Annotated in this window: 128 protein-coding genes and 1 other annotated feature (2 of these 129 cut by a window edge); of the genes, 24 read left to right on the top strand and 104 right to left on the bottom strand. The window is 40.1% G+C overall.

Annotation, left to right across the window (positions count from 1 at the left end; genetic code table 11):
• The 35 genes from ileS to V5M37_RS08880 form a co-directional block, all read right to left on the bottom strand.
• Positions 1-50 carry the beginning of an isoleucine--tRNA ligase gene (gene ileS / locus V5M37_RS09050; RefSeq protein ID WP_423801647.1) on the bottom strand. 2722 nt of this gene lie to the left of the window's left edge, so the window shows 50 of its 2772 coding nt (coding positions 1-50); it begins with the start codon at positions 48-50; the stop codon falls past the left edge of the window.
• A gap of 71 nt (positions 51-121) precedes the next feature.
• Positions 122-361: a binding site (T-box leader), on the bottom strand.
• A 48-nt stretch (positions 362-409) separates the two neighbouring features.
• The gene (locus V5M37_RS09045; protein WP_213116399.1) at positions 410-925 is read right to left on the bottom strand and encodes a DivIVA domain-containing protein; all 516 of its coding nucleotides are present in this window, start codon (positions 923-925) and stop codon (positions 410-412) included.
• Between the two features lie 81 nt (positions 926-1006).
• The gene (locus tag V5M37_RS09040) at positions 1007-1780 is read right to left on the bottom strand and encodes an RNA-binding protein (protein ID WP_423801646.1); all 774 of its coding nucleotides are present in this window, start codon (positions 1778-1780) and stop codon (positions 1007-1009) included.
• A gap of 28 nt (positions 1781-1808) precedes the next feature.
• Complete coding sequence (locus V5M37_RS09035; protein WP_213116401.1) at positions 1809-2072, bottom strand: YggT family protein; 264 nt, start codon at positions 2070-2072, stop codon at positions 1809-1811.
• 4 nt (positions 2073-2076) lie between these two features.
• Positions 2077-2529, bottom strand: coding sequence for a cell division protein SepF (locus V5M37_RS09030; protein ID WP_423801645.1), 453 nt, complete (start codon positions 2527-2529; stop codon positions 2077-2079).
• Positions 2530-2539: 10 nt separating this feature from the next.
• Entirely contained in the window at positions 2540-3217 is a 678-nt protein-coding gene (locus tag V5M37_RS09025; protein ID WP_423801644.1) for a YggS family pyridoxal phosphate-dependent enzyme, read from the bottom strand.
• Positions 3218-3225: 8 nt separating this feature from the next.
• Complete coding sequence (gene pgeF, locus V5M37_RS09020) at positions 3226-4044, bottom strand: peptidoglycan editing factor PgeF (protein ID WP_423801643.1); 819 nt, start codon at positions 4042-4044, stop codon at positions 3226-3228.
• Positions 4045-4125: 81 nt separating this feature from the next.
• A complete protein-coding gene (locus V5M37_RS09015) occupies positions 4126-4389 on the bottom strand; it encodes a YlmC/YmxH family sporulation protein (protein WP_213116407.1) in 264 nt (87 codons plus the stop codon).
• Between the two features lie 380 nt (positions 4390-4769).
• Complete coding sequence (gene sigG, locus V5M37_RS09010) at positions 4770-5549, bottom strand: RNA polymerase sporulation sigma factor SigG (protein WP_149869517.1); 780 nt, start codon at positions 5547-5549, stop codon at positions 4770-4772.
• A 169-nt stretch (positions 5550-5718) separates the two neighbouring features.
• On the bottom strand, positions 5719-6438 hold the full coding sequence (gene sigE / locus V5M37_RS09005) for an RNA polymerase sporulation sigma factor SigE (RefSeq protein WP_213116408.1): 720 nt from the start codon (positions 6436-6438) through the stop codon (positions 5719-5721).
• A 45-nt stretch (positions 6439-6483) separates the two neighbouring features.
• Positions 6484-7422: a sigma-E processing peptidase SpoIIGA gene (gene spoIIGA / locus V5M37_RS09000; RefSeq protein ID WP_423801642.1), complete on the bottom strand. Its 939-nt coding sequence runs from the start codon at positions 7420-7422 to the stop codon at positions 6484-6486.
• 369 nt (positions 7423-7791) lie between these two features.
• Positions 7792-8943: a cell division protein FtsZ gene (gene ftsZ / locus V5M37_RS08995; protein ID WP_423801641.1), complete on the bottom strand. Its 1152-nt coding sequence runs from the start codon at positions 8941-8943 to the stop codon at positions 7792-7794.
• 41 nt (positions 8944-8984) lie between these two features.
• Complete coding sequence (gene ftsA / locus V5M37_RS08990) at positions 8985-10280, bottom strand: cell division protein FtsA (RefSeq protein ID WP_213140833.1); 1296 nt, start codon at positions 10278-10280, stop codon at positions 8985-8987.
• Between the two features lie 121 nt (positions 10281-10401).
• The gene (locus tag V5M37_RS08985) at positions 10402-10764 is read right to left on the bottom strand and encodes a small basic family protein (protein WP_213116413.1); all 363 of its coding nucleotides are present in this window, start codon (positions 10762-10764) and stop codon (positions 10402-10404) included.
• The gene (locus V5M37_RS08980; protein ID WP_423801640.1) at positions 10764-11495 is read right to left on the bottom strand and encodes a DUF881 domain-containing protein; all 732 of its coding nucleotides are present in this window, start codon (positions 11493-11495) and stop codon (positions 10764-10766) included. The genes V5M37_RS08985 and V5M37_RS08980 overlap by 1 nt, the downstream gene beginning before the upstream one ends.
• Before the next feature lie 42 nt (positions 11496-11537).
• Complete coding sequence (locus V5M37_RS08975; RefSeq protein WP_213141307.1) at positions 11538-12239, bottom strand: DUF881 domain-containing protein; 702 nt, start codon at positions 12237-12239, stop codon at positions 11538-11540.
• Positions 12223-13014: a cell division protein FtsQ/DivIB gene (locus V5M37_RS08970; protein ID WP_423801639.1), complete on the bottom strand. Its 792-nt coding sequence runs from the start codon at positions 13012-13014 to the stop codon at positions 12223-12225. The genes V5M37_RS08975 and V5M37_RS08970 overlap by 17 nt, the downstream gene beginning before the upstream one ends.
• Before the next feature lie 251 nt (positions 13015-13265).
• Positions 13266-14174: a UDP-N-acetylmuramate dehydrogenase gene (gene murB, locus V5M37_RS08965; protein WP_423801638.1), complete on the bottom strand. Its 909-nt coding sequence runs from the start codon at positions 14172-14174 to the stop codon at positions 13266-13268.
• Between the two features lie 80 nt (positions 14175-14254).
• Positions 14255-15346, bottom strand: coding sequence for an undecaprenyldiphospho-muramoylpentapeptide beta-N-acetylglucosaminyltransferase (murG, locus tag V5M37_RS08960; RefSeq protein WP_423801637.1), 1092 nt, complete (start codon positions 15344-15346; stop codon positions 14255-14257).
• A 147-nt stretch (positions 15347-15493) separates the two neighbouring features.
• Positions 15494-16558, bottom strand: a complete 1065-nt coding sequence (gene spoVE, locus V5M37_RS08955; RefSeq protein WP_378581848.1) for a stage V sporulation protein E — start codon at positions 16556-16558, stop codon at positions 15494-15496.
• A gap of 150 nt (positions 16559-16708) precedes the next feature.
• Positions 16709-18061, bottom strand: a complete 1353-nt coding sequence (murD, locus tag V5M37_RS08950) for a UDP-N-acetylmuramoyl-L-alanine--D-glutamate ligase (RefSeq protein WP_423801636.1) — start codon at positions 18059-18061, stop codon at positions 16709-16711.
• On the bottom strand, positions 18062-19036 hold the full coding sequence (mraY, locus tag V5M37_RS08945) for a phospho-N-acetylmuramoyl-pentapeptide-transferase (RefSeq protein ID WP_213116420.1): 975 nt from the start codon (positions 19034-19036) through the stop codon (positions 18062-18064).
• Between the two features lies 1 nt (position 19037).
• Positions 19038-19487 carry a hypothetical protein gene (locus V5M37_RS08940; protein WP_423801635.1) on the bottom strand — a complete coding sequence of 150 codons (450 nt, stop codon included), beginning with the start codon at positions 19485-19487 and terminating at the stop codon, positions 19038-19040.
• Complete coding sequence (locus V5M37_RS08935; protein WP_423802592.1) at positions 19487-20956, bottom strand: UDP-N-acetylmuramoyl-L-alanyl-D-glutamate--2,6-diaminopimelate ligase; 1470 nt, start codon at positions 20954-20956, stop codon at positions 19487-19489. The genes V5M37_RS08940 and V5M37_RS08935 overlap by 1 nt, the downstream gene beginning before the upstream one ends.
• 168 nt (positions 20957-21124) lie before the next feature.
• On the bottom strand, positions 21125-23044 hold the full coding sequence (locus tag V5M37_RS08930) for a stage V sporulation protein D (protein ID WP_423801634.1): 1920 nt from the start codon (positions 23042-23044) through the stop codon (positions 21125-21127).
• A 128-nt stretch (positions 23045-23172) separates the two neighbouring features.
• Positions 23173-25410 carry a penicillin-binding protein gene (locus V5M37_RS08925; RefSeq protein WP_423801633.1) on the bottom strand — a complete coding sequence of 746 codons (2238 nt, stop codon included), beginning with the start codon at positions 25408-25410 and terminating at the stop codon, positions 23173-23175.
• Positions 25407-25766, bottom strand: a complete 360-nt coding sequence (gene ftsL / locus V5M37_RS08920; RefSeq protein ID WP_213140842.1) for a cell division protein FtsL — start codon at positions 25764-25766, stop codon at positions 25407-25409. Before ftsL ends, V5M37_RS08925 begins: the two co-directional genes overlap by 4 nt.
• A 32-nt stretch (positions 25767-25798) precedes the next feature.
• The gene (gene rsmH / locus V5M37_RS08915; protein ID WP_423801632.1) at positions 25799-26731 is read right to left on the bottom strand and encodes a 16S rRNA (cytosine(1402)-N(4))-methyltransferase RsmH; all 933 of its coding nucleotides are present in this window, start codon (positions 26729-26731) and stop codon (positions 25799-25801) included.
• A 70-nt stretch (positions 26732-26801) separates the two neighbouring features.
• Positions 26802-27233, bottom strand: a complete 432-nt coding sequence (gene mraZ / locus V5M37_RS08910; RefSeq protein ID WP_213140844.1) for a division/cell wall cluster transcriptional repressor MraZ — start codon at positions 27231-27233, stop codon at positions 26802-26804.
• A gap of 148 nt (positions 27234-27381) precedes the next feature.
• A complete protein-coding gene (gene bshC / locus V5M37_RS08905) occupies positions 27382-29016 on the bottom strand; it encodes a bacillithiol biosynthesis cysteine-adding enzyme BshC (RefSeq protein WP_423801631.1) in 1635 nt (544 codons plus the stop codon).
• A 90-nt stretch (positions 29017-29106) separates the two neighbouring features.
• On the bottom strand, positions 29107-29502 hold the full coding sequence (locus V5M37_RS08900) for a DUF3397 domain-containing protein (protein ID WP_213140846.1): 396 nt from the start codon (positions 29500-29502) through the stop codon (positions 29107-29109).
• Entirely contained in the window at positions 29499-30398 is a 900-nt protein-coding gene (locus V5M37_RS08895) for a 2-dehydropantoate 2-reductase (RefSeq protein ID WP_423801630.1), read from the bottom strand. Before V5M37_RS08895 ends, V5M37_RS08900 begins: the two co-directional genes overlap by 4 nt.
• Before the next feature lie 108 nt (positions 30399-30506).
• A complete protein-coding gene (locus V5M37_RS08890) occupies positions 30507-32048 on the bottom strand; it encodes an acyl-CoA carboxylase subunit beta (RefSeq protein ID WP_213140848.1) in 1542 nt (513 codons plus the stop codon).
• Positions 32049-32059: 11 nt separating this feature from the next.
• Positions 32060-32272, bottom strand: coding sequence for a biotin/lipoyl-containing protein (locus tag V5M37_RS08885; protein WP_213116433.1), 213 nt, complete (start codon positions 32270-32272; stop codon positions 32060-32062).
• Positions 32273-32286: 14 nt separating this feature from the next.
• On the bottom strand, positions 32287-33624 hold the full coding sequence (locus V5M37_RS08880; protein WP_378581013.1) for an acetyl-CoA carboxylase biotin carboxylase subunit: 1338 nt from the start codon (positions 33622-33624) through the stop codon (positions 32287-32289).
• A 233-nt stretch (positions 33625-33857) separates the two neighbouring features.
• Between V5M37_RS08880 and V5M37_RS08875 the strand changes: the two genes are divergently transcribed.
• Positions 33858-34325: an N-acetyltransferase gene (locus V5M37_RS08875; protein WP_213140851.1), complete on the top strand. Its 468-nt coding sequence runs from the start codon at positions 33858-33860 to the stop codon at positions 34323-34325.
• Between the two features lie 36 nt (positions 34326-34361).
• On the opposite strand, the gene V5M37_RS08870 is transcribed toward V5M37_RS08875, so the two are convergent.
• The 4 genes from V5M37_RS08870 to V5M37_RS08855 form a co-directional block, all read right to left on the bottom strand.
• Positions 34362-34979 (bottom strand): RsfA family transcriptional regulator, encoded by a 618-nt coding sequence (locus V5M37_RS08870; protein WP_213140852.1) that lies wholly within the window; start codon positions 34977-34979, stop codon positions 34362-34364.
• A gap of 81 nt (positions 34980-35060) precedes the next feature.
• Positions 35061-35822 (bottom strand): enoyl-CoA hydratase/isomerase family protein, encoded by a 762-nt coding sequence (locus V5M37_RS08865; RefSeq protein WP_423801629.1) that lies wholly within the window; start codon positions 35820-35822, stop codon positions 35061-35063.
• 95 nt (positions 35823-35917) lie between these two features.
• Positions 35918-36091 (bottom strand): 50S ribosomal protein L32, encoded by a 174-nt coding sequence (gene rpmF / locus V5M37_RS08860; protein ID WP_213116438.1) that lies wholly within the window; start codon positions 36089-36091, stop codon positions 35918-35920.
• 56 nt (positions 36092-36147) lie between these two features.
• Positions 36148-36678 (bottom strand): YceD family protein, encoded by a 531-nt coding sequence (locus tag V5M37_RS08855; protein WP_423801628.1) that lies wholly within the window; start codon positions 36676-36678, stop codon positions 36148-36150.
• A gap of 225 nt (positions 36679-36903) precedes the next feature.
• On the opposite strand from V5M37_RS08855, the gene V5M37_RS08850 reads away from it, so the two are divergent.
• The gene (locus V5M37_RS08850; RefSeq protein WP_423801627.1) at positions 36904-38118 is read left to right on the top strand and encodes a nucleotidyltransferase; all 1215 of its coding nucleotides are present in this window, start codon (positions 36904-36906) and stop codon (positions 38116-38118) included.
• Positions 38119-38140: 22 nt separating this feature from the next.
• Here V5M37_RS08850 and V5M37_RS08845 read toward each other — a convergent pair whose 3' ends face one another.
• Complete coding sequence (locus V5M37_RS08845; protein ID WP_423801626.1) at positions 38141-39163, bottom strand: SepM family pheromone-processing serine protease; 1023 nt, start codon at positions 39161-39163, stop codon at positions 38141-38143.
• 7 nt (positions 39164-39170) lie between these two features.
• A complete protein-coding gene (locus V5M37_RS08840; protein WP_423801625.1) occupies positions 39171-39950 on the bottom strand; it encodes a patatin-like phospholipase family protein in 780 nt (259 codons plus the stop codon).
• 123 nt (positions 39951-40073) lie between these two features.
• Here V5M37_RS08840 and ylbJ point away from each other — a divergent pair, with 123 nt between their 5' ends.
• Complete coding sequence (ylbJ, locus tag V5M37_RS08835; RefSeq protein WP_423801624.1) at positions 40074-41294, top strand: sporulation integral membrane protein YlbJ; 1221 nt, start codon at positions 40074-40076, stop codon at positions 41292-41294.
• A 17-nt stretch (positions 41295-41311) separates the two neighbouring features.
• Here the strand turns inward: ylbJ and coaD are convergent, their stop codons facing one another.
• The 7 genes from coaD to V5M37_RS08800 form a co-directional block, all read right to left on the bottom strand.
• Positions 41312-41791 carry a pantetheine-phosphate adenylyltransferase gene (gene coaD, locus V5M37_RS08830; RefSeq protein WP_213140857.1) on the bottom strand — a complete coding sequence of 160 codons (480 nt, stop codon included), beginning with the start codon at positions 41789-41791 and terminating at the stop codon, positions 41312-41314.
• Positions 41792-41803: 12 nt separating this feature from the next.
• The gene (gene rsmD / locus V5M37_RS08825) at positions 41804-42364 is read right to left on the bottom strand and encodes a 16S rRNA (guanine(966)-N(2))-methyltransferase RsmD (protein WP_423801623.1); all 561 of its coding nucleotides are present in this window, start codon (positions 42362-42364) and stop codon (positions 41804-41806) included.
• 366 nt (positions 42365-42730) lie between these two features.
• On the bottom strand, positions 42731-43006 hold the full coding sequence (locus tag V5M37_RS08820; protein WP_213116444.1) for a YlbG family protein: 276 nt from the start codon (positions 43004-43006) through the stop codon (positions 42731-42733).
• Positions 43007-43105: 99 nt separating this feature from the next.
• Positions 43106-43543 carry a YlbF family regulator gene (locus V5M37_RS08815; RefSeq protein WP_213140859.1) on the bottom strand — a complete coding sequence of 146 codons (438 nt, stop codon included), beginning with the start codon at positions 43541-43543 and terminating at the stop codon, positions 43106-43108.
• A 63-nt stretch (positions 43544-43606) separates the two neighbouring features.
• Positions 43607-43969: a hypothetical protein gene (locus V5M37_RS08810; RefSeq protein ID WP_213140860.1), complete on the bottom strand. Its 363-nt coding sequence runs from the start codon at positions 43967-43969 to the stop codon at positions 43607-43609.
• A 93-nt stretch (positions 43970-44062) separates the two neighbouring features.
• Positions 44063-44302 carry a YlbE-like family protein gene (locus V5M37_RS08805; protein ID WP_423801622.1) on the bottom strand — a complete coding sequence of 80 codons (240 nt, stop codon included), beginning with the start codon at positions 44300-44302 and terminating at the stop codon, positions 44063-44065.
• Positions 44303-44318: 16 nt separating this feature from the next.
• Positions 44319-44726 (bottom strand): YlbD family protein, encoded by a 408-nt coding sequence (locus V5M37_RS08800; protein WP_423801621.1) that lies wholly within the window; start codon positions 44724-44726, stop codon positions 44319-44321.
• Positions 44727-44875: 149 nt separating this feature from the next.
• Between V5M37_RS08800 and V5M37_RS08795 the strand changes: the two genes are divergently transcribed.
• The gene (locus tag V5M37_RS08795; protein ID WP_423801620.1) at positions 44876-45358 is read left to right on the top strand and encodes a PaaI family thioesterase; all 483 of its coding nucleotides are present in this window, start codon (positions 44876-44878) and stop codon (positions 45356-45358) included.
• A 12-nt stretch (positions 45359-45370) separates the two neighbouring features.
• Entirely contained in the window at positions 45371-45742 is a 372-nt protein-coding gene (locus V5M37_RS08790; protein ID WP_423801619.1) for a hypothetical protein, read from the top strand.
• Positions 45743-45795: 53 nt separating this feature from the next.
• On the opposite strand, the gene V5M37_RS08785 is transcribed toward V5M37_RS08790, so the two are convergent.
• Both V5M37_RS08785 and V5M37_RS08780 read right to left on the bottom strand, forming a co-directional pair.
• On the bottom strand, positions 45796-46839 hold the full coding sequence (locus V5M37_RS08785) for a CAP domain-containing protein (protein WP_423802591.1): 1044 nt from the start codon (positions 46837-46839) through the stop codon (positions 45796-45798).
• Positions 46840-47042: 203 nt separating this feature from the next.
• The gene (locus tag V5M37_RS08780; RefSeq protein WP_423801618.1) at positions 47043-47477 is read right to left on the bottom strand and encodes a CBS domain-containing protein; all 435 of its coding nucleotides are present in this window, start codon (positions 47475-47477) and stop codon (positions 47043-47045) included.
• 179 nt (positions 47478-47656) lie between these two features.
• On the opposite strand from V5M37_RS08780, the gene V5M37_RS08775 reads away from it, so the two are divergent.
• Positions 47657-48016: a YugN family protein gene (locus tag V5M37_RS08775; RefSeq protein WP_423801617.1), complete on the top strand. Its 360-nt coding sequence runs from the start codon at positions 47657-47659 to the stop codon at positions 48014-48016.
• Positions 48017-48061: 45 nt separating this feature from the next.
• On the opposite strand, the gene V5M37_RS08770 is transcribed toward V5M37_RS08775, so the two are convergent.
• The 7 genes from V5M37_RS08770 to cyoE form a co-directional block, all read right to left on the bottom strand.
• A complete protein-coding gene (locus tag V5M37_RS08770) occupies positions 48062-48526 on the bottom strand; it encodes a DUF420 domain-containing protein (RefSeq protein ID WP_423801616.1) in 465 nt (154 codons plus the stop codon).
• 97 nt (positions 48527-48623) lie between these two features.
• On the bottom strand, positions 48624-49529 hold the full coding sequence (gene ctaG / locus V5M37_RS08765) for a cytochrome c oxidase assembly factor CtaG (RefSeq protein ID WP_423801615.1): 906 nt from the start codon (positions 49527-49529) through the stop codon (positions 48624-48626).
• A gap of 143 nt (positions 49530-49672) precedes the next feature.
• The gene (ctaF, locus tag V5M37_RS08760) at positions 49673-50008 is read right to left on the bottom strand and encodes a cytochrome c oxidase subunit IVB (RefSeq protein ID WP_423801614.1); all 336 of its coding nucleotides are present in this window, start codon (positions 50006-50008) and stop codon (positions 49673-49675) included.
• Positions 50009-50012: 4 nt separating this feature from the next.
• A complete protein-coding gene (locus V5M37_RS08755) occupies positions 50013-50639 on the bottom strand; it encodes a cytochrome c oxidase subunit 3 (RefSeq protein WP_423801613.1) in 627 nt (208 codons plus the stop codon).
• Entirely contained in the window at positions 50639-52513 is a 1875-nt protein-coding gene (gene ctaD / locus V5M37_RS08750; protein WP_423801612.1) for a cytochrome c oxidase subunit I, read from the bottom strand. Before ctaD ends, V5M37_RS08755 begins: the two co-directional genes overlap by 1 nt.
• A 31-nt stretch (positions 52514-52544) precedes the next feature.
• Positions 52545-53603: a cytochrome c oxidase subunit II gene (gene coxB / locus V5M37_RS08745; protein WP_423801611.1), complete on the bottom strand. Its 1059-nt coding sequence runs from the start codon at positions 53601-53603 to the stop codon at positions 52545-52547.
• A gap of 114 nt (positions 53604-53717) precedes the next feature.
• The gene (gene cyoE, locus V5M37_RS08740; RefSeq protein ID WP_423801610.1) at positions 53718-54644 is read right to left on the bottom strand and encodes a heme o synthase; all 927 of its coding nucleotides are present in this window, start codon (positions 54642-54644) and stop codon (positions 53718-53720) included.
• A 564-nt stretch (positions 54645-55208) separates the two neighbouring features.
• Between cyoE and V5M37_RS08735 the strand changes: the two genes are divergently transcribed.
• Complete coding sequence (locus V5M37_RS08735; RefSeq protein WP_423801609.1) at positions 55209-56117, top strand: COX15/CtaA family protein; 909 nt, start codon at positions 55209-55211, stop codon at positions 56115-56117.
• 36 nt (positions 56118-56153) lie between these two features.
• Here the strand turns inward: V5M37_RS08735 and pyc are convergent, their stop codons facing one another.
• The 3 genes from pyc to V5M37_RS08720 all read right to left on the bottom strand — a co-directional run bounded on the left by pyc (position 56154) and on the right by V5M37_RS08720 (position 61337).
• The gene (pyc, locus tag V5M37_RS08730) at positions 56154-59597 is read right to left on the bottom strand and encodes a pyruvate carboxylase (RefSeq protein WP_423801608.1); all 3444 of its coding nucleotides are present in this window, start codon (positions 59595-59597) and stop codon (positions 56154-56156) included.
• A gap of 63 nt (positions 59598-59660) precedes the next feature.
• Complete coding sequence (ftsW, locus tag V5M37_RS08725) at positions 59661-60863, bottom strand: putative lipid II flippase FtsW (RefSeq protein WP_423801607.1); 1203 nt, start codon at positions 60861-60863, stop codon at positions 59661-59663.
• Between the two features lie 192 nt (positions 60864-61055).
• The gene (locus tag V5M37_RS08720) at positions 61056-61337 is read right to left on the bottom strand and encodes a YlaN family protein (protein WP_213141311.1); all 282 of its coding nucleotides are present in this window, start codon (positions 61335-61337) and stop codon (positions 61056-61058) included.
• Positions 61338-61503: 166 nt separating this feature from the next.
• Here V5M37_RS08720 and V5M37_RS08715 point away from each other — a divergent pair, with 166 nt between their 5' ends.
• The gene (locus V5M37_RS08715) at positions 61504-62001 is read left to right on the top strand and encodes a peptidyl-prolyl cis-trans isomerase (protein ID WP_423801606.1); all 498 of its coding nucleotides are present in this window, start codon (positions 61504-61506) and stop codon (positions 61999-62001) included.
• A gap of 25 nt (positions 62002-62026) precedes the next feature.
• Here V5M37_RS08715 and V5M37_RS08710 read toward each other — a convergent pair whose 3' ends face one another.
• The gene (locus V5M37_RS08710; protein WP_213140877.1) at positions 62027-63355 is read right to left on the bottom strand and encodes a PhoH family protein; all 1329 of its coding nucleotides are present in this window, start codon (positions 63353-63355) and stop codon (positions 62027-62029) included.
• Between the two features lie 208 nt (positions 63356-63563).
• Here V5M37_RS08710 and V5M37_RS08705 point away from each other — a divergent pair, with 208 nt between their 5' ends.
• A complete protein-coding gene (locus V5M37_RS08705) occupies positions 63564-64154 on the top strand; it encodes a YhcN/YlaJ family sporulation lipoprotein (protein WP_423801605.1) in 591 nt (196 codons plus the stop codon).
• Positions 64155-64174: 20 nt separating this feature from the next.
• Here V5M37_RS08705 and V5M37_RS08700 read toward each other — a convergent pair whose 3' ends face one another.
• Positions 64175-64630 carry a pyridoxamine 5'-phosphate oxidase family protein gene (locus V5M37_RS08700; RefSeq protein ID WP_213116466.1) on the bottom strand — a complete coding sequence of 152 codons (456 nt, stop codon included), beginning with the start codon at positions 64628-64630 and terminating at the stop codon, positions 64175-64177.
• Positions 64631-64788: 158 nt separating this feature from the next.
• On the opposite strand from V5M37_RS08700, the gene V5M37_RS08695 reads away from it, so the two are divergent.
• Positions 64789-64989 carry a YlaI family protein gene (locus tag V5M37_RS08695; RefSeq protein ID WP_213116467.1) on the top strand — a complete coding sequence of 67 codons (201 nt, stop codon included), beginning with the start codon at positions 64789-64791 and terminating at the stop codon, positions 64987-64989.
• A gap of 31 nt (positions 64990-65020) precedes the next feature.
• On the opposite strand, the gene V5M37_RS08690 is transcribed toward V5M37_RS08695, so the two are convergent.
• From V5M37_RS08690 to typA, 3 genes are read right to left on the bottom strand one after another with little or no spacing between them, the layout of a single operon-like run.
• Positions 65021-65314, bottom strand: a complete 294-nt coding sequence (locus V5M37_RS08690) for a hypothetical protein (RefSeq protein ID WP_423801604.1) — start codon at positions 65312-65314, stop codon at positions 65021-65023.
• Between the two features lie 12 nt (positions 65315-65326).
• A complete protein-coding gene (locus tag V5M37_RS08685; protein ID WP_213116469.1) occupies positions 65327-65632 on the bottom strand; it encodes a YlaH-like family protein in 306 nt (101 codons plus the stop codon).
• A gap of 19 nt (positions 65633-65651) precedes the next feature.
• Positions 65652-67490 carry a translational GTPase TypA gene (typA, locus tag V5M37_RS08680; protein ID WP_423801603.1) on the bottom strand — a complete coding sequence of 613 codons (1839 nt, stop codon included), beginning with the start codon at positions 67488-67490 and terminating at the stop codon, positions 65652-65654.
• A 145-nt stretch (positions 67491-67635) separates the two neighbouring features.
• Between typA and V5M37_RS08675 the strand changes: the two genes are divergently transcribed.
• Entirely contained in the window at positions 67636-67821 is a 186-nt protein-coding gene (locus V5M37_RS08675; RefSeq protein ID WP_423801602.1) for a YlaF family protein, read from the top strand.
• Between the two features lie 109 nt (positions 67822-67930).
• On the opposite strand, the gene V5M37_RS08670 is transcribed toward V5M37_RS08675, so the two are convergent.
• Together V5M37_RS08670 and V5M37_RS08665 are read right to left on the bottom strand one after the other, a co-directional pair.
• Positions 67931-68728 (bottom strand): inositol monophosphatase family protein, encoded by a 798-nt coding sequence (locus tag V5M37_RS08670; RefSeq protein WP_423801601.1) that lies wholly within the window; start codon positions 68726-68728, stop codon positions 67931-67933.
• A 276-nt stretch (positions 68729-69004) separates the two neighbouring features.
• Positions 69005-69199 carry a hypothetical protein gene (locus tag V5M37_RS08665; protein ID WP_213140884.1) on the bottom strand — a complete coding sequence of 65 codons (195 nt, stop codon included), beginning with the start codon at positions 69197-69199 and terminating at the stop codon, positions 69005-69007.
• 167 nt (positions 69200-69366) lie between these two features.
• Here V5M37_RS08665 and V5M37_RS08660 point away from each other — a divergent pair, with 167 nt between their 5' ends.
• On the top strand, positions 69367-69999 hold the full coding sequence (locus V5M37_RS08660; RefSeq protein ID WP_423801600.1) for a YktB family protein: 633 nt from the start codon (positions 69367-69369) through the stop codon (positions 69997-69999).
• A 29-nt stretch (positions 70000-70028) separates the two neighbouring features.
• Here the strand turns inward: V5M37_RS08660 and V5M37_RS08655 are convergent, their stop codons facing one another.
• Positions 70029-70301 (bottom strand): UPF0223 family protein, encoded by a 273-nt coding sequence (locus tag V5M37_RS08655; RefSeq protein WP_423801599.1) that lies wholly within the window; start codon positions 70299-70301, stop codon positions 70029-70031.
• A gap of 34 nt (positions 70302-70335) precedes the next feature.
• The gene (locus V5M37_RS08650; RefSeq protein ID WP_423801598.1) at positions 70336-71295 is read right to left on the bottom strand and encodes an NAD(P)H-dependent flavin oxidoreductase; all 960 of its coding nucleotides are present in this window, start codon (positions 71293-71295) and stop codon (positions 70336-70338) included.
• A 206-nt stretch (positions 71296-71501) separates the two neighbouring features.
• Between V5M37_RS08650 and V5M37_RS08645 the strand changes: the two genes are divergently transcribed.
• Positions 71502-72974 carry an aminotransferase class I/II-fold pyridoxal phosphate-dependent enzyme gene (locus V5M37_RS08645; RefSeq protein ID WP_213140888.1) on the top strand — a complete coding sequence of 491 codons (1473 nt, stop codon included), beginning with the start codon at positions 71502-71504 and terminating at the stop codon, positions 72972-72974.
• 57 nt (positions 72975-73031) lie between these two features.
• Here the strand turns inward: V5M37_RS08645 and V5M37_RS08640 are convergent, their stop codons facing one another.
• Positions 73032-73157 (bottom strand): GapA-binding peptide SR1P, encoded by a 126-nt coding sequence (locus tag V5M37_RS08640; protein ID WP_213116478.1) that lies wholly within the window; start codon positions 73155-73157, stop codon positions 73032-73034.
• A 285-nt stretch (positions 73158-73442) separates the two neighbouring features.
• On the opposite strand from V5M37_RS08640, the gene V5M37_RS08635 reads away from it, so the two are divergent.
• Positions 73443-73877, top strand: coding sequence for a DUF1885 family protein (locus V5M37_RS08635; RefSeq protein ID WP_213141312.1), 435 nt, complete (start codon positions 73443-73445; stop codon positions 73875-73877).
• Positions 73878-73959: 82 nt separating this feature from the next.
• Here the strand turns inward: V5M37_RS08635 and V5M37_RS08630 are convergent, their stop codons facing one another.
• The 6 genes from V5M37_RS08630 to V5M37_RS08605 all read right to left on the bottom strand — a co-directional run bounded on the left by V5M37_RS08630 (position 73960) and on the right by V5M37_RS08605 (position 80348).
• The gene (locus V5M37_RS08630; RefSeq protein WP_213116480.1) at positions 73960-74202 is read right to left on the bottom strand and encodes a hypothetical protein; all 243 of its coding nucleotides are present in this window, start codon (positions 74200-74202) and stop codon (positions 73960-73962) included.
• A gap of 147 nt (positions 74203-74349) precedes the next feature.
• Entirely contained in the window at positions 74350-75765 is a 1416-nt protein-coding gene (lpdA, locus tag V5M37_RS08625) for a dihydrolipoyl dehydrogenase (RefSeq protein ID WP_213140889.1), read from the bottom strand.
• 5 nt (positions 75766-75770) lie between these two features.
• Positions 75771-77117: a dihydrolipoamide acetyltransferase family protein gene (locus tag V5M37_RS08620; protein WP_423801597.1), complete on the bottom strand. Its 1347-nt coding sequence runs from the start codon at positions 77115-77117 to the stop codon at positions 75771-75773.
• Between the two features lie 85 nt (positions 77118-77202).
• Positions 77203-78180 carry an alpha-ketoacid dehydrogenase subunit beta gene (locus tag V5M37_RS08615; protein WP_423801596.1) on the bottom strand — a complete coding sequence of 326 codons (978 nt, stop codon included), beginning with the start codon at positions 78178-78180 and terminating at the stop codon, positions 77203-77205.
• Positions 78181-78183: 3 nt separating this feature from the next.
• Positions 78184-79299: a pyruvate dehydrogenase (acetyl-transferring) E1 component subunit alpha gene (pdhA, locus tag V5M37_RS08610; protein WP_423801595.1), complete on the bottom strand. Its 1116-nt coding sequence runs from the start codon at positions 79297-79299 to the stop codon at positions 78184-78186.
• A gap of 392 nt (positions 79300-79691) precedes the next feature.
• Positions 79692-80348 (bottom strand): YkyA family protein, encoded by a 657-nt coding sequence (locus V5M37_RS08605; RefSeq protein WP_423801594.1) that lies wholly within the window; start codon positions 80346-80348, stop codon positions 79692-79694.
• A gap of 171 nt (positions 80349-80519) precedes the next feature.
• Between V5M37_RS08605 and def the strand changes: the two genes are divergently transcribed.
• From def to rnjA, 3 genes are all read left to right on the top strand, one after another.
• Entirely contained in the window at positions 80520-81074 is a 555-nt protein-coding gene (gene def, locus V5M37_RS08600) for a peptide deformylase (RefSeq protein WP_423801593.1), read from the top strand.
• A gap of 439 nt (positions 81075-81513) precedes the next feature.
• The gene (locus tag V5M37_RS08595) at positions 81514-81723 is read left to right on the top strand and encodes a DNA-dependent RNA polymerase subunit epsilon (protein ID WP_213140896.1); all 210 of its coding nucleotides are present in this window, start codon (positions 81514-81516) and stop codon (positions 81721-81723) included.
• Between the two features lie 6 nt (positions 81724-81729).
• A complete protein-coding gene (gene rnjA, locus V5M37_RS08590; RefSeq protein ID WP_213140897.1) occupies positions 81730-83397 on the top strand; it encodes a ribonuclease J1 in 1668 nt (555 codons plus the stop codon).
• Positions 83398-83426: 29 nt separating this feature from the next.
• Here rnjA and V5M37_RS08585 read toward each other — a convergent pair whose 3' ends face one another.
• The 10 genes from V5M37_RS08585 to V5M37_RS08540 form a co-directional block, all read right to left on the bottom strand.
• A complete protein-coding gene (locus V5M37_RS08585; protein ID WP_213140898.1) occupies positions 83427-84086 on the bottom strand; it encodes a potassium channel family protein in 660 nt (219 codons plus the stop codon).
• 87 nt (positions 84087-84173) lie between these two features.
• Complete coding sequence (locus V5M37_RS08580; protein ID WP_423801592.1) at positions 84174-85091, bottom strand: DUF4349 domain-containing protein; 918 nt, start codon at positions 85089-85091, stop codon at positions 84174-84176.
• A gap of 130 nt (positions 85092-85221) precedes the next feature.
• Positions 85222-85677 carry a TlpA family protein disulfide reductase gene (locus tag V5M37_RS08575; protein WP_423801591.1) on the bottom strand — a complete coding sequence of 152 codons (456 nt, stop codon included), beginning with the start codon at positions 85675-85677 and terminating at the stop codon, positions 85222-85224.
• Positions 85678-85735: 58 nt separating this feature from the next.
• Positions 85736-86860, bottom strand: coding sequence for an N-acetyldiaminopimelate deacetylase (locus V5M37_RS08570; protein WP_423801590.1), 1125 nt, complete (start codon positions 86858-86860; stop codon positions 85736-85738).
• A 58-nt stretch (positions 86861-86918) separates the two neighbouring features.
• Complete coding sequence (gene dapD / locus V5M37_RS08565; RefSeq protein ID WP_423801589.1) at positions 86919-87629, bottom strand: 2,3,4,5-tetrahydropyridine-2,6-dicarboxylate N-acetyltransferase; 711 nt, start codon at positions 87627-87629, stop codon at positions 86919-86921.
• 80 nt (positions 87630-87709) lie between these two features.
• Positions 87710-88588, bottom strand: coding sequence for a LysR family transcriptional regulator (locus V5M37_RS08560; RefSeq protein WP_423801588.1), 879 nt, complete (start codon positions 88586-88588; stop codon positions 87710-87712).
• 67 nt (positions 88589-88655) lie between these two features.
• Complete coding sequence (gene cbpB / locus V5M37_RS08555) at positions 88656-89099, bottom strand: cyclic-di-AMP-binding protein CbpB (protein WP_423801587.1); 444 nt, start codon at positions 89097-89099, stop codon at positions 88656-88658.
• Positions 89100-89208: 109 nt separating this feature from the next.
• Positions 89209-89445, bottom strand: coding sequence for a YkuJ family protein (locus V5M37_RS08550; RefSeq protein ID WP_213116496.1), 237 nt, complete (start codon positions 89443-89445; stop codon positions 89209-89211).
• Positions 89446-89670: 225 nt separating this feature from the next.
• Entirely contained in the window at positions 89671-89907 is a 237-nt protein-coding gene (locus V5M37_RS08545; RefSeq protein ID WP_213116497.1) for a type II secretion system protein, read from the bottom strand.
• A 64-nt stretch (positions 89908-89971) separates the two neighbouring features.
• Positions 89972-91183: an EAL-associated domain-containing protein gene (locus V5M37_RS08540; protein WP_423801586.1), complete on the bottom strand. Its 1212-nt coding sequence runs from the start codon at positions 91181-91183 to the stop codon at positions 89972-89974.
• Positions 91184-91326: 143 nt separating this feature from the next.
• On the opposite strand from V5M37_RS08540, the gene V5M37_RS08535 reads away from it, so the two are divergent.
• Positions 91327-92169 carry a C39 family peptidase gene (locus V5M37_RS08535; RefSeq protein WP_423801585.1) on the top strand — a complete coding sequence of 281 codons (843 nt, stop codon included), beginning with the start codon at positions 91327-91329 and terminating at the stop codon, positions 92167-92169.
• Between the two features lie 57 nt (positions 92170-92226).
• On the opposite strand, the gene V5M37_RS08530 is transcribed toward V5M37_RS08535, so the two are convergent.
• A complete protein-coding gene (locus tag V5M37_RS08530) occupies positions 92227-92532 on the bottom strand; it encodes a hypothetical protein (RefSeq protein WP_423801584.1) in 306 nt (101 codons plus the stop codon).
• Positions 92533-93005: 473 nt separating this feature from the next.
• Between V5M37_RS08530 and V5M37_RS08525 the strand changes: the two genes are divergently transcribed.
• Positions 93006-93872: a metallophosphoesterase gene (locus V5M37_RS08525; protein ID WP_423801583.1), complete on the top strand. Its 867-nt coding sequence runs from the start codon at positions 93006-93008 to the stop codon at positions 93870-93872.
• Here the strand turns inward: V5M37_RS08525 and V5M37_RS08520 are convergent.
• Positions 93861-95963 carry a sensor domain-containing protein gene (locus tag V5M37_RS08520; protein WP_423801582.1) on the bottom strand — a complete coding sequence of 701 codons (2103 nt, stop codon included), beginning with the start codon at positions 95961-95963 and terminating at the stop codon, positions 93861-93863. The two genes, V5M37_RS08525 and V5M37_RS08520, sit on opposite strands and share 12 nt — an antisense overlap.
• Before the next feature lie 203 nt (positions 95964-96166).
• Here V5M37_RS08520 and V5M37_RS08515 point away from each other — a divergent pair, with 203 nt between their 5' ends.
• Entirely contained in the window at positions 96167-96646 is a 480-nt protein-coding gene (locus V5M37_RS08515; protein ID WP_423801581.1) for a YkyB family protein, read from the top strand.
• 115 nt (positions 96647-96761) lie between these two features.
• A complete protein-coding gene (locus tag V5M37_RS08510; RefSeq protein WP_423801580.1) occupies positions 96762-97910 on the top strand; it encodes an aminotransferase A in 1149 nt (382 codons plus the stop codon).
• A gap of 36 nt (positions 97911-97946) precedes the next feature.
• On the opposite strand, the gene V5M37_RS08505 is transcribed toward V5M37_RS08510, so the two are convergent.
• From V5M37_RS08505 to V5M37_RS08440, 14 genes are all read right to left on the bottom strand, one after another.
• Positions 97947-98123, bottom strand: coding sequence for a hypothetical protein (locus tag V5M37_RS08505; protein ID WP_213116503.1), 177 nt, complete (start codon positions 98121-98123; stop codon positions 97947-97949).
• Between the two features lie 81 nt (positions 98124-98204).
• On the bottom strand, positions 98205-99083 hold the full coding sequence (locus tag V5M37_RS08500; protein ID WP_423801579.1) for an NAD(P)-dependent oxidoreductase: 879 nt from the start codon (positions 99081-99083) through the stop codon (positions 98205-98207).
• Positions 99084-99174: 91 nt separating this feature from the next.
• Positions 99175-99645, bottom strand: a complete 471-nt coding sequence (locus V5M37_RS08495; protein WP_423801578.1) for a hypothetical protein — start codon at positions 99643-99645, stop codon at positions 99175-99177.
• Between the two features lie 108 nt (positions 99646-99753).
• On the bottom strand, positions 99754-100389 hold the full coding sequence (locus V5M37_RS08490) for an FMN-dependent NADH-azoreductase (protein WP_423801577.1): 636 nt from the start codon (positions 100387-100389) through the stop codon (positions 99754-99756).
• 190 nt (positions 100390-100579) lie between these two features.
• Positions 100580-100726 (bottom strand): hypothetical protein, encoded by a 147-nt coding sequence (locus V5M37_RS08485; RefSeq protein ID WP_423801576.1) that lies wholly within the window; start codon positions 100724-100726, stop codon positions 100580-100582.
• 227 nt (positions 100727-100953) lie between these two features.
• Positions 100954-102666 carry a phosphoenolpyruvate--protein phosphotransferase gene (gene ptsP / locus V5M37_RS08480; protein WP_423801575.1) on the bottom strand — a complete coding sequence of 571 codons (1713 nt, stop codon included), beginning with the start codon at positions 102664-102666 and terminating at the stop codon, positions 100954-100956.
• Positions 102666-102932, bottom strand: a complete 267-nt coding sequence (locus V5M37_RS08475) for a phosphocarrier protein HPr (protein ID WP_213116509.1) — start codon at positions 102930-102932, stop codon at positions 102666-102668. The genes ptsP and V5M37_RS08475 overlap by 1 nt, the downstream gene beginning before the upstream one ends.
• Positions 102933-103246: 314 nt before the next feature.
• A complete protein-coding gene (locus tag V5M37_RS08470) occupies positions 103247-104938 on the bottom strand; it encodes a glycerol-3-phosphate dehydrogenase/oxidase (protein WP_423801574.1) in 1692 nt (563 codons plus the stop codon).
• Between the two features lie 181 nt (positions 104939-105119).
• A complete protein-coding gene (gene glpK, locus V5M37_RS08465; RefSeq protein WP_423801573.1) occupies positions 105120-106610 on the bottom strand; it encodes a glycerol kinase GlpK in 1491 nt (496 codons plus the stop codon).
• A gap of 129 nt (positions 106611-106739) precedes the next feature.
• Positions 106740-107294: a glycerol-3-phosphate responsive antiterminator gene (locus tag V5M37_RS08460; RefSeq protein ID WP_423801572.1), complete on the bottom strand. Its 555-nt coding sequence runs from the start codon at positions 107292-107294 to the stop codon at positions 106740-106742.
• Positions 107295-107305: 11 nt separating this feature from the next.
• Complete coding sequence (locus V5M37_RS08455) at positions 107306-108529, bottom strand: hypothetical protein (RefSeq protein ID WP_423801571.1); 1224 nt, start codon at positions 108527-108529, stop codon at positions 107306-107308.
• Positions 108526-109722, bottom strand: a complete 1197-nt coding sequence (locus V5M37_RS08450; RefSeq protein WP_423801570.1) for a DUF58 domain-containing protein — start codon at positions 109720-109722, stop codon at positions 108526-108528. The genes V5M37_RS08455 and V5M37_RS08450 overlap by 4 nt, the downstream gene beginning before the upstream one ends.
• On the bottom strand, positions 109719-110669 hold the full coding sequence (locus V5M37_RS08445; RefSeq protein ID WP_423801569.1) for an AAA family ATPase: 951 nt from the start codon (positions 110667-110669) through the stop codon (positions 109719-109721). The genes V5M37_RS08450 and V5M37_RS08445 overlap by 4 nt, the downstream gene beginning before the upstream one ends.
• Positions 110670-110786: 117 nt before the next feature.
• Positions 110787-110981: a hypothetical protein gene (locus tag V5M37_RS08440; RefSeq protein ID WP_213140920.1), complete on the bottom strand. Its 195-nt coding sequence runs from the start codon at positions 110979-110981 to the stop codon at positions 110787-110789.
• Positions 110982-111215: 234 nt separating this feature from the next.
• Here V5M37_RS08440 and V5M37_RS08435 point away from each other — a divergent pair, with 234 nt between their 5' ends.
• Complete coding sequence (locus V5M37_RS08435) at positions 111216-111404, top strand: YkvS family protein (protein WP_423801568.1); 189 nt, start codon at positions 111216-111218, stop codon at positions 111402-111404.
• A 58-nt stretch (positions 111405-111462) separates the two neighbouring features.
• Here the strand turns inward: V5M37_RS08435 and V5M37_RS08430 are convergent, their stop codons facing one another.
• Complete coding sequence (locus V5M37_RS08430; protein WP_241113792.1) at positions 111463-111582, bottom strand: DUF6254 family protein; 120 nt, start codon at positions 111580-111582, stop codon at positions 111463-111465.
• Positions 111583-111708: 126 nt separating this feature from the next.
• Between V5M37_RS08430 and V5M37_RS08425 the strand changes: the two genes are divergently transcribed.
• Positions 111709-112323 carry a lysostaphin resistance A-like protein gene (locus V5M37_RS08425; protein WP_423801567.1) on the top strand — a complete coding sequence of 205 codons (615 nt, stop codon included), beginning with the start codon at positions 111709-111711 and terminating at the stop codon, positions 112321-112323.
• 26 nt (positions 112324-112349) lie between these two features.
• Here the strand turns inward: V5M37_RS08425 and V5M37_RS08420 are convergent, their stop codons facing one another.
• Positions 112350-113399: a GerAB/ArcD/ProY family transporter gene (locus tag V5M37_RS08420; RefSeq protein WP_423801566.1), complete on the bottom strand. Its 1050-nt coding sequence runs from the start codon at positions 113397-113399 to the stop codon at positions 112350-112352.
• Positions 113400-113602: 203 nt separating this feature from the next.
• On the opposite strand from V5M37_RS08420, the gene V5M37_RS08415 reads away from it, so the two are divergent.
• Positions 113603-115343: the 5' portion of an ATP-dependent Clp protease ATP-binding subunit gene (locus tag V5M37_RS08415; protein WP_423801565.1), read on the top strand. 413 nt of this gene lie beyond the right edge of the window; only the first 1741 of its 2154 coding nucleotides appear in the window; it begins with the start codon at positions 113603-113605; the stop codon falls past the right edge of the window.

The raw sequence follows: 115343 nt of genomic DNA, 5'->3' as shown, positions 1-115343 counted from the left end.
CGCATTGGGAAATCCGTTTGCGGCATTAATAACGTGTCTTTGTATTCCATTTTATTTCCTCCAATACCTTTCTATTGAACAGAATTGACATTCTTGCAAATAAAAAACCCTCTCATCCCAAAAAAGGGACGAGAAGGTTTTTTTCCCGCGGTACCACCCTGATTGATAGAACTGTCTTATTCTATCCTCTTGCGAATTCGTAACGTGAATACACGCCTTAGTCTACTGTTCTAAATTTAGAGGTTCGACCTCGGAACTCGAGGGTGATTTTCCAATCTTTCGGCTTTATCGGGCTTCCACCATCCCCGACTCGCTAATAAGCTTTTTTGAAAAATTGTACTGTCCCTGTCTTCGTCATTTTCATTCAATTAATCTGTTAAGAAATTATATGCTACTAAATAGCTGTTCGTCAAGCTAATGAATCCTCTTCTTCGTGGATTTTCAGCTCGGTGGCATCAAGTTCGTACTCTAAAAGGTGATCCCAATCGTCAGTATTCAGCATATCGAGCTGTGCCTCAATCAGCATTTTGAAACGGGTGCGGAAAATTTTCGACTGCTTCTTTAAATCTTCTATCTCCAGAGCAATCTTTCTCGCTTTAGATAGGGATTCGTTAACGATACGGTCCGCATTCTTTTCCGCTTCCTTGACGATTAGCTTCGCTTCCTTTTGCGCATTGCGTTTTACTTCTTCCCCTGCCTCCTGGGCAATCACAATCGATTTATTAAGTGTTTCTTCTATACTTGTAAAATGCCCTAAACGTTCCTGCAGGTCAGTTAAGCGCTCTTCCAATTCTTTTTTCTCTCTAAGGACAAGTTCGTAATCCTTGATTACCTGGTCAAGAAATTCGTTTACTTCATCCTCGTCATACCCTCTAAATCCTTTATTAAATTCCTTATTATGAATATCTAACGGCGTTAACGGCATGATGCCACCTCCAACAATCTGTGCAATATATGTAAATGTGAATATTCGACAAGTTTTTCGAATATCCTGCAAGAAAATAAATTATTTTTGTCTTCCGACAGAAATTCGCCATTTTTCTTTCTTTGTTTTTCCGTCAATACTGGACAATCTTACCCTTCCATGGCCCCGGACCGACAGCATATCGCCAATTTCACAAACAAAGGCCGGGCTTTCAATCTGAGTCCAATTGACCTTAACTAGGCCTGCGGCAATATAGTTTTGCGATTTTTGCCGGGAAAGATTATAAACACCAGAAATAACAGTATCCAGCCTTAATGAAGATACTGTTAATTCATGTTCCTCCCATAATTCTTTAGGAGAAATTATGTTTTCGGGCGGCTTCTCGATTATTTGAACCGTTGCTTTACCGATTGATTCAAGATTACTGCTGATATAGCCGCCTATTTCCTTGGCTGCCAAGAACTGGATTTGCCCGTCATCGACAAGAATATCGCCAAATTTCCCACGTTTTAGCCCCAACGACATCAATGTGCCTAAGACGTTGGGATGTTCAATTTTGACAAACTTCTTTGGATAGTCAATTTCAAACAAGCTGATTTGAAAATCCTCTTGAGCTGGGACTAGATATTCCGGGAAAAGAAGAGCCCTTTTTCGTTCTGCCCCTGGCCATCCTCCAAAGAGTTGATATTTTACATCACCATTTTCACCGATGATCGTTTTTAAGATATGCTGTTCTCTTGGGTCAAGAAAGTCCGTTAATTTCGGGGCATACTGAAGTTCAACAGTGTTTTTCCACTGCATGACCTGGTCAATATAATCCCGTTCTTCTGGACGAAAATGCTGATATATATTCATGCTCTAAAAACCAACCTATTTTTAAGTATTATGAGAGCCAGACAGCTACATAGCTTAAGCCCCGTGTTGCAAAGTTGAGAACAAGAAATGCGACAATCGGAGAAATGTCAATCATGCCGATTGCGGGAATAATCCTTCTGAATGGTTCCAAATATGGCTCACAAATTCTTGCTAAGAATTGACCGATCGCGGATTCTTTAGCACCCGGAAACCAGGACATCAATATGTAAATAATTAATGCCCACGAATAAGCCCAAATGAGTTTTTGTATTAAACCGATAACAAAAAACATCTCTTTACCACCTCGTATTCATATTTTCGTGGTCAGGGAGCAGTTCCGAAATATTCCCCGATACTTCCATATTATCCGGGGTGCACAAGAATATATTGGCGCCAATTTTCTGGATTTCCCCACCGAGAGCATATACTACTCCTCCTAAGAAATGAACGATCTGCCGGCCTTCCTCTTGATCAATCCGCTGCAAATTCACCACCACCGGACGGCGGTTTTTTAGATGGTCGGCAATCTCGGTTGCCTCAGATTCGGAATGCGGTTCTGCCAAAATAAGCTTTGAGGGCTTTACTTGGACAGGGGGCTTTTGCACACTTTGCAGGCTGACTACATTATGACTTTTTAACGGCTGTTTTTTCTGCTTTATTGGTTCCTTCGGCTCACTATAATCTTCATTTTGCTCATCGTTCTCGTCGTCTAAAAAGAAAAATGTTTTTAGTTTAGATTTAATTGTCATATCAACTCTCCTAACCAGCTTCACCAACAAGCGCTGTACCTATTCTTACCATCGTAGCCCCTTCTTCGATGGCGATGGCAAAATCATTAGACATCCCCATCGACAACTCTGAACAAGGAGCATAGTCTAAGTGACAGGATTGAACTTGAGTACGAAGTTCTCTAAGTTTTTGAAAACAATCACGCAAGACTTCTTCATCGTCCGTGAGTGGGGCCATTGTCATTAAACCAGCAACAATAATATTTTCTAGGGAGCCAAGTGATTTAATAAAGTCGATCACTTCTTCAACCGCTAAACCGTGCTTTGAGTCCTCTTCTGCTACATTAACCTGTACCAAACACTTTACTTTTGAATTGGCACGTTTATTTATTTCTTGGGCCAAAGAAAGACGGTCAAGGGAATGAATGTACTCCACTTTATCGATAATATTCTTTACCTTTCGTGTCTGCAGGGTTCCAATAAAATGCCAAATTGGCTTGTCCTTAAGAACTTCCCATTTTTCAAGCATTCCTTCGTCCCGGTTTTCGCCAAGATGCTGAATGCCTGCATCAAGCGCTTCCTGCGCTCTTTGGGTACTGACGTATTTTGTAACGGCAATTATAGTTACCTCATCTGGTTTCCTGCCTGTCTTTTCGCACGCTTCATTTATTTGCTGTCTAATAAGTTCATACTTTGCTGCTACTCTCATAAGCGGTTCTAATTCTCCTTCCAGCCAATAAAGCTTAACATTCTGCCGGCTTTGCCATGGCTCTTCCGGTGGGAAAAAAACAAATGGTTGTTACAGCTTGAGCAATAATCCGTGACGATTATATTTTCCTTTGGTACTCCTGCCTTAACGAGAATCTGCTTGTTCAATTCCCTTAGGTTTAATGAGTATTGACCTTCACTAATTAAATTATAGGGTTTTCTATCGACATCTTCTAGTATATTTTCAACCAAGTTAACGACACGTTCATCCACAATATAACATTTTTCGCAGATTGATGGACCGATTGCGACAAAAACCTTCTCAGCCTTGATGCCTTCCTCTTCCCATTTTTTTATCATCTCACGGGCAATTTGTCCTACCGTCCCCTTCCATCCAGCATGTGCCGCCCCAATCATCCGATATTCGGGAGCAATAAAAAAAAGAGGGACACAATCGGCAAAACAAAGCGTTAACAATATTCCCTCTTCACTTGTATAGAAGCCGTCCGTGCTCTTAAAAGACTGTTCGTAGGAAATAGACCCTCGCCCGCGATCTGCTTTTGTTATTTTTTGCAGGAAAATATCATGTGTTTGCTCAGCGCTAACCCATGAATCTAATGGAAAATCAAGCAGTTCGGAAACTTTCATTCTATTTGTGCAAACATCATTTAAAATATCACCAACATGAAAGCCGAGATTTAGGGCTTCAAAGCTGCCTTTACTTTGTCCCCCCAGCTTGGTTGTTATTCCGGCAACAAGGCCGGGAGTGCTATTCATCCAACCGTCGATGGTTAATAAAGATTCATTCTTTATAATAAATGGTTCCATTCCATTACCTCTGAACTTTTTTCTATAGTTTACCATGAAACAGGGCATTGGTCACCGAAGCAGTTTTATTTCATGCAAAGACTACTCTTCTTCCGTTATTTTTTCATCGCTGATTTTATAGCGGACCAAGATGACATCCTGACCAATTTTGATAATGTTTTTCCACGGGATCACTATATCTTCGTCCTTCCCAAAAAAGCCAAGCACGCGCCCGTTTCCGGAAATGACAACCGCTTCTATTTTTCCCGTCGTTAAATTAATTTCTATATCTCCAACATTCCCTAGTCTTTTGCCATCTGAAACATTCACAACATCTTTTATCTGAAAGTCGGAAATTTTAACCATTAAACAACCACTCCCAATCTTACGATACTATAAAAAATATATGCCTGTATTTGGGAAAATAGAAAGAAAAAGATGAGCTAGTCTTTTATTTCACTCATTTAACTCACCACGAGTTTTCCTATTTTTAAAAATTTAAAGCTTTCAATGGGTCTGTTGATTGGAGCGGAGGGCACTCGACTCCTGCGGGATATTGAGGTCACTGGAGACCCCACAGGCGCTTTCAGCGCCGAGGAGGCTCTAGGACCTCCCCGCGGAAAGCGAGTGCCCGGAGCGGAAATCAACAGGCCCCGTTAGCATAGCCCAATCCATTAATTTAAACAAAAAATTGCCGAGAAAATACTCTTTCCCGGAAATATAATAAGCTGCCCTTAAAAGGCAGCTTAGCTTTGGATATTCTTATTCATTTGTCTGATTGCTGCTTTTTCTAAGCGGGATACTTGCGCTTGGGAGATGCCAATTTCGTCCGCAACTTCCATTTGTGTTTTCCCCTGAAAGAAACGCTTTCTCAAAATCAATTTTTCTCGTTCATTTAATCTTCTCATTCCCTCTTTAAGGGCGATTTCTTCAATCCAATGGATATCTTTATTTTTCTCATCGCTTAGCTGGTCCATTACATAAATTGGATCCCCGCCATCATTATAAATCGGTTCAAAAAGTGATACCGGGTCTTGTATTGCATCTAGCGCAAAGACAATTTCCTCATGGGGTACTTCCAGGACCTTCGCGATTTCTTCAGCAGTCGGTTCCCGAGAGGTTTCACTCATCAGCCTCTCCCTTACCTGGAGGGCTTTGTAAGCAATATCCCTAAGAGAGCGAGATACTCGGATCGGATTATTGTCACGCAAATAGCGCCGGATTTCGCCAATAATCATCGGCACGGCATAGGTGGAAAACTTCACGTTTTGACCTAAATCAAAATTATCGATAGACTTCATCAGTCCAATACAGCCAACCTGAAACAGGTCATCAACAAACTCGCCCCGGTTATTAAACCGTTGGATAACACTTAATACGAGGCGTAAATTGCCGTTTACTAGCTTTTCTCTGGCGGTTATATCGCCCTCTTGCATTTGCTTGAAGAGTATTCTCATTTCTTCGTTTTTCAGTACAGGAAGTTTTGATGTATCTACACCGCAAATTTCTACTTTATTTCGAGTCAATTCTTTTCCCTCCTCGAGAGAGCTGCTGTACAAAAAACAGTATCTCCTTGAGGAGGAAAAATATGCACTTGATGAATGGAAGGAAAAGTAAGCTATTGTCGAAAAATGCATTAGAGGCAATATTTTTCAAAGCTTTTTTATGGAAAAAAATTTTTCTATTCTCTGTCTTTTAGACCATTTTATTAAATTCCTTGCGAAGCCTTTTAATAATTCTTTTTTCAAGTCTAGATATATAGGATTGGGAGATGCCAAGCATATCAGCAACATCCTTCTGTGTTTTTTCTTCCCCATTTGTCAGGCCGAACCTTAACTCCATGATTTGCTTTTCCCGGTCGCTAAGCTGATGCAATGCTTTGGTTAACAGTTTTCGGTCCACATTTGCTTCAAGATCCTTTGTAATGATGTCGTCATCCGTTCCCAAAACATCTGACAAAAGCAGCTCATTGCCGTCCCAATCAATATTAAGCGGCTCATCGAAGGAAACCTCTGACCTGATTTTATTATTGCGTCTAAGGTACATGAGAATTTCATTTTCGATACATCTTGAAGCGTATGTAGCCAGTTTAATTTTCTTTTCCGGGTTAAATGTATTAACGGCCTTAATTAAGCCAATTGTCCCAATGCTTATTAAGTCTTCAATGTTGATGCCGGTATTTTCAAACTTCCTGGCGATATAAACTACGAGTCTGAGATTTCGCTCGATTAATATCGATCTTGCCGCCTTATCGCCGCCAGGCAGTTTCTTTAATAACATTTCTTCTTCGTCTTTTGTTAAAGGAGGCGGCAGGGCTTCGCTTCCGCCAATATAATATATTTCATCTGTTTTTAGACCTAATTTCATTAATAGTTTATACCAATAATAGGATAAGCGAAGTCTCCATTTTTTCATGTGTATTCCTCCTTCTAAAATTTTGTTTTTCTGAGTATAGTAATATTAACTTACCTTCACTGTTTCCCCATTCTGCCTTGGCCCGGTGAGCATTTTTGGATGAACAATACACTGAAATACATCATCAGATGAAAGCTGCTGAAGTGTAAATGTTACCAGCCCCTTATCACACAAGTATTCGAAACCATTATGTTCAATCAATATTCTATCGGGTTTAACCGCAATAATGAGCTGAGAGGTTTGGCCTACTACCTGGTAAGGGATAATTCTCATTCTGCTCTGCCACTCTTCGGGGAACTCAGAATTGCCTAATACAAGTGCTTCAGGGTCCGCCGCCATTTTCTTAATTAGGTCCGACATGTTATCAAATTGATTCTTAATAGAAACAAACATGACAGGCAGCTTTGACAGAGGGTCATATAGCTGATTGCCGCTATCGACTAAGCCCTTCAAATATAAAGTTTGTTCCTCAATCACTACGGTTACAGTTACAATTTGATCGTATTGAATTTTTGTCATTTCCATGCTTTCAATATTTTTTCTTGAAAAGTGCCACGCAACAGGAAACCCGATAAGGACAAACAGCCAGCTAATCGGATCGCCAAATCCCAACACACTCGACTTTAGAACACCGACGGTAAGTTTTGGGTCATATTGGATAAAAAAATGAACACCCATTAATGCGCCGCCAATTAAAAAAGTTGACACATATAACGTCATCAATGCCTTTATAAAAAAGGACAAACGCTTATACCCAAAGGCTATTAAGACCATCACAATCGAAAATAACAGTTTGGAAAGCGGGTGGCCGGAGATGGCATTTACTGGCGTAAAAGATAATAGAATGATCAGTGAACCAATGAATCCCCCGGCAAAGATTCTCCACAGCCGAATCCTTCTTTTGAGAATAATAGCTGTTAAAAAAAGGAGAAGACTATCAAATAGCAGGTTTAGAGCCCAAATCACATCCAAATAGACAATCAAAAAACGCTTCCTCCTTCTACAAGGCCCTTTCTATTATTCTGATTATGGAAAAGTATACCTTAGATGTATGTCTGAAGTGTGTCACTTTCTGTAATCAAAAAAACAGAAATTTTCCCTATTCTATTCGGATTTTGTCACATTGAAAATAGAATAATTACTCTCTTTTACTTGTTGGTTGATTGCTGCTCCACAAGGAAGGCTTCGGCAGCATAGGCATAGGCATCGCACGACTGAAAGCATTAGCTTTTAGGAGGAAGCACTTCGCTTTCCGCAGCAATCAACCAAATGTTTTATAATAGTTGAAAATAAAAAAAGGTACAGCCTTTTTATATCAGGCCATACCTTTTTCATTTATTTAATATAAAATTTTTATCGTCTTCTGTTGCGGTTGCGCAGGAAGGTTGGGATGTCGAGTGTGTCTTCCTGGTAATTGTTATTATTGCGAACTGGCTCTTGTTGTGGAGCCTGCTGTTGTGGTGCTTCTTCGCGTTTTGGCTCTCTCTTGACGCCGCCGACTGGAGGTTTAACTTGTCCAAAAGTTGGACGTGTTACCTTTGGCTGGATGACCTCTTCCTTAAAGCCTGTAGCAATTACTGTTACGATGATCTCATCTTTAAGGTTCTCGTTGATGACAGAACCGAAGATCATATTAACTTCTTGGTCGGAAGCAGAAGCAACAATATCTGCAGCTTCTTGAACCTCATAAAGGCTTAAGTTCGTTCCGCCGGTAATGTTCATTAGGACACCTTGAGCACCGTCAATGGAAGTTTCCAATAAAGGAGAACTGATGGCTTTCTTCGCCGCCTCTGCAGCACGGTTTTCACCTGCAGATACACCGATACCCATTAAAGCAGAACCTTTATTCGACATAATCGTTTTAACATCGGCAAAGTCCAGGTTAATAAGACCAGGCACGGCAATCAAATCGGAAATACCTTGAACACCTTGGCGAAGAACATTATCCGCTTCACGGAATGCTTCAAGCATTGGAGTGCTCTTGTCCACAATTTCAAGCAGGCGGTCATTTGGAATCACAATCAGTGTATCCACTGCCTCTTTCATTGAGCCGATTCCGCCGGAGGCTTGTGTAGCCCGCTTTTTGCCTTCAAACGTAAACGGACGGGTAACTACTCCTACTGTCAAAGCTCCTAAATCACGGGCAATTTGAGCAATTACAGGTGCAGCACCAGTTCCAGTACCGCCGCCCATACCGGCTGTAACGAACACCATATCCGCACCGCGCAATGCTTCCTCAAGTTGCTCTTTGCTTTCTTCAGCGGCCTTTTTGCCCACGTCAGGGTTTGCCCCTGCCCCAAGACCACGGGTTAGCTTAGCGCCGATCTGCATTCTTACTTCTGCTTTTGAAAGATTTAACGCTTGTGCGTCTGTATTCACTGCAATAAATTCCACACCTTGCACACCATGCTCAATCATTCGGTTTACTGCATTATTACCGCCGCCGCCAACCCCGATTACCTTTATTGTGGCAAGAGAATCTAAATTTGTATCAAACTCTAACATGAAAAATCCTCCTAATTCTTCGATATCCTTTTCAATTTAGCTTATTCGAAAAAGTATCCAAGGAATTTTTTTACTCTTGAAGTCATTTTTTCTTCCGGATGCTTTTCTACTTTTGTTTTTGGCTGTTGCTGCTTCGGGGCCCTCTTTTCGACTGGCTCTGAAACTGCGGATTGCGGGCTCGCCACGCTCCCTGGTAATCTAGCATTCTTGTAAGCATACTTTATCAAGCCAACCGCTGTTGTATATTGAGGCTCTCTTACACCTATATAATCGGGACGGGCAATGCGGACGGGATTTTTAAACATATCCTGAGCAAGTTCCAGTAACCCCTGCATATTGGCTGTTCCGCCCGTTAACACGAAACCGCCTGGCAGGTCGGACACGCCCATGCGTTTTAATTCCTTTGCTATAAGCTCAAAAATCTCTTCCATTCTGGCTTCAATAATCTCTGATACATAAAGCTGATTAAATTGTTGATGCTGGTCGCTTCCGATAATCGGTACACTGAAAAATTCATCTTCAGATGCATGATCATAGAATGCATGTCCATATTTTAATTTTATATTTTCTGCATCCTCCGTGGATGTGTGCAACACTTTAGATAGATCATTCGTGAGCAAATCCCCACCTACAGGAATGACACTTGTAGCTTTTAAATAGCCTTCCTCATAAACCGCAATTGTAGTCGAGCCGCCGCCCATATCAATCATGGCGACGCCAAGATTTTTTTCATCCTTTGATAAAGCGTAATCTCCCGCTGCCAAAGGCTGAAGAATAATATCTGAAAATTGAAGTCCGGCGCGCTCAACGCAGCGAATGATATTTGCCAGAACTGAATTTGATCCGGTCACAAGTGTTCCATCCATCTCAAGGCGGACACCTATCATCCCGCGAGGGTCATTGATTTCATCTTTTCCATCCAAAATAAATTGCCTTTGGATAACCCCCATATTCACTCTCTCAGGTGGTATAGAACCAGCATAGGACGCTTCAATAACACGTGCAACGTCATCGTTCGTAATTTCCCGGTTTTGACCAGAGACTGCTACAATTCCGTGGCAGGGCTGCATCATGATATTGTGTCCCGGTATACCGACAACAACCTCATGAATTTCCATTCCAATCATTCTTTCCGCTTGTTCAATCGCCCTTTTAATAGAATGAACGGTGTCGTCCATGTCGACGATTGAGCCTTTGCGCAAGCCTTCAGAATTTACGTTGCCAACTCCAATTATATTTAACGAGCCTTTTCCTGAGTCATTGACCATTTCACCAATGATTACTTTTACACTGGATGTACCGATGTCAAGACTTACGTATATTTCATTGCTGTTCATTCTCTGGCACCTCCTTTAATTTCCCTTTTATTGAACAACAATTTATTTGTCCAAATGAATTATTCATAGTCATATCTTATAAAAATATTCGTCAAAACTAAATGATTCCCTTTAAAAATTTTCAACTTTTTTCTAATTTTTCTTTCTTTGTTGACCATTTCGTTAACAAAATTCGACGAATTACAGCAATATTTTGAAAAAGCCTTACGCCAAACGCAAAAACAGCTGCTAAATACAAGTCTACACCAAGATGAACACCGAGAAAAGCTAAACTTGCAGCAAGTATTATATTAAAAAAGAATCCAGAAACAAAGACCTTTTCATCATAAATATTTTGCAAATAGGCACGGATTCCTCCGAATAATGTGTCGAGTGCCGCTAAGACAGCAATCGACAAATAATTGGAATATTCTTCAGGAATCCGAATTTCTGTCAGCAAGCCTAGAATAATGCCAATTATTAATCCCATGACCGGAAGCCACATTAGGAACCGCTCCCCTCTTTAACCGGCTCCATATACCGGATGCGAATTGGATTCTGATAAGCTGGGACTGTTATTTCCGGATTTGGTGCATTCACATCGAGCCTTAAGTTCTCCGTAAAAAATTCGTCTCTCGCTTTGGAAACTTTCATTCGGTTATATAATTTTTCAGCCGTACTATGATCATTGACGACTACTTTTACCTCGATTGGCAGTTCCTTTATGGTATGGCCATCAATTTTGGTTTCGGTATTGATATCCCGGATAACAGTCGTATTAATAACCCTTTGGCCATCAATCGAAACAAATTTGGCTTCATACATGTTTAACTCATTTAACAGTCTTTTCAAGAGTTCCGGTGAAACAACATTCTTTGTCGTTTCCCCAAGTTGAATATTTTCCATAACAGGTTCAATCATTAAAGTAATTCCCGGGCCAGTTACTTCAGTTAAGCCCGCGTCTGTCTTTAATTCATTTAGGGTGTCACGCAGAGCCTTTTCTTTGCTTTGCTCTCTTTTAGATTTATAGGCTGATAGTTTTTCCTCATTTGATCGAATTTCATTCAATAAATTAGATTGCAGCTCCTTTTCCTTTAACAAGGCTTCTCTAAGCTGCCAAATATCCCTTGTATCCCTGTCCTCAGGCTTTTTTACCGTTTGAAATTGGACTGCAATCATAAAACCAATTATCGCAGCAATCAGCGTAAAGTTTATTTTCATTTTCCGTTTGTCCACTTTTTCCACCCAGCCTTCTTATATATACTCGTGGACACATTATTAACCGCCAAGAATAGGGTTTAAAGCAATTTCACTTTCTTTTTCTAATGTGAAAATAATATTATCGTTAACCAGCTGATCCTTTACCCCGCCGACTAAGTTAATAGATGAAGCAAGGACCTCAGGGTCTCCGATAGCTGTGATGACAAAAGGGGCTGGATGCTGCACTCCATCAACCGTTATGACAGGGCCCTCACAGTTAATATAAGAATGGCTCGTTAACCTTTGGCCATTTATCGCAACCGCAGCCGCTCCCGATATGTAAAGCTCATTGATCACCTTGAAAACATGATGTTCATGAACCAAATAACTGTTTATATTCTGTTCTTTCGGATTGTAAGCCCCATCAGTCAGAGTAATTTTTACTCCCTTTCCCGTAACCTTTACCTTACCTAAGAACATCCTGTATTTTTCTGCATCCTCGGCAAGGTTGGTAAACACCTGTGCTTCCTTTGCTAGGTTTTTTTCATTTTCTGTCACACTGGCCTGTTTTTGTCGCAGTTCCTTTTGCAGTTTTCGATTCTCCTCTTCCTGCGAAATTAACTGGTTTCGTAAGGCTAAGGTTGTTTTATATTGGTTATCAGAAAGGCTTGTCCTTTCCGATTCATGTTCCAATTGGGTTAAATGATAGGAGAATGCCATGATGAACCCCAAAACTAAACAGACAAGGGATAAGACGAGATGATTACCCTTCACCTTCATGATTTTCAACTTTATTTTCCTCCACTTCCGTATCAAAAGCCTTAAAATATGAACCTACCTCTAAATCAATAATGCCCTTTTTATTTGGGTCTAACTGGCTGATTATGGAAGGGTAGTGGACCATCTTTTCAGCAAAGCTTCTAAGTGTGGCACTTACCTCAAAACCATCATTCATAAAAAGAGTAATATGATATTTGTCGGTTTTTTTCGGAGTGTAATGAATTTCAGAAATGGAGTTCACAATTCCAACCGGAAGATTTTTTAACCCTTCAACCATTTCATCGAGGACTGGTCCTTCTTTGAATTTAACTAGAATCGGAGAATTGCTGGGAATTATATCAGTTTTTTTATTGGTTAGGATTTTTCCGTTCTCCATCACCGGAAGGTAGGCATTGTCTTGGTATAGGTAAGCCATCCTTTTATGTTCTTTTACTTGGATCATAATTGAATTCGGCCATACAACCTTAACTTCTGCACTATTAATCTCAGATAGCCGTTTCAGGTTGGCGGCTACTGTATCCTTTCTGACTTCCCAAATGTTCGTGCTGTTCGTTAGGCCGCTTGTTTTGATGATTTCAGCTTGGGAATATACCTCATTTCCTTTTATGGTAATCTTTTTTATATGGGCTAACGGTGATTGTGTATAAGCAACAGCTGCTATCATCGTAAAAAACAAAAACAATAAAAGCACAAGCCTTTTGTTTGCTTTTTTCCGCCTTTGTTCTTTTAATTTAGGAATTCGATCCTCTAGAGCAACTATTTTTCCATTTTCCATTTATAATTCCTCCACCATAAAAAGTGGTTTCCCTTTATTATTGTCCTGCTTGTCCAAAACATTGGAAGACGCTTCAAAGAAAGAGAAACAACGGCACGAAAAGTCATGCCGTCATTCATTTTCTACCGCATTTTCCCTATAATATTACCAGTAATTATATCACAATATTTGTCATTCGTAAGACATTTCTTGCTCAAAATAAGGGTAAAATTTTGGAACTAATGTAAGGAAAATACCACAGGCGGCATTGCTTATTTTCTCCCGATGATTTCAACTTCTGTTTCCATTTTTATTTGATATAAATGGTAAATCGTATCTTTAACATGCTGAATTAAGGCAAGCACATCCCCTGCCGTGGCATTGCCCGCATTGACAATAAAATTCCCATGCATTTCGGAAATCTTTGCACCGCCAATACTAAAGCCCTTAAGGCCTGCTACTTCAATTAATTTTCCGGCGTAATTAGGCAGCGGGTTCCGAAAAATACTGCCTGCACACGGAAAATTCCAAGGCTGAGTTTCCTTTCTGTAATCTTTGTTTTTTTGCATCTGGGCTACTATCGAGTTCTTTTCTCCTGCCTCGAGTTGAAATACAGCTTCGACGACGATACCCGGACGTTTATTCTGCAGAATGGAGGTCCGATAAGAAAACTCTAGCTCCTCATTAGAAAGCCACTCCATTGAACCATCCAAAAATAGGATATGGGCTTTTGTAAGAACCTTGCTGATGTCAGACCCGTGTGCTCCAGCGTTCATGTACACGGCCCCGCCTACAGAACCGGGAATTCCGCTAGCAAATTCCAGACCGGATAGACCTTTTTTGCTAATTAAGGTAGATAGACTAACAAGCGAATGTCCACCGCCAACAGTTATTTCAGTTCCATTAATCTCAAGCGAATCGATGCCATTGCCCAGTTTAAGGACAACTCCCTCAATTCCTTTATCTGACACTAAAAGGTTGGAGCCTCTGCCAATAGCCCGCCAATTTAAGTGATGGTTTCTAATAACTTCCATTACCTTTTGCAAATTTTCAACAGAAGAAGGTTCAATAAATATATCAGCGGGACCGCCGATTTTAATTGTGGTGTGATGGGCAAGAGGTTCTTTTATCTTCACTTTTCCGATATTTAATTCTTGCAATTCTTTTACAGCTTCAACCAATTTATACCACCTAACTTTCCTAACTTACATATCGTTTTAGTTTATGCCAAAAAAATAATTTGGGCTACTAATGATTACCATTATTTCATCAGATTCCTCATCACTTTGTAAAGTCTAACAGCTGAATCCGGAACACCCATTTCCCTGGATTTTTGTTTCATTTCCTTCAGGATATCTTTATTTAGCAAAATCCGATCTATTTCCTTAACAAGGACCACACTGGTTAAATCCTTTTCCAGTAATACTTGTGCAGCTCCATGACTGCTAAGTGACCTGGCATTTTTTTCTTGATGATTATTCGTTACGTACGGACTTGGGATTAAAATACTAGGTATTCCAAGCGAAGTGAGCTCTGCCAATGTGGTAGCCCCTGCTCTCGCTACCACTAAATCAGTCCCTGCCAAAACTTCGGGCATATTATGAATAAAAGGTTTGATGACGACATTTTTGGGGTTTCCAATCAATTCAGCTTCTTTTTTAACATCTTCATAATGCACTTCACCGGTTACATAAAGCACCTGATATGGTTTACCTGCAAACTCAGGGATCGCCTTAATAACCGCCTCGTTTATAGGCCTCGCCCCTCTCGACCCGCCAACTATTAGGACACAAGGCTCAGTTGTGCTCAAACCCGCAGAAAGCCGCCCCTTAATGCCATCCGTACCAATAACCTCAGATGCGCGGGGATTACCCGTAAAGACTACTTTGTCTTTAGGGAAGAACTCCTTCGCTTCATCAAAACAAATGGCAATTTTGCTGACGTAACGGCTTAAGAACTTGTTTGTTAAGCCTGGAACACTATTTTGCTCATGGATAATCGTAGGGATATGCAGTTTGGCAGCAGCATAGACAACCGGTCCGCAAACATATCCGCCTGTCCCAATCACTATGTCCGGTTTAAATTCTTTTAATATTTTTTTACTGTCTCTTACTCCTTTAAGAAACCGCCAAATCGTTTTCACATTTTCAAAGGATAGCTTTCTCTTAAAGCCTGTAATGTGGATAGACTTAAAAGAGATATTTTCCCTGGGAACAAGTTTACTCTCCAAACCATTATTTGTACCTATGTATAGAAATTCGGCTTGATCATTTTCCTTTTGGATTTCTCGAATAAGTGCAAGTGCAGGGTATATATGACCTCCTGTACCGCCGCCGCTTACCGCTATTTTCAAATTTCTCACCTCGTAAAAGTCAGCTAAACACATTCTACTATAAAAATTATATGAAAAAAGCTATCGAAAAAAGAATGTTATCTATTTGTAATGAAAAAAGAAAATTAGAAACAAACAAAAAGACCCTGTCAACCAACAGGGTACTCTTTAATATCTTGAATAGCGGCTTATATTCAGGAGCACACCGATTGCCATTAGCATAAGTGTCAAGGAAGATCCTCCATAGCTTAGGAATGGCAGGGTAATCCCCGTAACCGGCATTAGTCCTGTAACAACACCTATATTAATCATAACCTGAATCGCAACCATTGCGATTATTCCGACGGCTAGAAAACTTCCATATAAGTCAGGTGCTCCTAAGGCAATACGGATCCCGCGCCATAATAAAAGCGCAAATAAAAGAATAACGAATGATCCGCCAATAAAGCCCAGTTCCTCCGAGAGAATCGCGAAAATAAAATCGGTTTGCGGTTCTGGCAGGTAGAAAAACTTTTGCCGGCTTTCACCAAGACCAAGTCCGAACAAACCGCCAGGGCCTATGGCATAAAGAGATTGAATAATTTGAAATCCGCTTCCCAAGGGGTCTGACCACGGATCTAGAAACGACGTGATCCTTTTAATCCGATAGGGAGCAGAGGCAATTAAGCCGACAAATCCGGCTACTCCCATGAGTCCCAGAAAGGCAAAATGGCTGATGCGAGCCCCCGCGATAAAGATCATCACCACACACGTGCCCATCATGACGGTACCAGTCCCTAAATCAGGCTGAAGCATAATCATTGCAAACGCAACGAAAGCGAGGCCCAATGAAGGTACAAGTCCTTTTTTAAAGGAAGTAATCAATTTTTGCCGTTCCGAGAGATACTTTGCCAAAAAGGCAATCATCGCAAGCTTCATAAATTCTGACGGTTGAATCGAGAACGCCCCTACGCCAATCCAGCTTCGTGACCCGTTCCGAACATTTCCGATACCTGGGATTAGGACGAGAATTAATAAAACAAAGCAAACAATTAAAATAGTTTTAGACCACGTCCGCCATGTCCAGTAGTTAATATTCATAATAAAAAACATGGCCAGTATGCCTACACCCGCGAATAAGGTTTGCCGTTTTGCAAAGAAAAAGGAATCTTCGAATTTATATTCAGCCCAGATTGCACTCGCGCTGTACACCATAATCAACCCTACGGCAAGCAAGGTAAAGGTAACGATCATTAAAATAAAATCGGGAGTTGTTCTCTTTGTCGGCACCACAAACACCTCAACTACAAGTTTTAGGGCACAAAGGAAAGCTTCTTAGGACAATCGCAGAACCAAGCTGTGCTTGGTCCGAAGGCGCTTGAAGCTTTTCTTTGGACAAGTCCCCTACTTAAGTCTATGCACCGCTTCGATAAAAATGTCTCCCCTGATTTCAAAACTTTTATATTGATCCCAGCTGGCGCAGGCAGGAGATAACAAAATAACGTCACCCGGTTCCGAAAATCCGAATGCAGCAGGTACAGCCATGTCAACATTATCGACACGCTTTATGCATTTTATTCCCGCAACTTGCCCAACGCGTTCAAGCTTTGGCGCTGTCTGGCCGAATGTAACCATTGCTTTTACATTTTTAAAGTAAGGAATTAACTCATCAAACTCATTACCCCGATCCAGACCGCCTGCAAGCAGGACAATCGGACCGTCAAATGCCGAAAGTGCTTTGATTGTTGCTAACATATTCGTTGCCTTTGAATCATTATAGAATTTTCTCCCATTCACTTCAGCAACGTATTGCAATCGATGTCTGACTCCCGTAAATGTAAGAAGAACCTGTTGAATCGCATGATTTTCAACACCTGAAAGCTTGGCTGCAGCCATGGCCGATAAGATGTTTTCTAAATTATGGCGGCCCGGTAGAACAATTTTCTCAATTTCCATGACTTTTTCTTGATTAAAACAAATCCAGCCGTCCTTGATGCAGGCCCCTTCCATCAGCACTTTTTTAGTAGAGAAAGGAATGATTTTTGCTTTCGAATGGCGGGCCATTTCGAAAGTTTCTTCCTGGTCGGCATTTACAATCAAATAATCTTCTTCTGTTTGGTTTTTCGTAATGTTTGCTTTTGCCCTTTTATATTCCTCTCTAGTCCCATGATAATCCAGATGGGCATCATAGATGTTTGTAATAATAGCAATTTTTGGTTTAAAAGTATCAATCCCCATTAACTGGAAGGATGATAATTCAATAACAATGGTATTGTCTTTCCCCGCTATCTCAGCAACACCAGAAGCAACTGTCCCGATATTCCCTGCAATTAACGGCTGCTTTGCACCCTCATTCAGCATTTCATAAACGAGGGTTGTCGTAGTGGTTTTCCCATTCGTTCCGGTAATTCCGATAAGTGGGGCTTCGGAGATTTCATAGGCAAGCTCCACTTCAGTTATGACAGGAATACCTTTTTCAAGTGCGCCTTCAATCATTGGATTGGTATATGGAATTCCGGGATTTTTGACAATCAACTCAAATCCCTCATCCAGCAGTTCAACCGGATGCTCCCCGCAAATTACTTTAATCCCTTGTTCTAACAGCCCTTGAGCCTCAGGGTTTTCCGACAGTGGTTTTTTGTCATTAACTGTTACAAAGGCTCCAAGTTTATGTAAAAGAGCGGCGGCCGTTACTCCGCTTTTGGCTAACCCTAAGACAAGAATTTTTTTATGGCGATAAGATTCAATCTGCTTCAATTACAACCACACCTCGATATAGATTCCAAGAATCGCAAAAATTAGGCCGACACTCCAAAAAGTAACAACTACTCTCCATTCAGACCAGCCGACAAGCTCATAATGATGATGCAGGGGACTCATTCGGAAGATGCGCTTTCCAGTTGTTTTAAAGGAAGCAACCTGAAGAATGACTGATAATGTTTCAATCACAAATATCCCGCCAATGATCAAGAGCAATACTTCTAGCTTCGTTAGGATCGAAATGGCGGCAATGGCCCCTCCCAGCGCAAGCGAGCCTGTATCGCCCATGAAAACCTTGGCCGGATGGGCATTAAACACCAAAAAGCCAAGGACAGCTCCGACAATGGCAACAGAAAAAATCGCAACTTCCATTTGCGACTGATTCCAGGCAAGGACGGCGAACGCGCCGAACGCAATAGCGGCAGTACCGGACACCAAACCATCTAATCCGTCCGTTAAATTGACCGCATTGGAAAATCCAACTAGCCAAAAAACTATAAAAATGACAAAAAACCATCCCAAATCAAGCGACTTGTCGGTAAATGGAAGGATGATTTCGGTTGAAAACCCGTTTTGTTTGTACACCAAATAAAATATAACAGAAATAATGATTTGTCCTAAAAACTTTTGCTTGGAGGTTAATCCCAGATTTCTCTTCAGGACTACTTTTATAAAATCATCTAAAAATCCCAATAAACCAAACCCAAGCGTGACCAAAAGCAGCAAATACGTTTTAACTGTCGGTTCGGAAAATTTGCCCGTCATCACCAGTGTTGTTATGACAATTGCAAATAAAATCATGATGCCGCCCATCGTCGGTGTTCCTGATTTTTTCTGGTGTGATTTAGGTCCTTCCTCCCGGATGCTTTGTCCAAATTTCAACCTTCTTAAGAAGGGAATAAAAACTGGTGAAAGCAGCACCGATATTAGAAACGCCATGATGATTGTGAAAAATATAACTTGCTCCAGCATATTATCCCCTCCCCTCGTGTATCTTTTCTTGTTTTTCGATTATTTTTTTTAGCATTACAGCAATATCATATGACTCGTTATTTTTATTAAGAAGTTTTTTATTTGAAAATTTAAAGTTAGTTGTCTCCATTTTTGCAGTTGCTTCTCCATCCAATTTTTCAATATATCGTGTTAAAATCTGTACAATTGCATCCCCTGAATCATCTGTAAAAAAGACCGGAAAATGATTTGGAGTGTAATTTGGCAGTTTATTTCGTTTGTCCCAAAGAACCGCAATAGCACCTTGAGCAATAGCTTCAGATAGACTGCCGCTATTTTCGCTTATAGGGATAAACAGTCCCTTTGGCTGTATATCCCCCGCCATGTCAGTTACCGTATAAAAAGCAAAATCGCCTTGGACTCCTTGTTTTTCCGAAAAAACTTCAGCCAAGTCCTGATAGGTCAAAACCATTATTTTCTCTCCTCAATTGCTTCCCTAGCGACAAGCCGGTCATCAAAATCATAAACTTCACTGCCGATAATTTGATAGGTTTCGTGTCCCTTGCCGGCAATCAAAATGACATCACCTGCTGTTGCCTGTTTTACCGCTTCGCCAATGGCTTCTTTACGGTCAGGAATCACTCGATAAATATAGTTCCTGCCTTGAACCCCAGATTCCATTTCCTTTAAAATTTCAAGCGGATTCTCACTGCGTGGATTATCCGAGGTGAAAATCGGATCAGTTGCATATTGACAGGCAATTTGCGCCATCAACGGACGTTTCGTCCTGTCCCTGTCACCGCCGCATCCAACTACAACAAAGATTTTTTTCTGGGCAAAATGCTGGATTGTTTTCAAAACATTTTCCAAGCTGTCCGGTGTATGGGCATAATCGACAATCACGGTAAAATCTTGGCCTGCTTGCACAAGCTCAAACCTTCCTGCCACTCCCTTAATACTTTCAAGAGAGTGAATAATCGTCTCTATTGGAAGCTCCGATACCAGTGCGGCCGAGATACTGGCCAAAACATTATAAACGCTGAATTTGCCGATAAACTGAATGTTTACGGGATATCTACGATTGCCAAACACGACCTCAAATTCGGTGCCTGATGCGCTCATCTGGATATTTTCGGCTTGAATATCCGCTTTTGAATCGATCCCATAGGTCACAACATGGGCAGCCGTCGAACGTTTAAACATGCTTGACGCAGGGTCATCCGCATTTAACACCGCAAATTTAGCCTTTTGCTGGTTAAAGGTGTTGCCAAGCTGGGCAAATAATAGACTCTTTGCCCGTTGGTATTCATCCATTGTCTTATGATAATCGAGATGGTCTTGAGTAAGGTTGGTAAATACGGCCACGTCAAAGTCGCAGCCATGGACCCTTCCTAAATCCAAAGCATGTGAAGAGACCTCCATGACCGCTGTTTCCACCCCAGCATCCACCATTTGTTTAAAGTTTTTTTGCAGCGTTAAGCTTTCAGGTGTGGTATTTTTAGTTTCAATTAGCTTATCAGCTATTTTTGTATACATCGTGCCAATTAATCCGGTAATCCGCCCATAATCAGCAAAAATCTTTTCAATCATGTGGCTGGTTGTTGTTTTTCCGTTTGTACCTGTAATTCCAATCAAATGCAGTTTCTTTGAAGGCTGTTCGAAAAAGGTATCAGCCAGAACTGCCATCGCTCTTGTTGTATCATTCACAACGATAACAGGAACATCAAGCTTAAGCGGACGTTCCGCGAGAATAGCAGCAGCACCGCTCGCTGCGGCCGATTCAGCAAAATCGTGACCGTCCACGGTATAGCCTTTAATACAAATAAATAAGCTCCCGTTTTGCACCTTGCGGTTGTCATTTTCTATTGAAGTGATTTCCCTGTCTTCTCCTTCATAGGGAATTATCAGATGCAAACTCTCAAGCAGCTTTTTCAGCTTCATGGTCATCTCAAATCCTCTCATTACCTTACCTCTGCTTTTGCCAATGCCCCTTTAGAAGAGACTAGTGGGCGAAAGTTTCACTTTATTTTACATGAAAATAAATTTTTTTGCCATTTTGTTCTTTGCATCGGCAAAAACTAGAGGTGAGAAATGCTTTAAGATTTTTAATTAATCACCACTGCCGAAGTATAGTCTAATTTTTGACCCTTCCTTTACTTTCGTTCCTGGTGCAGGAGATTGTCTCACAACAACATCACCTTCGCCGCTTGCATCAACTCGAAGGTTCAAGATTTGTTCCATAAGCTCAATTTTTGACATGCCGACAAAATCAGGCAGTTCGATTGGTGCAGTATCAGGCCATTTAATTTCTTTTTCAATTTGATCCTTTCTTGGTTCTACCCCCATCGCACTCAAGCTATCCTTCATTATATTCCCTACAATCGGAGCACTTACGGTACCGCCAAATGCGGTTACGCCTTTCGGGTTATCAACCGCCACATAAACGACAATTTGCGGGTCATCCGCGGGAGCAAAGCCAATAAACGAGACGATAAAGTTATTTTCTAAGTATCGGCCGCCCTGGGCTTTTTGGGCTGTCCCAGTTTTGCCGCCAATCCGATATGAATCAACAAATGCTTTACCTCCAGTACCTTGGGCAACAACACTTTCAAGAGCATGGCGAATTTCCTTGGATGTGTCCTCAGAAATAACCCTGCGCTTTTCAACTGGAGTATTTCTCATTACGATTTCTTTAGTTACAGGATCGATTAATTCCTTTGCAATAAAAGGTTTATATAAGATCCCGCCGTTTACGGCAGCAGACACTGCAGTAACCTGCTGGATTGGCGTAACAGATACCCCTTGTCCGAAAGCAGTTGTTGCCAATTCAACCGGGCCGACGCGGTTCATATTAAATAGAATCCCGGTTCCTTCCCCCTGTAAATCAATCCCTGTCTTTTGGCCAAAGCCAAAATCCTTTACATATTGGAAAAGCTTTTCCTTTCCCAGCCTTTGACCAAGCTCCACGAATCCGGGGTTGCAGGAATTCTGCACCACTTCTAAGAAGGTTTGATCTCCATGTCCGCCTCGTTTCCAGCATTTCAACCTGGCACCGGCTACCTGAACTGAGCCGGAATCATGGAAATGTTCTTTCTCTAAGTCTACCTTTCCCTCATTCAATGCCGCTGCCAGCGTAATAATTTTAAAAGTCGACCCCGGCTCATACGTCATCCAGACAGGTAAATTCCGGTTGTAAACCTCCTGCGGAACGTTGCGAAAATTTGCCGGGTCAAAGGATGGCCTGCTTGACATCGCTAAAATCTCACCGCTGTTCGGGTTCATCGCAATGGCAATAAGTCCATCAGGGTTGTACTTAGCTTCAGCAATATCCAGCTCTCTTTCGACAATCGTCTGAACCTTTGTGTCAATCGTTAATTTTAGGTCAAGACCATTTACGGGCTTCTCATAATCATCCGCCATATCATTCATTCGTTCGCCTTTGGCATTTGCATAAAATTTAACAGAGCCTCTTTCCCCGCTCAGCTCTTTATCATAATATTTTTCAAGACCCATCAATCCCTGGTTGTCCACTCCTGCAAAGCCTAGAACATGGGCTAAATAGCTGCCATAAGGATAATGTCGTTTAGAATCTTCTCCAATGTAGACACCTTCAAGACCTAAAGCCCGGATCTCCTTTGCTTTTTCATGGGAGATCTTTCGCCCTTCCTTTATCCGAACAATTCTCTCTTTTTGTGTTATCTCGCGATAGGCTGTTTCTTTAGGCATATTTAAGACTGAGGCCAGTTTTTCAGCTGTTGCCGCCGGGTCTTTAACCTGTCTTGGGACAACCCAGACAGTTGGGGCACTCATATTAGTCGCTAACGGAACACCATTGCGGTCAACAATTTCGCCTCGCTGGGGCTCAAATGGAATATTCCGGCTCCAAGAATCCTTTGCACGTCCAGTCAACATGTCTCCTAGATAAAATTGTACATAACCTAGCCTGACATCAATAATCAAAAAGATCAGAATTCCGATGATTAGTGCAAGTAATAACCGTTTACGGACCGTTACATTTGAAACGCGCATATTTGAACAATGCCTCCTACTCCTTTACGTTATCGTTCATTTATATGCTTGTACTTCCTTGATTAGAACGGGTCCAAACGGTTCAAACCGCGGAAAAGAGGCTGTCCGAGCACAGCCTCTTCCCTTAGTTAATCCTGCACTTTCTCTTCCTGATTGTCCTCTTGCTTTGTTCCCTCTTGCTGCTGCCCATTTATTTCCTCTGTCCATTGTTCTTCGGGTGTTTTAAGTTCGACAATCAAGAAATCATCCTTACGCAATAACGCTTGTGGTTGAATATTTTGACTAACAACATATCCTTTGCCTTTTGGATTCAAATTTAATCCAGCCAAATTGGCAACCTTCATGACATCCCTTAGTGACCAGCCTGTTAGATCTGGAGCAGTCAATTCACCATTTGTTCGAATAACCACCTTTTCACCCTCGAGAATCTCCGTTCCGGCTTTAGGCAGCTGCTTGTCCACCTCGGTTCCGGTTCCGAGAACCACCGCCTCAATTCCCTTGTCCTTTAGACTTTTTACCGCCTCATTCACGTCCATTCCCTGTAAATCAGGCAATTCGCTGACATTCGTTTTTTCCGTAGTGGAAGGCTGAATATTTAAGTAATGCAAGCTATTCTGCATGACAGGGTTAAAAATGGCCGACACAGGAATGGCGCCTTGGCCTGCATCAAGTCCTTTCAGATCCGGCTGCTGTACGGCAACATAAACAATCAGTTTCGGGTCCTCCTTTGGAGCTATCCCTAAAAAGGAGAACATATAGTTGTTAACCCCGCTTAGGTATTTTCCATCCGGACCGGGGATATTAGCTGTTCCTGTTTTCCCTGCCACACTGTAGCCGTCAATTTTATAACGCCCGCCGGTGCCTTTTGGAGAGGTGACCACCGTTTCTAGGTAATCGAGAACCTTGCTGGCTGTTTCGGCAGAAATCGGGCTAGAAACAACCTCGGCAGTTTCTTCTTTTATTGTTTCGCCAGTATCATGATTGATTATTTTCTTGACCACATGCGGCTTTACCATTTTCCCGCCATTGGCAACGGCCGTAGCCGCCTGGATTTGCTGCATTGGTGTGATCGCTGTTCCTTGACCATATGCGGTGGTAATCTTTTCAATTGGATAAGTGTATTGAATTTTCCCAGATGTTTCATTTGGCAGTTCGATGCCTGTCGGCTTATCAAAACCAAACTTCGTTAAATATTCTCTGAATCTTTCAAAGCCCAATTTTTCCTTAGCAATTTTCGCAAACGCCACATTCGAGGAGCGCTGTACACCTTCAAGATACGTAATGCTGCCCCAGCCGGAACCGTTGTGGTCATGGATGGCTTTATCCTTATCCGTCACCCGGTAAGACCCGGACTGATACAGTTCATTTGGATCAAACACATTTTCTTGAACGGCTGCAGCAAGTGTAAAGATTTTCATCGTCGAACCAGGCTCAAACGAAGTTTCAATCGCTTCGTTATGCCAGCTTTTATCAATCCCGTCTTTTGTCTTTGGATCAAAGGACGGCCGCTGGCCCATCGCTAATATCTCTCCTGTTTTCGGGTCGGCCACAATCGCAATAATTTTCTTCGGCTTGTAATCCTTAACCACTTTGTCCATGGCATCCTCTAAAAATGTCTGGATTTTCTTATCAATCGTTAAATAGACATCATTTCCATCTTTTGCGGGGGTGACTTTTTCCTTTCCAGTAGGAAGAATATATCCCCATTTATCACTTTCATATTGTATTTTTCCATCTTTGCCAGTTAAGGCATCGTTATACGATTTTTCAACCCCCATTATCCCTTCATATTTGAAGGTATTATCCTTTTGTTTAACGCTGTCTGTATACCCTATTAAATGCGAGGCAAATGTACCATTTGGATAAAACCTTTTCGAATCACGGATAAATGTAATTCCTGGCAGTTTCAGTGCCTCTATCTTTGTTTTGGTGTCATGGGTAATATCTTTTCCTGCCTTTCCAAACTCCACCTGAAACCGGCCTTTTATCGATAGTCTGCGATAAATCTCTGATTCATCCATTTTAATATATTTGGCCAGCTCTTTTGCCGTTTTCTCCGGGTCCTTTACATGCATCGGTTTCTTCGGGTCAGTCGTCATTTTCTTGTCAAGAATTGCTACTAAGGTATAAGATGCAGTATCCTCCGCAACCACCTCACCATTCCGATCGTAAATAACTCCCCGTACTGCAGGGATGGTTCCATTTCGGTTATATTTTTCCTGAGCAAGTGCTGATAACTTCTGGCCTGCTGCTTCACCAGTAACTTGAATGAAAAGAAATCTGCACAATAAGACAAAAAAGAGCAGGCTGAATATTATAAACAATATCGCTGCTCCGGAATTTATATATGGCTGTTTCTTAATCATTTCTGCTGCACAACCTTGACGTTATTTTCGTTTAATATTAATCCCATTTGTTTGGCTTTTTCATAAATCCGTTCGTACGTACTTAATTCACTAACTTGTACCTGCAGGTCACTATTAACTTTCTGCTGTTCCTTCACCTTGGCATCAACCGTTTGGATTTCTTTATTCACGTCATAGATTTTTGCCTGATTGTTTAGGAGATGGGCCGCCCCAAAGCAAACGACACCCGCAAAAACAACTCCGATTATTTTTTCCCCTGGAGTAAGCCAGGATTTTTTTATTTTTACCTGTCTTTCGTCGCGTACTGTTTGTTCTGTTCGCTGCTGCTCTTGAACTTTCCTGGCAAGATTACTCAATCTTTTTCCCCTCCGGTTTGATTATTTATATTCTATATTTTTTCGGCAATACGTAGCTTTGCCGACCGCGCGCGATTGTTGTGTTCCACCTCTTCTTCAGATGGAAGAATCGGTTTCCTTGTGATTAATTTTAAAATAGGCTTGTACTCGTCCGGAATGACCGGCAAACCTGGCGGCAGCGGTGGTGTTTCACTTGCCTTTTTAAATGTTGCTTTACAAATTCTGTCTTCAAGCGAATGGAACGTGATGCAACTGATTCGTCCGCCTTTATTCAGCAACGAAATCGCCTGGTTTAAAGACTTCTCAAACACGCCCAGTTCATCGTTCACTGCAATTCTGACCGCTTGAAAAATTCGTTTGGCAGGGTGTCCGCCTTTTCTCCTTGCAGGAGCCGGAATCGCTTCCTTGATCAAGTCAACCAATTCAAATGTCGTTTCAATTGGTTTGACCGCTCTCGCCGCTTCAATCTTACGGGTGATTTGTTTCGAGAATTTTTCCTCACCATAATGAAAAAAGATTCGGACTAATTCCTCATAAGACCAATGGTTAATGACATCATAGGCAGAGATTGGTGCACCCGTATCCATCCTCATATCAAGAGGGGCATCATGATGATAACTAAAGCCTCTCTCAGGAGTATCAAGCTGCGGGGAGGACACACCCAAGTCATACAGAACTCCATCAACTTTTTCAATTCCTTGATTTTCAAGCTCTTCTTTTAAGTGTAAAAAATTGCTTTTAATAATGGTTAAACGGTCGCCATATTCGGCTAATTTCTGCTCTGCATTTCTGATGGCTGTATCATCCTGGTCAAATGCAAACAATTTGCCTTCTGTCCCGAGTTTCGAGAGGATTAAAGAGCTATGCCCGGCACCACCCAATGTACAATCCACATAAATACCATCTGGCTTAATATTCAAGCCTTCTACCGCTTCATCCAATAACACAGTTGTATGTTTAAACATTTAAGTACCACCTTTTCCAATCTATCGCAAAACAATTGTATGCAGAAAATATATTAAGATAACTTATCCATTATATATCAAAGCCAATCATATTTTCTGCAATTTCCGCAAAAGATTCTTCAGACTGTGAAAAATAGTCTTCCCAAATCTGCTTGCTCCAAATTTCGATTCGATTGGAAACACCCAAAATCACACATTCTTTATCTAATTTTGCATACTGCAATAATGGTGCGGGGATGTTAATTCTTCCTTGTTTATCCAGTTCACTCTCTGTTGCACCGGAAAAGAAGAATCGTGTAAAGGCACGGGCGTCTTTTTTTGTCAGCGGCAAGCCTTTTAATTTTTCTTCAATCAGCTTCCATTCTGATAATGGGTAACCAAACAAACATTGATCCAAACCCCTAGTGATGATGAACATCTCGCCGAGTTCATCGCGGAATTTGGAGGGCACAATCATTCGGCCTTTGTTATCAATGCTATGATGGTATTCACCCATGAACATACCCACTACCCCCACTTTCTATTAAAAATGTACCACATTCCCCCACTTTCCACCACCTATTTTTTAACTATTCTTCTTTTAATCCAAAAATCCTTTCCAAATTAGTTTTTTTTACAAAAAAAAGAAAACCCCACGTAAGTGAGATTTTCTAGATTTTGATAACCTTATGCAGACCGTCAAATTCAAATGGTAATATCATAAGGTCTTTGATAAAGGTTAATCCATATTGATTTAGGTAATAGAAAATATTCCAGACCCTTTCCTGCGGGGATCCGTCTGGTCTTAAGGCGAGATTGATCCGGCTGAATTTTTTTAATTGGATATCGTGTCTCTGCTTTACCGCATCTTCAAGCTTTGTTTCCATGAACCCTATCTCCTTAAGAAGATAGCTCTCATTTTTCTTGAGCAGCGGCAGGAGGCCCCGGTCGATCACCGCTGTTTTTGCTTCAATAAACTGATATTGTTTAAGCAGTTCTTCCTTAACAGAAGAAAATAACATTTCAACTTCCTTATCCTTCACTGTTTCAAGAAATTGCTCTTTTTCTTGATTCGTTCCCCTTTGTAAAACTTCCTCTAGCTTTAAATTTAATTGTGTCACTTCCGCTTCCACTGAGCGGTCCAAAAACGTAATATTTAAACGAGGAACAATCGGTGGCATTTTCATGTTAAATTGTTCAAAGACAAGCTTTAGTTCCGCCCAATACGATATCTCGCCTGGACCTGCAATAAAGGCAAGGGTAGGAAAGATCCATTCCTGCATGAGCGGCCTGGTCACCACATTATTGCTAAATTTTTCAGGATATTGTGCTGCCATCTCCACTAATTCCTCTTGGGTGAAGGTAACTCTTCCACTTTTCCCAACAAAGCAATTGGCGGCCCGGTCATATTCCAGCAAAATGCGTTCTTTTAATTTTTGATCATAATAAAATAAATTAGCAGCATGTTCCCCCGCTTCGATGGTAATTGGGAATCCTTTATCTCCTATCTGCTTTTGCTGTTCCAATAGTGAAAAGGTGATTGCCTCGTGATTGACGATTTGCTCCGTTAGAAAATCCCTTTGAAGCTGCCGGAAGCTTTTGTCGCCGGAGTCAACAAGTAATAAACCATAATCCTTAAACAGTTCCATAATTATATAAGCGAAAAAGTCAACAAAGGTGGCTGATTTCTCAATCTGCCTTTCAGCAAACTCTAATAGCCGCTTCGTATGCTCCGATTCACCGAAATTCTCTATAATATTACGAACCCATTCGCGGCAGATTTCCTGGTCCAATGGAATATCAGTAACCATTGGCTTGCTATGAATCTTTTTCGGATAGGTCCATTTATCAAGCTTTTCTTCCATCGGAACATAGACATGATTCACTTCTTGATAATCATGGTCTTCACCCGCAATCCAAAACACTGGGACAACCGGAATCCCAAGAAGCTTCTCTTTTTGTTCTGCCAATTTAATGATTGAAATAACCTTATGTATCGAGTAAAGCGGACCTGTGAGGATTCCTGCCTGCTGTCCCCCAATTACGACTGCACTGTCCTCACGCTTTAACTTCTCAATGGAGTTTTCCACCGCTTCCGAGGTGCCAAATCGCGCCATAAAGCTTTCAATATGGGTGGCTGTCTCAATGCGCGGAAAGCTTCTCTCCTTTAATTCAGCCGTCCTCTTTAAATCTTCGTTTAAATCATTGAAGTGATAATGAAAAAAAGGCATAACATCCTTTGATTGCGCCAAGTAATTTGAAGCGAACCGGTTGGCCGCTGGTAAAGAGAGATTTAAAATCTCCATTCATGAACTCCCTTTCTGTAAACCCAAATTATTCTTTTAAGAGTATACCACTCCCCGGCCTATATAAAAAAAACATATGCCTCAATTTTTTTAAGATGCTAACGAAAAGATAATGGCCCGATGAATGACACCAAATAATGTCAGGGATATATAAGCAAGAAAAAATAGAAGAAAATTAAACCGCCAAAAACCTTTCATCACCTTTTTTAAAATGATCTCATCTTTCACTTTCCAATGGACAACAACAAAAATGATCGCGATGAAAATCATTACTAGTAGTATTATCCAAAAAAATGAATTCCCCCAAATTGTTTTTACTAAAAAATGAACAGAAATAATAAATAAAATGGTTGAATAATCTAGGGCATGATGCACTGATTTCCGAGTGTCATTCGTGATGAGTTTAAAGACAAGAAAAACGAGTAAAAAGCCAAGGAACGGCATAATGAACAACAGCGTTAACAAAGTCGATAGGACGGCGCTCAAAATTTCTCACTCCTTCCTTCTTGTTCTTTTCCCTTAATTAGGGAATATAACCCCTGTATTTGCGCGGCCTGTTTATGCAGCTTCTCAGCCTCATCCAAGAGAAACCCTAAAATGGCGTCCACCTCGGTCATTCTGCCCGCTTCCAAATCCTTCAGCATGGACGAACGATTTTCGGCTGTTGATTGACAGACATAATGAATATGCTGCAAATAGGCTTCCTTATCACCTAAACACAGTACGTCCGAAATTTCCTCGAATAAGTTGTTCAGCGCCTGCAGGTAATATGGATTTTCGATTAAGTCACCGTTTTTGACGCGAAGAAGAGCCGTTAGAGGATTAATTGCTGCATTGACAATCAATTTCTTTAGCAGCATATCAAAATAATTTTCTCTTATCACAATCGGAAAATCATTCGGTACTTTAGCAGCAAGAAAATGCAGCCAATCGGCCGTTCCTTTATAACTGGCAGCATTCGTGATTCCTTCCCCATTATGATAAACCGTGTAGGCATTTTCTCTTAAGGCACCGTGTTCCACAGTGCCCACCGCAATATTTTTTTCCTTAATCGCTTCGAGCAGCTTTAAATGCCCCATACCATTTTGGATAAATAGTAAGTTAGGTGCCGCCGAGCTGTTCACATTTTCAATAATCGTTTGCAGATGATATTGTTTTACAGCAACAACCGTAACAGTTTCTGTTCCTTTCCAATCGCTGATAGGCAAGGCTTGTACATTGGTGCTCGTCACAGTATCTCCTTTTTTAAGCACGATTCCATTTTGATTAATTTGCTCTGCTTGTGCGGGGGTTCTTGTGTATATAATAGTTTCAAAAGCCCTGCTCAAATAGGCAGCAAATAATAAACCTAATGAACCCGCTCCAATAATTCCAACCTTCATCGCTATCCCTTCTTTAAATCGTCTTACCCGTATTTTACCAAAATCAATTAATTGTTTGTAAAAAAAATAAACCCTCTTCGACAGAAAGTTCGAAAAGGGATATTTTTTTTAGACTGGGTAGACAGGATGTTTCCTGACACCGAAGTTCAATTCTTTTGTTTCATAGTAATCAAAGCGCTGAATGAGTACGCTTCTTAATTCGGATGGGGCAACAATTTCATCAACAATAAGCTCAGATGCCAGCTTATAAATGTCAATAGCTTCTTTATATTCCTTTTGCTTCGCCTGAACATAAGCGATTCTTTCCTTTGGATCGTTAATTTCATTTATTTTATTGGAGTAGACAGCATTTACCGCAGCTTCAGGACCCATTACAGCGATTTGCGCGGTAGGCAGAGCGATACAGCAATCCGGTTCAAAGGCGGGGCCTGCCATCGCATAAAGCCCAGCACCGTAAGCCTTGCGAACAATGACCGAGATTTTTGGCACTGTGGCTGAACTCATAGCAGCAATTAATTTAGCCCCATGACGGATGATGCCCGCACGCTCGACCTTTGTTCCAATCATAAAGCCCGGAACATCCGCCAAGAACAATAACGGAATATGAAAGGCATCACAAAGCTGAATGAATTTTGCGGCTTTATCCGCGGAATCGACAAATAGGACGCCGCCCTTTACCTTCGGCTGATTGGCAATGATGCCAACCGCTCTTCCATCTATTCTAGCAAGTCCAGTTATTAACTCAGGTGCAAATAATTTTTTAATTTCATAGAAGCTGCCGGCATCAACCAGTCGGTCAATACACTCATACATATCAAACGGTGCATTTTGGTTTTCCGGAATAATCGCCTCTAATTCCCTTCCTTCCTTAGCCGCCGCACCAGCAATCTTTTTTGTCTTCTCTTTAAAATTGGCTGGAAAAAAGCTGATATATCTTTTGGCAGACTCAATTGCCTCCTCCTCGCTGAAAGCCAGAACATCACCACAGCCCGAAATTGTACAATGCATTCGAGCCCCGCCCATTTCCTCCAGCGTCACCTTTTCGCCGATGACCTTTTCCGCCATTCGCGGCGACCCTAAGTACATGGAGGCATTTTGGTCGACCATGATGACAATATCGCAAAAAGCTGGGATATAGGCCCCGCCTGCTGCGGATGGCCCAAAAAGGATACATATCTGCGGAATCATGCCGGACAGCTTTACCTGATTATAAAAAATTCTTCCGGCCCCGCGGCGGTTTGGAAACATCTCTAATTGGTCGGTTATTCTCGCACCTGCCGAATCCACCAAATACAATAAAGGCACCTGCAATTTCTCAGCAGTTTCTTGAATACGGATAATTTTTTCAACGGTCCGTGCTCCCCAGGAGCCCGCCTTTATGGTGGAGTCATTTGCCATAACACATACAGTCTGGCCATTTATTTTGCCAATTGCTGTTACCACGCCATCAGCAGGCAAATCACCTGCCGTAAAGTTGGCAAATTTGCCGTCTTCTTCATATTTCCCATCATCAAACAATAATCTTAAGCGGTCACGGACGAACAGCTTATTCTGCTCTTTGGCCTTTTCATGATATTTTGGATGCCCGCCCGCTTCGATTTGTTTCCGGTATTCGTTTAATTGGTCATTTAATGTATTCGTCTGTGCCATAATGCCCCCTCCTAAACTAGAACAATCAGCACATCGCCTTCATTTACGAAGTCTCCGATGTTAACCTTTACTTCCTTAACCACACCTTCGATACTGCTTTCAATCGGAATTTCCATTTTCATGGATTCAAGCATTAATACTTCTTGACCCATGTTGATTGATTCGCCTGCTGCTGTGAAAATATTAAGTACGGTTCCTGCCATTGATGCTGTAATTTCTTTCATCTTTAAAACACTCCTTAGTTCACTAATGTTTTTGTTAAAAAGCTTGTGGTATAATTTCCATTTTGAAAATCTCTATTTGCAAGAATATTTAAGAATAACGGGGCATTCGTTTTAATCCCCTCAATTTTAATTTCCTGGAAGAAAGTCTCAGCCATTTCCAATGCTTTTTGCCGGTCTGCACCATAAAAAATGCATTTAGCTATCATTGGATCATAAAATGGGGTGACCGTTCCACCTTCTTCATAACCCGAATCGATCCGTACACCTTCTTTTTCTTCCCACCTCAAGGTGGTGATTTTGCCAGGAGAAGGCAAAAACCGTACAGGGTCTTCCGCATAAAGACGAAATTCCACAGCATGGCCGGAAGAATGGACTTCTGATTGCAACAGCGGCAGCCTTTCTCCCCGCGCAACGAGAATCTGCCATTTTACTAAATCAAGACCTGTAATAGATTCAGTTACTGGATGTTCAACTTGAAGTCTCGTATTCATTTCAAGAAAATAAAAATTCTCGTTTTCATCAACAATAAATTCAATTGTTCCCGCATTTGTATAATTGACAGCACGAGCCGCTTTAACGGCTGTTTCATACATTTGCTGCCGGACTGAATCGGAAAGAAACGGCGATGGCGATTCTTCGATAACCTTCTGGTGCCTTCTTTGGACGGAACAATCCCTTTCAAATAAGTGTATGAGATTGCCAAATTCATCACCGAAAACTTGAACCTCAATATGCCTGGCATCCGCGATATATTTTTCGATAAATACCTCATCCGACCCAAAATAGGCAAGCGCCCTTGCCTTGGTGGATGCGTATGACTTAGCGAGCGCTTGCTCATTTTCACATAACACCATGCCGATTCCGCCTCCGCCGCCGCTCGCCTTCAGCATAATCGGATAGCCTATATTTTCTGCTAAGGCAAGGGCCGCTTCAACCGTTTTTAAACCGGTGCCGCTGCCTGGGACAACCGGAACTCCCGCTTTTTCCATTGTTTGCCGGGAAACAATTTTATCTCCCATTAAATCAATTGTTTCAGGCTTCGGTCCGATAAAGATAATGCCTTCGTTTCTGGCTTTCTGTGCAAAAGCTGCATTTTCCGATAAAAAGCCATAGCCTGGATGGATGGCATCCACTTTTTCTGCTTTTGCTACCTCTAAAATTTTCTCTGCCTGTAAATAAGACTTGTTAACTTGAGCTTCCCCAATACACACCGCCCTCGTCGCAGCCTTTACAAAAGGCATCTCCCTATCTGCTTCGGAATAAACAGCAATTGTCTCAATTCCCATCGCTTGGCACGTTCTAATAATACGAAGGGCAATTTCTCCCCGATTGGCAATTAAAATTTTTTGCACATTTCTTCCCCTTTCCTGACCCAATGTCACTTTCACTATTAAGTTTCTACATCATTCTTCGAATTTCCTGCCATTTTTGAAACCGCTTTCGATTATTCAATGAGGAAATTTTAGTTTTTTTGTATTATAATGATAGTAATTCATTTGAATAATGAAAAAATTATTCATATCATGTTATTCAGTAAAAAAAAATATATACAAGGTTACAGAATATAATTTCTAGGAGGAAGAACATGGGGACTAAAGTGGAAAAATTAAAAGTTAATTTCAAAACTCTAGAAGAATTTAAAAAGTTTAAAGAATATGGTCTTCAAGAGCTTTCAATGTTTGAAGATCTTGAAGCCAATATGATAGACAATGATATCAATTCACCGTTTTACGGTATTTACTATGGAGATAAGCTTGTTGCCCGGATGAGCTTATACCAAATTGAAGCTAAATTCGATCGATATTTTTATCCGCCCCAAAGTTATTTGGAATTATGGAAACTGGAAGTATTACAAGACTATCAGGGAAAAGACTTTGGTAGACAACTTGTAGATTTCGCCAAAAGCTTTGGACTTCCAATTAAGACAAATGCAAGAATGCAATCTCGCGGCTTCTGGGAAAAGATGGGCTTTTCAAGTGTTGATTACGATATGGAACGAGACCGCGGTGAAAATCCGCTTGTCTGGTATCCAGAAGGTGTGGAAGCACAATAAATAAATGCGAAAAAGCGGACCGGATGTCCGCTTTTTCTATTTCTCTACTCTTTCCAGGTTGCCGTTTTTATCCATCTGGAATCTAACCTTGGATTGACGGTCTTCATCCTGAAGAACAACCATTTTGCGAGCTCTTTCCATAATTTCCAGTAATGAGCGGTAGTCCTCTTCGATGGCCTTTAGGTTCTCCGTAAGTCTTTCATTCTCTGCTGCTAAATAATAAGTTTGCTTTTCTAATTCTTTTATTTTTTCGGAAGACTTCCTGCTTCCCTCTTCAAGCTCAGCAAAATTCTCTACTTGTTTAAAAACGCCCTCTAAAAACTGAATGACAGCCGGAAATGTCAAAGTACCCCCTGGCTCGGTCGAGACAGCTTCCTTTTTAATTATTTCAGGGGCTGGATCAGCTTCAACAGGAGCAATATGTTTTTTCAATTCTTTACGCTGCTTCTTGGCAAGCTCAATTCCAGACTTGTATTGCTTTCTTACATATGAGTTCCAGCGGAATCCACAGGCCGCAGGTGTCCGCGATAGCTGTTTCCCCACCTCCTCAAACGCTTGAAGCTGTGTCCCGCCTTCTCGAATATGCCTTAATACTACTTCAGCAAGCAGTAAATCCTCATCTTGGCTCCAAGCATCTTGTCGAGTTGGTGACATCAAATCCCCTCCTAGTAGTGTTTTTATAAACATATGCATCTACTAGAAAAGATAGACTTAATCTGGAGCCGTGAATTCATCTTATCTGGTGTTTTTCTTAATAAAATTTTTTACATATTGATGATGGGCATCACTTTCCCAAAGGATGGCACAGTTTTTAACCTCTTCCTCTATTCTTTCACGAAGGCCTGCTTGCTTCCACTTATTAATCCATATTCTTTTATAGGATTTGAGAACCTCTAAATCATTGGACAGCATTTTCTTAAGGAAATCTTCACATTGTTGAAGGGAGTCTCCGTCGAATAGGTGATTAATAAAACCGGTTTCGGTTAAATATTCTGCGGTTTCGAGGTCTGCTTCCATCAAAAGCTTCATGGCAAATGCGGATGGGAACTTTTCGACAAGAATAGAGCCTCCACCCCAACCGGTCGTAATGGCTTGTTTTCCTTGAACAAACCCTGCTTTAACGCCTTTTCTGGCGAGCCGGAAATCACAGGAAACAGCAAGCTCACAGCCGCCGCCAACCGCTGGACCGTTCATTAGTGCAATGGTGGGAATGGGCAAGGTTAATAAGGAATACAGAATATTGGACATTTTGGAAAGCATTGGATACGCATCCTCTTTGGTGTGCAGGAGATGAAAAACGGATAAGTCTCCGCCGGAGCAAAACGCACTCTCACCGCTCCCCGTAATGACAAGAGCTTTTATTTCAGGTTCACTAGCTTTTTCTAACGCTTCCAATAGCCCTTCCATAACATCGTAGTTTATGGCGTTTCGCTTCTCGCTTCTTTCGATGGTAAATAATAAATATCCCAGGTCCCGCCTTTCAATCGAAAAAGCCATTTTTTGCTCACCCTCTCAATTAAAAAAGTATGTATTTGTTTTGAAATGACAAAAGCACAAGGGCGTTTGCTCCTTGTGCTTTATCTAAGTAGAAATTAGTCGTTTACTACTTCTTTTCCTTTGTATGTTCCGCAAGATTTGCAAACGCGGTGAGCAAGTTTCATTTCACCACAGTTTGGGCATGCTACCATACCAGGAACGTTTAATTTAAAATGAGTACGACGCTTTCTCTTCGCAGTTTTAGAAGTCCTTCTAAAAGGTACAGCCATTCTTCCCACCTCCTTATAAGAAATGCGCAGGAGCGCTTGAAGTCAGATCATTTCGATTAGCTTTCCGATGAATTGTTTTTGTCAAAAAACTTTGCTAGCCCTGCAAGACGTGGATCAATCTTGTTAGATTGTTCCTCCTCCTGAATAACCTCCCAATCCTTACCGGATTGCGGCGCTGCATCTTCAGATTGGACATCGTCATCGTCACAGAATACTTGCATTGGAACCTCAAGTAACAGAATTTCTCTTATGATTGGTTTTAAATCAATCATATCTCCTTTTACCTGATGGACCTCCTCTTCAGTTTGGTAAACTGAATTTTGCAGGAGGAAGGTTTCCGTAGTTTCGACATTAATTGGAAATTTGACATCCACTAAGGTTCGCGAACATGGAAGAATCAGATACCCCTCAATTTTTAAATGAAAGGTAACTTTTGAAGAATCAATATCCCCACGTCCGGTAATTTGCATTGGAGACACTTCACGAATAGTTGGGTCATCCAGTTTAAGCTCGTCAACCCGAATGGTATCGTCAATCGAAAATTCCTTATCTCGATATTTTTGCAGCTGATTTAATGTCCATTTCAATTGAATCACCCCAAGGCAACAAAGGTAATTATAGCTTTCGATAAAATTTTTGTCAATATTTTTTCTTTACACTTCACCTTGTGTTGCATAAATAAAAAAATTTTTTCCATTATAGTGTATCCATAAATACCTTTTGCAAACATATGTATCATCATATCATATTATTCGATTGAAAAACGGAATAAATTGCTATAATGATAGTAATTAAATTTCAAGGAGAGAGTTATGAGAGCAGTTGGTGTTATTGTTGAATACAACCCATTTCATAATGGACATGCCTTTCATTTGCAGGCATCACGCGAGGCAGCCCAAGCGGATGTGGTTATTGCGGTAATGAGCGGAAACTTTCTGCAAAGGGGGGAGCCTGCACTTGTTTCGAAATGGCAGAGAACGAAAATGGCCTTATTAAATGGCGTGGACATCGTTTTTGAACTTCCCTACCGCTTTGCCACACAAAATGCCGAAACCTTTGCAAATGGGGCAGTGTCCATCCTTGCTGCTGCAGGCTGTCAGTATCTTTGTTTTGGCAGTGAAAGCGGGGAGATTGAAGATTTTCAACAAACGATTCATTTTTTGGAAAGTCAGCAGGATTCCCATAAAAAAAATATAAAGCATTTTATGGGGTCAGGTGTCAGCTATCCGAAGGCTTTAGCATTATCATACAAACAGCTGTCAAATTCGGATAATTATTTAGATTTGTCCAGGCCAAACAACATACTAGGCTTTCACTACATAAAAGCGATCCATGAGCAAAGAAGTCAGATTACTCCATTAACTGTGGCACGTAAAAGCGCCGACTATCATGATGAACATTTTGCCTCCGAAACTATTGCCAGTGCAACCAGCATCAGGAAAGCACTATTCGCAGATATAAACAGCCCATCTGAAATTAATCAGTATGTACCGGAGCCTACTAGACAATTATTACATGAATATCTAAATCAATATGGGCTTTACCACCGCTGGGAAAATTATTGGCCATTTCTTCAGCTTCGTCTCCTCCATTCCTCCCCAGAAGAGTTAAAAGAAATATATGAGGCTGAAGAGGGACTTGAGAACAGGTTACAACACGCCGCAACCGAAGCGCGAAGCTTTCAGGAGTTTATGGAAAGAATTAAAACAAAACGCTATACATGGACGAGGCTGCAGCGATTATGTGTTCACATATTGACCAATAGCAAAAAAATAAACATGGAAGGAAGCAAAAGAGCGGGCTATTTAAGGCTCCTGGGGATGTCTGAGAGAGGACAAGAATACCTAAATAAAATGAAAAAGGAATTTGCTTTGCCTTTGGTTGCGAAATTGTCTTCATTTAAGGACGAAGAGATTAACCTCGACCTAAAGGCTGCTAGGGTATATGCAATGGGGGTCCCGGGCCCGGCAAAAAAATTTTTAATGGAACAGGAATTCAAACAGCCTCCCATCATTATAAAGAAATAGGACGGCGCACTCTGGCACCGTCCTATTTCTTTTTAGGTAATTTTTCTAAATATTTTACCGCATCGTCAAAGGTATCCACCGGAACAATTTTCATCTTTGTTTTGATATCTCGTGCTGCCTTTAAGGCTGCCCGATAATTGGAGTCCTTAGCACCCTTTTCGTTCGGTGCAAAAAAGATTTCTGCGCCGGCATGATCAGCGGCAACAATTTTTTGTTCGATACCGCCAATCGGCCCAACGGTGCCATCTGGGTCAATCGTTCCCGTTCCGGCAATTTGGTAGCCTTTGGTTAGGTCATTCTTGGTTAACTGGTTATATATCTCCAAGGTAAACATTAAACCGGCAGAAGGGCCGCCGATTTCATCTGTTCTGACTTTAACCTCGGGATCGACGGAGATTTCTTTATCATCCACAAGTGAAATGCCAATGCCTGCCTTCCCAGGCTGATCCTTAAAGGGCTGCAGAATAAGATTCACACTTTTTTCCTCGTTATTTCTGGAATAGGTTAATGTCACTTGATCTCCGGCACTTTTTTTCCCTAAATATTCAATGAAATCTTTTGATGAGGGAAATGTGTGTCCATCCATTTTAAAAACGCGGTCACCAGCCTGGAGCTTCCCTTCTGCAGGCATTCCCTGCAGGACCTGCATCACATAAATCCCCTTATATTTATAATGTACTGGCAGCCCTGCTTTATGGTATGCCACCTCAATCGCATTAAGTTTTGATGCTGCCATCAAATGCAGCTGCCTGACATTATACTCTTCTTCCGTTTCCTGTTCATTTAAAACCATATCGAGCGGATAGATTTCCTCATATTTTCTCATTTTGGCTTCTATATAGGAATAGATATTAGCCCTTCCCATCCGGACAGTTGTCAGCATAAAATTTCCCTTTTCCTGATAACCGCCTTCAACTGTAATGATTGGAGCAAGTTCTTTTGCCATCCCTGGTTTTGAAACATAGTAAGGTAATGAATAATACATTCCGCCAATCAGAAACACTGCAAGGATAAAGAAAATGCCAATTGATAATTTTTTACGCAAGCTGCAATCACCCCTTCCAATTATCAATTTCCTTCTTAATTTGCTCAAGATACTTTTTTGCCTCGTCTTCGCCAATTTTAATGATTTCTTCAATGTTAGTAAATGCCCGCGAACTATAGCCCTCGACAGGGGGACGAATCATCACATTTGCAGATGTTTCGTGGAAATTGATAATCTCAGTCTGCATAATATCAATACTTTGCATGATGACATCGTAAATGGAGGTAATTTCAGCGTTTTGCTTAACCCGTGAGACGTCCACTGCAATCACAATATCCGCCCCCATCTCTTGCACAACAGAAATGGGAACACGGTCAGCAACTCCTCCATCCACGAGGATTCTTCCCTTATACTTTTCAGGCACAAAAATTCCGGGTATGGAAATGCTTGCCCTGACAGCCTCTGCCACTGGCCCCTCTTTAAAGACCACTTTTTCTCCGGTTAATAAATCCGTTGCCACAATCCCAAGTGGTATTGACAAATCTTCGATGTTTTTCCCATGGGTAAAGATACGAATAAATTCCTTTACTTTCTTGCCTGTAATAAATCCCATTTTCGGGACAGTAAAATCAAGAAAATACTTTCTCCTAAACGCGGTTGAATATTTATATAGAAGGTCTAAATCAATCCCTGCTCCATAAAAACAGGCGACCAGAGCTCCCATGCTGCTGCCTGCAATTAAATCAATCGGAATGCCGGCATCCTTTAACACCTTTATAACACCCAAATGAGCAAACCCGCGAGCTCCTCCTGAGCCGAGCGCCAAGCCAATCTTAGGGTGCTCCATAGCAGAACCCTCCTATTATACATCTAATAAATCACGTTCAATCTTATGGTCTAAAACAACATTCTATGAGTATATTTATTTTATATGAGGACATGCAGTTTCACAAGGAAGGAGAACTCTTTGATGTTTCGGTCAAAGCTCAAAACGCTTGCTTTAGCCATCTCCGGCATCGTTTTAGCAGCGTCACTTATTTTCTATCCAAAAGAATCATTTGAAGGCTCTATCCGTGGCCTAAATATGTGGTGGGAAATAGTATTCCCTTCCCTCCTGCCTTTTTTTATTGTATCAGAAATGTTAATCGGGTTTGGAGTGGTCAAGTTCATAGGGGTTCTTCTTGAACCACTTATGCGACCGCTTTTCAAAGTTCCTGGTGTTGGAGGCTTTGTTTGGGCCATGGGAATGGCCTCAGGCTTCCCGGCAGGTGCAAAATTTACCGCAAGAATGCGGCAAGAAGGACACATAACGCGAATTGAAGCTGAGAGACTCGTCTCTTTCACCAATTCCTCTAATCCCTTATTCATCTTTGGAGCAGTAGCGGTGGGTTTTTTTCACAATACCCAATTAGGCATTCTCTTGGCCGTTGCACACTATTTGGGCAACATATGTGTTGGCATTATGATGCGTTTCCACGGTAAGGAGTCGCCTAATAAAGCGAAAAACGACAAAAAATTCAAGATTCGGGAAGCCTTATCAGCTTTGCACCAAACAAGGCTGAAGGATAACCGCCCGATTGGAAAGCTTCTCGGCGATGCTGTTACCTCATCGATTCAAACCTTATTGATGGTCGGCGGTTTTATCATCCTATTTTCTGTGATTAATCAACTTCTTTACCATCTACATATAACGGCTGCGCTGGCAAAATTCGTGGAAATGATTTTTTCAGTTTTTAGATTTTCAGAAATGTTAAGCATACCGTTTATTTCCGGACTGTTTGAAATCACTCTTGGCAGCGATTTGACCAGCAGAGTGGAAGATGCCATACTGCTCCAGAAAGCGATCATAACAAGTTTTATTTTGGCCTTCAGCGGTTTTAGTGTCCAAGCACAGGTGGCTAGTATCCTAGCCCAGACTGACATCCGCTTTCGGCCATTCTTTATTGCACGAATCTTCCAAGGCATTTTTGCCGGTCTCTTTACGCTCCTATTATGGAATCCCATTTATGTGCGCTTCCAAGGCCATAATCAGCCTGCAGGAGCCCTGCCTGTATTTGGAGATGGAATATGGACAAAGGATTTTTATCATAAAATGCTGGAAACCGGCCCACTCATCACGATTTGCTCCCTATCATTATATGTACTAATCTTATTTATCAGGCTAAAAGAAAGTAATATAAAAAAGAGCTAAAAAATTAGCTCTTTTTTTTATCTGTATTTTTTTTGCAATTCTTTTTGGACTGGGGGCGGAACAAGCCCTGATATATCCCCTTTGTACTTTGCTGCTTCCTTCACGATGCTGGAGCTCAAGAAGGAATATTGATTATTGGTCATCATAAAAAAGGTTTCCACATGATCGTTTAAAAACCTATTCATCGAGGTAATCTGCATTTCATATTCAAAATCGGAAACAGCCCTAAGGCCCCGAAGGATTGCATTTGCGTTCACACTCTTGGCATAATCGACAAGCAGCCCGGAAAATTGATCGACAGCCACGTTAGGGATGTCCATTGTAACTTCCTTTATCAGGTCAAGCCTTTCCTCAACAGTAAAGAGCGGATTTTTTGAGACATTATTTAATACCACAACATAAACCTTATCGAAAACCTTAGCCCCTCTGCGGATGATATCTAAATGGCCATATGTAATTGGATCAAAACTCCCCGGACAAACGGCTATACTTGCCAACTTGACTCCCCCTTATTCCCCATTAGATTTTAAATATATTGTTATAGCAATAATCCCGTATTTCTCGTGTTTTATCTGCGAGAACCGCCCAACAGAGGGAGGTAAATCGACATCGAAACTATGTTCACAGACAATAATTCCTTGGTCTTTGACCACATTTGCTTTATCCATTTTTTCCATTAACCGGACCAGCTCTTGAAGCTTGTACGGCGGATCCAAGAAAATATAGTCAAACATAATTTCTCGTTTAATTAAAGCCTTTAGTGCCCTGTCTGCATCATTCCTGAATACCTCAGTTTTGTCATCAAACCTGCATGCGCTGATATTGTCTTGGATTGTCTGAATTGCTTTGGCATCCCTGTCGATAAAGATCACTTTATCCAAGCCTCTGCTCAGTCCTTCCAAACCTAATCCTCCGCTCCCGGCAAAGAGGTCAAGCCCGGTACCCCCGTCAAAATAAGGGCCAATCATATTAAATAGGGCTTCCTTCACCTTGTCAGTTGTCGGTCTTGTTGTATTACCAGGGACAGCTTTAAGAGGACGGCCTTTACAGATACCAGAAACTACTCTCACGTGTTCACCACCACATTTTATCCAAAATCACGTTTTTTTACATCCTACCATAGGCTGCAAAATATAAACAAATTTGTCACATTAGTTTTTTCTTTCTTATATTTTATAAAAAATTTGCGAAAAAAGGAAATTTTAAATTTCGACGTATAAGGTTTTGGGTTGTGGAAATAATGTAAGTAACAACATCAATTCGAGGATGTTGTTGCCAACCGCGGAGAAGACTTACGTTTCCCCATAAGTTCTTCCTCCGGTTTCTCCTCTCCCTTTGCCTTCTGTCCTATATCAGGATTTAGAAGGACCCTGCAAAATTTTTGCAGGGTTTTTTTCTTTTTAGGGCAAAAAAAAGATGAGATGATTCTCACCTTTTTATATCCCCATTTTATAGTCATATTCTTTTGCCTTGTCAGGTGCTGAATTTTCGTATTCCATTTTTAAAAAGGGCTTGTATGAAGGCTCTACTTTTTTCACGAACGAAAAGGATTGGAGCTTTTCTATAATTTCCTCTGCGTCGTCCTGGTTACAGTAAACCACAACATATTTTAGCTTTTTTGAAACATAATGGACATTTCCAAAACGTCTGAGCATTTTGGCCTGTTTTAGTGAATACAGCCAAACAACTAATCCTTGTCTTTGAACAAACATAATTTTTTCCCCTTCATTGCAGGCTTCTTTTTAAATAAGTCTAGCACATGAAAAGGTTTTATTTCAATCCTTACCCCTTTAGCTCACATGCTCATTTTTTTAACTGCAGCCACAGCTTCCTCCGCCACCGCAGCCGCTTGAATGACCTTTATCAAAAAACGGGTTGCCGGTCGGGACTTTTATATGCTCGGAGACGGATCGACCAACGTGGAGACTGATTTCATCCAAAAGGCTTTGCAAATCATTTTCCGCCAATTTAAATTCAGCTACGTTTGCGTCCAAGTCCATTTCCCGTTTATATTGACGAATTTGAGTCATCACGTTTTTATAATCAGGATGGTACTTACCAAACCTTTGCACCTCTTCATAAAGGTCTTTAAGCTTCGCAAAACGCTGTATCTTTTGCTGCGTTTCAGGGCTGCTTTGCATTTTATATAAACAAATCCGATAATTTTCAACAATGTCAGATTCGAGAACCATTTTTGCCAGTTGTTCTGCGTAGTCCAGTAATTCAACTCTTTCTGATGTAGCAAGCATGTACGCTCACCTCCACTGACATTTTATCATGAATTCCTCCTGAAAGCGAAAAAATCCATTTAATTAGGGGATATTTACTATAAACTCCTTTTTCAAACCGTAGGAATTATTTTTTAAATCAACCACATCCAGCTTTACCTGGTGGTTCCCTGGAGAAAGATCCTTGATAATGAATACCGCCGAGGAGGCTTCGGATTTTTTCAGTCCGTCTACCCAAATGACAATTTTACCCGTTTTTTGTTTTGAATCCTCTGTCTCTCTAAAACTAATTCCCGTTAAAATGCATTCTACCAGCACTTGATTTCCTTTTGTTTCATGTTGAACAATCAGCTCAGGTATTTCGCTTGAGATTGCCTTTGCTTCGTGAAGTATTAAGGCGCCTAAGGACCAGAACAAAATAAAACCAATGAGGATATGTTTTTTCACCAATATCACTCCTTCTCATGTTTGTATTGTTCGCCTTCTCAATATCTTTTAATCCAAACAAAAAAGGCCACACCCAAATTTGTGTGCCCTTTGTTAATTTTGGTTTTTCATGGCTTGGAACATGGAGTACATCATTGAAGCCATTTGCACTCCATTTGTGAATTTCTCCACTTGGTCTGGAATGGTTTTTTTGTAATAGTGTAATGCTGCAATTTCTAGCGATTGAATATCATAAGGATTTCTTGACAGTTTTCGATACCAAAGTGGCTGCTCCCGAATAAATCGTTTTAAATCCTTTTGTCCTTCCACATATTCTAAAATTTCCTTGCGCATATCCCCCACCCTTTAATTAGTCTTGTCTAAATGAAAATGGATGTTTTGGCCCTTCAGGAGGTTTTACAGGATTATTTGGTGCATTACCGCCTTGAAATTGGGAAACAAGGCCTTGGATGGCGCCAATCGCCTGACTGATATTCTGTAGATGGGACTGCATTTGATTGGGATCCATTTTTTTGAAAATTCCCATCACATTGGACATTAAGTCCCCTTTGGCTTCTTTCTCATCTTTTACCTCCGCAGCTTCACCATCTGAACCAATTTTCTCCCAACGCTGGTCTTCTTCCCCTAATAAGTACCAGTCCTCGTATAATTCCTGCCAGGTGGCGTTTCCTTTGCGGACCTCCTTAATAATTTTTGGATTATTTTTAACAAATTCTTTAAATTTTTCAACGGATGGGTGCAATTTCTTTTGCGTCATTATCCTCACCTCTGCCCCTATTCATTCCAATAATAAAGTATGATAAACCAGAAGAAATGTGAAACGGCGAATTAGGTTTAAAACATTTATTATTAGGCACACAAGTGGTAAGATGGTCAAAGAAAAGCAAAAAAGAAAGAGGTAAAAAAATGAAACAAGAGTTAAGGCATCTTTTAGAAGATTGTATCGAGAATGGCTCGGAAACAGACTTGGAAAGTCTCGCTTCCCTATTACGAGGGGTTCAGCAAAAGATTGATAAGAACAGTGATACCTATATTGGCCATCTTCTCCATATGGATAGAAAAATGGACAAAAACACGTGTGAAATTACCATCCCCATTAATCCAATCATTCATAATAATTTAGACATTGTTCATGGCGGAATTACAGCCACAGTTTTGGATACTGCTATGGGTTCATTAGCAAACTATGTTTTGCCAGAAGGTTTGGGTGCCGTAACTAATCAGCTTAATATCCACTATATTGCCCCTGGAATTGGGGACACATTAAGCTGCAAGGCTGACATCATTCATCATGGCACAAAAACAATCGTCGTCTCAGGCACCGCCTACCGAAATGACGGCAAAAAAATAGCCTATGCCACCGGCACATTTTTTATCATAAATAAATAAGAAGGGGTTTTAATGATAATGGTTACAGCCATTCTTATCCCGATTATTTGTTTTTATTTCTACCTGCTGACTAAAAAAGAGATGAAAGAGCACGATGAAAAATGGCTTGCTGCAGGGAATGTAAGGGAAGAAGCAATATTAACAGGTGAAATTAAAAGCATCGACGAAAGCAAGGAACGCTATTATTATCACCGTTATCTTTTGGTTCAGACAATAAAACTTCAAACTGATGCAAAAATAGTCACTGCCAAAAGAATGACTCCTGTTACGAAAAACATGGAAAAATGCTTATTTACACCAGGCCATTTCATTCGTCTATATGGGAGCTGGGAAGGAAATACGTTTTTATTTAACCGATATGATTCGAAAACTCCGAACGGCTAATTTTATAAGAAATAATAAAGGGAGAAAGTGCAGGACCCTGCTTCTTCTCCCTTTTATTGTTCTGTTTTTTGGATAAAGTTTTGCGTATAATATTTTTGATATACACCAACACCAAGATGGGTGAATTCCTTATTTAATAACGAATCCCTGTGGCCCTTGCTGTTCAGCCACCCTTCAACCGCAGCAGGCCCGTCCGTATAATTGGCGGCGATATTCTCACCAGCCGTTTTATAGGCAACCTCAGCTTTATTTAATCGATCGGCAAGACTGCCAAATTTTTTAGATGTATGTGAAAAATCATTATTCAATGCCATATCCTTACTATGACCAAATGCTACTTCAGCCGTACTATCGTCCCATTTTAATGGATCCAATTTGTACCTTTGCCTTAACACATTTGAAATATCAAAAATTTCTTGTTCTGCCCCTGTTTCAATCTTTTCCCACATTTCTTCGTCAGGCAGAGGCTGTTCGATTAATTCACCGCGATAGACGAGCTCATAAGGGCGCTGCTTGATAAACGTCTCAGCATTTAAAATGCGTACGCTTGAAAGAGTACCCTTGAATTTATCAATATAAAGCTGAAAAAAAATATCACCCAGCTGAATGATTGGTCGCAGGTTTAAATCTGTGTCATTTAATTCAAACCGATAGTTATTCCCATTCAAATCGATATTGATATTCGTTTCGAAAAATTGCGTATTAAATATTTCTTCAACCGGCTGCCCGATCTCAAAAGGGGATATATTCAAATTTTCACCAAGGACGAAAATCGTTGCCACATGACTATTTTCAATCCCAACTTGAACATAACGTTTAAAGTCCAAGTTATAAATATACCATTGATAACCGTATGGAGTCTCATCAATTCGCTGTGGTTCCCCTAGTTCTTTGACAATGTCCGCAGCATTTTTGCCTATCAATAAAGCCAAACCTTCTTCAGGTTTTTTCAATTTATTGTTTGATTGCGAATTGGGATTTTGCTGATAAGTTTGTTCCATTTCTGAGGTGCTGTCTTTCTTTATTAAAACCTTATCCTGATTCTTTTCATTTATGCCAACATAAAAGCCAATTGTGACGATTACCGCAGAAAGCACCAAAATTCGTAAAAGCGTCTTCAGAGGCTACACCCTCTCTATTACTATTTCTACCATTATATGTACTGTTAGAATAATTATAGCATTTATATCTTTTTAAGTAATACCCGTTTTCCTAAAATGTCTGAAAATGCTTAATTAAAAAAGAAAACAGGCACCGGGGCGCCTGTTTAGAAATATTTGTCCTATAATAAATTACTATCTTAATGCTGCGCACTATTATAATTTTGTTCAGAAATTTGTGTCAAGGCCTGCCTTGCTTGATCATCAGTTAGTTCACGGATTGCAAAATCACCAAGTGATACAATACCAATCAACTTCTCATCCTCTACAACGGGCAAACGACGAATTTGATGCTGTGCCATCAATTTTGCCGCCTCTCTAGTAGAAGCCTCTGGAGAAACAGTAATCAGGTCATTGCTCATGATTTCCTCCACTTTGGATGAGCCAGGATGCTTTTCTGCCACGCCTCTAATGACAATATCACGATCAGTAATCATACCAACAATTTTTTCTTTATCGACAATAGGAATAGCCCCTACATTTAATTCTTTCATTTTAACGGCTACTTCATAGATATTATCTAATAGAGTACAGCAGTCTACCTCATCAGTCATAATATCACGGATTTTTTCCATAAAATCGCCTCCAAAATTTATAGCTCTTTTCGTAAATTAGAATATCCAGCCATAATGGATTTATTCGCTAAATGATTTCGTTGCAAGTTACAGAAATTTCATCTATTATTAAATTGAATTAATCTTGCTTTATTACCAAATAATGAATACAGGCAAGCGTTTCTAGGAGGGATTTATTTATGAAATTCGAAAATACTGGTATTGAGGAATTCAAAGCAGACATAAACCGGCTTGATGACGTAATGCATCAGCATGGTTTAGTGCGCGCAGGACAATGGGATTATGAACGCGTTACATACGACAAAAAGTTTGAACTAAGAGAGGGAGTATTTTACCTTCGGATCCAAGGCTATTCTGTTGAAGGCGATGTAGATACCTTCAAAGCTGTGGTTCAATTGATGACTCCTCTGTTGGGAAAACATTATTACCCACACGGTGTTGAATACGGTGAAGGTGAAAACTTCCCTGCATCACTTGTAAATCAATGCAAAAAAATTATCGAAGATGTTAAAAATGAAATCAGCAAATTTGCTGTATAACGCACAAAAAGCCGCATGAATGTTAATCATGCGGCTTTTTTGATCTTAAAAACCTAAAATCGCTTTAATCATGGAAGTTGTTTCTCCGCCTCGGTAAAATACGTATAAGAGCAGGTAGACCACTACTCCGGTAGCGGCTGAAAAAAACCAGACGATGCTGGTAAAGGGGCCAAGACGGCGATGGAAGGTGAGTTTATTTTTATATCCTGAAATAAGAGACATTATCCCCAAGACTGCTCCTAACGTGGCCAAGGTAATATGAAAAATCAAAAATACAGTGTAGAATATTTTGATATTATCCGGTCCACCAAAGGATGTGTTCCCGATGAATATAGTTCTAGATGCATAAATAATAAAGAAAATAAGAGCAAAAATCCCTGCAAAAAACATAGTCCGTTTGTGTGCTTCCAATTTTCTTTGTTTAATTTGCCACCAGCCGATGGCAACTGTAATCCCGCTTAAAACGATAAAAGTGGTACTAATCGTGGGTAAAATTGGTATCGAATCCATGCATAAATCCTCTCTTTTTGTTTATTCTCCTCTTATAGTAGAGTAAACCTTCCTAAACTTCAACCAAAAGAAAAAGAGGTTGTCATTCGGACAGCCTCTATTTAATAAGCGATGGATTTAATTTTGGATTTAAATCGCGCTCGGTTTCTGCTTGGTCCTTACGATACCATTCAAAAAAGACGCGGAAAAGGATTACCCCATAAATGATTTCCTGCATAATCTTCATTAATACTCCGCCAAGCTGTTGGTCGTGGATTAAGGACATCGAACTAAACAGCTCAGGACCGCTTAAATTTAAGCTGTTAAAATTAGCGGTACCCACACACAAGCTCATCACGTTGCCCCATACATGCGGATCAGAATAGGTAGCATAAATAGGTGTGTCAGCAAAGATAATCAATGCGCAGGCCGGTGTTAAAAGAATGCCATCCGCAAAAATATACCCAACCTTTTTTAAACCGCTTAGGGTTTGATGCTCAGGAAGCTGATTAATTAATGGCCACCACATAAAAATGGCCACGACAAACAATAGAATCGAATAGCCTGCATGCAGCCAAATATTTTGCATGACATGATCAAAAATGATAGGAACATGGTAAAACGAAAATAACCCGTTAAAGATTATTAGAGCCATAAGCGGTCTAGTGAAAAACTTAAAGAGAGAGTTAAAAACTCCGATGCGTAAAACCGCTCTCCACAGCCATGCAGGTACACCCAAAATGAATAAAGGCGGAACAATCAAGACCAGTGCAGCCATCTGAATCATATGAATATAAAACATCAAATGGGCCATTAAGTCCAATGGAGATCCTTTAATAGCATACAAAAGAATCATTGAGGTAAGAAATAAAGACCCTTGCTGCCATGTTAAGGGCTCACTGTCCTGGAAACGGTGTCTAAATCTTGTGGTTAGAAGAAAAAATCCTCCTGTCAAAACAATCATAATCAATAAAAAATACGGGCTCCATAGCGCTTGAAAACCAAATATATCCAAGGTAAGCACTGCAATATCACCTCTAAAATAGTTAAAGAATCATCAACTTTATTATACCCTTGGCTTTTGGGATAGGCAAAGAAATGATGCTGCATATGTTTTCCATTTACTAAAAAAGAAAATCGGCTTTTAGCCGATTTTCTTTTTAACTCCTACCACCAAATAATGGTAGAAAATGCCCAAATCATAACCAAGCCAACAAATAAGCCTGAAAACAGGAATAAAGTTGGAGCCTCATGGCCTTTATGACTCATATGCATAAAATAAAACAATTGGAAAACCACTTGCACGAACGCTAAAAGAACGATAAATGGTATAGTAAACCACGCTGTAAATCCTTTAGCAGCTACAGCAGCAAAGGCAATCAATGTTAAGAAAATCATCAAAGCAAATGAAATGACTTGATATCTCATCTCTTCCGCACTTTTACGGCGGCGATATTCAAGGTCAACTCTTGGGTTACCTGAATTTAATTGTTGATTTGCCATCAGTTTATCCCACCATTCCCATTAAATATACAATAGTAAAGATGAATACCCATACAACATCAATAAAGTGCCAATACAAACTAAATACATAGAATTTTGGCGCGTTGTATAAGTCTAAGCCGCGTTTTGCATTACGTAACATTAACGATAAGCACCAAGCTAATCCGAAAGCGACGTGAGCTCCGTGGAAGCCAACAAGTGTGTAGAAAGCCGATCCAAAAGCACTGCTTGTAAATTTATGCCCTTCATGAACATAATGTGTGAACTCATAAACTTCAAGTCCTAAGAACCCAAGTCCTAATAGGACAGTAAGACCTAACCACACCATCATTTTTTTGAAGGCAAAGTTTTTCATTTGGTAAATAGCGTAAACACTTGTTAATGAGCTTGTTAATAACAGCATCGTTGCCACGAAGGTCAACGGAAGTTCAAATAAATCCTTTGCCAGAGGCTGAGAGGTATTTGGCACTTTATCCTTTAACGAAAGGTAAGTGGCGAAGAGAGAGGCGAATAGCACAGTCTCTCCCCCTAAGAATAACCAAAAACCTAAAAATTTATTTTTCGCTTCAAGGGTTGATTTCTCCGGCTCTGCAGGCCAAGTTTCATAAGTTAATTTTTCTTCAGCGTGCATTATGCCTTAACCCCCTTATTATCATCATCGTTCATTAATTCTTCTTTATGAATATGGAAACCATGGTCATCTTTAACAGAGCGTAATAACATGGAACCAAATGTTACGAGCAGACCAATAAACAAGACTGGCAATGCCCATCCCTTATCATCCACATGGTACATAGCACCGAAAGCGGCGATGAAAAGACCAAGCGATGTTGTAAATGGCAAGAAGGAAGCGTTTGGCATATGAATATCACCAAGCGGTTCAGCAGGTGTCATTTCTGTCTTACCTTCCATTTTCTCTAACCAGTAAGCATCCAAGCCACGGACAAGTGGAAGCTGCTTAAAGTTATAGAACGGCGGTGGAGATGGAATAGACCATTCTAATGTACGACCATCACCCCATGGGTCATTTCCAACTCTAACATTTTTTACAGATGTAACAATGATGTTAATCAATAACACAATAACACCGACAGACATGAAGGCAGCTCCAATGGAACTGATCATGTTTGAAGTTTCAAAGCCCTGCCCTGGCAGATAGGTAAATACGCGGCGCGGCATCCCCCATAGACCAAGGAAGTGCTGGATAAAGAATGTCATATGGAAGCCAATGAAGAAAGTCCAGAACGTAATCTTTCCCATTGTTTCATTTAACATTGTTCCAAACATCTTAGGCCAATAAAGATGTGTACCCGCTAAAAGCGCTAATACTACACCACCAACAATAACGTAGTGGAAGTGGGCAACAACGAAATATGTGTCATGATATTGATAGTCAGCGGCTGCAGAAGCCAGCATAACCCCGGTTACCCCACCCATAACGAATGTAGGGATAAACGCAAACGCATAATGCATTGGTGTTGTGAATTTAACACTACCACCCCACATTGTGAACAGCCAGTTAAAGATTTTAATACCTGTCGGTACCCCAATTGCCATTGTCGCTACAGCGAAGATAGCATTTGCAACTGGGCCAAGACCAGTTGTAAACATATGGTGTGCCCAAACCATGAATCCTAAGAAACCGATTAACACTGTTGCGAAAACCATGGATGAGTAACCAAATAAACGTTTTCTTGAGAACATTGCAAAGATTTCCGAGAAAATACCGAAAGCTGGCAAGATCAAGATATATACTTCTGGGTGACCAAAGATCCAGAATAAGTGTTCCCAAATTACGGTATTACCACCTTGAGCGACTTCAAAGAAATTAGCTCCAAATAGACGGTCAAACATCATTAATACTAATCCCACTGTTAATGGAGGGAATGCAAAAAGAATAAGTGCTGACGTTACAAATGTAGTCCAAGTAAACAACGGCATCCGCATATAGGTCATTCCAGGTGCACGCATGTTAATGATGGTTACAAGGAAGTTAATACCACCAATCAAAGTACCTAAACCTGAAATCTGTAAACCTAGAACATAGAAATCAACACCATGTCCTTTGGAGTGAATAGCAAGAGATGCATAAGAAGTCCAACCAGCATCTGGAGCTCCTCCTAAGAACCAAGAAAGGTTTAGAAAAATTCCGCCAAAGAAGAACAACCAAAATCCTAATGCGTTCACATAAGGAAAAGCTACGTCACGCGCTCCTATCTGGAGTGGCATAACGGCATTCATGAACGCGAACACAAGCGGCATGGCAGCTAAGAAAATCATTGTTGTTCCGTGCATTGTAATGATTTCATTAAATGCCCCGGCGCTTACAAAATCATTGTTAGGAACTGCAAGCTGGATACGGATAAAGACAGCTTCAATACCGCCAACTAAGAAGAAAAATCCACCTGCAATCAGATATAGGATGGCGATTTTTTTATGGTCAACTGTTGTTAAAAAGTCCCATAAAGTTGCACCAAATCCCTTTTTTTGAGCATAGGTACTCACGTTTTTACCTCCCTTTCAACCAAATCCCCTATTAGTCCTGAACCTTTAAGCCCATCAGATATTCTGCTAAAGCATTTAGCTGATCTTCCGTCATTTGCGGATACTTACCAGTCATAGTGTTGCCTGGCTTATAGGTTTCTGGATTACGAATCCAATTTTTTACTTCTTCCTTATTATGGTCCAAAATACCAGCTACACGTGATCTTTCGCCAAAGTTTGAAAGGTTCGGCGCGATACGAGCTGTTTCCGGCATTTTGTTTTCAGGTGTTACTGCATGGCAGCCAATACAGCTTTTATTAAAGATATCCTGACCTTGCTGTGCTAAAGCAGTTTGGGCTTTTTCAGGCGCTTTGACGCTCTGCATATCTTTCACCCAAGCATTGAAATCGTCTTTGCTCATTGCTTTTACTTTAAAGTCCATTAAAGCATGGGATGGTCCGCAAAGCTCAGCACATTTCCCATAGAAAAGATTTCCTGCTTCATTAGCCTTTGCTGCATCAAACTCTAACCAAAATTTATTAATATTGTCTGTATTTGTATCAAGCTTTCCGCCTACAGCCGGAATCCAGAAGGAGTGTTTAACATCCATGGATTTCAAACTGAAATATACCTTTTCATCGGTTGGTACAACTAGCTCTTGGCTGGTTACAATCTTTTGTTTAGGATATTCGAAATCCCACCAATATAAATGAGAACGAACATTAACTACAACTGCTTTAGAGTTTTTGTCATCCATTGTTTTAACATCCGCAAGCTTAAATGTTGCGGAAACAGTTGGAACAGCTAGAACCAAAAGCAAAAGAATCGGAATAACGGTCCAAATAATTTCTAATTTATGACTTCCTTCTACCTGTTTTGGTATCCTGTCATCCTTCCTTCTAAAACGGAAAAAGACGATAACAAAAATTAACATAACTACAATAATAACGCCAACCATAATTATCGTGCTTAGCTCCATCAAATCGTACTGGATGTCCGCAACTTCACCGGCTGGATTTAATGTGGATAAATATGGTTTACCACAACCGGAAAGTACAAGCGCTACCATCGCAAACAGCGAGAATAAACGCCAATTTGCTAGCCTTTTCATGCTTAATCAAACCCCTCTTTCACTTTTAGTTTATTATTTTATTGATTGATCAAAGAAGTATGTACGACCCCTTTCCCTCAAAAAAATTGCTTCAGGAAAGAAACGTCAGCAAAACTAGATTAATGTAACTATAACCATCGCCACAAAAATAATAGTCAAATATTGCAATGAGTAAACAAACATTAGTTTTGCCCACTTTATGTCATCTTTGATCTTATATCCATAAATCCCTAATGCAAGCCAGCCGAGATTTAAGACGGTGGCAAGAATTAGAAATGGGATTCCTAATTTAGTAAGAAAAAATGGGATTGGCAAAAGCACTGCAACCCAGAGTAAAATGTGAATTTTTGTCGTTTTAAACCCTTTCACTACAGGAAGCATTGGGATGTTCGCAGCTTTATACTCTTTCACCCTTCTCATCGCCAAAGCATAGAAATGAGGCGGCTGCCAAACAAACATTAACACAAATAACGCCCATGCCATGACATCAAGATTTGCATCTACTGCAGCCCAGCCAATCAACGGTGGTACAGCCCCAGAAATACTGCCAATAATGGTATTTGAGACTAGCTGTCTTTTTGACCATAATGTATATAAGAAAACATAACTAAAAACTCCAAGCAGTCCTATTACTGTTGCAGTTATCGTTGTAAACAATAAAAACAGTGTTCCCAGTCCTATAAGTAAAATACCTAACCCCAAAACTTTTACCGGCACCACTTTCCCGGTAACAGTAGGTCTAGATTTTGTTCTTTCCATTAAGTGATCGATATCCCGGTCAACGTAATTGTTTATTGCACAGGAACCGGCAACGATTAAAGCCGAACCCGCCACTGTAAAGAAGACAATATCTAAATTATTCAAAAAGCTAAGGCCGGAAAAATGCAATGCGAGCCAAAGACCTGTAAAGACAGTGATCAGATTGGAATTAACGATTCCAATTTTGATAAGGGCCATAAAGTCTTTCCAAACGGATGTTTTTTCTGAAACAGAATCCAGGCTTGTCGCACCATTTCCTATGGCAGCCTTTGAGTTGGACATTTAATTTCTCCTCCTGATTCTTAATACTGTCCTTTATCACTTGATGAAGCATACCCTCATTATGTATACCGTGATTTCAATAACACTTTCTCTGTATATTAAATCACACTTTCAGGAATTTTTGTGAACTTTTTTTGAATAATTTTTGACTAATTTGTGACTAAATAAAATTTCTTCTTATTTTCCCCTTGTTCAGGCCATTAAAGTTTTGTAAAAAAATAAAAAGGAAGTCTTTTATGTATTTATTTCAACAGTATTAATATTGGATTGTCGGAATTAAGACTGCAGTATGCAAACCCTTCGGTCTCTTGAAAAATTCATCCCTCTATAGTTCTAACAGACTACACCCTAAGTTTCAACGTTTTCCACTATAATAATAGTAATAAATTAACATTATCCATTTTCAAAAAAAATCCTATAAGAAACTAGGCTGAAATTCTGTTCTTTTTTTGGATAATTCGTTATGATGTATAAGTACTTTTAATCTTGCTTCTTTTTTTATCCATTATACTGTCAAGAATTTTTTTTGACAAATTATTGAACTTTAGTTAGAGGTGAAATTTTTTGCGACGCTCTTTGAAGTGGTTGGCTGTTGCCACCACCATTGGAATGATACTTATTTTACTCGGCGGGGCACTCGTTACCAAAACGGGTTCTGGAATGGGCTGCGGCAGATCTTGGCCATTATGCCACGGCAAGATTCTGCCTTCGGACATTACACCGGAACTTATTATTGAACTTGCCCACCGGCTTGTTTCAGGTGCAGTCGGCATCATGGTATTAATATTGTCCGTTTGGTCTTGGAAGGCAATCGGGCATGTAAGGGAAACAAAATTTCTTTCCTTTCTGTCTTTTTTCTTTCTGCTGCTCCAGGGGTTAATCGGAGCTGCTGCAGTAAAATGGGGACAATCTGATTTCGTCCTGGCTTTACATTTCGGTATTTCTCTCATTTCATTTGCGGCTGTTTTCTTATTAACGCTGCTCATTTTTGAAATCGATAAAAAGTTCGCCGCCGAGAAACTCTATATTGATAAACGGATGGGTTTCCATATTATTGGCGTTACCATTTATAGTTATATCGTCATTTATACCGGCGCCCTTGTCCGTCATACAAAATCAAGCCTTGTCTGCAGGGATTGGCCATTTTGTCTAAACGATTCTCCCGGACTTCCAAGCAATCTATATGAATGGGTGCAAATGGGCCACCGAACGGCCGCGGGCTTGATTTTTCTCTGGATTCTTTACATTACTGTGCTTGCTGTCCGTCATTATAAGCACCAAAGAGTCCTATATTGGGGCTGGATTATTTCGTTTATATTAGTATCATTGCAAGTAACCGCAGGCGCATTTATCATTTTTAGCCGCCTAAACCTTTACATCGCCTTGCTGCATGCTTTTTTTATTACTTGTTTATTCGGTCTCTTAAGCTATTTTGTCCTTTTATATTCAAGGTCAAAAAGGAACTTTCATTAAAAAAAGGCTGTCTCGAGTTTGAGACAGCCTTTTTCTTTATGCCTTAACTAGTTCAATCAAGAGGTCACCGGTTTGAATAGAGTCACCGTTTAATGCGTAGATGTCCTTTACAACACCGGAAAATGGTGCTTGAACGGTCGTTTCCATCTTCATCGCTTCCGTAATCATCAAATGATCACCACGTTCTACCTTTTCACCCTTCTCTACCAATACTTTAATAACTGTTCCAGGCATCGAGGCGGAAATATGGTTTTCATTTTTCGGATCCCCTTTAAGTCTAGAGACAACCTTTGCTTTAATACTCTCATCTTTTATAACCACTTCACGAGGCTGGCCATTTAATTCAAAATAGATGACTCTTGTCCCGTCTGCCTGCGGCTGACCAATCGAAACTAATTTCACAATTAGCGTTTTACCTGTTTCGATTTCTACTTCAATTTCTTCGCCCAATCGCATTCCATATAAGAAGGTTGGAGTATCAAGAACGGAAATATCCCCATACAGCTCTGTTGTTTTAGCATATTCCATAAACACCTTTGGATAAAGGGCATACGAAATAATTTCAAAATCAGTTACCTGTCTTCCCAATTCCTCATAAAGCTCTTCTTGTAACGTATTAAAATCAACTGGTTCAAGCAGTTCTCCAGGTCGCACTTCCAAAGGCTTCTTGCCTTTTAAAATCACCTTTTGCAGCTCCTCAGGGAATCCGCCATGCGGTTGACCTAAATAACCTTCAAACAATTCAACAACTGAATCAGGGAAATCGAGCGAATTTCCTTTTAATACGACGTCTTCCTCGTTTAAGTCATTTTGCACCATGAACAACGCCATATCGCCAACAACCTTTGAGGATGGGGTTACCTTGACAATATCGCCAAACATTTGGTTTACACGGGAGTACATTTCCTTTACTTCATCCCAGCGCTCGCCAAGCCCGACTGCCTTTGCCTGCTGCTGAAGGTTGCTGTATTGCCCCCCCGGCATTTCATGCTGATAAATTTCCGAATGCGGCGACATCATTCCGGACTCAAAATCTTGATAATATTTACGGACATCCTCCCAATAATGGGAAAGCTTTTCTAGAGCATCGATGTTTACATCAGGCTTTCGCTGATTGCCTTCTAAAGCGTAATAAAGGGAGTTACCACTCGGCTGGGAGGTTAACCCTGCCATTGAACTCAAGGCAACATCGACAATATCTACACCTCCGTCGATTGCACGGGCATAAGTATAAATCCCATTACCACTAGTATCATGAGTATGAAGGTGGATTGGTATATCGATTGTCGCTTTTAATTCTGACACAAGCCGGTAAGCAGCTTCTGGCTTCAATAGGCCTGCCATATCCTTTATGCCAAGAATATGGGCACCTTGATTTTCAAGCTCTTTGGCGAGGTTTTTATAGTAATCAAGATTGTATTTCGTTCTCGCAGGGTCCAATATATCCCCAGTATAACAAATGGATGCTTCGGCGATCTTTCCGGTCTGCCTTACAGCGTCGATAGCCACTTCCATTCCCTTGATCCAGTTTAAGCTGTCAAAAATTCGAAACACATCTATCCCAGCCGACGCTGATTGCATAACAAATTCCTTGATCAAATTGTCAGGATAGTTTTTATACCCAACAGCATTTGCTCCGCGAATTAACATTTGGAACAGAACATTCGGAATCTTTTCGCGAAGATTCAAGAGACGGTCCCAAGGGTCTTCCTTAAGGAACCGGTAGGCCACGTCAAACGTAGCTCCTCCCCACATTTCAAAAGAAAATAGCTCCGGCAATAGCTTTGCTGTCGGTTCGGCGATATGAGCGATATCAGTTGTGCGCATCCGTGTTGCGAGCAATGATTGATGGGCGTCTCGGAAAGTTGTGTCAGTTAACAGCACCTGCTTTTGATCTTTTACCCACTGGACGAGGCCATCAGCTCCTTGCTTTTCTAAAATTTGTTTAGTCCCTTCTTTATATGCTAAATCAAATGGCAGAGAAGGAATTCGCGGCTTTGAAAAAACAGGTCTTTTCTTTTTTTCAATGCCCGGAAAACCATTTACTGTTACGGTGCCGATATAGGACAGCATTTTTGTTCCCCTGTCTTTACGGACTGGGAAAATAAACAGTTCAGGTGTTGTATCAATAAAGGAGGTATCATACTTGCCGTTTAGGAACAATTCATGTTTCACAACGTTTTCTAAAAATGGAATATTCGTTTTGATTCCTCTTATCCTGAATTCCTGCAAATTACGAACCATTTTTGCAGCCGCCTGTTCAAACGTCAATGCCCATGTGGAAAGCTTCACTAATAATGAATCATAGTAAGGAGTAATGACTGCGCCTTGAAATCCATTCCCGGCATCCAGTCGAACGCCAAAACCACCACCAGAGCGGTACGCCATAATTTTGCCGGTATCAGGCATAAAGTTATTTAACGGGTCTTCTGTTGTAACCCTGGATTGAATAGCATATCCATATAAAAGAATCTTTTCTTGTACCGGTATCCCAATTAAAGGCCCATGCAGTTCATGTCCCTCGGCAACTAAAATCTGTGTCTGGACAATATCGATACCTGTTACCATTTCTGTAATGGTATGCTCCACTTGAACACGAGGGTTTACCTCAATAAAATAAAAGTCATTTTCCGAAACTAGAAATTCCACTGTTCCTGCATTGATGTAATTGACATTTTTCATTAATTTTACAGCAGCATTACAAATCTGCTTTCTTAACTCATCAGTAAGGGAGACGCTTGGAGCAATCTCGACCACCTTTTGGTGGCGCCGCTGGACAGAGCAATCCCTGTCAAAAAGATGAACAATATTTCCTTCTTTATCTCCAATAATCTGAACCTCAATATGTTTAGGTTTTTCAATTAATTTTTCCAGATAAACATCATCGTTTCCGAAGGCTGCCTTTGCTTCTGATTTAGCCCGTTCAAATGCTTCACGAACTTCTTCGCGGCTTCTGACAATTCTCATTCCTCGTCCACCGCCGCCAAGCGCTGCTTTGATGATGATTGGGAAGCTATGTTCTTCGGCAAATTCCAGCACTTCCTCAACACTGTTAACAGGGCCGCCGCTCCCTGGTATAACTGGTATTCCCGCCAGTTCAGCCTGGTAGCGGGCTTTTACCTTATCGCCAAACATATCTAAATGTTTAGATGCAGGACCGATAAACACAATCCCTTCTTCTTCGCAGCGTCTGGCAAAGTGGATATTCTCCGACAAAAAACCATAGCCCGGATGAATGGCGTCTGCACCACTTCTTTTAGCAATCCCAATGATTCCTTCAATATCCAGATAGGCATCAATTGGTTTCTTTCCTTCGCCCACTAAATATGCCTCATCTGCTTTATAGCGATGATAAGAGCCGGAATCCTCCTTTGAATAAATCGCAACAGTTCGAATATTCAGTTCAGTACAGGCGCGAAAAACCCTGATTGCAATTTCTCCACGGTTTGCAACCAATATTTTATTTATTTGTCTTGCCACATAAAACACCTCAATCTATGTATTTTTAAAAATGCGGGAGGCTGATAATCAGCCCCCTCATTTTTATTTCATATAAATAACTTTTCCATTACCGCTTTGCACTTTAGTATCCACTGTTTGTTTTTTGGTTTTATATTTTTTCTCATATTTAACAAACATAGAAACGTTAACAAGGATTCCCATTGCCGCAGCCAGCATTAACAAGGAGGAACCTCCATAGCTGATGAACGGCAGGGGAACACCTGTTAACGGAATAACCCCAGAGATCCCGCCAAGATTAATAAATGTTTGAATCCCAATCATACTTGAAATTCCAATCGCAAGGAGACTGCCGAAGGGGTCCTTACATTGCAAGCCGATATAAATCCCACGCAAAACAATATAAGCTAGCAGCAGGATGACAAAGCCTACACCCCAAATTCCTAATTCCTCGGCAATTACCGCCATAATAAAGTCAGTATGAGATTCCGGCAAATAGCCTAGCTTTTGAATGCTTTTACCTAGACCCAAACCATTTATACCGCCCTGTCCTATCGCAATAAAGGAATTTGCAAGGTGAAATCCAGCGTTTTGGGCATCAGCAAACGGATCGCCCCAGGATGAGAATCGTTCAAGCCGTTTTTCAGAAAAGATAAACCCCTTAGCCGCAATAAAAAGAGGCAGGATAATGATTATAGCCATCATAAGCAGTTTTCCAATCGTTTTATAATTCATTCCAGAACTAAAAATGATCATGCCGGCAATGAGGGCAATGATGCTCGCTGTGCCGTAATCAGGCTGAAGAGCAATTAATACACAAACTATAAAAAGAAAGAAAATTGGAGGTAGTACCCCTTTGTTAAATTGATTGATATAATCCTGCTTTTTCGAATAAACAGCTGCCAAATAAATGATAATTGCCAGTTTCACAAATTCAGAAGGCTGAAATTTAAAACCACCAATCTGATACCAGCTTTGTGCGCCGCCTGCGACAGTACCAAATACGAAAAGTCCCAATAAAGTGATAAGGGAGGTCAGAACAATAAATACCATTACTTGCGTAAACTTCATAATTTTATACGGAATGATAGCGGTAAAAAGGAAGATCAAAGCAAACAATAGCAGCCACATTTTTTGCTTTTGATAAAAATAATCACTTGGCACATCATACCTTTGGACGGCCCAAGCCATGCTCGAGCTATAAATCATGATTAAACCAAAAGTACATAAAAGTATAATGGCAATGATTAGAGAATAATCATATGATTTTAATATTTTCTTTACCATGCTTACATCCTCATTTTCAATTTAGGTTTATACCATTCTATTATAATCGAAATTTCATGTTATGACTTGAAGAAACAATTATTTGTTACAAGATTTTAATAGAGAAAATTCAGAAAAGTGAGGTAAAAAATATTAACTCTATATATAACAAAAAACTCAAACAATCGCAAGCATTGTTTGAGTCCTTTTGTGTTATTTTTTTATGGATGCATCGTGAAGCGCAGATAGTTCTCGTTCCAATTGATCTAAAATCGCTTTCCCATCCTTGCTATCTATTAAGCCCAATCTTACCGCAAAGTCTATTTCTCTAGAAAGGCCAAACATTTGGGTATCCAACACCTCTTCATAAAGAGGGCATTGAGGCATCGTGAGATTGTCCATTTGCACTTTGATAAGCTTTAATATTTTTTCAGCGTCTGCCTGCAATAAGGCAAAAGCTTTTTCCTGGTGATTCACGATCATTTCAGACGCCAACATTGATCCCCCCATTTCAGAGCGAATATTCAACTTATCTATAAATTTTACCTTTTGCAGCGGAAAATTGCAAGAACAATAAGGCTTAGCTGCCGCTCGATTGAATAATTATGACTTTCGAGCAGAAAAAGGCTATACTTAGTAATGTAAATAAGGAGGATTGACAATGGAACGCATTATCAATATAACAGGTAAAGTAAAATATCCAATTACACTTGACCCAAGTGTTTGGATCTTCGATGATCGCCGGCTTGATTTAACTACTCATTTTTCAACTGAGAAAGATAATACCGATTCTACGGAAGCATATACGAAAGCCGTGTCAAAGCACTGGGACCGTGAAATCATGGAAGGAGCCGTCTTCCCTCCGACATTAAAAACAGAGCGCATATATGAAAAACAAAAGATGCTAACCGGAACCTTCGGAATTCTATTTAAACCATTTCTGAAAAATTCCGAGCCGGCAAGCACCGCATCAGTGCTTGTAATTGAAACAGAAGATGATAATTATGAGTTGCCCTTAAATGAGGCCTATGAGTTGATTTTGGGATTCTCAGATAAAGGCAAGCAGCTATCCGCTGATGGCCCTGTTCATGTTTATTTTGGCGACGGCTCAAACCAGCAAAATCCTATTAAAAAAGTAAAAGCTTTTATCGTAAAATAGAACGGGCAATCTTGCCCGTTTTTACTTACAATAAATCCGCGGCTAGCCGTGCCAATCCCGACCTTTCCCCTTTTAATAGTTTCACATGACCGGAAATAACTTGATTTTTAAATTTCTCCACGACATAGGTTAAACCGTTATTATAAGCATCAAGATATGGATGATCAATCTGCTCCGGATCCCCCATTAAAACGATCTTACTGTCCTCTCCAACCCTGGTTATAATCGTTTTCACTTCATGCTTGGTCAGATTCTGCGCTTCATCGATAATAATAAATTGCTTAGGAAGACTCCTCCCCCGAATATAAGTTAGTGCCTCCACCTCAATGGATCCCATACCAGCTAAGATTGCATCCAGTTCCCCCGGTTTTTTTGTATTAAACAGAAATTCCAAATTATCAAAAATTGGCTGCATCCACGGCCGCAGCTTTTCCTGCTTTTCACCTGGTAAAAAGCCTAAATCCTTGCCGACCGGAACAATCGGCCGGGCGACGAGCAGTTTTTTATATTCGTGGAAATCTTCTGTCTGCATAAGTCCAGCGGCTAATGCCAGCAAGGTTTTTCCTGTTCCTGCTTTGCCGATTAAAGTTACGAGCGGGATATCTTTTCGCAGCAGCAATTCGATTGCCATTGTTTGCTGTACATTCCGCGAATGAATTCCCCAAACATGCTCTTGGTTCAGCGCTAGCTTCTTGACCTTCTTGGCCGTTATATTAACCATCCCAATCGCCGAGGCAGAGCTTCCGAGGGAATCCTTTAATATCAGAAATTGGTTTGGATAAAAAGTATAATTGGCGATTTCTGAAAGTAGAAGTTCTCCTTTCTCATAATAACGGTTTAACAGGTCTTTTGGGATATAGACCTCAAGAAATCCCGTATATAAAGAATCAACTTCCACCACCCGGTCATTTAGAAAATCCTCTGCAGATAGTCCGATGGCATCTGCTTTTACTCTTACTAATGCATCCTTGCTGACTAGAATAACGGGTTTCCCATTCTCCTTTGTTTGTTCCTCTAAAAACAAATTCTTCGCAACCGCAAGAATTCGATTATCATTTGTTTTTTCAACAAAAATATCTTGGAGCTCATGAAATGATCGGTGATTCAGCTCAATTCTGATGGTTCCTCCATTTTCAAGCGGGATTCTTTCATGGAGCTTTCCCGAGGCTCTGAGACCATCAATTAATCTTGATACATGCCTAGCATTTCTACCGATTTCATCCATGTACCTTTTCTTTGAGTCCACTTCTTCAAGTACGACTGCAGGAATAACTACTTCATTATCTTGAAAGGAAAAAATGGAATACGGGTCTTGTAATAAGACGTTTGTATCTAACACGTATATTTTACTCAAAGCGACGCCTCCTGCTTTACTTGGTGTATGGAAAGTGTAACATTACTATACATGCCATTTTGCCGGTTGGACTTTGGTAAAATATATGTTTATTGGAATAAAGATAGAAGGTGTTCCGCACAATAATTGTTAGTTGGGACCTTCATATCAAATAGAATATTATGTGAATTTTCCCAGTCTTTTAATTAGCCTTTTGGGAGGGTTTTTTATGAAGAAGATTTTAGTGACAGCTGCCATTTTCTTATTATTAACGGGATGTAATACGAATCAAAATAACGAGACGGCAAAAAATCAACAAAATAAATTAGTAAATGTAAAAAATAGCTACATAGAAAGTGTAGACCGAAAAACGGGCCAGGAAATATCAAAGCGGTTGGTGGAACTGGCGACAAGCGTACCGAATGTAAATGATGCAACTGCCGTGGTAATAGGGCGTTACGCAATCGTTGGAATCGATGTAAATGCCAAAATTGACCGTTCTCAGGTGGGGACTATAAAATATTCCGTGGCAGAAAGCCTCAAAAAGGATCGGTATGGTGCCAATGCCATCGTTGTAGCAGATGCCGATACCACTGAGCGGCTCAAAGAAATTCAGGCGGATATAAACAACGGGCGTCCAATCAAAGGGATTATGGAGGAGCTAGCTGACGTTGCCGGGAGGTTAATGCCGGAAATACCTGGAGATTTAATAACCCCTAATCCGAAAAACGCAACGGAAGAACCCGATAAAAAGCTCCCTGCAAAACAAGAAAAACAGCTTGAAAAAGAGCAGGAAAAACAGTCTAATTATCATAAATGAGAAAAAAGCTTAGCTGTAGGCTAAGCTTTTCTTATTGCATCCATGACCTGCCTGTCCAATCTTTCAGCGGCATTTTTATCATAGGTTTTGTCATATTGGACTTCCTGAACAATTTTAGAGCCATAAAACATGACATCCCTTACTTCCTTAATTTTCACTTCAATAAGGGCCAGTTTTAACGGAACGTCTTTCAGTCTTTCTTCTTTTAAATTGGCTTCTCCCTGGATGGAGTATGTAGACTCATTTGCGATAATATTAATAACGACATGGTTATTTTTATTTATATTTTCAATGATTCTGGAACGGTTATCAACCGCAAAATAGATGATATTTTCATCTTTTGCAAGCACCCAGGATATAGCACTGACATTTGGTCCACCTGTTTCATAATCAACGGTAGCCAGCGTAACAAATCTTTCTTTTTGCAATTCCTCATATAATGGTTTAATTAATTTTGGTTCGACTTGATTGACCATTTCTATTTTCAACTCCTTTTTCTTCATGCTGCCTTAAAACAGATATTCCCATATTACTACTATCTCTTTTTTTCTTCAACTAATACAACGTTCCCCTACAGACAGCCTTGATACTATAGTATAATAAGTAGTAACCAAGAAATATAAAGAGGTGCATAATGAGAGTTAAATGCGTGCTTTGTGATAAAATTGAAACGATTGATGACGAATCTCCAGAGGCAAAACGTTTAAGAAATCGTCCAATCCATACATATATGTGCGATCCATGTCAGGAACGTATAGCGAAAAAAACGAACGACCGGCTGGAGACTGGAAATTTCCGTTTTCTCAGGCCAAAATCAGATAGGGATGAATGGTAAAGAGGCTGACTTTTCCGGTCAGCCTCTTTTTTTAATCTGCAATAGGAAAGTTTTCGTATTTCTCTGGTTCTCTACTGATTTGGTCCAGCATAACTTCAATTAATTCCCGTGGGAAACGTGTTTTTTTACTATCTTCCCCCTGCTGATAGGCAACATAGTACATCACTTCATCGCGCGTAATTTCAACTTTGCTAATATGGTATTCATCCTTAAGCATTCGTTCGAAATGCTTTAAGGTATCTATCGCAGCCGTATCTTCCGGACGGGCATCACTAACTACTTTTATTGTCAGCCAATTATATAAAACATCCTGAACGGAATTCATCGTATCCCCCCATTACTTTGCCTCCGACTGCTGCTTTTTCGATTGATGCAGGCGGATTTTATAAATGATTAAGATTAGCGCAGATACAGCTAACGCTTCGGCTACTGGCAATGCATAAGAAAGAATCAGCAAAACTAAGCATCCAATTACGAGACAAGTATAAATGACCACGTTTTTTAAAAGAGGCAGCTTCTTCGCATACCCCAATTTATATACAACGACAGCCAAAATCACGATATATATAAACTGTAGCCAAACAGCCGTTTTAACATCTGTAAGCTGCATGAAAAATCTTAGAGTGGGGGAGAATCCTTCCATTTAAATTGCACTCCTTTTATTAACTCATTTCAGCATATTTTTTCTTTTTAGCCAAACGTTCCCGTTCGTTTTTATCAAGAATTTTCTTACGAAGACGGATTGATTGTGGAGTCACTTCACAAAATTCATCGTCATTTAAATACTCCAAAGATTCCTCCAAGGTCAAGAGACGAGGCTTTTTAATAACAGAAGTCTGATCTTTATTGGCAGAGCGAACATTTGTTGCCTGCTTAACCTTCGTAATATTAACTGTCAGGTCATTTTCACGAGTATGTTCCCCTACGATCATTCCTTCGTAAATTTCCGTTCCCGGCTCAACAAAAATGGTTCCGCGGTCTTCCACTTGCATAATACCATAAGTTGATGCTTTACCCGACTCCATTGAGACTAGTACACCTTGTCTTCTTCCGCCAACCTGACCCGTAGCCATTGGCTGGTAGCTGTCAAATGTATGATTGATGATTCCGTACCCTCTGGTCAGCGTCAAAAATTCTGTTGTGTAGCCAATTAAGCCGCGGGCAGGAACATTAAATATTAGCCGAACCTGACCTGTTCCATTATTAATCATATCAAGCATTTCACCTTTACGAGCTCCAAGAGATTCCATGACAGAACCGGTATGCTCCTCAGGAACATCAATTTGTACCCTCTCGATTGGCTCACAGCGTACTCCATCAATTTCCTTAACAATAACCTCTGGTTTGGATACTTGAAGCTCATATCCTTCACGGCGCATGTTTTCAATTAAGATGGAAAGGTGCAGTTCTCCGCGTCCGGAAACAATCCATGCATCTGGCGAGTCTGTATTTTCGACACGTAAGCTGACGTCTGTTTGCAATTGAGCTTGAAGTCTTTCCTCAATCTTTCTGGATGTTAAATATTTTCCTTCACGGCCGGCAAATGGGCTGTTATTGACAGCAAAAGTCATTTGCAGGGTTGGTTCATCAATCCTTAGCACTGGCAGGGCTTCCTGATTTTCTACTGGACAGACGGTTTCCCCGACATTAATATCCTCCATACCGGAAACAGCCACTAAGTCACCGGCAACCGCTTCTTGAACTTCCTCGCGCTTTAATCCAAAGAAACCAAATATTTTCGTTACCCTGAACTGTTTGACTGAGCCATCAAGCTTCATTAAAGCAACCTGTTGTCCCACTTTCATCGTTCCGCGGAAGACACGGCCAATACCAATTCTTCCTACATAGTCACTGTAATCCAGAAGGGCTACCTGAAATTGCAGCGGTTCCTCCCTGTTATCGACTGGTGAAGGAATGTGTTCAATAATGGCTTCGTATAATGACTGCATATTTTCATCTTGTTTATCCGGAGTCAAACTTGCTGTTCCATTGATGCCTGATGCATAGATGACAGGAAATTCTAATTGTTCCTCATTGGCATCCAGTTCGATAAACAAGTCGATCACTTCATCTACAACCTCTGCTGGACGGGCAAAGTCACGGTCGATTTTATTTACCACCACGATTGGAGTCAGATTTTGTTCCAACGCCTTTTTTAACACAAATCTTGTTTGCGGCATAGTGCCTTCATATGCGTCCACCACGAGCAGAACACCATCGACCATTCTCATAATCCGTTCTACTTCCCCGCCGAAGTCAGCGTGTCCGGGAGTATCCAGGATGTTAATTCTTGTATCTTTATATTGAATAGCAGTATTTTTGGCAAGGATTGTAATGCCGCGCTCTCTTTCCAAATCATTGGAATCCATGGCTCGTTCATCAACATGCTCATTTGAACGAAACGTTCCTGCCTGTTTTAATAACTGGTCCACCAAAGTGGTTTTTCCGTGGTCAACGTGCGCAATAATTGCAATGTTTCTTATATTATCTCTTTTCTTCAAAGAAGTTCCATCTCCTGACTATTTTCGGGTAAAATCTATTTATAGTTTCATTTACAACTAAAACATTATACCATAATAGAAGTGGAAACTTAAAAGTATTTTATTGTAGAATGAAAAATAAAGTTTTGATAAAGGAGTAAAGATCATGAAAAATGTAAAATGGCCGTTCCTCATTTATGCAATCCTTGCCGCAGCATGCATTATGGGAATAGGTGTTGCTATAGCCGAAAAAAGCCTGTTAGGGATATTAGGATGTATTATTGCTGTTATCGTTATCATGGGACTTGGTTTTAAAACAAAAAAGAAAATGCGTGAAAACGGAACGTTATAAATGAAAACTCGCCGATTGGCGAGTCCGTTAGGACGGTTCATGAGGCGTTGTTGAATTTATACTTTCTTATTAGCTAAAAAAAGAGGCTGACCTTATTAAGTCAGCTTCTTTACCATTTTCCGCCCTTTAAATATTCTTGAAGAATCGTTTGATGCAGCCCCGGCTTAGCAACAAAAAGGGAGTCTTGTGTAAGGTAATCCAGCTTCTCTCCCCTTAAATTAGTGACAACTCCACCAAGCTCCTTGATAATCACGGCCCCTGCTGCATAATCCCAGGGGGACAAACGCAGGGAGATATATGCGTCTACTCTGCCAGTAGCTACAAACACCATCTCTAAAGCCGCCGACCCATAGGATCTCGTCCCTCTTGCATCCCTAACTAATGGAATTAACAAATTATGGTCAATTCGGTGATTTTTCATTACCCATGTTGCATTCAAGGCAATTATGGACTTTTTCACTGAAGTCTCGCTTAAATTCGCAATCGGAGTTTCATTCAGATAGGCTCCCTTGCCGGAAAAAGCATGGTACAATTCATCATGAACCACATCATAAACTAACCCAATTTTGCCAACACCGTCTTCATAGACCCCGATAGAAATCGCAAAATTCCTTTGCTGATGAATAAAGTTCATCGTTCCATCGATTGGATCAATCATCCAGACGATTCCCTCAAGGCTGTCCAATTTATCTCCGAACCCTTCTTCTCCCATGATTTTATGATGAGGGTAAGCCTCTTTTATTTTTTTGATAAAAAATTGTTCTGTTTCTTTATCGATATTCGTTACCAAATCATTGGCATTTGATTTGGTTTGAATACTTAAGCGCTGATTAAAGGATTTCCGAATACTCTCTCCTGCTTCGTTTACCCATTGTTTTGCCTGGGAATAAAGACTTTCCCAATTCATCCTTCTTCACTCCAATTTATCTTTATTTCTTGTGAGCTTTCGATGTATGTAGTATGAGATACGGAAAAAATTTCATGTATCTATAGCTTAATCAAAGATACGCCAATCATCAACTTTTAGCGCCTTTATCCTTGATTCCTTTTTTACTTTTATTAACTTTTTCCAAACACAATAATAAACGAACTCCCCCGTCAACATTGGAGTTCGTTTAGATTATGAAAACTTTTCGTTTCATTCTATTTTGTATCCCCTTAAATTATTAATACAAATTTATTTTTATAAAGCTTTTAGCCGCATTAATTCCAAACGGATTCTTTCAAGCTTCTGTTTGCATTCTTTGATTTTTTTCTCGTCTTTTTCTTCAATCGCTTCAAATAAAACTGCTAATTCATAGTCCATTTCCAATCTTAGAACTGCTGCTTTTTGCTTTTCGCCAACTTTTTTAAGTGATGTATTCATCAACTGCTTCACCTTTTCTCCTCCCCCTAGGATTCATTTCGGTTTATTTTTTACTGTATAATATGAGGCATTTTGAAATGTTGGAACAAATATGTGCTTTAACCCAGATGCTGTTCATTTCATGTCTGTAAAGGCATTATGCTACAATGTTTGGGGAGTGGCTTATAGGAGGTATAGGGATGGATTTTAAAGGATTTACCGAAGAAGATTTTAATGTGTTTTTAGTCGAGGGATTGGAGAATAGAATGGAAGCTTTAAAAACCTCCATTCGTCCTAAATTAGAGCAATTGGGCCATCATTTCGCCCCATCCTTGAATGTATTAACTGGTGATGAAATGTTTGTTCATATTGCCAAACATGCAAGGCGGACAGTTAATCCGCCAAAGGATACCTGGGTGGCTTTCGCCAATAATCCGCGGGGCTATAAAATGCTGCCTCATTTTCAAATCGGCTTATGGCATACCCATTTATTTATTTGGTTTGCGGTTATTTATGAAGCTCCACAGAAGGAAGTAATCGCAGAGCGTCTGTCAAAAAAATTGACCAAGATATATAAAGAAATACCAAAAGAATTTGCGTGGTCTGCTGATCATACGAAGCCGGATACTTTCTCACACAGGGAAATATCAAAGGAAGAATTAAAGGGGCTAATCGACCGCTTACAAACAGTAAAAAAAGCAGAACTATTGTGCGGCTATACGATAGATAGAGAAGCTGCCATCGCGCTTGGCTCTGAAGGCTTGATAAATGAAATCGAAAATGTATTCCTAAAGGTTGCACCAATATATAAAATTGCTTGTAATTTGAAATAAACAAAGGAGACAGCTAATGTCTCCTTTGTTTATTTCATCATAATCCTCTCACCGGAAGAAGCTTCTTTTGCTTTTTTAATGGCCCGATAGGATGAATATCCGCTGATTTCTTCAAATTCACCGCAAACGGTCTTTTCCTCTGCTTTACTTGGGACAATTTCCTTAAATCTCCGGTAGACGGACATCAGCTGGTCGCGTTCAATTCCGGACTCATACGCTTTTTCAATGGCTTCAAAGAAATGAACGACATCAACAATTTCCTCTGTCGACCATCTGTAGTCTATTGGATACTGATATTCCATGTGATCACCTGCTGACTCTCTTTTATATTGTTTCTTATTCTTTCCACTTCCGGCGAATTTGTTCAGCTTCAAGGATAATCCGATCAAAAAGCTCGGCAGTAGACGGTACGTCTTTAATGAGTCCCATGACCTGGCCCGCCCAAGCGAAGCCTTTATCAACTTCACCATTATAAATGTACTGTTGATTAGCTTTTCCACTAATAAAATCCTTAAGCTCTTCATAACCGCCATGATTCTTTTCAATTTCAAGAATTCTATCTGTCCATGTGTTCGCAATTGCTCTTGCTGGTGCGCCGAGCGAGCGCTTAATCACCACTGTATCAGTTTCAGTGCCTTCAATCAATGCATTTTTATACACATCATTAGCATGAACACATTCCTTAGTGGCAATAAAACGAGTACCCATCTCTATTCCTTCAGCACCTAAACTGAGTGCGGCCATTAGCCCTCTGCCATCACCTATTCCGCCCGAAGCAATAACCGGTATTGACACTGAATCGACAACCTGAGGAATTAACACCATAGTACCTAGATCATCACGGCCGAGATGCCCTCCTCCTTCCTGCCCAACTACCATTACAGCATCAGCGCCAAGTTCCTCCGCCTTCACTGCCTGCCTTCTTGCAGCAACAAGGACAAGCTTTTTAATGGATATACCCTTTAATTGTTCAAAAATAGGAGCCGGATTTCCGCCAGTCATAGAAATAACAGGGACTTCTTCATCAATCGCTACCTGCAAAAAGTCAGCAAAAGGCCTTCCGGTTTGTCCGATGGCAAAGTTCACTCCAAAAGGATTATCTGTTAATTCTCTAACCTTCTTAATTTCTTCTCTAAGAAGTTCAGGACTTGCCAAGGACATGGCCGTAATTTGCCCAAGGCCGCCACTATTGGATACGGCTGCAGCTAAATCAGAATAAGCTAAATACGCAAGCCCGCCTTGAACAATTGGATAGCGGATATTTAATATTTCTGTTACTCGTGTCTGCCAATTCATATGAAAAATCACTCCTTAATTAGTCGTTATTTGTTATTTCGTTTCAAACGGGTAAATTTCCTTTTCTTTTGGGAAACTAAATTTTATAAATCCATTCGGATAAAAATTTACAGAATTCCTATGCAGACCACATATTTAATGCTATAATTCAATTTGTTTTTTTGAATTTTTATTTATAAGAGATCTTAATAAGAGGTGTGTATAAATTGTCCCAAAATCAAACACCGCTCTTTAGCGGTTTATTAGCACATGCCAATAGAAATCCAATTCAATTTCATATACCTGGACATAAAAAAGGAGCCGGTATGGATCCGGAATTCCGAGAGTTCATTGGTGAGAATGCTCTTTCCATTGACTTAATCAATATTGGACCGCTTGATGACCTCCATTCACCCAAAGGAATGATTAAGCAGGCCCAGGAATTGGCGGCAGAAGCTTTTGGCGCCGACCATACTTTCTTTTCAGTCCAAGGTACCAGCGGAGCCATTATGACAATGGTTATGGCAGTTTGCGGCCCTGGAGATAAAATCATTGTGCCACGAAATGTCCATAAATCAGTCATGTCGGCCATTGTCTTTTCAGGCGCAATTCCTGTATTTATCCATCCGGAAATTGACATGGAGCTGGGGATTTCCCATGGTATTACACCGGAATCAGTGGAAAAAGCACTTGAACAGCACCCTGATGCCAAAGGAGTATTAGTCATTAACCCTACTTACTTTGGAGTATCCGCCGACTTAAAAAGAATCGTGGAAATTGCCCACTCCTACGAAGTGCCAGTCCTTGTAGACGAGGCCCATGGAGTCCATATTCATTTCCATGAAGACCTTCCAATATCAGCCATGCAGGCAGGTGCGGATATGGCTGCAACCAGCGTCCATAAGCTTGGCGGTTCGATGACGCAAAGCTCCATCTTAAATGTTAAAGAAGGTCTTGTTTCGGTTAAACATGTTCAATCCATTCTCAGCATGCTTACGACAACATCCACTTCTTATTTATTATTGGCTTCGCTGGATGTTGCCAGGAAACAACTGGTGATGAAAGGAAAAGAATTAATTGACAGAACGATTCGCCTTGCGCAGTCCATCCGTCAAAGAGTGAACGAAATAGAACATCTTTATTGCCCTGGTGAAGAAATTTTAGATTCCAAAGCCATATTTGATTATGACCCGACAAAACTGATTATTTCCGTCAAAGATTTAGGGCTTACTGGCTATGAAGTAGAAAAATGGCTCCGGGAAAAGCACAATATCGAAGTGGAAATGTCTGACCTTTACAACATCCTCTGTATCATTACTTTAGGAGATACTGAAAATGAAGGGGATATTTTAGTAACCGCCCTAAGGGAGCTTTCTAAAGAGTATGAGAATCGTTCTGAAAAGATTGAGCCTGTTGAGGTTCTCCTTCCGGAAATTCCTTTGCTTGCCTTAACTCCGAGGGATGCGTTTTACTCTGAAACGGAAGTAGTAGCCCTGGAGAAATCTGAGGGGAGAATAATTGCTGAATTCATTATGGTGTATCCTCCAGGAATCCCAATTTTTATTCCTGGTGAGATTATTACGAAAGAAAACCTCCACTATATAAAGAAAAACTTGGAGGCCGGACTGCCTGTTCAAGGACCGGAGGACGATGAATTGAAAACAATCCGGGTTATTAAAGAATATAAGGCAATTCAATAGCAAATAAAAAATACAGGATTCCTAATGGAATCCTGTTTATTTTTAAGTAAATTATATTTATTTCACTTCTTTTTCCCCATGGCTTTCGCAGCAGCAGCCGCATTTTGAATAGAGAACCGTTACTTTTTCATCTTCAAAATGATCAATTGTTGAATTACAAGTTTGGCATACAATAGTACCCATGCTTATTAGTCCCCTTTTTTGTGGAATTATCACTAAATTGAAAGCGATTTACTATCCTTGAAATCATAATAATATATCACATTAAAAATTTCAAGCCTAATTGTATGTCACATTTAAAAAATAATAATTTAAATAGGAGTTAAAATTGTCCCAATAACAAACATTTTAGCTTCAAACTGTACAAATAAAGAAAAGTTTATAAATATACCTATTTAAGTTGTCATTATTTTTTATTCAATGCTAGAATAAAAGAGGTGATATTACAGGTATATAAGGGGGATAATGATGGCTTTAAATGCATATATAAAGCTCGTGCCTTCATCAGCGAAGCAAACGATTACAATCGAAGAAGTAAAGGATTTATTTCACTACTATAAAGACATTACAAGCAAAACTGGCGATCAGCTGAATTGGCAATTTGAGGATGCAGCACTACCTTATGAGATAAAAGAAACAGCTGAAGGAAAAGGAAACTGGTTTTATTTACATTCTGACCATGAACGTTACTTTGCCATTTTAATAGGTGTTGATAAAGAAACTGTCAAAACAGAAGAAGGCGGGGAATATGAGCAGACATATATTCAGGTTACCTTGCCGGAACAATCTACATACGGAGATAAAGGAAAAGCAAATGAATTTTGCAAATTCCTAGCCAAAAAGCTTCAAGGGGAATTGCACCTCTTTAACGAAAGAATTATGTACTTTTACCCAAGAAAATAAGCTCCCAAAGGGAGCTTCAACAGACTTGTTGAAAAGCTATCGAATGTTTTTTGACAATCCAAGCTCCTAAAAGGAGCTTTTTTTAATGTATATAACGTGCCATGGTGTAATGGATTGATGTATAGACCACTAGGCTTAATGTGGTAATAAAAAGTGTTTTGCGGAAAGAATTGGTGATTTTGTTGCCAATAATGAAAGCCAAATAAAAAAAGACGAAAAACATAATAACTTTGAATAGAAGCTGATCGTGTTTTGACAGCCATTCGATTAATGTATAGCCACTCCATATAATAAATTGCAGCATCATGACGATATAAACCCTCATCTTTGTCACCACGCAGTTACATTTATTAAAATAATTATATTATAGGAACAGCAAATTATTTGTAAAATTTTGCATTGCCAACTGCAAATATTTGATTTCCCCATAAAAAAGCCCCTTTCGTTATATGTACGAAAGGGACTTTTTTTATTATTTAAGGATGTGAATTGGACTTCCTAGAGCTACTTCCGCTGCTTCCATAGTGATTTCACCAAGGGTTGGGTGGGCATGGATAGTCATAGCCAAATCTTCAGCAGTCATCCCTGCTTCAATCGCAAGACCAAGCTCAGCAATCATGTCAGATGCGTTTGCACCGGCAATTTGTGCACCGATTACAAGGCCGTCTTCTTTCCGCGTAACTAATCGTAAGAAACCATCACTTGAGTCAAGCGATAGAGCACGGCCATTTGCTGCAAATGGGAACTTAGCAACCGTTACTTCCATTCCTTCTTCCTTCGCCTGCGCTTCAGTATATCCAACTGCAGCCAACTCAGGCTCAGAGAATACAACGGCAGGAATTCCTAAATAATCAATTTCAGAAGGATGTCCCGAAATTGCCTCCGCAGCAATTTTAGCCTCGTATGATGCCTTGTGGGCTAATTGAGGGCCTGCCACGACATCACCAATAGCGTAAATATTGCTAATATTAGTTCGGCATTGTTTGTCGATTTCGATCAATCCGCGCTCAGATAATTTCACCCCAGCTTGTTCAAGACCCATTTCATCAGTATTCGGACGACGTCCAACCATGACGAAAACGTAATCGGCTTCGATTTTCTTTTCTTCACCTTTTGTTTCAAAGGTTACCACGACGCCGTTTTCTGTCTCTTCCACACCTTTAGCCAAGGCTTTCGTATAGAACTCCGCGCCTTTTTTCTTCATATTGCGCTTAACCAAGGCCGCCATTTGCTTATCAAAAACACCCATGCCTAAAATTTCCTCGGCACCTTCCAAAATCGTCACCTGACTGCCAAAGTTTGCATAAGCACCGCCAAGTTCAATCCCGATAACACCGCCGCCAATCACGACAATTTTCTCAGGAATTTCGTTTAGATTAAGGGCACCAGTCGAATTTAGAACACGCTTTGAATATTTAAATGCCGGCAGTTCAATAGGACGGGAACCAGTTGCAATAATAGCATTATTAAAAGTATAAGTTTGAGCAGAATCTTCATTGATTACACGAAGAGTATTAGCATCCACAAAGTATGCTTCTCCGCGTACAATGTTCACTTTATTCCCTTTTAATAAGCCTTCAACACCGCCGGTTAATTTTTTTACAATACCAGCTTTAAATTCTTGAACCTTCGAGAAGTCAACCTTTACATTTTCAGCTGTAATCCCGAAGCCCTCGGAATGAAGGGCAGTTTCATAACGATGACCTGCGGCGATTAAAGCTTTTGAAGGAATACAGCCGACATTTAAACATACTCCGCCTACATATTCCTTTTCTACAATTGTTACCTTTTGTCCTAGTTGAGCAGCACGAATAGCTGCCACATACCCGCCAGGACCAGAGCCGATGACTATAGTTTCTGTTTCAATCGGAAAATCTCCAACTACCATTTTTCTTACGCCTCCATTAACAATAGTTCTGGATCATTCAACAATCGCTTGATATGATTTAGTGCATTCTGAGCAGTTGCACCGTCAATCATTCGATGGTCGAAGCTTAAGCTGATGGCTAATACAGGGGCTGCAACAATTTCGCCATTTCTAACAATAGGTTTCTCGGCAATTCGGCCAATTCCTAAAATAGCCACTTCAGGATGGTTAATGACTGGAGTAAACCATTGGCCTCCAGCAGAACCGATATTGCTAATTGTGCATGAGCCGCCTTTCATTTCATCAGGAGCTAGCTTTCCGCTTCTAGCCTTGTCAGCCAATTCATTAATTTCTTGTGAGATTGAGAAAACTGATTTACGGTCTGCATCCTTAACAACCGGAACTAATAGACCTTTTTCAGTATCAGCAGCAATACCAATATTGAAGTAGTGCTTATGAACTATTTCCCCAGCAGCATCGTCAATCGATGTATTAAAAACAGGGTATTCACGCAATGCACTTGTTAAAGCTTTTACGACATATGGAAGGAAGGTTAACTTGATGCCTTTCTGAGCAGCAACTTCCTTGAATTTTTTACGGTGGGCAACAAGCTTTGTTACATCTACTTCATCCATTAATGTAACATGTGGAGCAGTATGTTTGGAATTGACCATCGCTTTCGCAATTGCTTTGCGGATTCCGCTTAACTTCTCGCGGGTTTCCGGATATTGCCCTTGCGGAATTTGTACAGCAGCTTTAGGTGCTTCAACCGTTTCAGCAGATTCAGCTGCAGGTGCTGCTGCTTGAGGTGCCGCTGCTTGTGCACCACCGTTTAAGAATGCATCAATATTTTCTTTTAGAACCCGGCCATTTTTACCTGTTCCAGCGACTAAACTGATTTCTACACCTTTATCACGTGCATATTTACGCACAGATGGCATAGCAATAATGCGTCTATTAGGATCCACATCTGCCTGCGGTTGTGCGGCTGCAGCTTCTTGAGGCTGTGCAGCAGGCTGAGATGACGCTTCTGCAGGTTTCGTATCTGTAGAAGGTGCCGGCTGAGGAGCTGCTTGTGCTTCTGGCTGCGGCTGTTCTTCCGCATGGTCTCCTTTAAATTGTAAGTCTTCATATCCCGGTGCATCAAAAGTTACCAAAACTTGTCCTACTGTTGCTACCGTTCCTTCACCAACTAATACTTCAAGTACTGTTCCTTCAACAGGGGAAGGAATTTCAACTACAGCTTTATCGTTTTGAATTTCACAAAGGACATCATCTTCTTTTACCTGATCTCCAGGTTTGATGAACCATTTAACAATTTCCCCTTCGTGAATACCTTCACCGATGTCAGGCATTTTAAATTGAAATGACACTGGTATTCATCCTCCTATTTCGCTTGTGGTTTGCTTTTAGTATCAAGGGCAATAGGGAAACAGTTAAGCCCTATTTCCCTTTTCATTAAAATGTTAATACTTTTTTAGCTGTTTCAATTACGTCTTTGTAATTTGGAAGCCAAACAGCCTCGGCTTGTGAGAAAGGATAAATAGTATCCGGCGCAGCGACACGCAGTACTGGTGCTTCCAGGCTTAAAATTGCACGGTCATTGATTTCAGCCACTACAGTAGCAGCAACACCTGCCATTTTTTGTGCTTCTTGAACGACAATCGCACGGCCCGTTTTTTCAACAGATGCAATAATCGTGTCGATATCAAGCGGGCTGATTGTACGTAAGTCGACTACTTCTACAGAATGTCCTTCCTTCGCTAACTCATCTGCCGCTTTTAAAGATTCGTGCACCATTGCACCATAAGTAATAATAGATAAATCAGTACCTTCACGTTTTACATCAGCTTTACCAAGCGGAATAGTATACTCTTCCTCTGGCACCTCTTGGCGGAAAGCACGATAAAGCTTCAAATGCTCAAGGAAAATGACAGGGTCATTATCACGGATTGCTGAAAGCAATAATCCTTTCGCATCGTATGGTGTAGAAGGGACAACCACTTTTAACCCTGGAGTTTGTGCCATCAAACCTTCTAAACTGTCAGAGTGAAGCTCTGGAGTGTGTACGCCGCCGCCAAATGGAGAACGTACAGTAATCGGCATATGATAACGCCCACCTGAACGGTAGCGCATACGGGACATTTGTCCAGCAATTGAATCCATTACCTCGAATACAAAGCCAAAGAATTGAATTTCCGGGATAGGGCGGAAACCTGTCATTGCAAGACCAATTGACAACCCGCCGATTCCTGATTCAGCAAGCGGAGTGTCAAATACACGATCCTCGCCGAATTCTTTCTGAAGACCTTCGGTAGCACGGAATACACCGCCGTTTACACCGACGTCTTCTCCGAATACTAAAGTTTGAGGGTCATTTTTCAATTCTGTACGAAGTGCATCAGTAATTGCTTGAATCATTGTCATTTGAGCCATGACTTACTTCGACTCCTTTGCTTGATAAATTTCATTTTGTTCTTTTAAATTAACCGGCATTTCCTCAAACATGATGGATATTAAATCGGTAACCTTTTGTTTAGGAGTCGAATCCGCCTTTTTAATTGCCTCTTTAATATCTTCTTTTGCTTGTTCAATTACTTCATTTTCTTTTTCTTCACTCCATAAACCTTTCTTCTCAAGGAATTTACGGAAACGGACAAGTGGGTCTTTCTTTTCCCATTCATTATCAAGGTCAGCAGTACGGTAACGTGTTGGATCGTCACCAGCCATCGTATGTGGCCCATAACGATAGGTTAATGTTTCAATTAAGGTTGGTCCTTCGCCATTGATGGCACGATCACGAGCATCCTTTACGGCAGCATATACTGCAAGAGGGTCCATTCCATCGACTTGGATACCAGGGATTCCAGCAGCCATCGCTTTCTGAGCAATTGTTTTTGCTGCAGATTGCTTTTCAACTGGAGTGGAAATCGCAAATCGGTTGTTTTGAACTATGAAAATAGCTGGCGCCTTGAATGCACCTGCAAAGTTAATTCCTTCATAGAAGTCCCCTTGGGACGCGCCGCCATCACCTGTATAGGTAATCGCAACAGCCTTCGTACCGCTCTTTTTAAGTCCTAATGCCACACCTGCTGTCTGCACATATTGGGCACCAATAATAATTTGTGGAGATAAAACATTAACTCCCTCAGGAATTTGGTTGCCATGAAAATGTCCACGTGAAAACAAGAATGCTTGGTAAAGCGGCAGTCCGTGCCAAATTAACTGAGGAACATCCCGATACCCAGGTAAAATATAATCTTCTTTTTCTAGAGCAAATTGTGATGCCAACTGGGATGCTTCCTGTCCTGCGGTTGGTGCATAGAAGCCCAAACGGCCCTGACGATTTAGGGAAATGGATCTCTGGTCTAAAATTCTTGTGTACACCATCCGCCGCATAAGTTCCTGCAGCTGCTCGTCTGTTAATGCTGGCATTGCGCCTTCATTAACAACTTCCCCTTCTTCATTTAAGATTTGGAATGTTTTAAACTGTTCTTCTGCTGCTTGGAGTGACTTAACTGCATCCAACGGCATATTTTTGGTTTGAGAAGCCATCGTGGTCACATCTTCCTTTCATTATTTAAATACTTATAATTAAAATAAAATCCACTACGTTAGGTTACCCAAAAAAGCTGGAAAATAGGGTATTCCAAATTTTTTCAAATAAAAATTCTAAACCTAACTGCCAAATATAATCTGTATTAATATCTCCAACAGAAAATATAATACAACATATCATTCCATAACCGAGTTTACACCATCCAATCTGAAGCGTCAAATCCTTTACACCATAATTTTTCAACACATCCATATTATTTATTTTTCACCCATTCTAATAACCTGTATTAACTTGCAATTCACATCTGTTATATAAAAAACAACATTTATCTGGAGTTGTTATAATATAGAAAAAAGCCAGCCTTGTTTTTGGCTGACTTTTTATAATGTCATTTATTAGATGATTTTATTCCTGCCTGTTTATAGAACGAAAGCTTTGTCGCATTGTATTCCTCCGTTAACTTGTTAAAACTTTCGTTTGCGGCAAGAACGTTTTTATACGTCTCATTTACTTTCATAACTTGGGCTTCCAGAGCATCTAGCGGGAGCTCTTTGTTTTTAAACATTTCATACAATTCTTTATCATTTTTTAATGCCTCGGAATAATTACTGTACAAGACATCATGAGCCCTATACCTTTGCATCATAATATCATACAGTTCATTTGCTAATTTCTTTTGTTCCGGGTCTTTTAACTGATCCTTTATTTTTTTCACTTTTTGAAATTCTTTTTCAGACTCTTTTAAGCTGTTTGTTTCTTTTTCCAAAAGCTCTTTTCTTTTATCCGCTGAGTCTAACGCCTCATCGGATAGCTTTACAATTTGCTCATATTCCTTCATTCCTAGTTTTATGATTTGGTCATAAAGGTCTTTTTCTTTCTTTTCAAGAGAAACAAGTGGTTCCTGTTGTTCTTCAAACCCTTTCTCTTTTGCTACAACCTTTTCTAGGACATCATACATTTCCTTCGTGGGATCTTTTTCACTTGTGCAGCCCGATAATATCAAAATAAGAGCGAAAATAAACAGAGCATACCGTTTTCTTTTCATCTTAAAGCACCTTACTTTCCTTCTTATCACACTCTACTATATCTTTACTTTGTTTATTTGACAACATACCCTTTTGTCGAGAAGTAAAGAACCATCACCGTTAACAAATCCCAAAATGTTTGATAGACTAATGAGTACATATGATTTTATTCGAACATAGGAGTGAAGGTTATGTTAACGATGGATGATATCATTCGTGATGGACATCCCACTTTAAGGATGGCAGCAGCAGAGGTTTCCATGCCGCCAAGTGATGAGGATAAACAGATTCTTGCGAGTCTGTTAGAATATGTTATCAACAGTCAGGACCCTGAAATAGCGCAAAAATATGGTCTGCGGCCTGGGATAGGACTTGCAGCACCGCAAATAAATGTATCCAAACGGATGATTGCTGTTCACTGCACAGATGACAAGGGAGAGCTTATCAGTTATGCTCTATTTAACCCCAAAATCATCAGTCATTCTGTTGAAAAAACCTATTTACAAACAGGCGAAGGCTGTCTATCGGTTGATGAATCGATTCCGGGCTTTGTGCCGCGGTATGCCCGTGTCACTGTAAAAGGAACAAGTCTAACTGGCGAGGAAATTAAAATCCGCTTAAAAGGTCTGCCTGCTATTTGTTTTCAACATGAAATCGACCATTTAAACGGCATTATGTTTTATGATCATATTGATAAAAAGGACCCTTTTAAGCCAATTGAAGGGGCCAGCGCGATTGAACGATGATGAGGCTGTTTTAAGGACAGCCTCTTTTTTATGTCTGCTTCCCCCTTATTCCATCTTTATCCATGAAAAATTCAGCCATTTCACCATATAATAATAGTAAAAAAAGGCTCTTTCAAAAAATTTCAATTATCTGCCATCACCACCTTTACATTGGACAAGGATTGTTTAAAATAAGAAGTAAGGAGATGATCCACTATGTTAAAGAAGCTGAGGAAGAAGCTTTTAAAACAGTGGAAAGAATTACTCAGAAAAAAATCGATTGCCTAAACTTTTCGAGCCCTTCAAAGTTGCGAAGGGCTCCTTCGTTATTGTAAATTATTAAAACATGCATTTTTACATACATTTCATAATGAAACTAAGTTTTCCACTGAAAATAATGAAAAAGATGAAAATGTTTTATATAATAGAAAAAGTCATGATGAATTAAGGAGCGAGAATAATGTTATTTAAGGTCTATTTTCAAGAAAGCATTAACGAAGTCCCAGTTAGAGAAAATACAAAAACCATTTTCGTTGAAGGTGAATCAAAACGGGATGTTCTTTCAAAAATTGCGGAACGAAAATTTAATGTGGAATATGTTCAAGAGGTCCAAGGAGCCTATTTAGAATATGAGCAGCAAAACGAAAACTTTAAAGTATTGGAGATTTGATAATTTATGAAATTTGTAAAAAACGATCAAGCAGCTGTTTTTGCCCTGGGGGGATTGGGTGAAATAGGCAAAAACACGTACGGGGTACAATTCCAAGATGAAATTATCTTAATTGATGCTGGAATTAAATTTCCCGAGGATGAATTATTGGGAATAGATTACGTCATTCCTGATTACAGTTATTTAGTTAAAAATGAAGATAAAATTAAGGGCTTATTCGTCACCCACGGCCATGAAGACCACATAGGCGGCATTCCTTATTTATTGCGCGAAGTCAATATTCCGATTTATGGAGGGAAGCTGGCGCTTGGGTTAATTAAAAATAAGCTGGAAGAACATGGCCTACTGCGGAATGCTAAATTAATCGAAATTAAAGAAGATGATGTGATTAAGTTCCGGAAAACATCGGTTACCTTTTTCCGGACAACCCATAGTATCCCAGACTCCTATGGCATTGTCGTAAAAACGCCTCCGGGCCAGATCGTCCACACAGGTGATTTTAAATTTGACTTCACACCGGTCGGAGAACCAGCAAATTTAACAAAAATGGCGGAAATCGGCAAAGAAGGCGTGCTTTGTTTATTATCTGATAGTACCAATAGTGAAATTCCTGATTTCACTATGTCGGAACGTCGGGTTGGTGAAAGCATCGATGATATTTTCCGCAAGGTAGACGGACGAATCATTTTTGCTACTTTTGCTTCCAATATTCATAGACTTCAGCAGGTAACAGAAGCAGCCGTTACCTACGGCCGAAAAGTTGCTGTATTTGGACGGAGCATGGAAGCAGCGATTAATATCGGTCTTGATTTAGGCTATATTAGGGCACCGAAAGATACCTTCGTTGATGCTGGTCAGATTAATCGCCTGCCGGCTGATAAAGTAACCATCCTTTGCACAGGAAGCCAAGGGGAGCCAATGGCTGCGTTATCGAGAATCGCTAACGGTACACATAGACAAATTCAAATTATTCCTGGAGATACTGTGGTCTTTTCCTCATCTCCTATTCCTGGAAACACTATCAGTGTCTCAAGAACAATCAATAGTTTGTTTAGAGCGGGTGCCGAGGTAATCCACGGTAAATTAAGTAATATTCACACATCCGGTCATGGCGGACAAGAAGAACAAAAGTTAATGCTCCGATTAATCAAGCCGAAATTCTTTATGCCTATTCATGGCGAATATAGGATGCAAAGAATGCATGCTAAACTTGCCGTTGATTGCGGCGTGCAAGAAGAAAATTGCTTCATTATGGACAATGGCGAAGTCCTTGCATTATCAGAAAATACAGCCCAGGTTGCCGGAAAGATTCCATCAGGGAATGTATATATTGATGGAAGCGGTGTGGGCGATATTGGCAATATCGTTTTAAGAGACAGAAGAATTTTATCTGAAGAGGGCTTAGTAGTGGTTGTTGTCAGCATCAACATGAAGGAATTTAAAATTGCTTCCGGTCCAGATTTAATTTCACGTGGATTTGTTTATATGCGTGAGTCAGGGGACCTAATCAATGATGCACAAAATTTAATTACCAAGCATCTTAACAAGATAATGGAGCGGAAAACAAGCCAATGGTCAGAAATTAAAAATGAAATTACCGATACGCTGGCTCCATTCCTATATGAAAAAACAAAGAGAAGACCAATGATTTTACCAATTATTATGGAAGTATAAAAAAAGGAACCGCTAGGCGGTTCCTTTTTCTATTCCATTACTTTATGTTCAAACCGGTCTATATCATTGTCGGTGCCAATCACGATCAGTACGTCATTGACATTGATCATTTCGCCTGCGTGAGGAGAAACAATGATATCCTCTCCTCTTTTGATGGCCACAATATTCAAACCGTATTTTTTCCGGATATCCAGATCCATAATGGTGTGGCCGCCAATTTTACCGTTTGCGACGATTTCTACGATACTATGTTCATCCGATAACTCAAGATAATCAACAACATTACTGGAGGTCATATTATGGGCGATTCTCCGCCCCATATCCCGTTCAGGATGAACAACATGGTCTGCGCCGATTTTTCTTAAAACCTTTTCGTGATAATCATTCTGCGCCTTTGCGGTTACGCGGCTTACTCCTAATTCTTTTAGAATTAAAGTGGTTAAAATACTTGATTGAATATCATCGCCAATGGCGACAATGACATGGTCAAAATTACGAATCCCTAAACTTTTTAAGACTGTTTCATCGGTTGAGTCGCCGACCACCGCATGTGATGCAATCATCGAAAATTCATTGACCCGTTCCTCGTTTACGTCAATTGCCAATACTTCCATTCCCTCATCTGTTAAGGTCCGGCAGATACTGCCGCCAAATCGGCCAAGACCAATGACAGCAAAACTTTTCTTCACAAACAATTCCCCCAGGAAATTCAATTAGATAACTGGTATTATTTTAACATCCATCATAATTTTTATATAGAGCGAGATTTCAGCGATTTAATCACGGTTTCTCTGCTGCTTTCTTTTTTTATAAATAACTATGCCCGCTGCTGCAAATATGATAAATAGTATTATTATCGGCATATTGCCAAATATAAAAACGACCAACCCTGAAAAGAAGGATAACAACATATTGGTACTCTTCATAAACTGTTTTTTCGTTTTTTCCCAAGTATTTAGTTTTTCCTTTTCAATATCAGGAACAACAATTTTATTCTCATAGAGAGTAATATTTACAGTTGAGAAAGATGTTTGATTTTCGAGATATTTCATTTTCCCTTCGATTGTTTCAATTTCCTCTTGAACAGCCGCTAAATCTGCAGAGATTTTTAAAAGGTCTTCTGTCTTAACTGCCCCATTCATAAAGGAAAGAAGACGTTCCTCCACGACCCGTTTGGATTTTAGCCTTGACTCAAGGTCGACATATTCCTCGGTTACATCCTGCCCGTTAATATTCCGCTGGAGCACTTCAACTGCTTGCCCCTCTGCATCGTGCAAAAAGTCCTGGAAATGTTTTTGCGGGATTCTTATCTTCATATGTCCGCTGATTTGTTCTTTTCCGGCTCTTGCGACATTGGACTCAGCGATATAGCCACCATATTGGGCTGCTTTTTCTTCAAAAGTCCGGACAGTCCGATCAAATTTCTTTACACGGAGTTCTAAGTCTGCCTGATAGATGACCATTTTACTTTGAACCTCTATGCTTACCGTTTCAGCAGCCTTATTTGCGGTTGATTTGTCACTAGTAGATAAAGAGGGTTTCTCAGCACTGCCCGTACCTGCAGAATCCATTTGTGCTATGTTTTCCACATTCATTTTCGCACTTTCACTTTTGCTATTGTTCGAGCTGCAGCCTGTCAGTATAACCATCAATGTCATAATAAAAATGATGAAAAGTTGTATTACCTTTTTCATATCTTAAGACACCCCTTTTTTTATAAAATAGTCCATTTTATACACTGACGATTTTATAAGGGGATGGTTACATCTTTTCCTTCTGATAAGTAATAAAATACGGTGCGTGATTAAAACAGATTCACAAGATTTATTCTGTTTTCTCTAATTCACTCAACACCCGGTTAATGCGTTTTTCGAGCATTTTTATGCCGCTGCCTCCGGCTTGGAAATGGCGGAGCCTGCCTTCTTTGTCAAACACATAATAGGCAGGAACATATTTATTTTCAAAGGCAGCTGTCAATTTATGTTCGCTGTCGACAAAAGTCGGCTGGGTGATGCCATGTTCAGCCGCAGCCTGTTTGATATCTTTAATATTTAAATCATTCTCTGACCTTGGCATATGAATTGAGACAACATTCAATTTGTCCTTGTATTGGTCGCGAAATTGATTAATCTGCGGCATAGCTTCTTTACAAAGGTGACAGCTGATGGACCAAAAATGAAATAGGGTCGGCTTTTCACCAACTAACTCATCCTTGGTTACCTGACCATTTAGCCACTCAGCCGCCCCCACTAACTCGGGCATTTCCTCCCTTAGCCTCATCTCTTTTCCCTCCTATGAAATAGACCTAACACGAAGGTTAGGTCTCGCTAAGCATGCTTTATGATTGATTACCTTTTAAGGCAATATATTTTGTGATTATCCTTACCGCAACATCGATTGCCTCTTCACTTGGTGTTAATTTGGCATGATGCAGTCCGTAGGGGGAATCGACACCGAGCCAAAACATAAATCCAGGAATTTCTTTCAGCATGTAGCCAAAATCTTCCCCTGTCATAGCTTCTTTACATTCTACGAATTGAACCGCATCATCTTCTTTTATAAAATTTATAAATTCCCTGGTCAATTCCTCGTTATTATACACCTGATGGTACATAGATCCGTAGTCAATTACTGCCTCACATTCAAAACCGGTTTCAATTCCTTTTACAATCGCTTCAATCCGATGCTTGACCTTTTTCATCGATTCCGGTGACAATGTTCGGATTGTCCCCTCTAGCCTTGCTTTCTCGGCAATAATGTTTTGAACAGTTCCTCCGGTGATTTTTCCAATCGTGATCACAGCACTATCTAATGGGTTAACATTTCGAGAAACAATGGTTTGCAGCTGATTAACAAGCTGGCAAGCAGCAATAACCATATCATTGGTTTGATGCGGATAGGCTGCATGACCTCCCTTTCCCTTCAAATCAATAAACAGTTCAGAGGTATTTGCAAACAATAATCCTTCTTTCACAGCGATGGTTCCAACTGGATACTCGGGTGCAATATGAAGCGCAAGAATCATATCTGGCATCCATTCCCGCATTTCCTCTGTCCTTAACATCGGTTCGGCACCGCCTGGACCTTCCTCAGCAGGCTGAAAAATAAATAATAAATCGTCATCAATTGGGTTCTCTATAAAAAAGGTCAGCACTCCAAGTGCAATGCTCATATGGAAATCATGCCCACAGGCGTGCATTTGCTCGCTGTGCTGTGAAGAAAATGGAAGATCCGTTTCCTCAGGAATGGGAAGACCATCAATGTCGGTCCGATAACCAATTGTTTTTTTCGGGTTCAACCCTGAAACCTTGACAAATAGGCCGGTTTTCCATTTTTTTATGGCAACCCGCTCTTGGGGTAATGAATATATGTAAGCTAATAAATAGGCCTGAGTTTTAAATTCTTGAAACCCAAGTTCAGGAATTTGATGAAGATCACGGCGAATTTTAACAAATGGATTCATGGTTACCACTCCAATCTATACAGAAAGCGTGGAACAATTCCACGCTTTTTTGTCTTAATTATAATTGACGAAGTGCGTCTAAAATCTCTGTTTTGGATTTTGTTTGCTCGTCAATATCTTTAATTTTTCTTGCTGGCGTTCCTGCAACCACTGTATTTGGCGGAACGTCTTGGGTAACGATTGCTCCGGCAGCGACAACCGAGCCTTTTCCAACTGTTACTCCTTCAAGAACTACGGCGTTGGCGCCAATTAAAACATCATCTTCAATTATAACCGGTTTTGCTGATGGCGGCTCAACCACTCCAGCCAATACCGCACCTGCACCAATATGACACTTCTTACCAACTGTAGCCCTGCCGCCAAGAACTGCGTTCATGTCAATCATCGTTCCTTCACCAATTACAGCCCCGATATTGATGACGGCCCCCATCATGATAATCGCATTATCGCCAATCTCTACTTGGTCACGAATAAAAGCACCTGGTTCAATCCGGGCATTAATATGCTTCATATCCAATAAAGGAATGGCTGAATTACGGCGATCGTTTTCAACAACAAAATCTTCAATTTTTGCCTGATTTGCCTCAAGAACAGCGCTGATTTCAGACCATTCACCGAAGACAACCCCGGTATTACCATTAATGAATGCTTTTGCATTTGCTCCAAAGTCAATGCCTTCAAGCTCGCCTTTTACATAAACCTTTACTGGTGTTGATTTTTTGCTATTTTGGATAAAGGATATAATTTCATGTGCATCCATCATTTTCATTTTGTAAATCCCCCTATACTTGTACTAAAAAATACTTTAGCAAACAAAAGCGCTGAAAACAAGAAAAACATATGCTTTATTTAAGATTCTGAAACATATTCTTTAATCAACTCTACAAATGCTTGTACTTGTTTTAATTGAAAAGCCGACTCATATCCAAGAAGCCACGTATCACGGCTTAAAGGTTCATTTTTTTCATTTACAAGGGGAATTTTGCAAATATCTCTTTCTGCCTTCGTTAAGGTAATTCCAGGCAGAATCGCATAGCCAATTCCATTAAAGGCCATTTGTTTACAGGTTTCAATTTGGTCAACGACAACGGTCCTTTTCGGCGTGGTTTTAAAGTTCCGCATCCACCAATCCTGTATCTCTTGGTAATAATTAGAGTCACTCTTAAATTGGATAAACGGGCGGTCTGTATCAAGGACTTGATCTGGATTGGTGATTTCTCTATCCACCAAATACAGCGGATCATGAAACAGGTGTACCTTAACCCCTTTCCAATCAGGTGTACCGCGAATAATGCCAACATGGACCTGGTCATCATACAAACAGTTTAAAATCTCACTGCTCCAGCCTGTCACTAATGAAAGCTTCACTTGGGGATATTTATCGATAAATTTCTTCAGAACTTGCGGCAGCCAGTTTTGCCCGACAATGGAGGCTACAGCAATTTTTAAAGTACCCGATACGCCCTCCTGCAGGGAGTAAATTGTTTCCCGCACCTTTTCCTCTTTTTTCAGGACCTCGTTTACAAAAGCTATCACATGTTCTCCGGCAGGGGTCAGCGCTAATCCTTTTTGTGAGCGAATAAAAAGCTTAGTCCCCCAATCCTTCTCGATGGTTTGCAGACGCTGTGAGAGGGCCGGCTGGGAAACAAACAGCCGTTCCGAGGCTTTCCGCATATTCATCTCCTGTGCCAAAACAGACAGTAATTGAAATTCCGACAATGATGACACTGTTTTTTCCCCTCCTCTTTTATCTGCAAAAAATAGCCCCCAAAAAGGGGGCCCTGCTTTTCGTAAGTTATCTATTACCGCGCTTGATAAATGAATTTAATTGATTTAATACCGTACTTCTTGGCAAAATCCCCTCAAAAAACCCATCTTCTGTCTCAACACAAAGAAATGGGTGGGTAACGAGCAAATCTAAACATTTATTAAATGGGGTGGATATTGTGACTCTTGGCATAGATTTTTTCATAACTTCTTCTACCCGTCTTTGTTCAAGCTTTTCAAATTCAATTCTTTCAAGACCTAAAATGGAATCCATTATAATGGGTGTACTAATTAAACCATGAAGCTTGTAGGATGGATCCAAAACAGGAATAGCCGTGTAGCCGCTTTTCGTTAACACCAATAAGGCATGTTCCACACTATTTCCGATTTGTACATGTGCGACCCGCTCAGACGGGATAATCAAGTCTTTTATCATTAATTCTAGAAATTCCCCGCTGGGAAGATTAATCATCACCGAAAACTCCTCATGTTTGTTTTTCTACAGACCTATTCTATCATAGTTTTCGGACCTCATGCTAAAAATTGATTGCCTTGATAAAAAAAAGGAACCATACAGGCTCCTATTGAATCAAGTCAAAAATCTCGATTGTAATCATATCAATATTATCGAATTGATATCGTTTTGGCTTTTCCTTCTCAAAATAAACCTCTAACTCAAATGTTTCTGTTTTTGGATGGAAAGTGACTTGACATTTCCTCTCTCCATTAACCTCAAAATAACGCTGCGCCGGCTCTCCGCTAGCAGATTGTTCCTGAAGGTTTTTTAATCTTGTTAATATACCTTGAAGCTGTGACATGTGCTTATCTCCTTTCAAACACAAACAAGAATTCTATAAATTAGGTTTTGCATTTGACATGTTTCTATCCTAATGAATTATTTTCATCAATAAAAAAATCATCTTTTAAACATGCCAATATTAAAAGAATAAAATAACGACCTCTATTTGTCCAAATAAAAATGAAAAAATTGGCTAAAAAATTTTCAAAACGTAAAAAGAAGGCCCTCATTGACTGAGACCTTCTCAAAAAAATCTGATGGCTATAAAAAGTATGATAAATAAAGTCAATGCAAAGAAGATGCCATAGGATAAAAAAATAGGATTTTTGACATATACATTTTTTTGAATTCCTTTGTCTAACTGGGTATCAAATTCACCCTCCACAGCTTTTTGCTGCCTGCCAAGGGCAAGTGTATAAATGAGGGAAACAGCCAAAATACCAACAATAAGAATGGCAACCGTCATTTCAAAAAGAGTCATTGAGCATTTCTCCTTTAAAGATAAACTATATCTTTAAATTGCCACTCCGTGACACATTCTATTCTTACAGCAATTGATCGTGTTCAAACAAATATTGGTATGAAATATCGATAAATAAATATTCACTGCCAGTGATTGGAAACGAAAAGGTTCGAATTGGCTCGCCGGTTTCAATATCACTATATAGGTCCGACAATATGCCTTTTCTTTCATTCCGCATTTTGATGATATTCTCTAGAAAATACGGTCTCCAGCTCCAGTTTTTATTGATATATTCGGTCTGGATGCTCCAGCCTCCGTCTTTCTTAAAAAGATTAGCCGACTTTTGAAAGCCGTCTTCATCACAAATATATAACCGAAAGACGATGTGATCCATTTCTTTTCCCAGGACATGCAGGAGCTCTTCAAAACCGGACTTCCGGTTTTTCGTTACAATTTCCTGAACCTTTGCTTGAAAATATTCAGCAGTTGTATAAACAGCTTCCAATTTTCTTTTTTCATATACAATAAAGTCATGGAACTTTTCCTTTAATCGGGGTTTTAAGAACTCCCGGCTGATAAATTCCGCAGCTGGAGGGTGCAAATAATAACCCTGATAATAACGGCCGCCATTTTTCCAAGCAAACTGCAGCTGGTAGCTCATCTCAATATTTTCAAACAAGAGCGTTGCTCCAATTTTTCTAGCAAGGACCGACACGGAAAATAAAACATCATTGAAATTGGTACCAATTGAGGTTGATTTTAAAGCTTCTAAATTAATTTTTAAAATGTCCGGTTCAAGCTCTCCGATTCGTTCGAAAAAACGGTTTTCACTGCCAAGATTTGCAATGGCAATTTTTATTCCATAGGTCCGATAATATTGCAAAAGGTTATCAAATTGGTCTAAATCTCCTGAGTAGTTGTGATCAGAAATTTCAAGAACAATTCGACTTAACCTAAAACCCTTGCTTTCGAATTCTAAAAGCTCCTGAAGAAATGGTTCTCCATGTCCATACATAAGCAGTTCAGCATTCCGGTTCAAGAATATGCTGACATCTTCATCCAGCTCCTCTGCCTTTTCCAGCGCTTTTCGAACTAAAAGCAAATCAACTTCGAATTTATATTCTTCAGGAATTTGTTCATCACAAAAAAACGGACCTAAGCTTATAACATTTTCTGCTGATTTATATCTTCCTAATACTTCATAGGCGATTACACGCTGTTCATCGGCACTAAAAATCGGCTGGAAATAAGGAAAAACATCATTTAGATTTGAGAGTATTTCCAGTGCATCCATCCAAAGTACCTCCAAAAAATTGTTAATTTCATTATACCATACGCATAGGAATTACCGTCTGTTCTTTGCCAAAAGGATACCATTATAACTCTAAAGAAACAATCAAACAATATTCTTAGCTCTTCAAAAGAGGAGGTAAGGATGTGAAAAAGCTAAGTCTGTTCGCTTTAATCCTTCCATTGCTTGGGTGCGGCCATGCTGATGAAAATAACGAAGTGAGTTCTAAGCAAAACAATATTAAGCAAGAGCCTCCGATCATTGAGGATGAAAAACCCAAGAACGTTGCTTCTACAAAAGAAGATAATCGCTCCTATAATTTAAATGACCTAAACAGTCAGATCATAAATATTAGCCAAGAAGAGGAAACAGCAAAGCCCTTTGTAAAGAAGGATTCCACTTTATTGGACGTTATCATAATCAGGCAAACCCCTGAGCTTAGAAACGGATGTGAAGTGACTAGCCTTGCGATGATGCTAAGCTACGCCGGGGTTCAAACAAACAAAATGGAGTTGTACCGGCTGATAAGAAAAGATCCCGACCCGCTCATCAAATCACCAAAAGGTGATTTCTTGCATTGGGGGAATCCCGATCACGGATTTGTTGGTGATATGACCGGCAAACAACCGGGGTATGCTGCTTTTGAGCAGCCAATGATTGATTTAATAAATCAAAAGTTGCCGGGTAGAGCCGTTAATTTGACCAAGCAGCCATTTGAAAAAATATTGGAACATGTTTCAAGTGGGTTTCCTGTCGTGATCTGGACAACAGGTGATTACCGGCTACCAGATCGGTGGGAAGCATGGAATCATGGAAAAGAATCTATAAAAACACCGCTTGATTTACACGTCGTCTTGCTCGTCGGCTATGACGAGGGTCATGTATATCTGAATGATCCACTTTCAGGAAAAAAACAAGTCAAAGTAAACAAAAATCAATTTATCGCTTCATGGAATGCCCTAGAAAATCGTGCCGTCAGCTACAAATAAACGACAAAGAGCAGCCACCCAGGCTGCTCATGCTGTTGAAAAACTTTCGATAGCCTTTTATTTTTCCTTTTTTAATGATACACCGATTGTTTCAATATTATTAATGTTTAACCTTTTCAACAAGTCTGTTGATTGGCACTCCTGGCACTTCGCTTTCCGCGGGCGTGCCGCGGAGCCTCCTCGTCGCTTCGCTCCTGCGGGGTCTCCCCTGCCCCGTACTCCCGCAGGAGTCTTCGTGCCTTCCGCGCCAATCAACAGGTGTTTTACAATAAAGACCTTCAAATACAATAAAAATAAAATAAGTGGTGAATTCAATGTTTTAGCCAAAATTGAATTGCCAAAGTGAATGTGAATTTGTTTCAATTGAATGAATTGTTCCCCATGAATTCTTACTGCAGCCAGCCAAAATATTAAAAAGATTGTAACACACTAGCAAGGCTGGGAATTGTGTGTTGCTATACTTTAGTTGATTTGCCTCCCTGTTGATTGGAGCGGAGGGCACTCGACTCCTGCGGGATATAGAGGTCACTGGAGACCCCGCAGGCGCCCTAGCGCCGAGGAGGCTCCAGGACCTCCCCGCGGAAAGCGAGTGCCCGGAGTGGAAATCAGCAGGCCTAGTTGCAGAGACAGCATATAGATTTAGACAAAACAAAAAGCAGTCGTCTGAAGTGACCCCTAAAAGTTAGACACGGTTATTTCATTAGGCTGCTTTTTATTGGTATCTTTTTTGATTTTTCAGAATAAACACTAACATGAGCCTTTATTCTTGCAATAAGCTTTATTTTTTCTGAAAATACATAAGGGACTCTAATAAAAAAAATAGGCTGGTAATATAAATGTTTCAAAATTTAACTCGGAGGACGTTTATTAAAAGAACATTTGGTTCCCTGCTAACTGTCCTCGGAATGGGGGCAGGGGGATATTATTATGCAAATCGAATTGAACCATCTCTTCTTGAAATTAAACAATTGGAAATCATCCATGAACGAATTCCCAGCAGCTTTAATGGAGTAAAAATAGTCCAATTCAGCGACACCCATCTTGGTTTTCAATATACCTTGGATAAGTTTACAGGTTTAGTTGATACCATCAATGACCTCCAGCCAGACATTATTGTTTTTACGGGCGATTTAATGGACGAGCCAAATAAATATTTGGAAACGAATCTGCTCGCGCCAATTCTAAAGAAATTGCATGCGCCATTAGGAAAGTATTGTATATACGGGAACCATGATCATGGCGGTTATGGCTCAGAAATATATCGGGAAATTATGAACACAGCGGGTTTTACTATCCTGTTAAATTCGGCAGTTTCAGTTACCTTAGCGGATAACAGTTTTATCAGCCTGCTTGGGATTGATGACCGCATGTTAGGCAGACCTGATATAACGACAGCGATAAAAAATGTGCCAAATAACTGTTTTAAAATATTATTATCACACGCGCCAGATATGGCCGATACGGCAAGTTCATACCCCATCGACTGGCAGCTGAGCGGACACAGTCACGGCGGTCAGGTTAAACTTCCGTTTATCGGCGCTCTTGTTATACCGCCTTTTGCAAAGATTTATCAGGAAGGCCATTACATTGTCCGCGGCGGCCATGAGCTAAATCTTTACGTAAATAGGGGAATCGGAACGACACGCCTGCCTTTCCGATTTATGGCCAAGCCAGAGCTTACAGTGTTTACTTTAAAAAGTTAAAAAACGCTCTTCCAGCAAGGCTGGCGGGATCGGCTCTGAATAATAAAAGCCTTGAATTTTGTGGCAGCCTGCCTGAATCAAAAATTCAGCCTGTTCTTTCCTCTCAACGCCCTCGGCAATCACTTCAAGGCCCAGGCTTCTGCCCAGGTGGATAATGGTCGATGTGATTGCCGCATCCTTATCATCGTCTAATATCTCCTTGATGAACGATTGGTCGATTTTCAGACAATCAATCGGGAACCTTTTCAAATAGTTTAACGATGAATACTCTGTTCCAAAATCATCAACTGAAATTAAAAGCCCCAAGTCTTTTAGCTTTCTTAGCAGGGGGATTGTTTCCTTCATGTCCCGCATAATGCCTTCAGTAATTTCAATTTCTAATGACGTAGGCTGAATTGAATATTTATTAATCATCGATTGAATAAAAGAAACCAAATTAGGCTGTTGAAATTGTTTCGGTGAAATATTTATGGCAATCCGTATACCCATGATCCCTTTATCATTCCAGCTTTTAATCTGTTTACAGGCATTTTCTATTACCCAATTCCCTATGGAAACAATAAGGCCTGTATCTTCAGCGATTGGAATAAAAACCCCTGGGGAAATCCAGCCGAATTCTGTATTCTTCCAGCGCAGAAGCGCCTCAAAAGATGCAGCTTTCCCGGTCCGGACATCTATTTGGGGCTGATAATACAATGTAAGCTCGCCCCTGTCTATCGCTCTTCTTAGATGAGTTTCCAGAGTTACAATATTGGTAAATAACGAATTCATATCTGATCGATAAAATTGGTAATGGGCCCGGCCTCTCTCCTTAACGCGAAAAAGCGCCTCATCTGCATTCTTAATTAACATTTCTGCATCCTTCCCATCATTCGGGTACATGCTGATTCCAATGCTTGGAGAGATAAAATACTCATGGGAATTAAAATAAAAGGATCGAGAAAAGGAAGTAAGCAGCTTTCCTACAAAAAAATTAGCCCCGGAGCGATTTGTGTTAAGCAATAGAATAGTAAACTCATCCCCGCCAACCCGGTAAATAAAACAGCATTCATTCTGGAATTGTAATAACCGGTTGGAAACCTGCTTTAAAATTTCATCACCAGCCAAATGTCCAAGCGTATCGTTCAAATATTTAAATCTGTCCAAGTCAATTGAGATTAAGGCGAACTCTTCTGCCAGATGATGGTCAGCCGGGATACGTTCATTTAAATGTTCTAGCAGGGCCCGACGGTTATATAATCCTGTCAATTGATCATGAAATGCCATGAATTTTATCATTTCCATGTTTTTTGCCTGCTCTGACAAATCCCTTAAAATTATGTAGACCCCGTTTATTTCCCCGTATACGACAATTGGTACTGTTTTTATATGTACAATGAGCCGTTTCCCTTTATTGTTCAAAATTTTACAATCCAGTGACTCAAGAGAAAAACCGGAACACGTCTCTTCGATAAGACCTTTAAACCTTTCCAAATCATGGTCATCAATTAAATCATAAATCGACCGATTTGACAGATGCCTTTCCAATGACCCCGTCAAAACAGCAGCAGCCGGGTTTGCTTCGATTATTTTTCCTTCCGGGCTAATGATAATAATTGCATCCAAGTTATGGTCAACTATAGACCGATAACGCTGCTCACTTTCGGCGATTCTTTTTCTCTCAAGGGACCATTCGGTAATATCCCTTGTAACTGCAACAATATAACAGATGGCGTTATCCTCATCATAAATTGGAGTTAAGATGGATTCCCCGTAAACCTCCTTCCCGTTATCTCCATAAAATACATCTTCAAAAGTAATGATTTCCCTTTTTTTCAATAGCTTCTCATACATTCGCTGAAGCGATTTGGCAAAAGCCTCTGGCAGAACATCCTGAAAAGACCTCCCTATCGCCTCCACATTTAAGTTTGCCTTTCTCATTCCCGCCTCATTGATAAACAGGTATCGAAAGCTTGGGCCTTCTTCCACTTTGACGACAAATACCATATCCTGTATATATTGAAAAATAATATCGAAGATGATTTCCTGTATTTTAGGCCCGGCTTTCCCGGATTCAATTTCACTTATAAAAAACTGATTGAATTGGGTCATTTCATCATCCTCACGAACAAAATAAAATTTTTTCCTTATCCATATTTCTAAATTTATTTTACAACGAAATAATTTGATTGGAAGTAATTTATAGAAAATAATGACTATTCTACGAAAGTTTTTCCTCTTTTACTTATTGTATTTCTATTTTCCTTAAAAAAACGGTATAATATTATTGTCTAAAAAAGAAAGGAGATATGATTTTGAATCCCGACCAGAAATCCCCCCATAAAAAAGTAAACCTAACCATCGAAAACCTCTCACAAGCTGTCTTTATCGTGAATCGGCATGCAAAGACAGCGCCAAATCCCAAGTTTTTGTATAAACTAAAACAAGAATCATTAAAGAAATTGATTGAAGAAGGAAAAGCAAAGAAAGTCGGTCTTCACTTTTCCGAACATCCCAGAAATAGTCAGCAGCAATCCGATGTTTTAGTAGAATGCGGAAATTACCTATTTCACATTCCGCCTACTAAGAGTGACTTTATGGATCTTCCTCATTTAGGAAAATTGGACGGACATATCCGAAATCCAAAGGCAGTACTATCCCTTAATGCAGCAAAAGCCCTGCTGCAGGCCTATACAGGCATAACCGAGTTAGATCCTCCGCCAGGCAGCCCGAGAAAAAGGCCACGGACCTATCAAAAACCGATCTTTAAAAAATTGGGTGAAAGATATTCATAGTGGTTTAAAAGCCGGACTTATCCGGCCTTTTTCATTTGTTCTAAATAGTAGAAACATCTCTTGTAAGTATTCTATAATTAAGCAAAAGATTTTATCTCGGGAAGGACGGACAATTTTGGAGCATTTACTTAATGAACGTGTAAAAAACATTGAAATTTCAGGGATTCGAAGGTTTTCCAATATGGTTTCCCATGTTGAGGACGTGATTTCCTTAACAATCGGGCAGCCTGATTTTCCTACCCCGGAGCATGTAAAAAAGGCGGGTATCGAAGCAATTACTGATAATTTTACCTCTTATACACATAATGCCGGCACAATAGAATTAAGAAAGGCTGCATGTGAATTTGTAAAGAAGAAGTATCATTTGGACTATCAGCCGGAATCGGAAGTAATCGTCACAATGGGAGCTAGTGAAGCAATTGATATTGCTTTAAGGACCATCTTAACGGAAGGCACCGAGGTTATTTTACCCGGACCGATATACCCTGGTTACGAACCAGTGATTCGAATGATGGGGGCACAGCCGGTCTATTGCGATATTCGCGAAAATCAGTTTCGCTTCACGCTGGATATGATAAAACCATACATAACAGAAAAGACTCGCTGCATCGTCCTCCCTTATCCATCAAATCCTACCGGAGTAAGTTTAAACGAAGGAGAGCTACGAGAAATAGCGGATTATTTAAGCGATAAAGATATTTTCGTTCTTGCCGACGAAATATACAGCGAGCTTTCCTATAACCAGACGCACTATTCCATCGCAAGCTTTCTTAAAGAACAAACAATCGTCATTAACGGATTATCCAAGTCCCATTCAATGACGGGCTGGCGAATCGGCTTTTTGTTTGCTCCCGAAAGTATTGCCAAGCATATCTTAAAGGTTCATCAATATAATGTATCCTGTGCAAATTCCATTGCTCAAAAAGCAGCATATGAGGCGCTTACAGCAGGGATTGATGATGCCCTTTCCATGAAAAAGGAATATGAAAAGCGTCGTGATTATGTCTATCAGCGCCTTGAGACAATGGGTTTTGAAGTGGTCAAGCCAGACGGGGCCTTTTACTTCTTTATAAAAATTCCAAGCTCGATTGCTTTGAATAGCTTTGATTTTGCGGTTAAACTTGTGAATGACGCAAAGGTAGCAGTAGTACCCGGCAGTGCTTTTTCTGAATACGGAGAAGGATATTTCCGTTTATCCTTTGCCTGCTCAATGGGCACGCTTGAAGAAGGACTAAATCGAATCGAACAGTTCCTAAAAAAGTAAAAGAGGCCAATCAGCCTCTTTTACTTTTTTAGGGATTCAACCCTTATATTTTCCGTTATTTTTCGCAGCTTTTACCTTTTTTGCCTTATCATGATGAATTTTATTCGTATCGGCAGAGCCCATTTCGTGGGCAAATTCTTCATTTAATACTGCAGAATCAAAACCTTTTTTGTTTTTTTGCTGCGGGTCGTTTTTCTTTGTTCGCTTTGCCATAAACATTCCTCCTATTTTAGTTTCTAGAATAGTTTCATGTAGGCAGGAGGTATTTATGCCTGGCAGTTTGTGGCCGGTCCGCTACTTTTTCCAGTACTTATATAAAGCTTGAGTACCGCTGTTTTCTTCACCCAGCGAAGCCAGTTTATCATACATGGATTTTGCCAAAGCCAATCCTGGCACTTCCATATCCATACGTTCAGCCTCATCCAAGGCTATTTTCATATCCTTAATAAAATGCTTTATGTAAAATCCAGGCTCAAAGTCCCCTTTTAACATTCTCGGCGCCAGATTGCTCAATGACCAGCTTCCAGCAGCACCTGCTGTGATACTTTTTAAAACAGTTTCAGGATCAAGTCCTGCCTTTTCTGCATAAATAATGGCTTCACAGACACCTACCATATTAGAAGCAATCGCAATTTGGTTGCACATCTTGGTATGCTGTCCTGCTCCTGCCTGTCCTTGGTAAACAATATTGGTTCCCAACAATTTTAATAGCGGGTAAACGGCTTCAAAGGCATCGTAGTCTCCGCCAATCATAATGGAGAGCTTTGCATCCCTAGCACCGATATCACCGCCGGAAACAGGAGCATCAATCGCATGGATATCTCTTTTTTTAGCCTCATTGTATATTTTTTCAGCCAGAGAAGGTGAAGAAGTCGTCATATCAATATAATAGCTGCCCGGCATTCCATTTGGAATTAATCCGTTTTCACCCAAATAGACCTCCTCAACATCGTTTGGGTACCCTACCATCGTAATGACCACGTTTGCCTTTTCAGCAACGGCCCTCGGGGTTTCCGCCCATAAAGCTCCTTTTTCAATTAACCCTGCAGCTTTGTCTTTTGTTCTCGAATAAACCATTACAGGGAATCCGGCAGCGAGCAAATGACCTGCCATACTTTTACCCATCACACCGATTCCAATAAAACCGATTACTGTATTATCTGGTGTTAACAAAAAAATCTCTCCTCTCGTCTATTTGCTTTTATTTTAGCATTTTCCGCCAATATTATCGTAATAAAAAAGACCGAAATTTTTTATTCCGGTCTTAAAGTTCAGACGAAAAATTTGTTAAAAATGCTCTGCCAAAGACCTTTTTGTTATTAAACACTTCGATAGAGACAGCGTTATTCTGTTCAATCATATTTTGAAGCTCTTGGATATGCAAATCCTTTTGCAGCGGAATCGGGTCCATAAAAATATATTTTTCCTTTTTCCCTTTAACGTCTATATATTCTCCGTTAAGGACCTGCTCCTCACCATAGACAATTTCCCGCCTGCCGATGGCAGCTGCCAAGCGGTCATCGTGGATGGTTACTTTCACCTTATATAATTGGTGTCCCTCCAAAATTTCATTGTTTATTCGAAAGCGAAATTGGATTTCGTTATTTTTGGTTAATAGAGCATCCGCATAACGGTTTGCAATTAATTCATTAGAAGTCAGTATTCCACATCCGCTTAATAAAACAGACCCGAAAATGATATAGAGGCCTAAAATAATCTTAATGTTTTTATTCATTTTGACCACTCCTTTATATCTTCCACCATCGCCAAAACTTTTTGGTGTTAAACATAAAGGATAGAAATAAAAATAGAGGCAGTAAACTGCCCCTACCACACTTAGGTATTAGAATGTATGAGCTAAATCTTTTGCGCGCGCAATTGCTTTTTCTTTGATTTCCTGAGCCTTATCAGGCATGGCATTATGACCTTCCACAAACAGTCCTTCGAAGGAAGGTACACCGAAGAAACTCATCATGACGCTAATATAACGGTGCCCCATTTCCATTTCTGCAGCAGGACCGGAAGAATAAAAACCGCCTCTAGCTTGGATATGCAATGCTTTTTTATCAGTTAATAGACCAATTGGACCTTGTTCCGTATATTTGAATGTTTTTCCTGCAACTGCAACGGAATCAAGATATGCCTTCATTACCGGTGGAAAAGAGAAATTCCATAAAGGAGTAACAAAAACATATTTATCCGCAGCAATAAATTGTTCGCTTAGCTCATTCAAACGGCCAACTTTTGCTTTTTCGTCCGCTGATAACTCATCAAAGGATTGTCCGGAACGAAGCTTACCCCATCCGCTGAACACATCCACATCAATCTGAGGGATCTGTTCAGAATACAAATCCAAATGAATTACTTCATCATTAGGATTAACTTGTTTGTACGTATCTATAAATTCTTTTCCTACTGCCATACTGTATGATTGTGTCTCATCATGAGGGTGTGCTGTGATGTATAAAACCTGTGCCATATTAGTCACCTTTCTTGTTGAATTATATGTTTAGTGTGAATCAAAATCATTTTATTTAACCAAAAAATATATCTTGGATTGAAATGATTTTAATTCAAGAAAACTTTAAAATAAAAACCTATATGTATCAAATATTCTGCTTTAGATAAAAAAATGGATTTGTCATTTTTGACAAATCCAATAGTAATTTTTATTCATTTACTTCCATTGAATAAGGATTTTTGCCTATACTCTTTCTCATTTCATCGGTCATTAAAAAAGGTTCGTTTCCAACAGCTTCATTCTCTGATTGATCAAGATGAAAACTGCCATCATAATGTACTGGTTTTTGCTCCATAAATTATCCACCCCTACAATGTTTACACTTAAGATACCCAATTTTAGTTCTTATTACTTAGAAGACCTGCGGAATTTCACCTTACTATAGTTATGTCGTTCGGGTCTTTGTGACTATTATTATAACTGAAAATAATTTGAAAGAACATAATAAATTGAAAATAAAAACAGTAAAAAAGGACTAGCTGATTTTTTAGCTAGTCCTTTTAAAAATATACATGTTTTAAATTATTTTATAGCAGCGTTTACTGCTTCTATTACTTGATCTGTTGTTTGCATGTTTAAGACTTGCTGGGCAAGTCCTTCCATGTCAGACTTCTTAAGATTTTTAATTAATGAGCGTGCTTTAAGAATAGAAGTAGCACTCATCGAGAATTCATCTAGTCCGAGGCCGAGTAGAATTGGAATCGCTGTTTCGTCGCCAGCCATTTCTCCGCACATACCCGCCCATTTACCTTCTGCGTGAGCAGCATCGATGACCATTTTTACTAATCGTAAAATTGATGGGCTATACGGCTGGTATAGATAGGAGACACGCTGATTCATGCGGTCGGCTGCCATTGTATATTGAATCAAATCATTAGTACCAATACTGAAGAAATCTACTTCTTTGGCAAATTGATCAGCTAGAACCGCAGTCGATGGAATTTCAACCATGATACCAAGTTCAATTTTTTCAGCAACTTTTTGCCCGACTGAGATTAATTTTTGCTTTTCCTCTTCAAGAATGGCTTTTGCTGCCCTGAATTCATCTAGAGTGGCAATCATTGGAAACATAATTTTCAAGTTTCCGTATACACTTGCGCGTAATAATGCCTTAAGCTGTGTCCGAAAAATCCCTTGCTCTTCCAGACATAAACGAATCGCTCGGAAGCCTAAGAATGGATTCATCTCTTTCGGTAATTCCAAGTATGGAAGTTCTTTGTCGCCGCCTATGTCCAATGTCCGAACTACAACTGGCTTTCCTTCCATGCCTTCTAGGACTGCCTTATATGCCTCGAACTGTTCTTCCTCTGTTGGCAGCTGATCTCGGCCCATATAAAGGAATTCAGTCCGATAGAGGCCAACTCCCTCGCCGCCGTTTTCTTTGACTCCTTTTAAATCCTTTGGAGTACCGATGTTCGCAGCCAGTTCAACGTGATGCCCGTCAGCGGAAACAGTAGGCTCGTTGACAAGCTTGGCCCATTCAGCTTTTTGCGTTTCGAAGTCTTCATGAACTTTCTTGTACTGCTCCACGAGTTCAGGGGTTGGGTTAATATGTACTTCACCCTTTAGCCCATCGACAATGACCAAATCGCCATTTTGAATTTCTTCGGTAGCTGACTTAGTTCCAACCACAGCCGGAATTTCCAGTGAGCGCGCCATAATAGCGGAGTGGGATGTCCGTCCGCCAATATTTGTTGTAAACCCTTTTACAAATTGTCGGTTTAATTGTGCTGTGTCCGAAGGGGTCAGATCTTCTGAAACGATAATGACTTCTTCCGCAATCATGCTTGGATTTGGCAGCTGCACGCCTAACAAATGAGCTAGTACACGCTTAGTCACGTCGCGGATATCCGCAGCACGCTCCTTCATGTATTCATTATCCATTTGTTCGAACATCATTACAAACATATCCGCAGTTTCTTTAAGGGCTGCTTCTGCATTTACGTTCTCGGACCCGATCTTATCTTCAATCGGATTATTTAATTCTGGATCACTTAAAACAAGGAGATGCGCTTCAAAAATGGCTGCCTTATCAGGGCCAAGGTCAACCTTTGCTCGGTCGCGAATGATTTCAAGTTCAGACTTCGCTTTTGCCATGGCATCACGAAAACGTGCTACTTCAGATGAAGTATCTTCAACTTTTTTCTGTTCAAATGATAAATCTGGTTCAACAAGACGGTATGCCTTCGCAATGGCAATACCATTTGATGCAGCAATACCCTGTAAAAAAGTCATTATTCAGCCAATCCTTCTTTTCTCAATGTTTCTTCCAGGCTGTTTAATGCGTCGTTTGCATCGCTGCCTTCTGCTGTAATTTTGATTTCGGCTCCCTTGCCAATGCCGAGGGACATAACGCCCATAATCGACTTTAAGTTAACTGTTTTGCCTTTATGTTCAAGATTGATTTCTGAATCAAATCTGCTAGCTGTTTGAACTAAAAGTGTTGCTGGTCTAGCATGAATTCCTGTATCTGCTGTTACTGTAAATTGTTTTTCTGCCATCTTCAATCAAACTCCTTTTTTTATGTAGATAAATAAAAATTAATGCTCACTTTCATAAAATAGCCAAAAATACCTTCTTTAGTCAAATAAGACATTAAAGAAATAAAGTAAAGAATTTAAATTTATTTTCCCCTGAAAGTTATCCAAACATGTAATGATTATTTATCTATCAAGGTTATATAATAATGGTACAAATGGTAGAATAGCATTTTCTTTAAATTCATTCAAATATTTTGTGTTTACGTTCACAAAAACGTCAAAAACATTAAAAACCGTCCAAACGGACGGCTTTTGTTTTTTTAAATCTTAATTATTTAATTTTCGCTCACTGCTTGGGGAAAATCGCTCGGTTCATCGACCGGTATGACCGCGGACACTAAAGCCTCTTCGACCGCTAAAGAGTATTTTGCCTTATCCTTGTCACCCCAGCCAAATTTGTCAGACATATAATTTATTACTTGTTTTTTATATTTCCGAACTGTTTGTATATCAAATAATATTGCACCTGTGCGGCGATTTAAGAAGTCGATTGGCGTAGCAATCATTTCATGCTCAATTGCGTAAATTAGTTTTGCAAATAAATCCAAAGGCAGTTTGTATTTTACTGCGTCATCCTTATTCTTTCTTATTAGGTTAAAGACTGTGTCAATATTTGAACCGTACATTCTCGCTAATTTTTCAGCTTCTTTGCTGGACAGCCCTAGCTCTGCCCCGTTCTGAACTTGTTTTGAAACATAGGAATTAAAATTGGCGGAACCTCCTACATTCCCTCCTGATATCGGCATGTTTCTTGTTTGGCATGAAGGAAGAGTTCTCCCTTCTTCTGATTGAAATTTATCAACTAGCAAATCAACAACTGTATCCGCCATTTTCCGATACCCCGTTAATTTGCCGCCGGCAATCGTAATCAAACCAGACTTAGACTCCCAGATTTCATCCTTTCGGGAAATTTCAGAAGGATCCTTTCCTTCCTCATAGATAAGCGGCCGTACACCAGCCCAGCTGGATTCAATATCCTGTTCCGTAATCTTTACGTCTGGAAACATATAATTAATTGCATTAATGATATAGGTACGATCTGATTTTGTCATTTGTGGATTTACTGCATCTTCCTTATAAAAAGTATCGGTCGTACCAACATAAGCCTTCCCATCTCTCGGAATTGCGAAAACCATTCGGCCGTCTGGTGTATCAAAATATATTGCTTGCTTTAATGGGAACCGGGATTGGTCGATAACTAGATGAACCCCTTTTGAAAGCTGAAGTGTTTTTCCTTTTTTAGATTTGTCCATTTCACGGATATGATCAACCCAAGGACCGGCAGCATTAACAATTTTTTTCGCCCTAATTTCGTATTTGTCACCAGTTATCTGATCCTCAACAATTACTCCGACAACCTTTCCATTTTCATAAATAAGCTTGGTTACCTTTGTATAGTTGCAGGCTATTGCTCCATTTTCAACTGCGGCCTTCATTACTTCAATGGTCAGTCTAGCATCATCAGTACGATATTCAACATAATAGCCCCCGCCTTTTAAACCATCCTTTTTCACCAGCGGCTCCTTAGCGAGCGTTTGTTCAGCCGTTAACATGCTGCGGCGTTCAGATTTTTTCACCCCTGCCAAAAAATCATATACCCGAAGTCCAATCGAAGTGCTGAACGGGCCGAAGGTACCGCCTGTATGCATGGGCAAGAGCATCCATTCAGGCGTCGTAACATGAGGTCCATTTTCATACACAATGGCCCTTTCCTTTCCAACTTCAGCCACCATCTTCACTTCAAATTGTTTTAAATAACGCAGCCCGCCATGGACTAGCTTCGTTGATCTGCTGGAGGTTCCTGCCGCAAAATCCTGCATTTCAACCAAGGCGGTACTCATCCCTCTAGTTGCCGCGTCTAATGCGATTCCGGCACCTGTAATGCCTCCGCCAATTACCAAAACGTCATATACTTCACTTTTTATTTTGTCTACAATTCCAACCCGATTTAAATTTGAGAATTTCACCGTCGATTCCTCCCATTAAAATGCCTTATTATTTAATATGCGATTATTTTTTAAGGGGAAATAAAAAGAGACCACAAAAGACATTACCGAATTGATAATGTTTTGTGGTCTCTCCAATTTCTCCAGACAATTTATTAACTTAATAAAATGATACCATAATTTTCTTCAAATGGTTAGTAAATTATTTAAAAACCATCGCTGCTTTTACTGCCTTTTTCCAGCCTTCATACAATCCAGTCCGGTTTTCGTCTGACATGTTTGGATTGAATTGCTTATCGATAGCCCATTGTTTTGAAATTTCCTCTTGGCTTTTCCAGAATCCGACTGCAAGACCTGCTAAATAGGCTGCTCCAAGTGCTGTCGTTTCATTAATGACTGGTCTTTCAACCGGTACATTGAGAATATCGCTTTGGAAATTCATTAAGAGGTTATTCTTTACAGCACCACCGTCAACGCGCAGGGTTTTTAGTTCAATACCTGAATCGGCTTCCATCGCAGATAATACATCTCTGGTTTGGTAAGCCAGTGATTCAAGTGTCGCCCTAATAAAATGTTCCTTTGTTGTACCGCGTGTCAAGCCAAATACGGCCCCACGCACTTCACTATCCCAGTATGGTGTTCCTAATCCCACAAACGCCGGTACAATATATACACCATCAGTCGATTCCACCCTTTCGGCATAAACCTCGCTATCCTTTGCATCCTTGAACATCCTTAACCCATCGCGCAGCCATTGGATCGCCGACCCAGCAACAAAGATACTGCCTTCCAGCGCATATTCAACCTTGCCATTCAATCCCCAAGCGATCGTTGTCAGCAGACCATGGTCTGAACGGACAGCCTTTTCCCCAGTATTCATTAACATAAAGCAGCCTGTGCCATACGTGTTTTTGGCCATCCCTTTTTCAAAGCATGCCTGGCCAAACAAGGCTGCCTGCTGATCGCCTGCGACACCAGCAATCGGTATTTCCTTGCCAAAAAAGTGATAATCAATTGTGTTGGCATAAACCTCAGATGATGGGCGAACCTCGGGCAACATGGACTTTGGAACACTTAAAATTTCCAATAGTTCATCATCCCATTTTAGCTCATAGATGTTAAACAGCAGCGTACGCGAAGCATTGGAATAATCCGTCACATGGGCCCGCCTGCCGGACAATTTCCAAATCAGCCAAGTGTCAATTGTCCCAAATAGCAATTTCCCTGCTTCCGCTTTTTCCCGTGCTCCTTCAACATTATCTAAAATCCATTTTACTTTCGTTCCTGAAAAATAGGCATCAATCAGCAAACCTGTTTTATTACGGAAGGTTTCCTGATACCCTTTTTCTTTTAACTCTTCACAAATTTCGCTCGTTTGTCTTGACTGCCAGACGATAGCATTATAAACAGGAACTCCTGTCTCTTTATCCCAGACAACAGTTGTTTCCCGCTGATTGGTAATACCGATTCCGGCAACCTGTTCCGGTTTAACTCCTGATTCCGAGAGGACAGCAGCTATAACAGCAAGAATAGAACCCCATATTTCATTGGGATTGTGCTCTACCCAGCCTGGCTTTGGAAAATACTGAGAAAACTCCTTCTGGGCGGAATAGACTATTTCGCCACTTTGATTAAAAAGAATTGCACGGGAACTTGTAGTTCCTTGATCTAGCGATAAAATATACTTTTCCATACTTACACCTCACATTCAAAAAAGGAGAACCACAAACTAGCCGCATTAAACGACCAACTGTGTTTCTCCTTATCTCCGTCACAAAATATTAACTTGTTAAATTGAGTATATAAAGTTCTGAAAACGGTGTCAACCTATTTTTTCAAATAGGTTCCAGAGTTCTCTTTTTGAGGTTGTTATTGCACTGGCGCCTGCATTTAGGGCATTTTCGATCTCATCTGCTGTTCGAATTAGTCCGCCTGCAAAAATCGGGATATTAATGCGTTCTTTCACTTCTTTAATCATCCACGGCATTGCCCCTGGAAGAACTTCAATATAATCCGGCTGGGTTTTTTCGATTAGCTTATAGCTTTTTTCAAGGGCGTGGCTGTCAATTAAAAAAATCCTCTGAACCGCGATGACTCCCTTTTGCTTGGCTTTCTGGATCACTCCAGCCTTTGTGGAAATAAGTCCGTACGGCTTGAACTCCTGGCAAATATATTCCGTTGCATATTCATCATTTTTAATGCCATGAATTAAGTCAACATGGTAGATCATTTTTTTCCGAGATTGGTTGGCCATTTGATTAATATTTTTCAGCTGGGCAATATGCATATCTAAAAAAACCCCAATTTCGTACGGACTTTTTAAAAACTGTTCAAATTCCTTCATGTTTCCAGAGGCCGGCAAGATTTTTTGTTTCATCGTATTTAAGTTCACCTACTAGTTTTAAATGTCTGCTTTTTTTGTTCTTTTCGTATTTCCTTCAGTTGCAATTTTAATGTTTGTGCTTCCTGTTGAACATAGTTCTTATCCTCAATAGAAGCTTCATCTCCGCCATAGCGTACCCTTTCATAAATTTGAATGGTTTCATTTGACAAATGAAGTCCAGTCCTCTGCCGCCACTCTTTAAGCGTCTCGTTTGCTGCTCGCCCTAAACGCAAACGCTGCGCAAATTTTTCCAGCCGAAAAATTTCCTTTCGAATAAAATCATCCGGCGGCACTGCCTTTCTTTTAAAAATGGAGGTGAATACTCCGCCAGGCTCACCTTCCGAAATAATCATGGAATGATGAAAATGACTGCCTGATTCCTTCAGTCTTGATTTCTTTCGAAGCAAATATATGACAAACCCAACTACAGTGCAGAGAGCAAGAAAATATAAAACATTTTCCGTTACTTCGAAGGATCTTGGCTGATAGTCAAATCCCTCGTTTGTACCTTCCCCAACCTTTGTGGTAGGTTTATAGTCGCTGCTGCCAAATAAGGATAGAGCAAATTCGATAAAGCGTATCACAGGGACTGCAAGGCCTGAAAATAGAAAAACAATACCTTGCAAAATACTCGAGAAAATCAGCTGAATATATTTTAATAAGAACATAAAGGCAATTCCAATCACTGTCACACTTGCCATTATTCTAAAAAAATAAAAGGCAAATTTCGCTTTGTCATTGGTAACTGCAGACCACTTCCTACAGAAACCGTCCGTTATGATGACGACAATAAAAAGGATAATTTGAGAAATAATCGCATTTTGATATGGATAGGAAATCATTGCGGAATACACAAGGGCGATAATCCCAAGAGTAAATGAAAAAAATAACAATATGGTTTTTGAAAGCCCTGAACTTTCATCATAAATGGAAATTCCTCGCCAAAAAACAAACAAACCTATTACCGATGCGAAAAAAAGAGACAGCCCCTTAAGATGACCGATGATGACGATGGCCGGCAAGATGATGACTAAAAAAAGCCATTTCCCCTTATTTGCAAACCTTTCTAGCAATATGAAAAATAAAATAATGCTGATAAAGCCTAAAGAAGAAAACAGCAAAATAGGCGGAAACCTTTTTTGACCGATAAAAAATAAAAACAGGAATAAATTAGCAATGATTATTTCTAATATAAAATGTGAGGACGCGGCTGCAATTCGATACATCATAGTGGCAGCCTTCTTTCTTTTTGAATTTCCAACTCACCAAAAAGGCAATCTTCCCCTGCTAACGTCAATTCCATTAATCTCACACCTTTTTGCGCTTCATTTAATAGCAGCCTATTTGTTTCCTCAGTCCTGACTCCGAGATGAATAAAAAAGGGCTGTCTTGCGAAATGGCGCTGATAGAATGAAACAAGCTGATGATAGGGCAAAGTTGTATTAAGTGAACTGACGGAGGAAAGGGTTTCCAGAACCTTTTGTAAATGCTCTTTTCCCTCCCCTTTGGGCAAATAAAGAAAAGGTGTGCTCCCTGCTGTTCGAACGTTGATACATAAAGAAAAAGGGAATTGCTGTTGATAGGCATAATACGCAAATTCTGCAATCGCACTTATGTATGTTTCAAGATCACCGGTAATGGAATGCCCATTAGAAATATTCAGGCCGATTACGCAGCCCGTTTCAGAAATTTTTTCATAAAGTTTCGTTTGTAAAATTTGCTTTCTAGCACTTGCTTTCCAATGAATTCGGTTAAAGCTGTCGGTTGAAACATAGTCCCGAGTTCCTAACGGACCGAGGCGCTCCTCAAAAACAGAAAAGGGAACGGCATTATGTCCTTGTCGGATTGTCTTTTGTTCCATTAAACCTTTTACCGGTAAGGTGGATGGATAAACAACAGCCTGTTGTTTTAACAGAAATCTGGACTCTAACACCATTTCCCCAAACCCAATTAAACTTGGGAGACGGTATTCGATTTTGCGAATCCGAGCAATGCCTCTTTTGATTGCCGTAAATGGAATTTCCACATGTTTTGTTTGATTAGTAAAAATGGAAAAAGGGACATTAACCTCGTACAAAGAAAACCCATCTTCTTGTTCATTTCCTTTGGGAGCTACATAGGAATCAAAGGAGACTCTTAATTCCCCTTTAATGATTGGATACCCATGGTTTTTGAACACTATGTCCCAGTTACCCTCCTCACCAATAAAAAAGCGATTCAATTCATTTCTATCTTCTAAAACAAGGCCGTTCCCTACTTTCTTCAAATAATAACGATTAAACATGATTATTGCCAGAAAAAAGCCGGCTAAAAAAAGAGTCCATTTTGATTGGATATAGAGTCCAATTATAATCATAACAATGGCCAAACCGACAAGGCCAGGAATTACCTGGTCCTCTATTGAATATTTGTTCCAGTTCATCCGTTTGCCCCCGCTTCTACTGGAACAGGAACCGAATCGATAATTTCCAAAATAATCTCCTCTTGGGATTTGGTTAGCGACCCTTCGATTGATAGGATGATTCGATGTCCGATTACAAATGGAGCAACTGACTTTATATCAGCAGGCGTTACATAGGTGCGTCCGTTTAAAAAAGCTTTCCCTTGAGAAGCTTTCATAAGTGCCAATGTTCCCCGCGGGCTGACCCCGAGTTCAATACTGCTGTGCTCCCTCGTTCTTCTGATAATAGATAGCAGGTAATCTTCAATATCGTTTGTCATGTAAACCTTGTTTACTTCCTTCTTTAACTCCTCGAGATCAGAAAGAAAAAAAACGGGACTGACTGGATTCTGCCCTGGATTTACCTGGCCGTTATGCATTATCTGTTTTTCTTCTTCAAATGTAGGATAACCCACCTTTATTTTCATAAAAAAACGGTCCATTTGCGCAACAGGCAACGGGAAAGTCCCTTGCTGGGATTCTACCGGGTTTTGCGTTGCGATGACCATAAACGGCTCATTAATCGGAACAGTAATACCGTCAATCGTGACCTGTCGCTCTTCCATAACCTCTAATAAACTGGATTGTGTTCTCGGAGTTGCTCGATTAATCTCATCTGCCAAGACAAGGTTAGCCATTATTGGCCCCGGGCGAAGCTCAAATTCCTGAACCTTTGGATTAAAAAATTGGATTCCCGTGACATCACTCGGAAGAACATCGGAGGTAAACTGGATTCTAGAAAAGTGTCCGCCAATTGCTGCTGCAAAACTTTTCGCAAGCATGGTCTTCCCCGTCCCTGGCACACTTTCAAGTAAAATATGCCCATTAAACAATAAAGAAATTGCCATCAACTCTACTTCCAAATCTTTTCCGACAATTACTTTACTAATCTCCTGCTTTAATGATTGGATATTTTCTATTAAGGCCATTCCCTCAGCTCCCTGGAAGTTTCTTCTATATATGTAGTCCTTTTATTTTATCAAATTTTTCCACTTTTCCAAACATACTGGTAAAAAAAGAACCCTATTATAAATGGGTTCGTTCCTTTAACTTCTCGGCTCTTTTAAATATTGGTAGAGAACATCTCCATTCCGCTGAGCAATGCCGCGGAAGTGTTTAAAATCTTTTCTTTTTACCAGCACCTGACGGAAATCCATAAATTCCCCAACGTTAACGTAATATTCGGAAAGCTCTCCGTTCATAAGACGATTTAAGATATCGTTAACTGTTTCTTCCCTCATTTTTCAGCACCTCTTTCCACTTCCTTATTTTAACGTAAAAACCTAATTTAAAGCTAATTTCATCCCTAAATATGAAAACGTTACCATAATCTAATTATATTTCCAGAATTTTTTTACAAAAACATATAAGAAATTAACTAAATTGTAACATTAACACCTTTACGAATTTGGAAAAATAGTGCAAACTGTTATTTAAATAGTTTTTAAGTTTGCTAGATAAAGGAGAGAGGAAATTTGAAAAAAGCAGAGGTAGGAAATATCATCGAATTTCGCGGCGGACTACAAGGGATTGTTGAAAAGGTGAATGAAAATTCTGTAATAGTTGACTTAACATATATGGATAATTATCGTGATTTAGAATTAGATCAGCGTACAGTTGTTAATCATAAAAATTATAAGGTTGTTAAAGAAACCGCTTACTAATTATTTGAAAAGGCAGAATGCACACTGCCTTTTCTTCTTTTTTATACCGGAAAACCGTTTATTTTCCTTGGTCCGTTTCCTTTGAAAGTTCTTTAAACGATTTAACTTTGCCATGAGGATTTTGATCCTGCTTTCTGACCGTCCATTCACGTTCCTTTTGACTTTGTGATTTACTCATTCTCTTCACTCCTTTCTCGATTATATTTTTTTCATTTAAAGATATTCTTATCAGCGTAATTGGATAAAATGTATATTGAAATCTTTTCCTTTACATATTGAGTTATGATCTTCGAAGGAGCCTATTATGGAATTAAAACGAACCCTGGATTTACGTCTAATTACCGGATTGATTATCGCCCATGCCCTACTCTTTTTTTCTTTTCATGATAAGGCGATATTTTGGTACATTTTTTCCGGTTCCATCCTAATACTAATCGCCTTTTCCACGTTTCAGGGAGACGTGGAAGATGAGGCCACTTTTATCAAGTATTTATTTTTAGGTGTCATTTCCGGTTTGCTATTATATTTGCTGTTTTGGATTGGCTATCAGCTGTTCGAGATGGCCAATTCAGGCTTTAAAAAAGATGTAAGACGTTTGTACAGATGGTTTGCCCCTTCGTTATTCTGGCACTATTTAGCCTTAATTTTAGTGGCAGCACCTGGCGAAGAAATGTTCTGGAGAGGGTTTGTCCAAAAAAGACTGTTAAAATACCTCAAACCGTACGTCGCCATTATTTCTAGCTCTATATTATATGGGTCAGTCCATATTTATTCGGGGTCCTTTTTACTAATGTTCGCTGCCTTCGTCTCTGGTCTTGTCTGGGGGTTTTTATACTTTTGGAAAAAAAGCATGCCCCTCGTTATTGTTTCTCATATCATTTTTGACATGATGATGTTCATTTTTCTGCCACTAACATAAAAGCAGCTGACCTGAGCAGCTGCTTTTCAATTTCTTTCTGGGGGTGTAAATGGCTTCATCCACAGGAGAATAAAAAAACTCATGCAAATATAACCGAACAACGGATAGAGGTAGGACAAAAGTGTTCCATAATTCACCAAGCTAATTAAGTAAGATACTGTAAAAATAGCCGTTACAGAAACTAGCGTCGGTACAGGCATATATTGCTTTAACTGCCGGTCGAGACCAAAAACATTCCCAATAACTGAAGTAAAAATTTCTCCATAAATGATAAGAACAAAAATCCAATAGAAAAACGGGGCTAAATTTCTCATAATAACGGCCATCGGAATTTCATATAATTCCAGGTTTGGGAGCATGATTAATGTAAAGTGGCTGGCAATTAATATTACCGTCAAAGCCACACCACCAAGAATTCCCCCCCATTTGATCGTCCAATCGTCCTTCACTTCTGATGCAATCGGCACTAGTACCGCTTGAGCAAGTCCAAGATTCAAGGCAGCATACGAAAATGGTGCAATAACGCTTTTCCACCCATCAGAAGCATGAGGAATATACAAAAATTGCTCTAAAAAGTTTGGCATTTGCAAAGACAAAAGCATTAAAATCAAACTAAACCCAATCATTAAGGGAACTACAAAGGTATTGACAGCAAAAAGCCCCTTAGTACCTACAAGCATCACCAAATAGGATAAAAAAATGGTGATAAACACCCCCGCATTTTTTGGCAATCCAAGCTGTTCTTCAAAAACAGCTCCTGCTCCTGCCAGCATAACGGCACTTACCCCAAGCAGCATAAATAGCATAAAAAAATTGATGATGCCTCCAGCCCATTTTCCAAATAAATAATCATTAAATTCCTGGTACGATTTTGCATTAATTTGCGCAGCGATCCTCATCAGTTTTGAACCAATTACAACGAAAAGATAGCCGCTCATTAATATACTTATAAAGCCAAAGAAACCAAACCGTGAGAAAAATTCCACGATTTCTTTTCCTGTAGCGAATCCTGCTCCAACAACAGTCCCCACATAGACTGCCGCTATTTGAAAAGCTTGATTCCAGCTTTTTTTCACATCATCTCCCCCTTATCACAAATATATGACCAAAGGGACAAACAATGACGAGCTTTTTCTCGTAAGCTTATTTTCCTATCATGGAAAAAATTTCACCAAGCGAAAGACTTGAAAGTCAAAAAAGGTCAGAGTATACTATGGTCATAAGGTCAAATATAGTCAAAGTCAAATTGATAAAAGCTAATAACAAGGAGGTTGTTTACATGCTTTGTCAAAAATGTAATCAAAATCAAGCAAATGTACAATTAAACATGAATGTTAATGGGCAGCGTCATGATTTGAAACTTTGCCATGAATGCTATACAAAGGAGAAAAATGCATTAGGTGCAGGCTTTGGAATGAATAAGAACCCATTCAACGGTTTTCCATTTGAAGAGCTTTTTGCTAGCAAAAACTTTTCCCAAGGCCACATTCCAAATGGTCAATTTAGTCCGGCAGTTGAGAATAAAAACGGCCGCGGCGGCTTTATCGATCAATTTGGCCGTAACCTCACACAAATGGCTAAAGCCGGCTTGATTGACCCGGTTATTGGCCGTGATCACGAGATTAAACGAGTCATTGAGGTATTAAACAGAAGAAATAAAAACAATCCTGTGTTAATTGGTGAACCTGGTGTTGGTAAAACGGCAATTGCGGAAGGTCTTGCCTTAAAGATTGCCGATGGCGATGTACCAGGCAAACTGCAAAATAAAGAAGTTTATTTATTGGATGTAGCTTCTTTAGTTGCCAATACCGGGATCCGCGGTCAATTTGAAGAGCGGATGAAGCAGTTAATCGCTGAATTGCAGGAGCGGAAAAACATCATTTTATTCATTGATGAAATCCATCTGCTTGTTGGTGCAGGCTCTGCTGAAGGCTCTATGGATGCCGGCAATATTTTAAAGCCGGCCCTTGCCCGCGGTGAACTTCAGGTTATTGGTGCTACGACATTAAAAGAATACCGCCAAATTGAAAAAGATTCAGCCTTAGAACGCCGCTTCCAGCCTATTCAGGTTCAAGAGCCTGATACAGATGCAGCCATTGCCATCCTTAAAGGGATTCAGAAAAAATATGAGGACTTTCATGAGGTCAATTATTCAGACGAAGCCGTCCACGCTTGTGTGACCTTATCGCAGCGCTATATTCAAGACCGCTTCCTGCCTGATAAGGCGATAGATTTATTAGATGAATCAGGTTCAAAACTAAATCTAACTACAGATTATCGGAATAATGAACAAATCGAGGCCCGTCTTAAGGAAATTGCCGCTAAAAAGGAAACAGCATTAAAAAAAGAAAACTATGAACTGGCAGCAAAGCTTCGTGATGAAGAAACACAACTTGAAAAGGCATTAAATAGTGCCTCAAAAACGGAGCGACCAGTTGTTTCAGTTTCCGATATCCAAAAAATTATTGAAGAAAAAACTGGGATTCCGGTCGGTAAACTTCAAGAAGACGAGCAGTTTAAAATGAAATCACTGGAAGAGAATTTGAATAAAAAGGTTATTGGCCAGGAACAAGCCGTTCAGAAGGTCGCAAAAGCTGTTCGCCGCAGCCGTGCCGGTTTAAAAGCAAAAAATCGTCCGATCGGGTCCTTCTTATTTGTCGGTCCAACAGGTGTTGGTAAAACAGAATTATCTAAGACTCTTGCAGAAGAATTATTTGGCACGAAGGATTCGATGATTCGACTTGATATGAGCGAATACATGGAAAAACACAGCGTATCAAAATTAATTGGTTCTCCTCCAGGTTATGTCGGCCATGAGGAGGCTGGTCAATTAACCGAAAAAGTCCGCCGTAATCCATATAGCATTATTCTCTTGGATGAGATAGAAAAGGCCCATCCTGACGTCATGCATATGTTCCTGCAAATACTTGAGGACGGACGTCTTACTGACAGCCAAGGAAGAGTGGTAAGCTTTAAGGACACCGTAATTATCATGACAAGTAATGCCGGCGTTGGCCACA

The sequence above is a fragment of the Neobacillus sp. SAB-20_R2A genome (assembly GCF_049568635.1).
GTDB classification, from domain to species: domain Bacteria; phylum Bacillota; class Bacilli; order Bacillales; family Cytobacillaceae; genus Neobacillus; species Neobacillus citreus.
Note: the sequence above shows the minus strand (reverse complement) of the source record. Positions and strands in the feature narration are given on the sequence as shown.

Excerpts from the sequence above, each read along its gene's own strand:
- V5M37_RS09045 (WP_213116399.1), bottom strand. The coding sequence starts at position 925 with ATGCCGTTAACGCCGTTAGATATTCATAATAAGGAATTTAATAAAGGA.
- V5M37_RS09040 (WP_423801646.1), bottom strand. The coding sequence starts at position 1,780 with ATGAATATATATCAGCATTTTCGTCCAGAAGAACGGGATTATATTGAC.
- V5M37_RS09035 (WP_213116401.1), bottom strand. The coding sequence starts at position 2,072 with ATGTTTTTTGTTATCGGTTTAATACAAAAACTCATTTGGGCTTATTCG.
- V5M37_RS09030 (WP_423801645.1), bottom strand. The coding sequence starts at position 2,529 with ATGACAATTAAATCTAAACTAAAAACATTTTTCTTTTTAGACGACGAG.
- V5M37_RS09025 (WP_423801644.1), bottom strand. The coding sequence starts at position 3,217 with ATGAGAGTAGCAGCAAAGTATGAACTTATTAGACAGCAAATAAATGAA.
- pgeF (WP_423801643.1), bottom strand. The coding sequence starts at position 4,044 with ATGGAACCATTTATTATAAAGAATGAATCTTTATTAACCATCGACGGT.
- V5M37_RS09015 (WP_213116407.1), bottom strand. The coding sequence starts at position 4,389 with ATGGTTAAAATTTCCGACTTTCAGATAAAAGATGTTGTGAATGTTTCA.
- sigE (WP_213116408.1), bottom strand. The coding sequence starts at position 6,438 with ATGAAAAAATGGAGACTTCGCTTATCCTATTATTGGTATAAACTATTA.
- ftsZ (WP_423801641.1), bottom strand. The coding sequence starts at position 8,943 with ATGTTAGAGTTTGATACAAATTTAGATTCTCTTGCCACAATAAAGGTA.
- ftsA (WP_213140833.1), bottom strand. The coding sequence starts at position 10,280 with ATGAACAGCAATGAAATATACGTAAGTCTTGACATCGGTACATCCAGT.
- V5M37_RS08985 (WP_213116413.1), bottom strand. The coding sequence starts at position 10,764 with ATGTGGCTTCCGGTCATGGGATTAATAATTGGCATTATTCTAGGCTTG.
- V5M37_RS08975 (WP_213141307.1), bottom strand. The coding sequence starts at position 12,239 with ATGAAGGTGAAGGGTAATCATCTCGTCTTATCCCTTGTCTGTTTAGTT.
- V5M37_RS08970 (WP_423801639.1), bottom strand. The coding sequence starts at position 13,014 with ATGGAAAATGGAAAAATAGTTGCTCTAGAGGATCGAATTCCTAAATTA.
- spoVE (WP_378581848.1), bottom strand. The coding sequence starts at position 16,558 with ATGATCGTTACCTTTACCTTGCTTGCCGTAGGGTTGATTATGGTGTAC.
- mraY (WP_213116420.1), bottom strand. The coding sequence starts at position 19,036 with ATGCTGGAGCAAGTTATATTTTTCACAATCATCATGGCGTTTCTAATA.
- V5M37_RS08940 (WP_423801635.1), bottom strand. The coding sequence starts at position 19,487 with ATGGTTTTGACCTATCAGGACTTGGCTGAAGTTTTTTCGGAAAAACAA.
- V5M37_RS08935 (WP_423802592.1), bottom strand. The coding sequence starts at position 20,956 with ATGAAGCTGAAAAAGCTGCTTGAGAGTTTGCATCTGATAATTCCCTAT.
- V5M37_RS08930 (WP_423801634.1), bottom strand. The coding sequence starts at position 23,044 with ATGCGCGTTTCAAATGTAACGGTCCGTAAACGGTTATTACTTGCACTA.
- V5M37_RS08925 (WP_423801633.1), bottom strand. The coding sequence starts at position 25,410 with ATGATTAAGAAACAGCCATATATAAATTCCGGAGCAGCGATATTGTTT.
- rsmH (WP_423801632.1), bottom strand. The coding sequence starts at position 26,731 with ATGTTTAAACATACAACTGTGTTATTGGATGAAGCGGTAGAAGGCTTG.
- mraZ (WP_213140844.1), bottom strand. The coding sequence starts at position 27,233 with ATGTTCATGGGTGAATACCATCATAGCATTGATAACAAAGGCCGAATG.
- bshC (WP_423801631.1), bottom strand. The coding sequence starts at position 29,016 with ATGGAGATTTTAAATCTCTCTTTACCAGCGGCCAACCGGTTCGCTTCA.
- V5M37_RS08895 (WP_423801630.1), bottom strand. The coding sequence starts at position 30,398 with ATGAAGGTTGGAATTATTGGAGCGGGTTCATTAGGTTTATTATTTGCT.
- V5M37_RS08890 (WP_213140848.1), bottom strand. The coding sequence starts at position 32,048 with ATGGCACAGACGAATACATTAAATGACCAATTAAACGAATACCGGAAA.
- V5M37_RS08885 (WP_213116433.1), bottom strand. The coding sequence starts at position 32,272 with ATGAAAGAAATTACAGCATCAATGGCAGGAACCGTACTTAATATTTTC.
- V5M37_RS08875 (WP_213140851.1), top strand. The coding sequence starts at position 33,858 with ATGGGGACTAAAGTGGAAAAATTAAAAGTTAATTTCAAAACTCTAGAA.
- V5M37_RS08870 (WP_213140852.1), bottom strand. The coding sequence starts at position 34,979 with ATGTCACCAACTCGACAAGATGCTTGGAGCCAAGATGAGGATTTACTG.
- V5M37_RS08865 (WP_423801629.1), bottom strand. The coding sequence starts at position 35,822 with ATGGCTTTTTCGATTGAAAGGCGGGACCTGGGATATTTATTATTTACC.
- rpmF (WP_213116438.1), bottom strand. The coding sequence starts at position 36,091 with ATGGCTGTACCTTTTAGAAGGACTTCTAAAACTGCGAAGAGAAAGCGT.
- V5M37_RS08850 (WP_423801627.1), top strand. The coding sequence starts at position 36,904 with ATGAGAGCAGTTGGTGTTATTGTTGAATACAACCCATTTCATAATGGA.
- V5M37_RS08840 (WP_423801625.1), bottom strand. The coding sequence starts at position 39,950 with ATGGAGCACCCTAAGATTGGCTTGGCGCTCGGCTCAGGAGGAGCTCGC.
- ylbJ (WP_423801624.1), top strand. The coding sequence starts at position 40,074 with ATGTTTCGGTCAAAGCTCAAAACGCTTGCTTTAGCCATCTCCGGCATC.
- V5M37_RS08820 (WP_213116444.1), bottom strand. The coding sequence starts at position 43,006 with ATGTTTGTTCAAAGACAAGGATTAGTTGTTTGGCTGTATTCACTAAAA.
- V5M37_RS08815 (WP_213140859.1), bottom strand. The coding sequence starts at position 43,543 with ATGCTTGCTACATCAGAAAGAGTTGAATTACTGGACTACGCAGAACAA.
- V5M37_RS08805 (WP_423801622.1), bottom strand. The coding sequence starts at position 44,302 with ATGCGCAAGGAAATTTTAGAATATGTGGAAGGACAAAAGGATTTAAAA.
- V5M37_RS08800 (WP_423801621.1), bottom strand. The coding sequence starts at position 44,726 with ATGACGCAAAAGAAATTGCACCCATCCGTTGAAAAATTTAAAGAATTT.
- V5M37_RS08795 (WP_423801620.1), top strand. The coding sequence starts at position 44,876 with ATGAAACAAGAGTTAAGGCATCTTTTAGAAGATTGTATCGAGAATGGC.
- V5M37_RS08790 (WP_423801619.1), top strand. The coding sequence starts at position 45,371 with ATGATAATGGTTACAGCCATTCTTATCCCGATTATTTGTTTTTATTTC.
- V5M37_RS08780 (WP_423801618.1), bottom strand. The coding sequence starts at position 47,477 with ATGGAAAAAATCCGTGATATTATGACTGATGAGGTAGACTGCTGTACT.
- V5M37_RS08775 (WP_423801617.1), top strand. The coding sequence starts at position 47,657 with ATGAAATTCGAAAATACTGGTATTGAGGAATTCAAAGCAGACATAAAC.
- V5M37_RS08770 (WP_423801616.1), bottom strand. The coding sequence starts at position 48,526 with ATGGATTCGATACCAATTTTACCCACGATTAGTACCACTTTTATCGTT.
- ctaF (WP_423801614.1), bottom strand. The coding sequence starts at position 50,008 with ATGGCAAATCAACAATTAAATTCAGGTAACCCAAGAGTTGACCTTGAA.
- V5M37_RS08755 (WP_423801613.1), bottom strand. The coding sequence starts at position 50,639 with ATGCACGCTGAAGAAAAATTAACTTATGAAACTTGGCCTGCAGAGCCG.
- coxB (WP_423801611.1), bottom strand. The coding sequence starts at position 53,603 with ATGAAAAGGCTAGCAAATTGGCGTTTATTCTCGCTGTTTGCGATGGTA.
- cyoE (WP_423801610.1), bottom strand. The coding sequence starts at position 54,644 with ATGTCCAACTCAAAGGCTGCCATAGGAAATGGTGCGACAAGCCTGGAT.
- ftsW (WP_423801607.1), bottom strand. The coding sequence starts at position 60,863 with ATGGTAAAGAAAATATTAAAATCATATGATTATTCTCTAATCATTGCC.
- V5M37_RS08715 (WP_423801606.1), top strand. The coding sequence starts at position 61,504 with ATGGAACGCATTATCAATATAACAGGTAAAGTAAAATATCCAATTACA.
- V5M37_RS08705 (WP_423801605.1), top strand. The coding sequence starts at position 63,564 with ATGAAGAAGATTTTAGTGACAGCTGCCATTTTCTTATTATTAACGGGA.
- V5M37_RS08700 (WP_213116466.1), bottom strand. The coding sequence starts at position 64,630 with ATGGTCAATCAAGTCGAACCAAAATTAATTAAACCATTATATGAGGAA.
- V5M37_RS08695 (WP_213116467.1), top strand. The coding sequence starts at position 64,789 with ATGAGAGTTAAATGCGTGCTTTGTGATAAAATTGAAACGATTGATGAC.
- V5M37_RS08690 (WP_423801604.1), bottom strand. The coding sequence starts at position 65,314 with ATGAATTCCGTTCAGGATGTTTTATATAATTGGCTGACAATAAAAGTA.
- V5M37_RS08685 (WP_213116469.1), bottom strand. The coding sequence starts at position 65,632 with ATGGAAGGATTCTCCCCCACTCTAAGATTTTTCATGCAGCTTACAGAT.
- V5M37_RS08675 (WP_423801602.1), top strand. The coding sequence starts at position 67,636 with ATGAAAAATGTAAAATGGCCGTTCCTCATTTATGCAATCCTTGCCGCA.
- V5M37_RS08670 (WP_423801601.1), bottom strand. The coding sequence starts at position 68,728 with ATGAATTGGGAAAGTCTTTATTCCCAGGCAAAACAATGGGTAAACGAA.
- V5M37_RS08660 (WP_423801600.1), top strand. The coding sequence starts at position 69,367 with ATGGATTTTAAAGGATTTACCGAAGAAGATTTTAATGTGTTTTTAGTC.
- V5M37_RS08655 (WP_423801599.1), bottom strand. The coding sequence starts at position 70,301 with ATGGAATATCAGTATCCAATAGACTACAGATGGTCGACAGAGGAAATT.
- V5M37_RS08650 (WP_423801598.1), bottom strand. The coding sequence starts at position 71,295 with ATGAATTGGCAGACACGAGTAACAGAAATATTAAATATCCGCTATCCA.
- V5M37_RS08640 (WP_213116478.1), bottom strand. The coding sequence starts at position 73,157 with ATGGGTACTATTGTATGCCAAACTTGTAATTCAACAATTGATCATTTT.
- V5M37_RS08635 (WP_213141312.1), top strand. The coding sequence starts at position 73,443 with ATGGCTTTAAATGCATATATAAAGCTCGTGCCTTCATCAGCGAAGCAA.
- V5M37_RS08630 (WP_213116480.1), bottom strand. The coding sequence starts at position 74,202 with ATGAGGGTTTATATCGTCATGATGCTGCAATTTATTATATGGAGTGGC.
- lpdA (WP_213140889.1), bottom strand. The coding sequence starts at position 75,765 with ATGGTAGTTGGAGATTTTCCGATTGAAACAGAAACTATAGTCATCGGC.
- V5M37_RS08615 (WP_423801596.1), bottom strand. The coding sequence starts at position 78,180 with ATGGCTCAAATGACAATGATTCAAGCAATTACTGATGCACTTCGTACA.
- pdhA (WP_423801595.1), bottom strand. The coding sequence starts at position 79,299 with ATGGCTTCTCAAACCAAAAATATGCCGTTGGATGCAGTTAAGTCACTC.
- V5M37_RS08605 (WP_423801594.1), bottom strand. The coding sequence starts at position 80,348 with ATGAAAAGAAAACGGTATGCTCTGTTTATTTTCGCTCTTATTTTGATA.
- def (WP_423801593.1), top strand. The coding sequence starts at position 80,520 with ATGTTAACGATGGATGATATCATTCGTGATGGACATCCCACTTTAAGG.
- V5M37_RS08595 (WP_213140896.1), top strand. The coding sequence starts at position 81,514 with ATGTTATTTAAGGTCTATTTTCAAGAAAGCATTAACGAAGTCCCAGTT.
- rnjA (WP_213140897.1), top strand. The coding sequence starts at position 81,730 with ATGAAATTTGTAAAAAACGATCAAGCAGCTGTTTTTGCCCTGGGGGGA.
- V5M37_RS08580 (WP_423801592.1), bottom strand. The coding sequence starts at position 85,091 with ATGAAAAAGGTAATACAACTTTTCATCATTTTTATTATGACATTGATG.
- V5M37_RS08575 (WP_423801591.1), bottom strand. The coding sequence starts at position 85,677 with ATGAGGCTAAGGGAGGAAATGCCCGAGTTAGTGGGGGCGGCTGAGTGG.
- V5M37_RS08570 (WP_423801590.1), bottom strand. The coding sequence starts at position 86,860 with ATGAATCCATTTGTTAAAATTCGCCGTGATCTTCATCAAATTCCTGAA.
- dapD (WP_423801589.1), bottom strand. The coding sequence starts at position 87,629 with ATGAAAATGATGGATGCACATGAAATTATATCCTTTATCCAAAATAGC.
- cbpB (WP_423801587.1), bottom strand. The coding sequence starts at position 89,099 with ATGATTAATCTTCCCAGCGGGGAATTTCTAGAATTAATGATAAAAGAC.
- V5M37_RS08550 (WP_213116496.1), bottom strand. The coding sequence starts at position 89,445 with ATGTCACAGCTTCAAGGTATATTAACAAGATTAAAAAACCTTCAGGAA.
- V5M37_RS08545 (WP_213116497.1), bottom strand. The coding sequence starts at position 89,907 with ATGACTCTTTTTGAAATGACGGTTGCCATTCTTATTGTTGGTATTTTG.
- V5M37_RS08540 (WP_423801586.1), bottom strand. The coding sequence starts at position 91,183 with ATGGATGCACTGGAAATACTCTCAAATCTAAATGATGTTTTTCCTTAT.
- V5M37_RS08525 (WP_423801583.1), top strand. The coding sequence starts at position 93,006 with ATGTTTCAAAATTTAACTCGGAGGACGTTTATTAAAAGAACATTTGGT.
- V5M37_RS08520 (WP_423801582.1), bottom strand. The coding sequence starts at position 95,963 with ATGACCCAATTCAATCAGTTTTTTATAAGTGAAATTGAATCCGGGAAA.
- V5M37_RS08505 (WP_213116503.1), bottom strand. The coding sequence starts at position 98,123 with ATGGCAAAGCGAACAAAGAAAAACGACCCGCAGCAAAAAAACAAAAAA.
- V5M37_RS08495 (WP_423801578.1), bottom strand. The coding sequence starts at position 99,645 with ATGAATAAAAACATTAAGATTATTTTAGGCCTCTATATCATTTTCGGG.
- V5M37_RS08490 (WP_423801577.1), bottom strand. The coding sequence starts at position 100,389 with ATGGCACAGGTTTTATACATCACAGCACACCCTCATGATGAGACACAA.
- V5M37_RS08485 (WP_423801576.1), bottom strand. The coding sequence starts at position 100,726 with ATGGAGCAAAAACCAGTACATTATGATGGCAGTTTTCATCTTGATCAA.
- ptsP (WP_423801575.1), bottom strand. The coding sequence starts at position 102,666 with ATGACTTTTTTACAGGGTATTGCTGCATCAAATGGTATTGCCATTGCG.
- V5M37_RS08475 (WP_213116509.1), bottom strand. The coding sequence starts at position 102,932 with ATGGCAGAAAAACAATTTACAGTAACAGCAGATACAGGAATTCATGCT.
- glpK (WP_423801573.1), bottom strand. The coding sequence starts at position 106,610 with ATGGAAAAGTATATTTTATCGCTAGATCAAGGAACTACAAGTTCCCGT.
- V5M37_RS08460 (WP_423801572.1), bottom strand. The coding sequence starts at position 107,294 with ATGAAACAAAAAATCTTGCCGGCCTCTGGAAACATGAAGGAATTTGAA.
- V5M37_RS08455 (WP_423801571.1), bottom strand. The coding sequence starts at position 108,529 with ATGATGTATCGAATTGCAGCCGCGTCCTCACATTTTATATTAGAAATA.
- V5M37_RS08450 (WP_423801570.1), bottom strand. The coding sequence starts at position 109,722 with ATGAACTGGAACAAATATTCAATAGAGGACCAGGTAATTCCTGGCCTT.
- V5M37_RS08445 (WP_423801569.1), bottom strand. The coding sequence starts at position 110,669 with ATGGCCTTAATAGAAAATATCCAATCATTAAAGCAGGAGATTAGTAAA.
- V5M37_RS08440 (WP_213140920.1), bottom strand. The coding sequence starts at position 110,981 with ATGAGGGAAGAAACAGTTAACGATATCTTAAATCGTCTTATGAACGGA.
- V5M37_RS08430 (WP_241113792.1), bottom strand. The coding sequence starts at position 111,582 with ATGAGTAAATCACAAAGTCAAAAGGAACGTGAATGGACGGTCAGAAAG.
- V5M37_RS08425 (WP_423801567.1), top strand. The coding sequence starts at position 111,709 with ATGGAATTAAAACGAACCCTGGATTTACGTCTAATTACCGGATTGATT.